This is a genomic window from Parasphingomonas puruogangriensis, assembly GCF_036663635.1.
Taxonomy (GTDB): Bacteria; Pseudomonadota; Alphaproteobacteria; order Sphingomonadales; family Sphingomonadaceae; genus Sphingomonas.
Map to the genome: position 1 here is coordinate 57,672 of NZ_JAXOJI010000005.1, position 112,376 is coordinate 170,047.

Below are 112,376 nucleotides of genomic sequence, written 5' to 3' on the forward strand. Positions count from 1 at the left end.
TGTTGATACCTATTGGGCCTTGGCCAACCGCGATGCTGCGCTCGCGGCGATGCTGCGCGAGCGGCCGTCGATTGATCTCGTGACGCATCGCTGGCGACCTTTAGTGAGGGCATGGCGCGTCGCCGCGCTGGCCGTGGCAGCGGTCGCGGTCGCGACGATCGGCCTGCGCGAGTTTACTGCTAAGCCAGCTGCGGTGGCGTCCGTACTGCAGACGCTACCGGGCAAGGCGCGGACCGTGCGGCTAGCCGATGGCAGCACGATCGCGCTGAACGGTGGCACCCGGCTCGTGCTGGCCTCGGCCGATGGTCGTACCACGCGGCTCGAACACGGCCAGGCCACCTTTACGGTCAGACACGATGCGGCACACCCCTTCACAGTGTCCGTGGGCACGGCGATCGTGCGTGATATCGGCACGGTGTTCGATGTCGTGCGGCGCCCATCCGGCCTCGAAGTCGCGGTCTCCGAGGGCCGGATCGCGTATCGCGGTGCCGGCGGCGCGGTCGAGCTCGGCGCGGGGCAGTCGCTGACCGAGCGGGCTGGGGTGGTGACCGTCGCGCGGCAGCCGGTGGCGCAGATTGGCGGCTGGCGCGCCGGGCGATTGAGCTATCAGCAGGCACCGCTGGTCGAGGTCGCCGATGATCTCGGCCGCGCGCTGGGCATCCCGATGATCCTCGATCCGTCGCTCGGCGCGGTAAGCTTCAGCGGCAGCATCCGGGTGCGCGGCGATGCGGAGACAATGCGGGTGACGCTTGAGTCATTGCTCGGGGTGCAGATCGACCAAGCGGGCCACGGCTGGCGGATACGCGCTGCGACAGCCGCGCCTTGATCTTGGCTGCCGCCGTCGCTGCCCTGGTATCGCCACCGATCAGCGTAAGCCGGCCCGAGACTGTATCGCGCCAGCGGGTAGCCTTTGATATTCCGGCCGGTACCTTGGGTCCGGCGCTGAACCTGCTGGCGATCCAGGCGGATATCGATATCGCGCTGATCTCTCCGGCGCTCGCCCCTCGACCGACTCGGGCGATCCGCGGCATGATGACGATCCGGCAGGCGCTGGCGCAGCTCCTGCGCGACAGCGGAGGGGCAGCCACGGCGGTCGGGCCGTCGGCCTGGCGCGTGGAGCGAAAGCGTGTGCGGCAGGCGCCTCGCCCGACCCCACCGACGAGCCCGGAAGATCGCACCGATATCGTCGTTACCGCCGCCAAGCGATCAACGCGTATGGCAGACTATCCGGGCGTCATTACGGCAATCGACCGGGGGGCGTTGGAGCGCTGGAATGCCACCGCGGACACGCAAGCGATCGTCGATCGGATCGCCACGATCGATTCGACCCAATTGGGCGCGGGCCGCAACAAATTGTTTATCCGGGGCATTTCAGATTCCGCGTTCATCGGTCCGCTACAGGCTTCGGTCGGCCAATATCTGGGCGATATCCGTCTGACCTATGGCGCGCCGGACCCCGACCTCGCGCTGATCGACCTGCAATCGATCGAAGTACTGGAGGGGCCGCAGGCGACGCTGTACGGCTCTGGATCGCTGGGCGGCATCTTCCATGTCGAGCCGCGACCACCCGATCTCGCTCGCGCAGCGGGGAGGGTGACGCTCGGCGCATCGCTCACCGCGCATGGTCAACCGGGCGTGGACGGGGCCACCGTCCTTAACCTGCCGGTCGCCACCGATCGACTCGGGCTTCGTTTGGTCGGCTATGCCAAAAGCGAGGGCGGCTATATCAACGATGCGCTGCGCCAAGTGGACGACGGCAATGATGTCGAAACCATCGGCGGGCGGGTAATGCTCCGGCTGCTGGCCGGCGACTGGACGGCGGATGCCGGCGCGGTGGTGCAGCGCCTGTCTGGTGCCGACAACCAGGCGGCCGACGCCGCGGGCCCGCCGCTCACCCGCACCAGCCAGATCGCGCAACCCTATCGCAGCGATTACACGCTCGGCAGCCTGACGGTCCGGCGCGATTGGGATGACCTGCAACTGGTCTCGGCCACTGGCCTGTCGGCGCAGCGTCTGGAGGAGCGCTACGATGCATCGGAGGCCGCGAACGACGCGTTGTCGGTCGTCGATCAACAGGCGCGGTCCAGCACTTTCTCTAGCGAAACACGCCTGGCCAGCCGCGCTTTGGGGGAGGCTAGCTGGGTGGCGGGAGTGGCGCTCGCTGCCAACCGGTCGACGATCCGGGCCAACCGTCAGCATAGCGACCCGGGGCGCACGGCCGAACGGACGCAGCTGCACAATCGCGTGTTCGAGGCGGCGTTGTTCGGCGAAGCCACGCTGCCGATCGCGCGCAGGCTGACCCTAACGGCTGGCGCGCGGGGCAGCTATACCAGCCTGTCGGGCTATTTCCGCACGACAACCGACATAGCCGACGCCGGGCCCGTAATAAGCCGCAACCCCGCGCAGCATCATGTGCGGCTGCTGCCGAGCTTCGGCGCCACGTGGCAGATGGCGCCCCGGATCGGCTGGTTCGCCCGCGCGCAACAGGGCTTCCGCGCCGGCGGTAGTACCGCATCGGGCAGCAGCATCCGGCACTTCCGCTCGGACACGCTGTCGCTCCTGGAAGTGGGCCTGCGCGTGGGTGCGGCGGATACCGCCTTGCGGCTGGAACTGTCCGTCGCACACGCGCGCTGGCGCGATATCCAGGCCGATTCGGTGACCGAGGGCGGCGCACCGATCACACTCAACATCGGCAATGCAACGATCGAGTCAGTGGCAGCCAAGGCGACCTGGCGGCCGGCGTCGTGGATCACGCTGGATGGCGGCATGTTCGTCAACCGCAATCGGTTGTACAATCCGGACCTCAATGCAATCATCGTGGTCAACTCACAGTTGCCCAATGTCGCACCGCGCGGGTTCAACGCCATTGCCGTGCTGCAGGCGGGATCAGTGATGGGGGGCGACCTTACGCTGACCGGCACTTGGCGGCGGGTCGGAGCATCGCGGCTCGGCACCGGGGTGCAGCTCGATCAGGCACAGGGCGACTATTCTAACATCACTTTGTCCGCCCGGCTCGGGACTGCGGCGCGGGCCGTGTCGGTGCAGCTCAGCAACCCGCTCGACAAGGCCGGCAATCGCTTCGCGTTGGCGACGCCGTACCGGCTCTACGATCCGCAAGTCACACCGCTGCGACCGCTGACGGTTCGCCTAGGGATTGAGGCCCGCTTCTGAGATCGCGTCTCCCGCGAAAAATATCGTCATCAAACCGTAAGGTGTCCGCGCGCCGGCGGCGTCCACAGTTCAATGCCGAAATATCGGCGAACACCAGGACATCATCGGGGGTCAGCTCGTGCCATCAGATCGTTTCACCATCCATTCCGCCCTGCAGGGTAGCCCCGTTCGCGCCGGGCTGCGGCTCAGCACCGCGCTTGCCGGGGTTCTGTTTGCTTGTGGCACCGCCCAGGCCCAGGCCCAAATCGATCCGCGCGAAACGTGCGGCGCCCCGGTCGACGGTGTCGTCAATTGCGCGGCCGATCCGGCCGCCTATCCCGATGGCATCGCCTATATCATCGACCCCGTCGAACCGCTCGACCTGACGATCAATTTCGATCCCGCCGCGGTCGTTATTGCGCAGGGAACTCAGGGGCTTGCCGCAGGCAATCTTAATGGCGGCGTGACGGTCAATGCCGGTGCGAACGATTTCCAGACAATCGGCGATTCGGCGACGGCGATCTTTTCCGCCACACAGTTCGGCAACATCACGATCCATGCCGGCAACGTCACAACCGATGGATACGGATCCGCCGGCATTGTCACCAGCACGAGCCGCGGCACCACCACGATCGATGCGGGCGACATCTCGACAAGCGGCGACCGCGGCGTCGCCGCGTTCGTGCTCAGCACGAGCGGCGACGTCGTCATTGACCTGGCCAACGTGACGACGCGCGGGGCCGAGGCCAACGGCATCGAGGTGCTCGCCTATAACGGCCACGTCTCGGTCACGGCCGATACCGTCGCGACCTACGGCTTCCTATCGGACGGCATCAATACGCTCAATTTCGACGGCGAAAAATCGACCACGATCAATGTTGGCGATGTCCTCACCATCGGTGACGAATCGCGCGGCATCTATGCCGGCGGGGTCGGCGATATCGCGATCACTGCGCACAGCGTGGTCACCTATGGAGCCTACAGCTCGGCGATCGACAGCCTGACAATAACCGGCAACAACAGCGTCAGCGTCGGCGAAGTGTTCACGGCGGGCACAGGCTCGATCGGCGTGCGCGCGGAAAGCTATTACGGCAACGTGCATGTCGATGCCGATACGATCGAGACCCGTGGCACTGGCGCGCTCGGCGTGTTCGCGCATTCGCTGACCGGCGACGTCGATGCTGATATTGGCTTGGTCGTCACATCAGGTGCCAACGCTGCTGGCGTCGTCGCCTATGCCAATTACGGCACGGCCACCGTGTCGGTCGGCGAGGTCCGCACCGGCCGCGATTATGCCGGCGGCGTGTTCGTCGCTGGTGGCGCAGGAGCGACGCTCGACGTCGGCAAGGTCGTCACGTCCGGCTATGGCTCGACCGGCGTGCAGATCATCGCCGGCAGCATCTACAGCGGCCCGCAATCGTACGGCTACCTGTTCGGCGATGCCGCGCTGACGGTCGGATCGGTAGAAACGCGCGGCAATGCAGCAATTGGCATCTCGGCCACGGCGCTCGGCAACGCGTCGATCGACGCGGGCAGTGTCCTGACGGTCGGCGACTATTCCGACGGCATCAATATCTCGTCGGCGCTGGGCAATTCGACGGTCGAGGTGGACCGCGTCAGCACGAGTGGCTTCCATGCCAACGCGATCTACGGCGTGGCGCAGCAGGGCGACCTGAAGATCACCGCCGGTACGCTGACGACCTCGGGCGAGAACGCCCAGGGCATCCGCTCGTTCGTCTCGCAGGGCGGCAACACCGAAATCGTCATCACCGGCGCCATCGAGACCAGCGGCCGCCTATCGCGCGGCATCTTCACCGTCTCGGCGACCGGCAACGTGCTGATCACCAACAAGGGCTCGATCACCACCACCGGTGATGAGGCGCAGGGCATCCGCAGCAACGTCCTCAACGGTATCGCCACGATCAACGGAGGGACGATCAAGACCAGTGGCGCGGCGGCGATCGGCATCGACGTGTTTTCGGTGGGTGACGGCAATACGGGGATCACCGTCAACGCCGACAAGGTCACCACCACCGGCGCGAACGCGCACGGCATCTGGGTGCGCAACCCGATCGATGGCGTGATCGGGACTTCCCTGCCGACCGCAATGTTGGCGGCGCCGGCCGTTGCGGCGGCCAAGGCTGCGGCCGATGGCTACGACCAGGACATCCGGGTCATCAGTCGGACGGTTGCGGTGACCGGCCAAGGCGCGGTCGGCATCTTTGCCGGCGGGCGTGAGAACGTGTTCATCGACTCCACCACCACCAGTTCGGCCACCGCGGCGGCGATCCAAGTCAATGCGCGCGCGCTGGCCGACGTCACCATCCGCGGCGTGACCAGTGGCGCCGGCGGCGGCGCGGTCGACATGACCGGCGGCGACGCGACGCTGCGCGTGCTGGTCGGTGGGAGCATCACCGGCGCGGTCGACGGCGTGCGCATCGCCGCGCTCGGGCCATGCGACTATACTGAGGACGAGTTCGGCAACGTCACGTGCCCGACGCCCGTGCCATCCCCCGGTCTGATCAAGATCGACAATGCCGGCACGATCACCGGCGGCACAGGCTATACTGTCTCCGCCACAGCCGGCACGGTCACCTTCACGAATACCGGACGGATCAACGGCGCGATCAAGTTCGCGGGGGGCAACGACCTGCTGACCAATGCCGGCATCTTCGCCGCCACCAAAGACAGCGATTTCGGACTCGGCAACGACCGCTTCGTCAATACTGGAACCTTGCTGGTCCGGCCCGGCCAATTACAGGCCGGCAGCGTGACCATGCTGGGGCTGGAAAGCTTCGACAATGCCGGTACGATCGACTTGCGCAACGGCGTGGCGGGCAACGTGCTTACCCTGCCGGGCGCCTATATCGGTCGCGCCGGCATGCTCGCGCTCGACGTCACCGCGGCCGGGCTAGCCGACCGCCTGGTGATCGGTGGAGTCGCCAGCGGCACCACCAGCATCGTGATCAACCCGATAGGCGGGAACGCCACGTTATTGGCCAAGCCGATCACCGTGGTATCGGTGGGCGCAGGTTCGGCGGCGAACGCCTTTACGCTGGGCAACGCCGATGCCGGGTTCATCCGCTACGGCCTGACCTACGATGCGGCGACGCGCAATTACGCGCTGACCACGCAGGCCGGTGCATCGGTCTATCGTCTGCTCAAGCTGCAGGAAGCGGCACAGGCATTGTGGCTCAAGTCGGCGGACAGCTGGACCGCGCATATGGCGGATCTGCGCGACGCTCCGGCGCCGGGCCGCAAACTGTGGTTCCAGGCCTCGGGCGGGGTCGAGACGCGCGACGATAGCAATGCCATAGCCGGCTATAATCTTGGCCTGCGCCAAGACTATTACGGCGGCGAGATCGGTTATGACGTGGTGCAGGCCGACGATGCCGGTGGTCTCTCGGCCGGTATCCTAGGTGGCTATGTCAGCTCGAAAGTACGCTTCAAGCAAGCCGCCGAGCGGGCGAGCATCGATGCGGCCAATATCGGCGGCTATGTCGGGCTCCGCTCCGGCGCCGCGTTCGCCAACGTGCTAGCGGAGTATGATCGCTACTGGGTATCGGCTTCGAATTTGGGGCAGGACTGGTCGGATCGCCTCCAGGGGCAGAGCTATGGCGCCCAGGTAGAGGTCGGCGTGCGGCTCGGCACGGGCGTGCTGTTCATCGAGCCGGTCGCCACGCTGGCGTGGCAACGCACCAGCCTGGACGATCTTGCAGCGCTCGGCCAGACGATCGACTTTGATAAAACGTCGGGGCTGCGCGGCAAACTCGGCGGTCGTATCGGCGGCACGAGCGACATCGCCGGTACCCGCGTCGTCTTCTATGGCGGGGGCAGCTATGCGCACGAGCTCAAGGACGGAAGCGGCCTGCGCTTCCTCAGCGGCGGCGTGACCGAGCGCATCGCCGACCGGCGCGGCGGCGATCATGGCGAGGGCGTGCTCGGCCTCAACATCGGCGACCCCGCGCGCGTGTCGGGCTTTCTAGAAGGCAACGCTACCTTCGGCGGGGAATATAGCGGCAGTGGCGGCCGCGTCGGCATCCGGATCGGACTGTAGCACCTTGGGCCGGCTGTGCCGGCCCATACCTCTAACGAGGCCCCGATTATATGACCCATATCCGGCCTTTCGAACAACCTAGCCCGCTCCCAAACCGGCTATCGATTAATCTGAATGTTCTGAAGCTGTGGCCCCACCTGGGGCAACCCGTCCCCGCCTCCGGAGTTACTAAGTGCCAGACAAAGGAGATTCGCGATGGCCTCGCCCCCTACCAAGACTGACGAGAGCAACGCTGCGAAAATTGCGCGCGGTCTTGTGGCCGGCGTGATCGCGGGCGCCGTCGCGTCCTTTGCGATGGACAGGTTTCAGGCGGCGGCATCTCCGCTGCTGCCGTCGGGAGGGGGCGACCTCGAACCGGCAACCGAGAAATCGGCCGACGCCGTCGCGACGGGCATCACAGGCCATGCGATCCCTGACAGGGACAGACCGCTTGCCGGGCAGGCGGTTCATTATGCGGTCGGAATCGCCCTGGGTACCGCTTATGGTATCGCCGTGGAATTCCGCTCCTTGGTCGCCTCCGGCTATGGCACGGCCTTCGGGCTATGCACCGCGACCATATTGGATGAAGCCGCGGTCCCCGTGACGGGGCTTGGCACCGCGCCGTGGGACGCGGGGATCGCAAGCAACCTCTATTCCTATGCCTCTCACCTCGTCTTTGGCGGCGTGATCGAGATCGTTCGCCGGCAGGTCGCGGGCACGCTAACGCCGCACGAAGTCGGCTAAGCCCGTCTACACGAGAGGCATCGACCACCCACCGTCGGCCGCTCAGGACGGCTTTTGGCTCTCTAGAACTGGCCATCCGTACATAATCTACTCGCCCGAAGTAGAAGCCGTTGAACTACGTTGCCATCGCCCGCTGCCAATAGGCGGATCGCATTATAAACGCCAGGACGAGGTTCTAAGAATTGGAGGCGAAGATGCTCTTGCTAATGCTGCTTCTAGCCGCCGCCGTGCAAGCAGACGTGCCCCCGGTCCCTGGCCTGTGCACTGCTCCCGTACCAACTGACCGCGAGATGCCGGGTTGCTACCAAGCCAGCGAACTTGATCTCGCTGCCGCGCCGGTGAAGCTTTACTGGCATATCCGCGAATACCCGACGCTTGCGGACGCTAGCGCGGAGGCTTCCAAGCACCGTTAGGCTACCGTCGCCGCGGCACATGTCCGAAATTGGCTATACGTATTGGGCGACGCCACGGAGCCGACAAGCGGCGCTATCAAAATAGCCGCGTCGGCCCACTGGTATTGCCTGATGGTCCAGCGATTGCCCATTTCTCTGAAGCGATCTTCCCCCCGGAATGAAAACCCGCATACACTCGCATCCGGGACCCGAGGTCTTCTACATCGTGGCGGGCGAGCAGTGCATGGAAACGAACTCCGACAAGCGGATGATCCGGACCGGCGGCACCTACATCGTGCCCAGCGGCATTCATCTGCAGGCTGCTCCCAACGGCCGTAGGAAACTTCGTGCTGATCATCAAAGCGGCGGCTTATTGGCTCAAAGGTTGACGGGGGCACTCCAACCATGGCGTCGCCCCGCCCGGCTTTTCGACAGGAGTTTTCCGCTTTGTCGGTGAGAACAGCGCGTCGGTCCGCCAATGCACTGTGGCGCGTGTGCGGGCTGTTCCGCAGCTAACGACGTATCAGCGGTGAGCGCGGGGACACCACCATGTTCGCATCGAATCTGGCGTCCGCTTCCCACACCACTTTTTTTGCCGGGCACATAAGCACGAGGCAGTGCCCGCCTCGGATGTGAGTAGATTCTCCGCATTCGCCTTCGAGCCGAAGATTTCAATACTCACTCCGTTCGACGTACTTAGGCGTCGATCGTCTACAAGCCGACGGGTATCCCGGAGCCACCTCGCCGACGGCGCCTAAAACCTCGCCTGACGGTGTGTTACTCCAACCGCCGTCTAGGACGACACCCGGCTTTAGTGAGCCGTAATGCCGAGGGACTTGCCCGCTGTTAAAGCCGTTGACTACGCTTTAGCTGTGATGAGCCAAAACTGGCGCAGTCAAGCCGGCGCTGCCAAGCTCGCGTTCCGCTTGCGCGAAACCGTAAGAAGGCACGATGTCACCGTCGCGCTGCGAAATATCTCTCCAATGCTGAATCACCTGGCCGCCGGTATCGACGCAGCCGCCGATATAACGCCCTTGGGACAGGGTCACGCTCGCCGTTGCGAAATGCCCGGCACCGGCACACAGAATGGCGCGCGAGGGGGCGTCGGCATGCACCAATGCCAGCAAGCCGGGGCTCACGAAGGCAGGGTCGAGCAAGGTCAGACTGTCGTCGGACAGCACCCCCTGAGTCATCTGGGTTGCCGCCGTCGGTGCCAGGGCGTTGACGCGAATGTCGTATTTCTCGCCTTCGATCGCCAGCGTCTGCATCAGCCCGACCAGCGCCATCTTGGCCGCGCCATAGTTCGTCTGGCCGAAATTGCCGTACAGGCCGGACGATGACGTCGTCATCACGATGCGGCCATAACGTTGCGCACGCATGATATCCCACACTGCCTTACTGCACACCGCCGCACCGATCAGGTGGACGTCGACGACGACGCGAAAATCGTCCATGCTCATCTCGGTGAAGCTCTTGTCGCGCAGGATGCCGGCATTGTTGATCAGGATATCGATCCGGCCCCAGCGCTCCATCACCGTCGCGACCATCGCCGCGACGCCCGTTTCATCGCTGACCGACGCCGCGATCGGCAGCGCTTCGAACCCGGCGGCGACGATCTCGGCGGCGACGCGCTCCGCCGCTTCCTGCCCGAGGTCGTTAACGACGACGCGTGCACCCTGGCTTGCAAGGTACAGCGCGTGCGCTCGGCCCAATCCCCCACCGGCGCCCGTAACGATGGCAACGCGACCTATCAGCAACATCATTTTTCTCCTTATCAACATATATTTCACTATCCACATAGTGAGTATCTAATTTGGCAACGCGCGGGTTGCTGCGCCGGACGATCAGGCGGGAGCGGCTCTACCTTGACAGATGGCGCGGAACCCGCCGGCCATGAACAGCGCCATATGCTCCTTGGCAGCGAGGAAATCCTCCGAGCGGCACAGGCCACCCGAGAGCTTGTCGATCCGCCCGGTTCGCGCCAGCGTCAGCATCAGCGCGCCGGTGACGAACTGATAGCCCCAGAAGATGCGGTCCTCGGGGCAATCGGGCAGCGCACACTTGAGCAGATCGAGCAACCGCAGGACGACAGGATCGAAATGCTCGTCCATCAGCTCCGCGCCCCATTCGGGCGTGTTGGCGACCTGCGCGCCTAGCGCACCGTAATTCTTCCAGCTCTCCCCGCCCTCGATATACAGATCGAGATCGGTATCAAGGAACGCGTGCAGCGCGCCTTCGACCGTCGGCCGGTCGCCGCACGCCACGGCATAATCGTCGAGCGCCTTCATCCGGCGCTCGCTGGTCACCGCGGCGCGCCGCGCGAACACCGCGTCGAACAGGTTCTTCTTGTCCGAAAAGTAGTAGTTCAACAGCGTGTGATGCACGCCGACGCGCTTGGCCACGTCGGACAGCGCCACGCCGTACAGCCCGTGTTTCGAGAACAGATATTCCGCCGCGTCGAGAATCTGCTCGGTCTTTTCGGCGCGCTGCTCCGCCTTGGTCGAGGGTCGGGACGGTTTCGTCGCTTTTGGCACACGCTGGCTTTCCTGCTCCGGCGCGGTCATGCGCCACCATATTCAGATCGCAGCCGTATCTTGTCGATCTTGCCGGTCGATGCCAGCGGCATATTGTCCAGGCGCACGACCGCATCCGGCACCCACCAACTCGCCACCTGCCCTTTCAGCGGTGCGAGCAGGTCCGCGTCGCTGATCGGCTGGCCGTCGCGAACCTCGACTAAAAGGATCGGCCGCTCGCCCCATTTCTCATCCACGCGGCCGATCACCGCCGCCAGCGACACGTGCGGCAAGGCGCCCAGGATCGCCTCGATCTCGGCCGGGTTGATCCATTCGCCGCCCGATTTGATCAGATCCTTGGCGCGGCCGGTGATCATAAGATTGCCCTGTCCGTCGATCCGCGCGAGATCACCGGTGGCGAACCAGCCGACGCCGTCGGTGGCTGGCTCTTCCTGGCCAAAATAGCGCTCGACCACCGCCGCGCCGCGCACGCGCAAATGGCCCTCCACGTCGCGTTGCTCGGGCAACGGCGCACCCGCGGCATCGGTGAGCAACAGATCGACGCCCACGGCAGGCCGTCCCGCCACTGCAGCGGACCGGGCCGGATCGCTGGCCGGCGAGACCGTCCCCGACGGCGACAGCTCGGTCATCCCCCAGCTGGTCTGCACGGTGACGCCCAGGCGGCGCTCGATCCGCTCCATCAGCGCCGGCGCAAGCGGTGCCCCGCCCATGATGATGCGCTCGAGCGTCGGCAACGCCGCACCGCTCGCCTCGACATGCTCGATCAGGGCGAGCCACACGGTCGGCACGCCGACTGCGATCGTCACGCGTTCCGAGACGATCAGCCGTGCCAGGCTGGCACCATCGGTATGGCGACCGGGCAACACCAGTTTGCCGCCCACCGCGGGCAGCGCGAAGGGCAGGCCCCAGGCATTGGCATGAAACATCGGCACGACGGTAAGCACGCTGTCGCGCCCGGAAATCGCCATCACGTCGGTCTGCAGCAGCCGCAGCGTGTGGAGGAAGCTCGATCGGTGCGTGTAGGTGACACCCTTGGGGGCGCCGGTCGTGCCGGAGGTGAAGCACAGGCCGCACGGCGCGGTCTCGTCGAATTGCCCCCAGGTTACGTCCCCCTCGGCTTCGGCAATCAGCGGATCGAGCGCGGCGACGATCGGGCGGCGCGGCGCCTCCGGATCGTCCGCGACCGGACCGTCGATCACCAGCAGGCGTTCGATCGCCGGCACGCGCTCGGCGATCTGGCGCGCGAGCGGCAGCAGGTCGGCGCTGACCACCAGGAGTCGCACGCCGGACTGGGTCGCCATCGCCGCCAGCTGCACCGCGGTCAGCCGCGGGTTGAGCGTGTGGCACACCGCGCCTACGCCCATCACGGCATACCAGGTCTCGACATGCGCCCGGCTGTTCCACGCCAAGGTCGCCACGCGATCGCCGGTCCCGGCGCCGAGCCCAGTGAGCAGCGCAGAGATGCGCAGGCTGCGCGCCATCAGCGCGGCATAGCCGATCCGATCCACGCCGCCATCCGCGCGAGCGGTGACCACTTCGGCGTCCGGGTGCCATTTGGCGGCGTGGGTGAGAAACTTGTCGAGCGTCAGGGCGAACGGCTGCATGCCGCCGTCGATCATGTGCATCTAGGATCCTTGGGGGGCAGCGGCGGCGCGATCACGCCGACATTCCAGTTCCACGGCACCCTGCCCTTGGCGCGGCGGCGGCAGACCACGGCTTCGTTCAGTTCGTACATGCCGGGCAACAGGTGCTTGCCGGTTTTAGGCGCGTCCGCGAACGTCATATAGCCACGTTTGTCGGCATAAGCCGGCCAGCGCGGCGCACCGGTGGCGGTCGGCACGCCATCGCGCGCAAACGACGCCCAATAGCCCAACATCGCATCAGACAACGCCTGCTCGGTCGGCGTGGCCGGAATCTTGGGCCAGAATTCCGGAGTCTTGTCGGCAGTGCCGAACATGTACGGGATTTCGCTGGCGTGGAACCCGTGCAGGTCGGCGGCATCGGCCGCAGGATAGGAATGATCGAAATAGTACAGGAAGGAGGGCGCGCCGATCGCCGCCTGCTTGGCGACCAAGCGTTCCGACGTCCAGCCATACAGCGCGTCACGGGGTGCCCGTAGCACGCTTCCGGTCAGGTCACTCGCCGGATAGTGATCGAGATAAGCATCGGCGAGATCGCCATAGCGCACGCGGATCTCCGCAGTGTAGATGGCTGCATCGACCGGCACCGGCGGCGCCAGGAAGCGCAGCGAGCGGATCTCGCCGCTATTGAAGCCTGCTAGGATCGGCACCGGCGCCTGCTCGCCAAGATCAAATGTCACCGCCAGTTGCTGGGGCAACACCTTGCCGTCGACCGTGCCGAACGGGATATAGCCGGCCTTGGCAGCGGCGTCGGTGATCGCGACCGCGTCCATCGCCCGCAGCCCGCGCAGGTCGGTAGCGCCGAGCTTGCCGGTCAGATAGGTGCCGATAAGCTCGGCCGGAGTGTCGCCAAACGACGCGCTGCGCAGTTCGGGCGTGGAGATCATATAGGCGCTCTGCGCGATCGCCTTGGCGAACAGGCCACGCGCCGACGGGGCCGCCATCAAGTACATCACGCTGAGCGCACCGGCGGATTCGCCGGCAATCGTTACGTTGGCGGGATCGCCGCCAAAGGCCGCGATATTGGCCTTCACCCAGTGTAGGGCAGCGACTTGATCGAGCAGGCCATAATTGCCTGATACGCCCTGCCCCTCGCGGCTGAGCTCGGGATGCGCGAGATAACCGAGCACGCCGAGCCTGTAGTTGATCGATACCAAAATCACGCCCTGCCGGGCTAGCGCAGCGCCGTCATACATCGTCTCGCTGCTCGCTCCGCCAGTGAGCGATCCGCCGTGGATCCACACCATTACCGGCGCCTTGCCCGCCTTGGCCGGCGCCCAGATGTTGAGCGAAAGGCAGTCCTCGCTCATCGCCGGATAGGTCTCGGCATAGATGCTGCCGGGACGCGACTTGGGCTGGACGCACACCGGGCCGAAGGCGGTGGCGTCGCGCACGCCCTGCCACGGCTTCAGCACGACCGGCGGTTTCCAGCGCCGCCAGCCGATCGGCGCGGCGGCATAGGGCAGGCCCTTGAAGATGCGCAGCCCCGCTTGCTCCAGGCCGCGCACACGGCCGGCGGGCGCGTCCACGATGGGGCCGGTCTGCGCCATCGCTGGCACGGCCAGCAGCAACGTGGCCGCGGCAAACCCCTTTAACTCAGTCATCATGCGGAAACTCCGATGCCGTCTTCCCTCTTCAGCGCCCGCGCCAGCGCCAGGAATAAGGCGATCGCGACGAGGTAGAAGGGGACGAGCGTGTAAAAGGCGAGTTGCAGCGAATTGCCGGGGTGGCGCGCTTTGAACATATCGCTGACCGCGCCGAGGAACGTCGGCCCCAGCCCCAGCCCGATCAGGTTCATCACCAGCAGCAGCAAGGCGCCGGCCAGCACGCGCTGGTTGGGCTGCACTTCCTGCTGCACCAACGTCACCGCCGGCGAGAGATAGAAATAATTAAGCGCCATCGGCACGATCAGGAACAGCAAGGCCAGTTGCCAGCTTGGCGCCCAGATGAAGCCGATGAAGAACGGCACTGCCAGCGCCAGCCCGATCGCCGGGATATAGGCATAAGCGAGCTTGGAACGCGGCACGAGGCGATCGACCAGCCTGCCCGAGACATAGATCCCGCCGCCGATGCCCAGCCCCACAAGCAATGCGTAATAGATCGCCACCTCGCTCAGCGTCATGCCCTTCTCGCGCATCAGGAACAGCGTGGCGAAATTGAGCAGGGCGTAGGTGATGAACTGCGTCGCGCCGCAGGCGAGCGAGACGAGCAGCAATACCGGGCGCGCGAAGAACATGCGGAGCGTCGGCCAGAACGGCGCCGGCGCCGGCTTGGCAAGCGGCGCGGCGGCGCCGGGCAGCACATCCAGCCCACCGCGCTTGGGCTCGCGCACAAATACGAACACGATCATTGCGGTGACGATGCCGACCGCCCCGAGCGCAAGGAAGGCGTCACGCCAGCTATAGGCTGCGGCGATCGACGCGCCGAACGCGACGCCCATCGCCTGCCCGATCGGGGGCCCGAGATTGTACAGCCCGAGCGCGGTGCCGCGCTGGCGCGGCGGAAACAGGTCGGAGATGATCGCATAGGAGGGCGGCACCCCGCCCGCTTCGCCGACCCCGACCGACATGCGCGCCAAAACCAGTTGCGGATAGGTGGTCGAGAAACCGCAGGCCACTGTCGCTGCGCTCCACAGTGCGCAGGCGAACGCTAGCACGCGGACGCGGTTGGTGCGATCGGCCAGCCAGCCGACCGGGATCGACAGCACGCAATAGAAGAGCGCGAAATAGAGCCCCCCGATCATCCCGAGCTGCCCATCGGTAATGCCGAGATCGTCCTGGATCGGCTTGGCCAGGATCGACAGCAACTGCCGATCGAGGAAGTTGAGCACATAGACGAAGCACAGGATCGCGAGTGCGACCCAAGCGCGCCTCCCCGGCCGGGCAGGGTGTGCGACCGAGGACAGGGGGGTGGCCAACGGCGTCACTTAGAAATCATAGCCGACGCGCAGGCCGATCGTGCGCGGCCGGAGCGTGCCAACACGGCTCGCCAGGAACGCCTCGGGATGGCGATAGGTCACCGAATGATCGTCGAAGATATTCTCGACATAGGCGGCCAGCGACAGGCGATCGATCTGCGCGCCGATCGTGGCGTTCACATTCTCGTACGAATCGGTGAACCCATAGGTCGGCTTGGTGACCGTGGGGTTGCCCGGCACGCGCGGGAATTCGCTGGGAAACGAGCCGACATGCTGCGCACTGAGCGCGACGTTGGCGAGCACGCTGGGGGTTAGCGGGAACGCATAGTTGATATAGGTCGAGCCCTGAAAATGCGGCGACGACAACCGCGTGCCGAGCGTCGCGCCCGAAATCGCCGCCTCGCTGGCTGAAAGCTTGGTCACCTTGGCGTCGTTGAGCGAGCCGTTGAGTCCGATGGTCAGCCCTGAGACGGGATAGGCCAGCAATTCGAGTTCGATCCCCTTGCTGCGCGCGCCGCCGATATTGGTAGCGAACTGCACCGCATCCGACGTGCGGTTGGCCTGGACCTGGATGTTCTTCCAATCGATCAGATAGACAGCGAGATTGGCGGTCAGCTTGCCGTCGAGGAACCGCCCCTTCATCCCGACCTCGTAATTCTTTAGATTGTCCGAGGAAGCGCCGTCCGGGATGATGATGTCGGCGGCGTTGATCACGCTCGCCCGGCCCGCCAGCGCGTTGACCACCGGCGTGCGAAAGCCGGTCGACAGCGTGGCGTAGGTGGTCAGCGAGGATGACGGCTTGAACGAAGCGCTGATCTTATAGGTCGCGCGCGACGCGGCGACCTTCAGGCCGGCCGCATAGGGATAGGGATCGACCCGCGGCGCGACCGGTGCGGCGGGATTCTGGAAGGCTACGGCGAAGAAGTTGGCGAGATAACCGCCCGCCTCGGTGAAGGCCTGCGAATCGACCCGGCCATAACGCAGCCCGCCGGTCACCCAGAACTTGTCGTCGAAATGATAGGTCAGCTCGCCGAATCCGGCCAGTTCGTGCGAGATCGTATGGCTGTTCAAACGCTGGTAATATTCGCCAAGCCCGGCATTGGCACCGTAGATCGACGATAACAAGGCGGGCGAGGTGCGATAGTTGAAATCCACGTCGAGCCGGCGCGCGAGATAGAAGCCGCCGACTACCCAGTCGAACTTGCCGCCCGGATCGGAACTCAATCGCGCCTCCTCGACGAACGTCTTCATTCCGCCATCGGCATCGAGGCCGAACGGCAAGGCGCCGCCAAAGGTGTTAGCAAGGTCGACATAGAATTTCTGGTCGAAGCTCGAATAGGTCGTCGAGCTGGTTAGATGCGCGCCGTCGAACTGATAATCGAGCGTCATGTTGCCGGTAGCGAGCTTGCCGGTATAAAGATCGGGGTGATCCGAGATGCGTTTTTCGCGACCTAGGGATGGGCTGGTCAACGACGAATCCTTGGGATCGCTATCCTCGTATGAGCCGAGGAACTTGATCGACAACCGCTCGGTCGGCTTGATCAGCAGAGTCGCGCGACCGCCCCAGTTGATTAGCGTGTTGGAATTGTGCACGCCGGTGCCGACGTTATCGAGATAGCCTTCCTCATCGCGGTAGAAGCCGACCACGCGCAGACCGACCTTGTCGTCGACGATCGGGACATTGATCATGCCGTTATAACGCTGGCGGAACGAATCGCTGCCGGTCAGCCCGAGATCGACCAGCCCGGAGGCGCTAAATTTGGTCAGGTCTGGCGCTTTGGTCAGGATGCGAAGTGCACCCGACAGGGAGCCCGAACCGAACAACGTGCCCTGCGGCCCACGCAGGAATTCGACCCGTTCGACATCGTACAGGTTGGTGTCGAGCACCGTCGTGTTGCCGATCGTCGAGATTGGCAGCTCGTCGATATACACCGCGACCGTGCTCTGCAGCCCGGCGCCATAACCGTTGGTGGCGATGCCGCGCGCTGTAAAATTGTTGAAATTGGCGCTTGGCTTGTTGAGCACGATGCCCGGCGTCTCGCGCGCCAGCCCTTCATAGCCGACAATGCCCTTGGCGGTGAGTTCCTTCTGCGAGAAGGCGGTGACGCTCAGCGGGATATCGCGCAGCCGCTCTGGGCGGCGCGTCGCGGTAACGACGATGTCGTCATGCCGATCATTCTCGCTACGCTGATCAGCAACGCTGGAGTTGAGAGGACCGGTGATCTGCCCGTTTTCTTGCGCGTCGGGCGCGGTTGGGGTTGTTTGGGCATGAGCGGTTGTGGCGGCCAGCGCAGCCACACAGGCCGTCGCAAGGAAATTGGATTTCATGCGTCTCTCTCCCACGAGCGCCGATCGTTGGTGCCGGCCGCTACGCCGACTGAATGCATCCGTAGATACAGGCTGTCAATTCACTATCGTGAGCGTGAGCGTTTAGGAAATGGCGCTTTGCTGAATTTTGATTTGAGCGTTCGATAGCATTGGCCCAGACGGCGACGTTCCAGCCCTCCGCGCGGCGCCCCAAAATCGGCCGCTCGTTCATGTCGCCGGAAACGGGCGACGCCTCCTATGGGACGCGGCCGATGCCGTTGCTCACAAGCTCGCCAATGTAACTGACGAGGGAGCAACGGCGGTTGATCAGGCCGTCGTGGGCACTGAATAATCCATCGCGGCGAGATCGGTAAGCAGATCGGGGCCGGTCGGCTTCCAGCCCAGCCGGTCGCGCGTCCAAGCGTTCGAAGCGATCATGTCGAGCACAGCGAAGGGTGCCATCCAGCCGAAGTAGCGCTCGACCTCGTCCGCCGCAATCGAACGGACGGGCAACCCGGTACCGTCCCCGATCGCCTCGGCGATCGCGCGGGCGGTGACGCCTTCCTCGACCGACGCATGATAACGCGCGCCCGGATCACCCTTCTCCAATGCCAGGACGTAGAGCTTCGCCACGTCGCTGATATGCGCCGCGGACCAGCGCGTCTTTCCCTCACCAATATACGCCATCGCCCCAGCGCGACGTGCCTCGGCGACCAGCGGCGTAATTAGCCCAGCCCTGGTGGTGTCGTGCACTTGCGGTAGCCGGATGGTGCGTACGTCGATGCCTCGCGCGATCAACGCGGCACCGGCAAGCTCGGTCGCGATACGCGGATTGGCGTGGCGCGGGTTGAGCACGTCCTCGGTCGCTGCGCCGCCGCTCAGCGGCGTGCCGATGCCGATGCCCGAGGTGATCAGGATTGGCTTTTGCGTCCCCGCCAACGCGTCGCCCATCGCGGCGATGTTACGCGCGTCCTTCTTCGTGTTTTCGAAGAAGGTCTGGAAATTGTGGTCGAACGCGCAGTGTATCACCGCGTCTGCCGCCGCCGCGCCGCTGGAGAGCGTCTCGGGCCGTTCCAGGTCGCCGCGATAAACTTCGACGCCGGCCGCTTCGAGCTGCCGGGCACCGGCGTCGGTACGGGTGAGGCCAAGCACCCGATGGCCGGACGCGAGTAGTTCGGGAATGATGTGCGAGCCGATAAAGCCGGTCGCTCCTGTTAGAAAAACGCGCATGTTAGATCTCCTGACTGGAGGAGCGGCATATCGCGGGCTGACAAAACCTGTTAAAGTAGTGATGTTATCATGGTATAACGTGCAACAGGACGATTTATGGCCAATGAGGCGCCTAACCCGCTCGGCGCCTATCTGAGGGATCGCCGCACCCGGCTTGATCCAGCAGCGTTTGGTTTTACTGGCGCCCGGCGTCGTACCCCCGGCCTGCGCCGCGAAGAGGTAGCGAGCCGCGCGAACATAAGCCCGACATGGTACACTTGGCTGGAGCAGGGCCGCGGCGGCGCGCCATCGGCTGACGTGCTTGACCGGATCGCCAAGGGTCTGATGCTTACCGAACCGGAGCGCGAACACCTCTATATGCTCGGCCTCGGCCGCCCGCCCGAGGCGCGCTATCAGCCCGTCGAGGGCATCACGCCGCGACTGCAGCGCGTGCTCGACGGAATGGTGCTAAGCCCAGCAATCATCAAGACCGCGATGTGGGACGTGGTCGGCTGGAACCGCGCTGCTGCAGTGCTGTTGACCGACTATGCCAAGCTACCACGCGAGGGGCGCAACATTCTGCGTCTGATGTTCGGCAGTGACCACATCCGCGCCCGGAACGCGGATTTTGACAGCATCGCCCGCTTCGTCGTCGGTGCGTTCCGCGCCGACGTGGCGCGCGCGAACGCCAGCACCAGCGCCGAAGTTACCAAGCTCGTTGCCGAACTGTCCCGCCTCAGCCCCGACTTCGAAGCGCTGTGGCAGGATAACGACGTGGTAGCGCATGGTGAGGGCGTAAAGCGGATCTATCATCCAGACGCCGGGCTGCTCGCGATGGATTATTCGTCATTCTCCGTCGAAGGGCGGCCCGAACTTGGCATGATTATCTATAACCCTGCATCGCAAGAAGATGCTGATAGGCTGTGCCGGCTGCTGGAAATTTAGGACGACCAATAAGTCCGATGGTCTCCGGTGGCTACGGACTCAGAGTAGACATATGGCTGTCGACCTGACTCTCCTAATCTCGGCCGCGCGTTCAGCTCGGCCCATCCACATCCCCCGGATCGCAGGCAATTTATAGGCGTCACTGTTGCCCGCCACCTGGCCAACCGGCTTCCAACTTGCAAGGGATGCATAGGATGCGCAGGCATTCTCGGTGGAAGAACGTCAAGGTTTGCGCCTCCACGCCCAAACCAAAGATGACAGGCTGCTGATCAGGGCGGCGAGAGCGAGCAAGAGCGGGGCATTAAATTCAGGCATAAAAGCCACCTCCTAAAAATCACTGCTAACCTATATGGTTTGTTGTAGGACAGCGGTTTTTTAAGGAGGTCGAAATTTCCGCGCGGCTGCGGCAATGCAGTGATGACGCTGTAGCCGCTGATGGCGTCCCGCGCGCCCTGTCGAGCAAGGCCATCCTCAATAGCGATACCGTTATCATCGAGAATCTGCAGATCGTGAACGGGCTACAGACGTCTTCCCAGATCGCGTCCAATTTCGATGGCGGCGCGCCCGCCGACTCGCGACAGGTGATGATCGAGGTCGTGGCGTTCGGTGACGAGGAGACCCGGGACAAGATCATCAAGGCGACCAACTTCCAAAATCGCGTCGAACCTGCGTCCCTCCGGGCTACCGATAAGGTTCAGCGCGACATCGAGGAGGCGCGTCGTGCTAGTGGTCTATTTTACGATCGCCGCAGAATTTCTACAAGAATCACGATGGGAAGCCCATCACGCCATCCATATTGAAAGCGACGACACAGCCAGCGGCTAACGCTGGCGCAGCAACCTCCGCGCTAAAGGCTTCGTTGAAAGCGACGCCAACCGGAAGTCGAGCGCGAGTTCGACCGCGCGGGCGCAGCCGAACGCTTCGCCATGGTGGCGCGCCTGTTCGCGAACCTTGTGCGCGGTAGCGACCAACGGGGCGATATTGTCCCAATCTCGACCGTTGTAAGAGGGATAAAAGGCGGCAGCTTCCAGAAACAGCAGGCGCGTGTTCGAACGGCCGATATTAGGGCGCATAACTGCCGAAAGACTTTTTTGGCGGCAGTCTACCGGAACGTATCGAAGCGAGCGGTTGGGCTGCGTTGCGGAGCAATCACTGTCGTGGGCGAAAAATGATGTCTGCGGGCGAAGGCGAAGCGCGGTCACATTCTCATCCTGTTGGTGGGCTTCCAGTCTTCGCCGGCAAGCCGAAGTCCTCCAACGGCCTTTCGTAACGCTCTGCTACCAGCGCCAAGAACCGCTTGAGCGCCGGGTTGGGATTGTCAGCCCGCCAATGCAGCACCTGTTCGATCCGCGTCGGCCCGAAGGCGTCATGAACCGCCCTTAGCACTATCGACGGGTCGGCTGCGGTAAGGGCGCCCGTCGTAACGGCAACGCAGTCGCGCACCGCAAAGCTCAGTAGATTTTCGCGGCTTACATTTTGATATGAGATTCTGGGAGACGAGCTCGGCCCGGACATGCGGGCACGAATAATCCTGGCTATCAAAGGACCCGGATCCTCTGTCGTCACAAGGAAGGAGGCGCGTCGCAAATCCGTCCAGTATAACGGTGCGCGATGCTCCATCGGATGACCGTGCGCCATTACCACGGTCAGAGGTTCGCTCCACAAACATAGCGAAGCATGCCCCGGCTCCTCGACATCGCCTGCTAGGATCGCGACGTCGAGCGCGTCTCGGTCTATCTGGGTCAGCAGCGCGCCGCGAGCACCCTCCGCGGGCTCGAGTTCGACGTCGGGACACAGGGCACGGTAGGCCTTGAGGATCGCTTTCAAATCGCCGGCGGCGAGCGAACTCTGGAAGGCGATCCTCAATCTGCCGGCGGTGCCCCGCGCGAGCGCTTGGGTTTCTGCCGAGAGCGCATCAAGATCAGCGAGGACCGAGCGAGCACGAGCCAGAAAGCGTAAACCGACCGCCGTCGGCTCCACGCCTTTGGTCGAGATGTCAAAAAGGGTCAGCCCCAGGCGCAACTCCAAATAGTGGATGCGCTTGCTCAGCGTTGCCTGCTTCACGCGAAACTTGCCGGCGGCGCGGCTGAAACTGCCGGTCCCTCCCGCCGCCAGCGCATAGCGCAGGAGGTGAACATCGATCATGGCGCATCCTTGTCCGCCTTGCCCCGGGTATCGGGAGCGCGCAGTAAGGCAGCTAGTCCGGCAAAAGGCCTTGTGGCAATTACAAGAAATGGTGGCTGCAAGCGAATGCATCACGTCGTCTATCCAGGATGCGGCATTCAATAGAAGAATAGATTTGACCATAGACGCTTGCAAATCGATCGAATCTTGGTTTATTTTGAGATTGTGTTGAGGATGCTCGACACCGAGGCGTGAGAACCTCGTTTTGGAGATCAATTCACTTGGCCCACCTGCCGGGTGGCCAGCGCGTATGTCCAAGCTGCAAGGCTAAAGGCGTCGGCGCATGCTCCCAAACATGTTCTCAACACCCGGCTGAGCCGGCTCTGCCTCGCATCTAGGGGCGGCCGTATGCATAGTGGGTCGGTTTTAAGAGTTGGACGGCGACCATGACCCGTCCGATTACGACGCGGCCAAGCGGGGCGAGTGAAAGCGCGGGGTCGCGCCTCGATCTGCTGTTTCGTGAACATCGCCTCACGCTCATGCGCTACTTCACGCGGAATCGCGCAAGCGTTGCCGAAGCCGAAGACCTTACCCAGGAAGCATTTTTGAGGCTGACCGACGCCGATCAGTCATGCGGCAAGATCGCGAGGCCCGCGGCGTATCTGAAGCAGATCGGCCGCAACCTGATGCGCGACCGTGCCGGTTCGCCAGCGCGTCGAAATGAGGTCGCAGTTCCCGAACTGATCGACAACGCCATGTCGGATGCGAATGAAGTCGGGCGGCTGGAAGCCCGTGATAGGCTCCGCCGGATCGAAGCGGCTCTTCAGAAGCTAAAGCCCAGAACACGAGAGATATTCCTCGCGCACCGACTCGATGGCATGACTTATGGCGAAATTGCTGAATGGACGGGGCTCAGCGTGAAGGGCGTGGAAAAGCAGATGTCAAAAGCGATCGCCGAAATTGGCCGCATAACGGCTCGCCTCGGATGACGTCGCAGTCCAAGCAAGGCTGGGATGACGCGGTTCACGACGCCGCTTCGGACTGGTGGAGCCGGATGCGCGGCCCCGAAGCGGAACAAGGCCGTGCTGAGTTCGAGCGTTGGCTTGCGGCGGATGCCAGCCATCGCGTCGCTTACTCTCAGCTTCAGGACAATTGGATCCTGTCCGAGGGCCTCGACGACACCGCGATGGGACAAAATCGCTCGCTAGAGCGCGCGCGTTCGCCATTTCGGGCAAGCGGACCCAAGGTTGCTGCTGTCGTCGCAGCAGCTGCTGCAGTCGCGTTCGTCATGGATCTGCTGCCTGCCGGACGAGCGCCAGCACCGGCCTCGCAACAGTTCGCAACCCTGCTGCAAACCGCGGTCGGGGAGGTTCGTACGGTTGATCTTCCCGATGGCTCGGAACTCACACTCGACACGGACAGTCGGGTCCATGTCCACTTTGCGGGCGGTGCTCGCCGTGTAGAGCTTGTCCGGGGGCGGGCGCGGTTCGACGTCCGAGCCAATCCAGCGCAAGCCTTCATCGTCGAGGCCGGCGACTCCCAGATTATCGCGCCCGAAGGCTATTTCGACGCCGCGTTGCTTCCGCAAGGCGTCTGCCTCTGGGCCCGGAACGGCACACTCGATGTCCGCGCGGGGGTGCCGCAGATGCGGCCGGCTGTATTGTTCAAATTGAAGCCAGGCCAAACCGCAGTTTTGGCGCCAGGCACGCAAACAGCCCCTGAGCCTTTCATTTCAGACAAAGCGAGCGAGCAATGGATCGCCGGCATGCTCGTATTCAAGAGCGTACCGCTGTCGGACGTTCTCGCCCAGACCAACCGATATTCGCGGCAGCAAATTTTGCTTGCTGACACGTCTCTTGGCAACCGACGTGTCACCGGTACCTTCCGGCCACTGCCGGTGAACGCGCTGGCAGCGAGCCTGGCAGCGGCGTTCGGTCTGCAAGTTCGAGCCGAAACAAACGGAAATCTTGCCCTTCTGCCGAAGTGACGGCCGCCTGAATTTTTTCGGGGGGTATTTTGCCCCTCAGCCGTCTTGCCCGTCCAGCCGCATCAAACGCGGAATGGGGAGGGTAATCATGAAGAACTTTGGACACACAATCCTGTTCGGAACGACATGTCTTGTGGCGCCATATGCCAACGCACAGCAGATCGCAGCCCGCGACTATGACATCGCGTCGCAGGATCTCGGCACCGCCATCAACGTGCTCGCGGCGGCGTCCGGACAACAGATCATCGTTGCCGACAGCCTCGTGGAAGGTCGACGGTCCGGGCCCGTGCGGGGTAAATACACCGCTGAGACGGCGCTGAGGGAAATGCTGCGCGGCTCAGGCCTGCGCGCGTCCCTGGTCGGCACGACGTTCGTTGTTCGACCGGAAGGGGTTACCGAGCCGGGGGAGCTGGCCCCGGACATCGTCGTCACCGGAACCCGCATTCGCGGCAGCGCTCCGGTCGGCTCGGCTGTCATTTCGATCGATCGCAAGGCAATTGATGACAGCGGCTATGCGACGATCGCCCAGGTCCTGCAGTCCATCCCTCAGAACTTTGGCGGAGGGCCGAGCGAAGCAGCCACTGGACCGACCCTCAATGGCACTGCGGGGCTCAACACGGCGTCGGGCTCGAGCATCAATCTTCGGGGCCTCGGAACCGGCTCGACACTCGTTTTACTCAACGGCGACCGGCCTGCGCTAGGTGGGCCCACCGGCGTTTTTGCCGACATATCGATGATCCCGAATGTCGCGATCGAACGCATCGAGGTCGTGCCGGACGGAGCTTCCGCCATTTATGGCTCTGACGCGGTCGCGGGAGTCGTCAACCTGATCCCGCGACTTGCCTTTAACGGCGCCGAAAGCAGTTTCCGTATCGGGACCGCCGATGGGGACTATGAGGAATATGGCTTCAGTCAGTTGCTCGGCACGCGCTGGTCATCGGGCCGCGTCATGCTGGCGTATGAATTCTATCGACGCGATAGATTGCCCGCCACCGACCGCGACTTCGCAACCGACGATCTGACGCGCTTTGGCGGTCCGGACCGTCGCGGCACATTCTCAAACCCTGGCACGATCGTCACGGGCGGTACGACATTCGCCGTCCCGCGCGGGCAGAACGGAACGGAACTGACCGCTGCAATGCTGACTCCGGGCACCGCAAATCGGGGCGATGCTTGGCTCGGGACCGATCTGCTGCCGATGCAGCGGCGTCATTCGGTATTCGCGTCTCTCAGCCAGCATGTCTCGGGCGATCTAAAATTCTACGCTCACGGTCTGGCGACGCTGCGCAACTTCGACCTGCACGTGCGACCCTCCGGCGACGCGACCCGTACGGTGCCCACCACCAACCCATATTATGTGGACCCTCTAGGCACGCATTTGCCAATCGGTGTTCAATACAGTTTCGTCCGTGACCTCGGACCTGAAGGTTCACGCGGCAAAGCGCACGCCTATGGCGCAACCGCCGGCTTCGCGCTTGACCTCGACCGCTGGGCGATCGACGCGCATGGAACTTGGGGCCGTCAATACGAACGCAGCACCAGCTACAACCGAGTGAACACGATACGGCTCGCCGCAGCGCTTGCGGATACAAATCCGGCGACCGCCTATAATCTGCTCGGGGACGGGGTGTTCACCAATCTGGCGACGATCGACCGGGTGCGAGGCTCGCTCACCACCGGGAATACCGGCATCGTGTGGTCGGCAACTTTGCGCGCCAACGGGCCGTTATTCTCGTTGCCCGCAGGGACTGTACAGTTGGCGGTCGGTAGCGAATATCGAAAAGAGTATTACCGCATCACGCCGACGATCAACGACGTTACCAGGGCAACGCCAACGGAGTTAGCCGGCATCGCGCTTCCGGCGCCCCGCACGGTCCGCGCGGCTTATGTCGAACTGCTTGTTCCAGTGTTCGGAGTTAGCAACGGCCTCCCCGTCTTTCGTCGCCTGGACGTGTCAGCTGCGGTGCGGACCGAGCGCTACAGTGACTTTGGCACAACAACTAATCCGAAGCTCGGACTGAACTGGACCGCGGTTAAAGGCCTCACCTTTCGCGGTAGCTACGGCAAATCCTTCCGTGCACCGGGCTTTAATGATCTGCGCCAGGACCCCGGCGCACAGCTGGTATTCGCCTATCCCTTGCCCGATCCGGCCTCACCCACCGGGACCACGAATGTCATTGTCATCCGCGGCAATGATCCGGCGCTTCGCCCTGAGCGAGCGAAGACGATCACCTTCGGTGCCGACATCACGCCAAGCGGGATATCGGGGTTCCGCGCCAGCGCAACCTGGTTCGACATCGACTATCGCGACCGGATATCGAGCCCCGCAAATCAGCTCCTCAGTTTCCTGACGGACCGGGCGACCTACGCCCCGGTCATCGCAGACAAACCCACAGCGGCCCGCATCGCTGAACTTTATGCCGATCCCTTTTTCATCAACCCGTTCGGGATCGCCCCATCGACGATCAGAGCAGTTGCCGATGCTCGGCTTCAGAACTTGGCCGTCGTTCGTCAGTCGGGGGCCGATCTGGATCTGGCATATGCATTCGACCTCGGAAAAGGACGAGCCGATGTCGGGGCGTCGGGAACATATTTGTTCCATATCAGGCAAGCGCTCAGCGCCACCGCCGAGCCTGTCGATGTCGTCGATACGCTTGGCAGCCCAGCCGATCTTCGCATGCGCGGCCATGTCGGGTGGACATCAGGTCGCTTCCGCGGGGTTCTCACCGCAAATTATGTCGACAGCTATACCAACCGCACCACGGCCACGCCAGAGAAGGTCACGTCGTGGACGACCCTCGACCTTCAACTGAACTATGCGGTCCCCGCCGATGCCGGCGCGCTTGGTGGGCTACGTATCGCTCTCAGCGCGACCAACCTGTTCGACCGGGATCCACCCTATGCGGCCTATCTCGTCGGGCCCTACACCTATGGCTACGACCCTGAAAATGCGAATCCGGCAGGACGTGTCTTCTCTCTTCAGGTCTCGCGCAAATGGTGAGATGGGGGCCCTTAAGTTCGGCATTGCTCGTAACCGCGATGGCCGGGGCGGCACCCGCATGGGCGGATTGTCGGTCGCAACTCCACCCGGGAAAGCTGTCACCGAGAGAAGCGTCGCTCAGCGCGCGCTCGCTCATGGAAACGCGCGATTTTGGCGATCTCAGTGTCTCACCCGACGGAAAATGGGCGGCGCTGATGCTGAGACGCGCAAATCCAGACAAGAACGACTATTGTTTTGGCGTCGTCCTCGTGCCGCTGGCTGGCGATGCAGAGCCAAGGCTCGCCGATGTTGGCGGCGATCCTATTCTCGCAAAAGGTGATCTTCGGGGAATCCCGGATATCGTCAACGGGCCGATCGACGACACGGCACCTCTTTGGTCGCCGGATAGTCGATCGGTCGCCTATCTGCGGCGTGACCGCGGGATCGTCCAGGCGTGGGTGGCCTCCATCACCGGTCGTGCGCGGCCGGTGACCGTATTTCACGATGACGTCCGCAAAGTGGAATGGGCGTCATCGTCCGCGTTGCGCGTCACAACCCGACCTGGGGCGAACGCGGATGCCGGCCTGGCCCAGGAGGGGCGCTCGGGCTATCTGTACGATCGCAGGTTCTGGGCGATTTCCGAAGCGCGGCCAAGCCCGCTGCCGCAACCGTTCGAAACCACCGCGATCGACGCCGCAGATGGGCATGTGGTCGCTAACCCACCGCTGGTGACAGATGCTGATCGCCCCGCCGACGCGGCGCTCTTTGTCCGCCTCAAGGGCGGCGGAAGGGCTTGGCTCGCTCCCCGCACGCCCGCCCAGTACATTCCGGCGCTTCAGCTCAATGTCGAGTTTGCCAATCGCGCGCTGATCTGTGGTAGCCCCTGCAGTTCGCGCGTGGCCGGCCTGTGGGTCAGGGACGCACACGAACTAGTGTTCCTGCGCACCGGAAACGCCGAGAATGGCGGACGTTCCGAACTGTATCGCTGGCGTCTCGATCGGGATCGAGCGCCCCAACGCATTCTTGACACCGACGAGCTTCTGGAAAGTTGCGACCTTGCTGGCCAGAGCCTAATCTGTGCCCACGAAACGGCATCGCACCCGCGTACCATCCTCGCCATCGATCTTGATAGCGGTACGAGGACCACGCTGTACGATCCTAACCCCGAAATTGCCGCTATGCCCCTAGGCGCAGTCGAACGGCTTCGCTGGATCGCTTCAGATGGGATTGCCAGTTACGGTGATCTGGTTCTGCCCCCGGATCATGCGCCAGGGCAGCGCCATCCGCTGGTCATCGTTCAGTACACCAGCCGGGGCTTCCTGCGCGGCGGCGTGGGCGACGAATATCCGATCCACGTGTTCGCGGCGCGCGGCTATGCGGTGCTCAGCGTTCAAAGACCAGTGCCGCCGGCCCGAACGAGCGGAGCGGCGGATAGCAACAGCTATCAGCGGATCAACACGACTGGATGGGCCGATCGTCGGCGTGTTCTTGCAAGTCTTGAGGCAGGCATCGATGCGGTTCTAGAACGTGGCGTTGCAGACCCAGACCGAATTGGCCTTACGGGCCTCAGCGATGGCGGCCTTACCGTCCAGTTCGCGCTCATCAACTCGAATAGATTTCGCGCTGCGATCACCAGCAGTTGCTGCGATTCAGCGGATGTACCGCCAGCCGTCGGCCTCGCCTATTCCGATACCACCAAGAAATGGGGATATCCTCCACCGGGCGTTGACGACCCCCAATTCTGGAAGCCAATCTCGCTTGCCGCCAATGCCGGGCGAATCCATACGCCGTTGCTGATGCAACTCGCTGACCGCGAGTATCGGCTGGCGCTGGAAACATATGCCGCTCTCGACCACGCGAAGGCACCCGTCGAGATGTACGTCTTCCCCGACGAATATCACATCAAATATCAGCCGGCCCATCGTCTCGCGGTCTATGAGCGCAACCTCGCCTGGTTCGATTTCTGGCTCAAGGATGAGCCAAGCAGCGCTGCCCGCGATGCGGCGGCAATGACCAGATGGCGGGCGCTCAAAGCCCGTATTGCGAACTAGAGCGAGATGCCCAGGCTCCGACCCAGGCCTCCGCATCAACGAGATCCAGCAGGCGAACCATGTCGCTCCGGTCGGCGACGTCGTTCGCCAGCTTCATTTCGATTGCGGACAAATCAAGCAGTCCTTGCCCGGCAAGCGCACCGCCCAGCAGCATGTCGCGGACCGTCCCGCGGTTCGCGACGAAGACCTTCGCGCAATAGGAGTCGAACGCACCCTTCGTTCGCCGCTCAATGACCGCGGATGGTAGACGTTCCGCGAACGCCTTCCTGGCAATCGCCCGGTTCATCCCGCCTTCGCACCACACCCATGTCGGTATTGCCATGCAGGTCTCGACAATCGGTTGCGACATCAGGGGCGAAATGATCGGAGCATCCTGGAGCCGGTCAAAACCTTCGAGATGATTTTGGATCACGATCATCGAATGCCCGTGAACCCGCTTGCCGGGTAACACGTGCGCTGGTGCGTCGATCCACGGATGATCTTGCGGAAATGGCAGGTCATGCAGGGCACGGCTGTCCAGGAACCGTTCGTCGCCGGCCCATTTCCGCACCGCGCGCAGGCGGATGAGCCGTTTGATCGATTGGGCAACGACTTCCCACAGGCTTACCTCCGCGAGCGCGGCCATGTCGGTCATCGTGGCAAGCACACCGCCACCACCTCGCTTCCAGCGGTCGATGACCGGAAGCACCGACTTCAGATAAGCAAAGACATTGTCCCCACCGCCGCCGCTGAAAAACGCATCGGCGCCAATCTTCGCTCCCACCGATCGCAACTGCACATCATGAGCCTGCGTAAAGCACCGCGCGGCCGGCCGGGGCAGATCGCGCGCTTGCGTTCGCCTCAGGTCGACATCGGCAACGTTTGCTCGGAGCACCTCCAGTCGTAGGCCGAGATATTCGGTCGCCGCTCTCGCGTAGGGCGTCTCGTCCGGGTCGCCTTCGGAGGGAGCAAACGTCACGCACTCGGAGCCGACATCGGCTTGAGCGAGAACCGCAGCGATGATGGAGGAGTCCAGGCCACCGGAAATCTCGATCAGCGGGCGATTAAAGCAGCGCCCCCAAGCGCCAACACAGTTGGTTACCGCTCGCTGGACACGCTCGATTGCCTTGTCAGCGGCCTCCGCCCCCATTTCTGACCCTGTGAAGCGCCAAGGCGACCAGACCGTTTCGACACGCAACAGCCCGTCGTCGAATCTGACGGCCGTTCCCGGCTGGACTTCACTGACCCCACGTAGCGGCGTACGCGCCGGTCGGAGGTCACGGTACACAAGGGCTTGCGTCAGGAGCGTCCATTCGATCTCGGCGCGGAGCAATCCGGCATCGACGAACATGGCGGGACGGGTCGTGAACACTTCGGCGCCATCGACTTGAAAATGATAACAGGGAATGGACCCCGATGGGTCGCGATACACTTCCACCAGTCGGCCGGATTGTCGGATCGAAAGGAACCCTCCCCACTGGCGCTCTGCGAGGTTTGCGATCGAGCCGTTGGTCGATTCGATCTGCTCGGGGTCAGTAACCCGCAGATCAGTCGTGCGGTCGAAAAGAACGCCCCAGATCAATCCGGCACTGTTGCGAAGCTGAAGATGGGGCGCTGCTGGGTCGCCAAACGCCACGACTCCGTTGCCCTCATACAACCGGCCGAGGCCCGAAGCGTGCGCGCGCGCCTTGAGAAACTGGTCGATGCGCGGCGGCAAGGTGGCAGCAGGGTCATGCACGACCACGAAAAGAGGCGCAATATTCATACGCTCAGAATCGGTTCGAACCGCGAGACGCGATCGTAGCTGTCGTTGAGGATATGGACGTCAGACTGTACCCAGCAATGGGCCTCGAACGGCTGGCCCAACACCCCGAACACGAGCCGGACATCGCTTGGACTGCCCAACCAACGATCAAACGCCAGCGAGTCGAGTAGGCAGTTGGATTTGATCGGACACCATCGGCGCGCATCCAAAAACGTTTGGGCTTGATCGCGAAGAACGGCGTCCTCGACCCTCGGTCCCACGGTTCTAGCCTTTCCGCGCCGCTGCAGAATCCCGCCAAGTCTCGTAATGCGCAACGCAAGCCAGGTCGCGGCGACCGCCACAAAGACGGACAGGATTGACCACGGCGATGCGTGCCTACGAGACGATTGCGGCGTCGCCACGCTCGGTGCAGTGAGCTGATGTGGCTGCTCGTTTCGAAACGCGGAGCTCCCATCGTGCATCCCGAGAAGCGCGGCAAAAGCGTCGGGCGCGCAGCTCCCGTCGCGCGCGCGCAACCACGCGATGGCCGGACCGGCAACTTCTCGTGGCACGGCAGAATAGCGGTCGCGCTCAATGTCCAGAAGGATGAGCCTGTCCGAAGCGACGCACGCGTAGAGGGTGGGGTGAAGGCGCCAGTACATGGCTTGTGCAGCTGGGCGCCGGCGCGATTTCGCGCCGGCGCCCGCCGATCAATCCTCGTCCGAAAGGCCGGCCGCCTTCTGCGTGCCGATCAGCTCATAGTCGAGCCCGTTGTTGCCCTGCGTCTCGACGCTCGCTGCGCCGAGGTCGATCAGGTCGATCGCGTCTTCGTTGATGCGTTCCATGTCGCGCACTCCGTAATGTGTCGCGCTGATTCGCGACCTTCGAAGCGTCCGCCCATCGCGGGGCTATAAGAACATTATAATCGGTTTATTTTCGTGCCCCCAAATGGCGCCGGCACGCAGCCCGCGCCGACGCCAAAGTGGTCAGTCTTCGTCGGAAAGGCCGGTCACCCTCTGCATGCCGACCAGCTCGAAATCGAGGCCGGCAACACCCTGCGTCTCGACGCTCGCGGCGCCAAGGTCGATGAGGGCAACTGCGGTTTCGGTGCGCTCCATTCTATTCACTCCGTATATCGTCGCGCTGATTCGCGACCGTCGAAGCGTCCGCCCGGCGCGGCGGAATAAAAACCTTATAATCCGATTATATTCGTGCAGAGCGGGCTCGCACCAGCTCGGGCACGGCGCGCATTCGGATCGCGTGGTATCGCCGGATCGCAGGGCGCTGTCCCGGCGCTTGCGTTAGAATTTCCTTGAGCTCGCCGCGCACGGGCTCGATCGCCTTACTCTCGATACGTCGATAGGGGTGCAATCTGTCCGCAGCACTCTCGATCGCGAGGCGAAGTTCGGGACTTGGAGCGGCCTCAGCCAAAAGCGCGAAACAGGCCGATGTTCTGTCAACGAGCGGCTTTTCAGCCAGCACGTCTCGTATCTGCTCGCTCTCCGGAAGTATCCGACAAATCCTAACAGCCATGATGATCAACGCGGAATGCCATTCGTACAGGTCGCGAAGGTCGCCCTCGCTCAGCCTCGGCACGTGAAATCCTTCGCCGCTACTTGCTTCTACCAGACGCTCGCCCACCAGCCGATTGAGCGCGTCGCGCACCGGCGTCATGCTGACCCCGACGTCATCCGCAATCCGGTTGGCTTCGAGGCGATGCCCTGGCGGATAGACGCCCTCCCGCAGTTCTGCCTTGAGCACCCCATAGCTTCGCTCCATTGCCTGAAACGGGCTCATCTCAGACCTCCTGTGCGCAACGATGCTGTGCGACCGCATCGCGTTGCTCCGGACGCAATGCGTCAATCGCGCCGATATGCTCGGGCACGCGGTCCTGAAGCAGAACCGATGGACACACGCCTTCATAATTGCCGAGATTGGGCCGGTGCTGACGATAGCCTACCAGACCCGCGAGATCCGACGAAAAGGTGCGGGCAATTGCCGGCGGATAGGCCAGCCACTGGTTTTCATATGGCTTGAGCCATCCCAGGCAATAGCTCACCAACATCGCGTCGCGAACGACGGCGCTGCGATTGGTGCCAGCGCCGTGCAATGTCGAGCCGAGGAAGATGATCGCGTCGCCAGGATCGCAGATCCCGGTGACCGGCTGGCCCGGCACCTCGTCTCTGAGCGCCTCGGCGCCGTGACTACCGGGATACATCAGGGTCGCGCCATTTTCCTCGGTGAACGGGGTTAGCGGCCACATCACATTGACCAGATACTCAACTTCGCCTTTTGCGCCCTGCCACATGTCCTGGTCCCGGTGGGGGAACTGGGCCGGCGCGCCGGGATGGATCGCGATTGCCTGGGCGAGGTTGAGCTGGATCGTGTCACACCACGGCCTCAGGACCGTCTCGACCATCGCCATGATCTCCGGCGACTGGATCAATGTTGCAGCATGTGGCGATCGTTTGAGCAGGCTGCCGAAGCGCTTGGTATGCGCGCCGTAAAAATCGCCGGTGCAGAACGGTGTCACATCGAACCCGCGGCGCAGATCGGCGGCCAGTCCTTCCATCGTTGCGATCGGTACGAGCTGGCGCTTGATGCACCAGCCCTGCTCGATCAGCCGATCATACGCCTCATTACGAGGAGCGCTCGACACCTGTGCTGTCCGTATGCTCATTACAACCTCCTATGCGAACGCGGCATCAACGGACGCAGCGCGGGTCGGCGACCAGATGCCTGTCTGCTCCAGCAGGGTCGGCGTGGCCGCCGTGATGTTGATGGAAAGCGCGGCCAGTCGCTTGCCCCCCTCGGACTCGAACTGGCCAAGCGGCGCCGCGTCCCAGCCGAATCGCAGGATCTGGGCGAGCCAGCACGATTCGGCGACGCCGGTATAGGCGTGGATACCGTTGAAAAGCGCATGGTCTACCAGAGCCGTCACCAGTCGGTTGCGGGCGTCGCGCCGGCGCGGCGCCGAAATTGTCGGGTCCAGGCAAAAGCGGGTGATTTCGAAGACCCCCGGCCCGCGGGGGACCAGGCCAGCGCACAAGGCCGGGAATAGGGAGTCGAGGATGTGGGGCCGGACCGTCGGCAACAGCCGGGCCGAGGCCAAGTGGCCGCATTCCTCGTCCGTCACGATCAGATACCGAGCGTGCTGGTCGTCGAATTGGTCGACCTCGTACCGACCGGCGAGGACCGGAACCTGCCATCCGAGCAGATCCACGAACACGGCTTTACGCGCCGCGAACATGCCGCGCATGACCTTATCACAGCCAGCTTCGGTCGTGTCGACGAGTGAGATCAAGGGTGCCTCCTGCCATTGGGAGGCTCGAGCATCGCCAGTCCGGGGCGCGCGCGATATTACAAGAAATGGGGGTGCCTGACCTTCGCCACGAGGCCTAGGTCAGGCCTGATTTCAGTTGCTCGGGAGGGGCTTGAGACGAGCTTGAAAGAAAAGGCGCTTTTCGATGCCAGCCACCAAGATCGATCCCCGACTGCGGGTAAAGTTCAAGGAAGTCGCGCGAGAGATTATGTCGCGAGATCGGATGGCCAGGAGGCTCGGACGCTCTCAAAATACTATTGGCGAGATCGAGCGGGCGTTGGTGCAAGCATTTGCCGAAGGACAGGATGTCGGGAAATCTTCGGCCCCGAGGCCGGATCACCTCGGGATGGATTGGGAAGAAGTGCCGCCGCGCGGCCGTGCGGTACTGAGCCGGCTGACCGATCGCCACGACCAGTTTGAGGTGACGAACCCGATCGGCCTGCGGCGCGTGGCGAGTGGTCAGCAGGAGCGGTGGCGGGCGGAATGTGAAGGTGAGCGGCCCGTCGCTCACACGGTTGCGGCCGACAGCGTCCAATCCGCTCATTTTGCTGGGACTGCTCGCCGTTTCAAAAACCAATGAAGACACACTCGTACTGACCGCGAATGGCCGGGCGACGTGCGAAGCCTATTGGCGCCGCCGGGCCGACGACGACGCCTCTTTGCCGAAGGAGAGCATTCGCGTTTGAGGTAGCCGGGCAAACACCATCGCCGATGGTCAGTGGATGAAGATGTCCGAAAAGCAGATGCTCCCGTCGTACAGCGCCATGACCGCGAGATGCGCTCGCTTCTGGACACCGTAACGTTCCCGCGCATGCTTGAGATGCTGGATCACGGTGTCATGGCTGACCCCCAGGATTCGCGATATCTCCCAATCCGTTTTCCCCCGGGCCGCCCACAGCACGCAGTCGCGCTGGCGATCGGTCATCAGGGGCGTGTGGTCAGGCACGATGCGAGGCTCTGAAATCCGGCGGGCGCTCTCAAATGCAAGGTCACCGATCAGGCGCGCGACGAGAATTTGCTGGCCCGGGAACTCGTCTCCTGAGCCGACCGCGAACGAGCACGAGCCGCTATACTCCCCTGGCACATGGGCGGGGACCGTGAAGCCGTCGCCAATGCCGACTTTCCTGGCTTGCTCGAGAACATAGTGATCGCCGGGGGTGAGCCGGATGAGGTCCGGGACCTGCGCCCAGGCGAACCCGAAGCTGGTGACGTGGCTCGCACGATGAATGGGATCAAGCCGTCCAAGCGCGTGCTCGTCAAACCATTCCTCCCATTCGTCAGGATAGTTGTGGATGCGGAGGGCCGAGGCGGGCGCTGAAGCAAAGTCGATATGGTGGGTCAGCGCAAAATATCGGAAGCCCATCGCTCGCCCGCATTCAGCCAAAAGATCGGATAATGCTGGGAGCTCCTTGGTTTGACGGACCATCACGTCGAAGTTGGTTGCAATTGAGAATTTAGCCATGACCAATAACGCCAAAGGCCATGGCGTCCCAAATCACCAGGCACCGCTAATTATTAGGTCCGGCCCGCTTCTCACGGCTGTGACCGCCATCTTATTGTACATTTAGAAAAACTAATCTTGCGTCAATGGTCGGCACTTCGGGCGATTTTGCCATCACCGACATGGGCGCACAGATGAAGCGGCAGACGGCACAAACGCTTTGATCTCATTCCAAGCGCCAGACGCGGCTCATGCCCCGAATCGGCCGTCAGCCTCGGCCGGCGCTGCTTTTCATCGCGAAGCCTGAGTTTGAAGGTGCCAATCACGCGCAACGGCACGCCAACGTTCTCTGCCCGCTGTGTCCTAGTCGTGTCCGATTGTGCCTGAGTGGCGAGCGCCGCCCGAAGGCGGCGCTCTAAGCCATTGTTTCTTCATAGAAACTGGTGCTGCCGGTGAGGATTGAACTCACGACCTCAGCCTTACCAAGGATGCGCTCTACCACTGAGCTACGGCAGCATTCCGCCAAAGCCTTACGGCGCCAGCGGAAGCGGCCTAAGAGCCGAGGGGGACGACATTGTCAAGGCAAAGCGAGATATGAACGACACCACCAAGGCAGCGGACGAGAAGGCAGCGCGGCTGGCGGCGGCGCTGCGCGAGAATCTGAAACGGCGCAAGGCGCAGAGCCGCGCCGCGGTGGACGCGCCGCCCAAGGACGCCGCTAGCGAATAGGCGCGCACTTGGCCGTGAGCCAGGCATGGTCCTCCGCGTCCAGCTGTGGTCCCAGGATCTCGACGACCTTGGCGTGATAGGCGTCGAGCCAGGCGCGTTCCGATTCGGTCAGCATGTCGCCCGCGATCAGCGTGCGCTCGATCGGCGCGAAGGTCAGCGTCTCGAAGCCGAGCATGTCGGCATCGGCGCCTGGGAAAATGCGGGGCTCGACCAATACGAGGTTCTCGATGCGGATGCCGTATTCGCCGGCCTTGTAATAACCAGGCTCGTTGGAGATGATCATGCCGGGGCGCAGCGGCTCGGACGGGCCGCCGCCGGGATAATTGGGCTGGGCGATGCGCTGCGGGCCTTCATGCACCGAGAGATAGGCGCCGACGCCGTGCCCCGTGCCGTGCGCGTAATCGAGCCCCGCCTCCCATAGCGGGCGCCTGGCAAAGGCATCGATCTGCCCGCCGGTGGTGCCGGGCGGGAAGACCGCGCGGGCGATGGCGATATGGCCCTGGAGCACGCGGGTGAAGCGGTCGCGCATTTCCGGCGTGGGGGGGCCGACAGGCACGACGCGGGTCACATCGGTGGTGCCGTCGGCATATTGGCCGCCCGAATCAACCAGATAGAGCTGGCCTGGCTCGATCGGCGCGTTCGATTCCTCGGTGACGTGATAGTGCGGGCTGGCGCCATTGGCGCCGGTGGCGGAGATCGTGTCGAACGAGGTGTCGAGCAGCACGCCCGTCGCCTCGCGCAACTCTTGCAGCTTGGCGGCGGCGGAAAGCTCGGTTTGGCCGCCCTTAGGCAGTTCCGCCTCGCACCAACGCAGGAAGCGCGCTAGCGCCGCGCCGTCGCGCGCCGCGGCGGCGCGGTGGCCGGCGATCTCGGCGGGGTTCTTGAGCGCCTTGGCCAGCACCACCGGATCGCGCGCGGTCATGATCGTCGCGCCGCCAGCCGACAGGCGATCGAAGATCGCCGCGACGGCGCGTTCGGGATCGGCGGCGATGAGCTTGCCGGCATAACCGCCCAGCGCGTCGGCAAACTCGGCGCGGTCACGCACGCGCACGGCGTTGCCAAGATGCTGGCGCACCGCATCGGTGACCTTGTCGGGCGCGACGAACAGGCTGGCGGTGCCATCGGCATCGACAATGGCATAAGCCAGCGCCACCGGCGTGTGCGCGACATCGGCCCCGCGGATGTTAAGCGTCCAGGCGATGGAATCGAGCGCGGTGAGCACGACGGCGTCCGCCTTATGCTCGGTCAGCCAGTCGGCGATTGCGCCACGCTTTTCAGCGGAGGATGCGCCGGCCACGGCGTCATCCTGCACGGTGAGCTTGGCGTCGGACGGTCGTGGGCGATCGGCCCAGATCGCGTCGATCGGGTTGTGCGCCACCGCCACCAACGTCGCGTCCTTGCCGGCCAGCGCCCTGCCCGCCTCACGCACCCAGGCGCTGGTGTGCAGCCACGGATCATAGCCGATCCGCCCGCCCTGCGGCGCATGCTCGGCCAGCCAGCCGGTGATGCTGACCTGGGGAACGGGCTGATACGACCAATCGGCACCGTCGACCTGCTGGCGCACCTGCAGCGTGTAGCGCCCGTCGGTAAACACCGCCGCCTCCTCGGCCAGCACCGCCGCGGCGCCGGCCGAGCCCTGGAAGCCGGTGAGCCAGGCGAGCCGCTGGGCATAGCCGCCGACATATTCGGACATGTGCTCGTCGGTCAGGGGTACGACGAAGCCGTCGAGGCCGTCCCGCTGAAGCTGGGCGCGGAGGGCGTGGAGGCGATTGGTATAGGGGGGCATGGGATCTCTGGTTTGGAAGGTTAGGCTAAGGTTAGGCCAAACGATGGTTTTGGCACGCGGCGAAAGTCACGACAGTCGCCCGCTCTACGCGCGCGGGCGCGGGCGCACGAATGTTGACAATGTCGAGGCGATCGCGCGCTTCGATCGATGGCGTGGCGAGGCATGGACTCGGCATGCCGGCACGGTGGCATAAAAGGCGGCTTGTAGGACAGCGCTTCTTGCATCCCTCTCCCGTCGGGAGAGGGAGGGGCCCGCTTGGCGTAGCCAAGTGGGAGGGTGAGGGCGACTGTTGCGCCGCTGGTCGCCCTCACCCTTCCGCCGCTTCGCGGCTCCTTCCCTCTCCTAGAAGGAGAGGGATTGAAGATTGCAGGGCTTCGACAAGCCCGCTGGCCACGCTAAGAGACGGCATGACCGATCTTACCCCGCCCGTCGCCGAGACCCGCTCGCACAACTTCACCGCGCATGGGCATACGATCGAAGATCCCTATGCCTGGCTGAAGGACCCCAATTATCCGGAGATCGATGACGCGGACGTGCTGGCCTATCTCGAAGCAGAGAACGCCTATTTCGAGGGCGTGATGGCGCCGCACAAGCCGCTGACCGAGCGGCTCTACGAAGAGATGAAGGCGCGCATCAAAGAAGACGATTCCTCCGTGCCGCAAAAGGATGGCGACTGGCTGTACTGGACCGCATTCGAGACGGGCGGCCAGTATCGCAAATGGTGGCGCAAGCCGGTCGCCGGCGGGCCGGACGAATTGATCCTCGACGAGCCGGCGCTGGCCGAGGGCAAGGAATATTTCCGGCTGGGCGCGATCGTGTTCAGCGAGGACGGCACGCTGATGGCTTATTCGACCGATGCGGATGGTTCGGAGCGCTACACGATCCGCTTCAAGTCGCTGGCGGACGGCGCGCCGCTGCCCGAGGAGATTGACGGCGTCTCGGGCAAATGGGGTTCGGACTCGATCGAGGGGGCGATCGGCAATATCGTCTTTACGAGCGATGGCAGCGGCGTGCTGTACGGCCTGACCGACGAACATTGGCGCACGCGGACGATCAAGTTCCACCGGCTCGGCACGCCGGTCGCCGACGATGTCGTGATCTATTACGAGGAGGATGCGAGCTTCTCGGTCGGCGTCGACATGACCAGCAACCGCAACTGGATCGTGCTGGCGACCGGCGGGCACGACACGAGCGAAATCTATCTGCTTCCGGCGAACGATCCGCTGGCGACGCCGCTGCTGGTGTCGGCGCGCAAGACGGGCCGCGAATATGACGTAGATGAGCATGACGGGACATTGTTCATCCACACCAACGATGTGGATCCGAACTTCCGGCTGTGCACAGCGCCGATCACCGCGCCCGGCGCGTGGAGCGAATTGATCGCCCCGTCGGCGCACTTCTACATGACCGGAATCGAATGTTTCAAAGACTTCTTCATCGTTGATGGGCGCGAGGATGGGTTGGATCAGATCGAGATCCGGCGGTACGAAAGCCCCCAAGAAGCGCGGCGCATCGCGTTCCCGGAGGCGAGCTATGATGCGGGGCTGGGCAACAATCCGGAATATGACATGGCTGTCCTGCGCATCGGCTATGAATCGATGGTCACGCCGGGGACCGAATACGATTACGACGTTGCCACGGGCACGCTGACCACGCTCAAGGTGCAGGAAATTCCGTCCGGCTACGACGCGGACAAGTACCGCACCGAGCGGCTGAAGATTGTCGCGCGCGACGGCACCGAAGTGCCGGTGTCGATCGTCTATCCCACAGACTTTCCGCGCGACGGCTCTGCGCCGTTGTTCCTCTACGCGTACGGCGCCTACGGCTATGCCATTCCGCCGGGCTTCTCGACCGGGCGGCTGTCGCTGCTCGATCGCGGCTTCGCCTATGCCATCGCGCATATCCGCGGCGGCGACGATCTCGGGCAGCAATGGTATCTCGACGGCAAATTAGAAAAGCGCGCCAACACGTTCAACGATTTCGTCGATGTGGCCAAGGGCCTGATCGCGGACCAATGGACCAGCGCGGGCAAGATCGCCATTGCCGGGCGCTCGGCCGGCGGCGAATTGATGGGCGCGGTGGTCAATTCCGATCCGGACCTGTGGGGCGCGGTGATCGCCGACGTGCCGTTCGTCGACGTTCTGAACACCATGCTGGATGCGGACCTGCCGCTGACGCCGGGCGAATGGCCTGAATGGGGCAATCCAATCGAAGATGCGAAAGCGTTCGAGCTGATCCGGAGCTATTCGCCGTACGACCAGGTGAAGGCGCAGGACTATCCGCCGATGTTCATCTCGGGCGGGCTCAACGATCCGCGCGTGACCTATTGGGAGCCGGCGAAATGGGCGGCCAAGCTGCGCGCGACCAAGACCGACGATAACGTGCTGCTGCTCAAGACCAATATGGGCGCGGGGCATGGCGGGAAATCGGGGCGCTTCGAGAGTTTGCGCGAGGCGGCGGAGGAGCATGCCTTCGTGCTGTGGCAGCTGGGGGTGGAGAAATAACGTCATGCTGAACTCGTTTCAGCATCCAGGCGCGGTCACCCGCCTTACGGATACCGTCATTATGGCGACCGACCGCGCCTGGATCCTGAAACGAGTTCAGGACGACGGTTTGCGGTGGGACCGATGACCCGCTTTACGCTCTCGATCACCGCGCAGCCCGACGACATTGACGAGCTTGGTCATGTCAACAATGCGGTGTGGGTGCAGTGGGTGCAGCGCATCGCGCTGGCGCATTGGTATGCAGTGGCGTCGCCCGCGGATCAGGCGGCGTATTTCTGGGTCATCACCCGGCACGAAATCGATTATCGCGGCAATGTGAGCGCCGGCGAGACGGTGGTGGGCGAGACCTGGGTGCCCGCACCGCCCAAGGGGGCGCGGTTCGATCGGCATGTGCGGTTCATGGGAGCGGACGGCAAGGTCAAGGTGCAGGCGGTGACGACCTGGGCGCTGATCGACAAGGCGACCGGGCGCTTGTTGCGCGTGCGGCCGGAAATGGCGGCGGCGTTTCTCAACCCTTGAATTAGTCGATCACCGACCACCGGCGCTGCGCGCGATCAAAGACCGCGCTGCTGCCGACTTGCACGCGCTCCTTGCCCCAGATCACGAGACGTTCGCCGGTCAGTTCGAACGCATCGGAGGTGGCCAAAGTCGTATCGTCGGACAGACGACGCAGGCCGACGAAACCGATCAAATCGGCGTTGGGATGCTGCCAGCGCTGCAACCGCGTGGCGGCATAGAAATCGATCGCTTCCGTACCGTCGGGCGAACGCGCGCTGTCGACGCGCGTTGCGCCACCCGACCCGTAAACGTACAGCCCGATCGCCGCCGCGAGCACGATCGACCCTGCGGCGAGCATGCGTCTCATAGCACCAACTCCATCGTCACCGGATGCGCCAGCCGGGTGCGGACGATATCGCTGAAGATCGCGAAGTCGCCGCCACGGCCATAATGATTGCGATACTTGTCGAACGACTCGTTCGATACCGAGAAATAGCGGCCGCGCCCGTCGCTATGCGGTTGTTCGGCGATGATCGGTACTTCCGACGCGAGCAGGGCGATCCGCGAAAAGCCGTCCGGGCCCCAAGCGCCGAGCCGTTGCGATCCGAGGAAATCGTAGCTGTCGCGGATATAGGTACCTACGTCGTCGATCGTCACGCGCCAGCGACCGCCGGCAAGCGGCGTTGCTTCGCCGGCCACCGCCAGCATCAGCAGGGCATTGCCCATCGCGCAGTAGAAATCGTCGACCGTGCCGAACAGGGTCGACTCGAGCACCTCCCGATTGACCTGCCAGTGCGCGTCGACCGCGGGCGAGGCGAGCCCGAGATTGCCGAAGCGGAACGGCTTGCCGCGCGCCAGGCCGGAGGCCCGCAGCCGCTCCTGGGTCACGGCCGCGCTGGGCGCGCGGCGCGGCGGTTGATGCCAAGTGGTGAGCAGCCGCTGCTGCGCCTCAGCGACGCGCGCAAAGCCCAATGCCCAGCGCATCGTTACGGCACGGCGCTCGATATCCGGCCAGGTGCCGAGATTGACCTTGTCGCGAGCACGCATCGCGCGCGTCGTGCCGGCGAACCAGCGGTCCATCAGCCGCGCCCCGACGGCCCAGCCGTTCTTGCGCATCGCCGCCGGTATGTCGCGAATCGTGAACGGCACGCGCGGTCTCCGCCAGCGCCGGACGCGCGCCCTTAGCGCGGTACCGGCAGCGCGCTGATCCTAACCGCAGCGGTGGCGCGCCGCAACGGGCTAGCCCGAGTTCCGCAGCGCGGTGGCGATGGCGTTGATTGATAGCAGGATGCCTTCGCCGATCCGGGCGTCCTCTTCGCCGGCGCGGCGGCGTTTGATCAGTTCGATCTGCAGCAGGTTGAGCGGTTCGATATAGGGCAGGCGGAGGCGGATCGAGGCGTCGAGCGCGGGATGCTTCTCCAGCAGGCGGGATTGGCCGGTGGCGGCGAGCAGGCCGTCATGCGCCTGGTGCCAGCCCGATTTGATCTGCTCGAAGACCAGATCGCGCAAGGCCGGATCCTCGACCAGGGCGGCATAATGGCCGGCCAGCCCCATGTCGGATTTGGCGATCACCTGTTCCATATTGGCCAGGCTGGCGGCGAAGAACGGCCAGCCTTCGGCCATTTCCTCGAGCAACGCCTTGTCGGGAAAGGCCGCGAGCGCCTGGCCGACGCCATACCAGCCGGGCAGCATGACGCGCGCCTGCGCCCAGCTGAACACCCAGGGAATGGCGCGCAAATCCTCGATCCGGTCGCTCTTGGTGCGGCTGGCCGGGCGGCTGCCGATATTGAGCCCGGCAATCTCGGTCAGCGGCGTCATCTGGCGGAAGAAGGTGCGGAAGCCTTGCGCGTTGTCGCCGTAGACGAGGTCGCGATACGCGTGGAAGGCGCTGTCGGAGAGCGTGGTCATCGCCGCGCCGAAGCGCTTGGTGTCGGCGGCCGAGAGCTGGTCGGGCTCGAGGCTGGCGAGCAGGGTGGCGGAGGCCATCGCCTCGAGATTGGTCATCGCCGCATCGCGCGTGCCATATTTGCCGGCGATCACTTCGCCCTGTTCGGTGATGCGGATGCGGCCCTGGACCGTGCCCGGCGGCTGCGCGCGGATCGCGGCGAAGCTGGAGCCGCCGCCGCGCCCGACCGCGCCGCCGCGGCCGTGGAACAATTGCATGCCGATACCGGCCTGCTCGAACACAGGTTTGAGCGCGGTCGAGGCGACGCTCAGGCTCCAGGTCGAGGTGAGATAGCCGCCGTCCTTGTTGCTGTCGGAATAGCCGATCATCACTTCCTGATAGCCGCGCGCGGTGGCGATGGCGGCGATTTCGGGAAGCGCGAACCAATCGGCCATGATGGCGGGCGCGGCTTGGAGATCGCCGATCGTCTCGAACAATGGCACGGCCATGATCGCGGCACTTGGGACGTCGCCCCCCTCTGAAGAATTGGGGCGGTAGAGGCCGAACTCTTTCAACAGCAGGTTGATCTCGAGCAGATCGGAGACCGATTGCGCCATCGAGACGATGTAATTGACGATGCTGCCCACGCCATATTTGGCATGCGCCTCGGCCGCGGCGCGGACGATGGCGAGTTCGCCGGCAGTTTCGTCCGAATAGGTTGCGTAGCTGCTGGTCAGCGGGCGGGCATTGGACAGTTCGGCGCGCAGCAGGCGCACGCGTGCCGGTTCGTCGAGCGCGAGATAATCGTCCTCTACCCCGGCCACCTTGAACAGTTCGGCGACGACGCGTTCGTGCACCGCGCTGTTCTGGCGCAGATCGAGCGTGGCGAGATGGAAGCCGAACGTCTCGACCGCCCTGATCAGCCGGCCGAGCGCGCCGCTCGAGGCCAGCGCGCCACCGTCATGGCGCAGCGCACGGGCGATGATCACGAGATCGGCGCGGAACGCCTGCGGATCGGGATAGGCCTCGCCCTTGAGCGTCGCCGGGCGCGGCGCGGGCTTGCCGGTCAGCGCGAGGTGGGCTGCGGCAAGGCGGGCGTAGATGCCGCTTAGCGCACGGCGATAGGGTTCGTCGCTGCGGCTGGCGGCGGCGTCGCCGCTGGCGTCGGCCAGCGCGCGGACCTCGGCATCGGCTTCGGCGATATCGGTCGAGATCGACAGTTCGGCGCCCAAGGCGTTCACGGCGTCGAGATAATGGACCAGCACCGCCTCGCTCGCCTTGCCGAGCGCGGCCCGCAAGGAATCGGCGGTGACGAAGGGATTGCCGTCGCGGTCGCCGCCGATCCAGCTGCCGGGCTTGAGGAAGCTTGGGCTTCGCTGCCCGAGCGCGCGATCCCAGCGCTGGTACAGCGCGGGCAAGGCGGGGAGGAACACGTCGCGCAGATAGCTGAGCGCGGTCTCCACCTCGTCGGTGACGTACAGCCGCTCGCGGCGCAGCACGCGCGTTTGCCACAAGAGCGCGATCTGGCGCAGGATCGCCTCGTCGATCTTGTCGCCGTCGGGGGTTTCCTCCAGCCCCTTGTCGCGCAACGCCATCAACGCCGCGATATGGTTGCGATGATCGATCATCGACTTGCGCCGCACTTCCGTGGGGTGCGCGGTCAGCACCGGCGCGATCAGCGCATGCTCCAGCAGTTTCATCACCGCCGCCTGGTCGATGCCCTCCGCCGCCAGCCGCTCCAGCGCCGCCTCCAGCGTCGCGCCCTGCTCGGCCGTCACGCCCTGGCGATCCTCGGCCAGATTGGCGAGCATCGAGAACAGCATGAAGCCGCGCACGAAATCGAGCGTCTCGTCGATATCGAGCCGATCGAGCCCGAGATCGATTCCGTTGGCGCCACGATGCCGCTCGACCGAGGCGGCGCGGATATATTCGGTGCGCTCGAACAGCTTGGCGCCGCCATAATCGCGGATCACATCGCCGAGCAATTTGCCCAGAAAGCGGATGTCGGGATTGTTTGCGATCGTCGGAAGGTCGGCCATGGCATCATGCTGCGCTGCGGCATGTGCCGGGTCAACCACCGACCCGCTCACTCGACCGGTTTTCCTGATGGCGTCGGCGTCGGCGCAGGCGCCGCGGTTGGCGATCGCCCCCAGCCAGCCGCGCTGCGCTCGGCGGTGGTCAGGATCTGGTCCTTATCGCGATCGGCGGCGGCGAAGCGGGCAAGCTCGGCCGCCTCATATTCCTCGCGCGTGACGCGACCGTCCTTGTTGCTGTCCCACCGCGCCAGGCGCTCGGGGTGGCGCGGAAAGTCGGTCACGTCGAGCGCGCCGTCATGATCGCGATCGACGCGGTTGAAGCGGCGGCCGAGCGACGAGGTATAATCCTTCAGCGCCTGCGCGGTCGGCGGGCGGAAGTCGAACGGGCTGCTATCGCCATCGAGATCGTCGCCCGATCCCGAACAGGCCGCCAATGGCAAAGCAAGAGCGGTCAGCAACAGGCGCATGGTGGTTCCTTGGGGTTACGCATAACGATACGGCCCGTAGTCGCCCGCCGGGCGTTGCCATGCAAGCCGCTTACGCCTCCAGCTCGACATCCCAATACAGCCAATCGTGCCACGTATCGTGCAGATAATTGGGCGGGAAGCGCCGGCCATGTTCCTGCATCTGCCAGCTGGTCGGGCGGATCGCGGCGATATGCAGCGGCATCTGCGCCTGTTTCGGCGTGCGCCCGCCCTTGCGCAAATTGCACGGCGCGCAGGCGGTGGCGACATTCTCCCACGTGGTGCGCCCGCCCTGTGCGCGCGGGATGATGTGATCGAACGTCAGATCATGCCCGCTGCCGCAATATTGGCAGCTGAATTTGTCGCGCAGGAACACGTTGAAGCGGGTGAAGGCGGGAAAGGCGCTCGGCCGGACATAGGATTTGAGCGCGATGACCGAGGGCAAGCGGATCTTCTGCGTCGGGCTGCGCACCTCGCGCTGATATTCCGCGACGATATCGACGCGATCGAGGAACACCGCCTTGATCGCGGTCTGCCACGGCCACACCGACAGGGGATAATAGCTCAAGGGTGTGTAATCGGCGTTCAGCACCAGCGCCGGGCAACCGTCCGGGTGCCTGATGAGATCGGGATGGTACATAACCCCCTTTCACGCTGCTGCTTCCTTGACGGCGCTGTTGCCGATCGGGATGACGCTGTCATGACAGCACGGCACGTGACTCACGGTCAAGGGAAACAGGTCGTGACGCGCTTCGCGCCGAGCCCGACCGGGCGGCTGCATCTGGGCCATGCTTTTTCCGCAGTGCAATCGCACGATCGGGCGCGGGCCGCGGGCGGGCGCTTCCTGCTGCGCATCGAGGATATCGACGGCATGCGCTCGCGCCCCGAGCATGTCGCGGGGATCGTCGAGGATCTGCGCTGGCTCGGGCTCGACTGGGATGGCGACATGCTGTTCCAATCGACCCGGCTCGACGCCTATCAGGCGGCGCTCGACACGCTGAAGGCGCAAGGGCTACTCTACCGCTGCTATTGTACGCGCGCGGAGATCGCCCAGAGCTTGTCGGCGCCGCATGGGCCTGGGGCGGTCTATCCGGGAACATGCCGCCACGCCGCGCCACGCGACGATACGCAGCATGCCTGGCGGATCGACATGGCCAAGGCGGTGGCGCTGGCAGTGGCGGTGGCCGGGCCGCTCGACTGGCACGACGAACTTGCCGGTGTGCACCGCGCCGATCCGCTGGCGCAGGGCGATGTCGTGCTGGCGCGCAAGGATGCGCCGGCCTATCATCTCGCGGTGGTGGTGGACGATGCGTTTCAGGGCGTGACGCATATCGTTCGCGGGGAAGACTTGCGCGCGGCGACCGACATCCATCGCCTGTTGCAGCATTTGCTCGGCCTGCCGACGCCGATCTACCGCCATCACCCGCTGCTGCTCGGCACCGACGGCGACCGTCTGGCCAAGCGCAACGGCGCGCCGGGCCTGGCGGCGCTGCGCGCGCAGGGCGTGGACGGCAGGGCCTTGGCCGACGACCTGCGCGCCGGCCGGCACCCCATTGGCTTTAGCCTGTCGAATGCCTAGATTGTCCAGATGACAACGTTTCTAGCCATTTTGCTCGTCGCCGCGATGATCGCGGTGGTCGTCGTGTTCGTGCGCGGCCTGGTCCTGTTCCTCGCCAATGCCACCGAGGAAGCCAAAAACGGCAACAACCTCAGCGGGCCGAGCGCCTCGGCGCTGAAATCGAACAAGATGATGCAATATCGCATCTTCTTCCAGGCGATCGCGATCCTGATCGTGGTGCTGATCCTGTTCCTGGCTAGCGGCAAATAGGCCGTCGGGCGTGGTCAAGCTCACCAAGATCTACACGCGCACCGGCGATGACGGCACGACCGGGCTGGTCGATGGCTCGCGCGTCGCCAAGACAGAGCCGCGGATGGCGGCGATCGGCGATGTCGACGAAGCGAACAGCGCGATCGGCGTGGCCATCGTCGCGCTGGGCGCGAGTGAGCTTGCCGCGGCGCTGACGCGGATCCAGAACGATTTGTTCGATCTCGGCGCGGATCTCGCCACACCCGGGACGGATTTCGCGCCGTCCGACATGACGCTGCGCATCGTGCCGGCGCAGGTCGCGCGGTTGGAAACGGAGATCGACGCGATGAACGCGCAGATGCCGTCGCTGACCAGCTTCATCTTGCCAGGCGGCACGCCGGGGGCGGCCTCGGTCCATCTGGCGCGCGCGATCGTACGACGGGCCGAGCGCGCCGCGGTTGCGGCATCGGGCACGGTGGCGATCAACCCCCAGGCCCTGGCCTATCTCAACCGATTGTCCGATTATCTGTTCGTCGCCGCGCGCCATGTGAACCAAAAGGCGGGTGGCGACGTTCTGTGGGTGCCTGGCGCGTCGCGCTGAGCGGCGTGCTCCAGACTGATTGATACCGCCGACGTTCTGGATTATGGAGAACATAATGCGAACGATACCGCGCCCTGCCCAGCCCAGATCGCTGCTTGCCGAGCGCTTCGCGCGCGTGCGCGGGCTGAGCGTGGCGTTGGTCGCGCCGCTGTCGGATGCCGACGCCACGGTCCAGTCGATGGACGATGCTTCGCCGGCCAAATGGCATTTGGCGCACACGACGTGGTTTTTGGAGACCTTCATCCTGCGCGATTTCGTCGCCGGCTATCGGCTGCACGACGAGCGCTTCCCGTTCCTGTTCAACAGTTATTACGAAGCCGAAGGCCGCCGCCATGCGCGCGGCCGGCGCGGCATGGTGACGCGGCCGACGCTGGACGAGGTGCTGGCCTATCGCCGTCATGTCGATGCCGCCGTTGCCGCAGCCTTGCCCGGTCTGCCGGCGGCGGCGCTGGAACTGGTGACGCTCGGCTGTCATCACGAGGAGCAGCATCAGGAATTGCTCGTCACCGATATCCTGCACCTGATGGCGGAGAATCCGCTCGAGCCGGCGATCTGGCCGGCGCGGCGCAAGGTGCCGGTCGAGATGCCTGGGCCGATCGGCTGGATCGAGCGCCCGGCGGGGATCGTCGAGATCGGCTTTGCGGGCGAAGGCTTCTCGTTCGATTGTGAGGGGCCACGGCACCAGACGTTGCTGGGCGCGCACGCCATTGCCGATCGCACCGTAACCAATGACGAATGGGCCGCGTTCATCGCCGATGGCGGCTATGGCGAGCCGCGCCATTGGCTGTCGGATGGCTGGGCCTGGGTGCAGGCGCAGGGCATCGTCGCGCCGCTCTATTGGGAGCAGCAGGACGGGAGCTGGACGCGCTTCGGGCTTGACGGGCGCCGCGCGCTCGATCCGGCCGCGCCGGTCACCCATGTAAGCTTTTACGAGGCGGACGCCTATGCAGCCTGGGCCGGCGCGCGGCTGCCGACCGAGATGGAATGGGAGGCCGCCGCCGCGCCGTACGATGCCGCCGGTGGCAACCAGCTCGATGCCGCCGGCCCGGTGGAACCACGCCCCTCGACCAGCGGCCCGGCCTTCTTCGGCGACGTGTGGGAATGGACCGGCAGCGCCTATCGTCCCTATCCCGGCTTCAAGGCGGTCGAGGGCGCGGTCGGCGAATATAACGGCAAGTTCATGTCCGGGCAGTGCGTGCTGCGTGGCGGCTCCTGCGCCACGCCGCGTGGTCACGCCCGGGCGAGCTACCGCAACTTCTTTTATCCGCACCAACGCTGGCAATTCACCGGTGTGCGCCTGGCGAAAGATCTGTAATGCTCAAACAGGAAATCGAGGACGGCGAAGCGTCGCTGGCCGATCCGGCGTTTCGCGCCGATGTGCTGCGCGGCTTCGGCTTGCGCCCGCGCGCGATCCCGGCGCGCTGGTTCTACGATCGCCGCGGCTCGGAACTGTTCGAGGCGATCACCGACCTGCCGGAATATTATCCCACGCGCACCGAGACGGCGATCCTGCGCGCCGCCTGCCCGGAGGTGGCGACGCTCGCCGGCGAGGGCCGCGCGGTGATCGAATTCGGTTCGGGCTCGTCGACCAAGACGCCGATCCTGCTGAGTTCGGTGGCGCCGGCGGCCTATGTGCCGATCGATATCTCCGGCGATTTTCTGCGCGAGTCCTCCGCGCAACTGTCCTCCGCCTTTCCCGGCCTGCCGGTGCTGCCGGTCGAGGCTGATTTCCTGCGCCCGATTCCGCTGCCCACGCAGGTCGCCGACCTGCCCAAGCTCGGCTTCTTCCCGGGATCGACCATCGGCAACATGATCCCGCACGCCGCCACCGACCTGCTCCGCACGATGAAGCAATCGCTCGGCGACGGCGCGATGCTGCTGATCGGCATGGACCGGATCAAGGACGAGCAACTGCTTACCGCCGCCTATGACGATGCGCAGGGCGTTACCGCGGCATTCAACCTCAATCTGCTGAAGCGCATCAACCGCGAACTGGGCGGCACGATCCCGATCGACAAATTCCGCCACCGCGCCGTGTGGAACGACGATCGCGCGCGGATCGAAATGCACCTCGAGGCACTGGAGGACGTGGCGTTCACGATCGAAAGCCGTGATTTCAACATGGCGGCAGGCGAGACGCTGCACACCGAAAACAGCCACAAATTCGGGCCGCGCGACGCGCGCATCCTGCTGCGCGCCGGTGGCTGGACGCCGATCGCCGAATGGACCGATCCGCAAGGTTTGTTCGCGGTGATCCTGGCCGAAGCGCAGCCAGCGCGGCTGGCGCCGTAGCCCTTCCCCCGTCATCCCTCAGCAGGCAGGGGCCCATCGCTCTTTCCTCCCGAACTCGGCACTTGCGGCGACGGCGATAGTCCCTGCCGGCGCAAGGGTGACGGGCGTTGGTTGCGAATGGCAAGCGCCGCTAAACGCGCTAAGGGCAGGCGCAAATAATCCAAAAAGGGACGAGACGATGCAGATGATCGGTGTAATCGGCGCAGGCCAGATGGGCGCGGGAATCGCGCAGGTTTCCGCACAGGCCGGCTATCACGTGCTGCTCAGCGACGTTTCGAAGGAGCGCGCCGAGGCCGGCAAGGCGGGCATCGCCAAGCAACTCGACCGGCTGGTGACCAAGGAAAAGATCGACGCCGCGGCGCGCGATGCCGCGCTGGCATTGATCGAGCCGGTCGACAGCGTCGCGGCGATGGCACCGTGCGGGCTGGTGATCGAGGCGGCAACCGAGCGCGAGGAGATCAAGCGCAAGATCTTCGCCGATATCGGGCAGGTGTTGGGTGCCGACGCGGTGCTCGCGTCGAACACCTCGTCGATCCCGATCACGCGGCTGGCCCAGGCGTCACCCGATGCGGCGCGCTTCGTGGGGGTCCATTTCTTCAATCCGGTGCCGGTGATGGGGCTGATCGAGCTGATCCGCGGCCTCGCCACGTCGGATGCGACGGTGGCGTTGGTCGAGGCCTATGCGCAGAAGCTGGGCAAAAAGGTGGTCAAGGCCAACGACGCGCCGGGCTTCATCGTCAATCGCGTGCTGATGCCGATGCTCAACGAAGCGTGCTTTGCGCTGGGTGAAGGCGTGGCGACGATCGCCGATATCGACACCGCCTGCCAGCTGGGGCTGAATCATCCGATGGGGCCGCTGACCTTGGCCGATTTCATTGGGCTGGACACATGCCTGGAGATCACCCGCGTGCTGTTCGAAGGGACCGGCGATCCCAAGTTCCGGCCGGCGCCGGTGCTGGTGAAATATGTCGAGGCGGGCTGGTTCGGGCGCAAGACCGGGCGCGGCTTCTACGATTATTCCGGCGCGGAGCCCGTGCCGACGCGGTGACGCTCAGAAGGGCGGCGGCGGGGCGCTGTCATTGGTATAGATCCCGCCGACCGGACCCATCACGAACTTGACCCGATCGACGCAGCCGACCGCACCTTGTCCGGCTGGGGCGACCTTGGCGGCGCGCATCACCTGGATCGCCTGCTTGCCGAAATCGTCGCTGGGTTGGCTGGCGAGCACCCGAATGTTGCCGATCTCGCCCCAAGGGGCGATGTCATATGCAACCACCGCCCAGCCCTCGATCGCGCGACGGCGATAGGGTTCGGGGAAGCGCAAGACGGGCTCGGTAAGCCAGTCGCGCCGCGCCGGGCATGTGGCGTCGGCCGGGCGGAACGTCGCCTCCTCCGGGATCGGTGGCGCGACCAGCTTGGCGGGCGCGTGCCAATAGGGAAACTGGCACCCGGTGCGGGGCCCGCCCGCATAGCGCGAGGCGCGGATCGCGTCGAGCGACGCGGCATCCAAAGCGGTATTGCCCGTGCCGTACAGGATGCGCACGCCCGTCGGGCGACCATTCGCATCGATATCATAGCCGACCATCGACCAGTCGCGCACACCGGGAGAGCCGTCGACCTTGGCGAAATCAGGGAAGGCCTGGAGCAGCGGCTGCGGACGCTGCTCCCTGAAACAGCTGCCGGCGCCATGGATGACGTCCTGCGCTTCACGCGGCAGCGCGCCCATCGTTGGCGCAAGCGAATAAGCGATGAGATCGGCGCGTGCTGCGGTCAGCAGCGGTGTCTGCTCGGGCACGAAGCGCACACGGCAGGCGCGCGCCGCGCCCGCGGCGAACTGCGTGGCGGCGAGCGCCGGGGCGACATCGTCGGCGAACGGCACATAGTCGCTGCTCTCGCGCCGGATGTCGGTCGTACGGCCGCTGGCAGCGATGGTGAAAAGATAGTCGATCGGCTTGAGCGTGGTCGTGGCGCCCCACGCCATGGCGACCGCCGGTTGGCGAAATTGCGCGGCGTCCAAGGGCACGCCGCCGCATTGGCCCTCGGGGCGCCAGGTGAGCAATGTGCGCTGTGCCGTCGGCAGTGTCACCGCGTGCGGCGCGGGCGGCGCGACGCTGACGATCGGCGGGGGGAGTTGCGCTGCCGTGGCAAACGGCAGGCACAGGCTGAGGAGGGCGCGTTTCATGATCGACAAGCTGCCGTACGATCATGACGCGCGCAAGACGTTCGGCTTATTTCTCCGGCAGTTGCGGGCGCTGCGCCGGGAGCGCGAGCAGTTCGGCGATCAGCGCCTTGTCGTCGGCCGGCGCGATCGGCGCCTTGTACACGCCGCGCATCTTGTCGATCGTCGCCTGCCACTTCTCGGCGTTCAGCGCCGGCTGGGTGGTGAGCATCTCGGCCGAATGGCAGGCGGTGCAATTGGCGGTAATCAGGTCGCTGCCAGCGGGCAGTGCGGCAGTCTCCTCGGGCAGCGTGATCGCATCCGAAGTCAGCGTGACGCCACCGCTCGACACTGACGGCTCGGCCGCCGCCACGCTCGGCAGTGCAGCCGAATTCAGCCGATGCGTCAGCGCCGTCCAGCCGATCGCCAGCAACGTGAACAGCGCCAGCGCGACAGCGGTGATCGCGCGCCCGCTCATGCCGCGGTCACTGCGATGCTCTCGATCGCGTTGCGCATAAAGCCGGCCGGGTTCCAGATCGGCTGCCGCCCCTGCGTCTGCCCGGCGCTGTTGGTGCAGCGCACCAGCAGGCGATAGTCGCCCGCCGGCTGGCCCGGCACGGTCGCTTCCCACAGCCGGAAGCCATAGCGGCCTTCATCGCGCCCGAGCGGCGCGGCATGCCAGCTGCGGCCGTCATCCATCGACAGATCGACTCGCGTCACGCCGTGCGCCCCGCCCATCGCCAGCCCGCGGACATAGAAAGGCGAGCGCGCCATCACCTTGGCGCCGTCGGCCAGATTGGTGAAGAAGGCGCGCGGCAGCATCTTGTTGATCGGCACGGTGGGGAAATCCTTCGCGCCGGGCATCACGTTGGCGCCCGGCGTATCGGGAATCCGGTAGGCTTTTTCCATCCAATACCCCGTATCGGGCGTGGACAGTATTTCGATCCGGTCGAGCGCCTTGATCCAATAGGTCGAATACCAGCCCGGCACGATCAGCCTGAGCGGAAAGCCGTTGAGCATGGGCAATTGCGCGCCGTTCATCTGGAACGCGATCATCACCTCGCCGTCGCGGGCATGATCGAGCGCCAGCGATTTCTCGAACGCCGGCGCGCCCGGCGGCGGCTTGTCGAGCCCGCCCAGCCGCACCGCCACCGCACCGGGCGCCACGCCGGCGCGGTCGAGCACGTCGCGCAAGGTTACCCCCACCCATTTGGCATTGCCGATCGCGCCATTGCCCCATTGCGCGCCCGGTACGCGCGGGGAGAATAGCCCGCGCGAATTGCCCGAACATTGGTTGACCGCGGCCAGCTCGACCCGCGGCATCGCCAGCAGATCGGCCAGCGATAGGCTGAGCCGCTGCCGCACCGCGCCACCAATCTTCAGTCGGAACGTGCGCACGTCCACCGACGTCGGGATATCGCTATAATGCCAGCGCACGAAGAAGCGGTCGTTGGGCGTGAAGACCTGCCCGTCCAGCGCCGTGATCGGCGTCTCGAGCAGCGGCGCGCGGCCGCGCTGCAGGATCATCTCGCCCTTGCCCGGAAAATCCCCGGTCGTCGGCCGCGCGCCATTGCCGCCCGGCAAGCGCAGATCGACCAACGCTTGCGCCAACAGCGGTGCGCTCGCCGCCCCGGCGCCGACCCCGATCAGGCCGAGCGCGTGGCGGCGACTGAACTCAGCCATTGGTGTGGATCGCCAGCGGGGCGAAGCGCGCGACCTGCGTGCCGACCATGTACAATTGATCGAGCACCCCCTGGTCGTTGGCGCCGCCTTCATCGTCGAACTTGGTGAGTTGCGTGTTGATCGCAGCGGCGAACGGCGTCGGCCAGCCGCGCAGCGCGTGGACGATCGAGCGCAATGCCGCGATCGTGCTGCCGGTCGCCTGCCAGCCATAAGCGGTGGCGATCAACCCCACCGGCATGTCGGCGAGATACGGCCGCTTGGCATCGCGCGCGGTTTCCTCGAGCAGGTCGAGCGCGTTCTTGACCACGCCGGAAATGCTGCCGTGATAGCCGGGCGAGGCGATGATCAGGGCGGACGCACCGCGGATCGTCTCGACGAAATCCTGCTCCTCAGGCGTGCGCTTGGTCGCCTTGGGATCGTATAGCGGCAGCCGCCCCATCTCCGCCCCGCCGAACATACGCGTGCGAAACCCCTGGCGGCCGGCCGCATCAAGCGCGATCTTCAGCGCCCGCTCGGTCGAGGACATGCCGCCCATCGTGCCGCCGATGCCGACGACAAGAGGCTGTTCAGAAGAGGCGTTCGCGTCTGTCACTATGTCTTTCCGTTCGTCCTGGGCGTGTCGGACGGTAGTTCTAGTGGCGGCCACGGGGAAGAACAGCGTGTTTGGCGTGCCGCCCGAACCACGGACGGATCAGCGCGCCAACGGCGCGTGATCGATCTGCGGCAGCACGTGGCGGGCGAACAGATCGGCCTCGGCGGCGTGCGGATAGCCCGACAGGATGAACGCCTCGATGCCCATGTCGCGATACGCGTTGATCTTAGCCAATACCTGATCGGGATCGCCGACGATCGCTGCGCCACAGCCGGAGCGCGCGCGGCCAACACCGGTCCACAGATGGTCCTCGGCATAACCGTCGTCCGAGGCATTTTCGCGCAGCGCCGCCTGTGCCGCCACACCGACCGAGGTCGAATCGAGCGACTTGGCGCGGATTGCCGCGCCTTGCGCCTCGTCGAGCTTGGAGATCAGCCGATCGGCCGCGGTGCGCGCTTCCGCCTCGCTATCGCGGACGATGACATGCGCGCGGTAGCCATAGCGCAGTTTGCGGCCGTGTGCGGCGGCGCGCGCGTCCATGTCCTGCATGATCGCGGCGATCACTTCCTGCTTGTCGGGCCACATCAGGAACACGTCGCAGCCCTTGGCCGCCGCTTCGCGCGCATCGGGGGAAAGCCCGCCGAAATACAGCAACGGCGCCTTGCCCGAGACGGTGCGCACGCCGGACGGCGCGACCTTGAGCTTCCAGAAGTCGCCGTCATGATCGAGCGCGTCGCCGCTCAGCAACGTCTTCAGGATATGCATCGCCTCGACCGTGCGCGCGTAGCGCGGCGCCGAGGCCAGCGTCTCGCCGGGCAGATCAGAGGAGATGATGTTGACCGTCAAGCGACCGCCCAGCAAGTGATCGATCGTCGCGATCTGCCGCGCCAGCTGCGGCGGCCAGCTCTCGCCGACGCGCACCGCCATCAGCAGCGCCATGCGCCTGAGCATCGGCGCGATCGCCGCGGCGAACGCGGTGGTGTCGATGCCCAGGGCATAGCCCGAGGGCAGCAGGATATTGTCGAACCCGCCGGATTCGGCCTGCAGCACGATGTCGCGGCAATGCGCCCAGCTCGATTTGAGCTTGGCATCGGGCATACCGAGAAATTCGTAATCGTCGTCGCACAAGGCCGAGAACCAGCTGATTTCACAAGGCGGCCGATCGCTCACGGCAGTTTCTCCCCGCGCGCGGCGACCAGCACGTCATACCATTCGGTGCGCGACCAGGTCAGCTTGTGCACATCGGCGAGCTCGGCGATGCGCGCGGCGTTCTGCGTGCCGACGATCGGGATGACGCGCGCCGGGTGCGCCATGATCCAGCTATAGGCGGCGGTGGTGCGGCTGACGCCGGCGGCCTCGGCCTTGACGTCCAGCGCCTGTGCGACGGCGCGTTCCTGCGCCGTGCCCGGCTGGGCGATGCGCCCGCCGCCCAGTGGCGACCAGGCAAGCACCGCGATATCGCGCTCCATCGCCAGATCGAGCAAGCCGGAGGTGATCGGCTCCAGCTCCAGCGGGGAGAATTCGGGCTGCACGGTGGCCAGCGGGATGGTGAGGAAGCTGGCCAGCGCGGTGGTCTGCGCCAGCGTATAGTTCGACACGCCGACCGCGCCGACCTTGCCGCTGGCGACCATCTTCTCAAGCGTGGCGGCGACTTCCTGCGGGTGTGCCAAAATGTCGGGCCGGTGGATCTGGTAGAGCTCGACGCGGTCGGTGCGCATGCGCTTGAGCGACGCATCAAGCGCGTCTTCGAGATAGCGCGCGCTCGAATCGTACGGCACCGGCGGGGTGATCCCGCCCTTGGTCGCCAACACCATGCGCTCGCGCAGGCCGGGCGCTGCCGCGAATACCTCGCCGAGCAGCGACTCGGCGTCGCCGAATCCGCCCTCGCCGTTAAAGCCGTAGATGTCAGCGGTATCGAACAGGGTGATCCCGGCGTCGAACGCCGCCTCGATCAGCGTTTGCCCTTCTGCCGGCGAGACGCCGGCGAAACGCCACATCCCCCAGGCTAGCGGTGAGACGAGCAATCCGCTCTTGCCGAGCGGCCGCATTTCGGGCTTATGATTGGTTTCAGACATCGCTGTCATACATAGGGGCGGGACGCGTGGTAGAGCAAGTACGTTATGGTCTGGTCGGCGCCGGCATGATGGGCATCGAGCATATCACCAACCTGGCGGTCACGCCGGGCGCGGTGGTGACCGCACTGGCCGATCCGACGCAACAGTCGCTCGACCACAGCCAGGCCGCGCTCGGCCGCCCGGTACCGACCTTCGACAGCGCCGCCGCGCTTGCCGCCAGCGGCCTGTGCGATGCGGTGATCGTTGCCAGCCCCAATTATACGCACCGCCTGGTGCTCGAGCCATTGTTCGACGCGGGGCTGCATATCCTGTGCGAAAAGCCGCTGGCCACGACGCTGGACGATGCGCGCTGGGTGGTCGAGCGCGCCGCGCAGACGGACAAGGTATTCTGGACGGCGATGGAATATCGCTACATGCCGCCCGCCGTCGAGTTTATCCGCGAGATCCGCGAAGGCCGGATCGGGCGGCTGCAGATGCTGTCGATCCGCGAGCATCGCTTCCCGTTCCTCGAAAAGGTCGCCGACTGGAACCGCTTCAGCCGCAATACCGGCGGCACGATGGTCGAGAAATGCTGCCATTTCTTCGATCTGATGCGGCTCATCACCGGCGCCGAAGCGGTGCGCGTTTATTGCTCCGGCGCGATGGACGTGAACCATCTCGACGAGCGCTATGATGGCGAGACGCCGGACATCATCGACAACAGCTACACCACGGTCGATTTCGACAATGGTGTGCGCGCCATGCTCGATCTGTCGATGTTCGCCGATGGTGCGGAGAATCAGGAAGAGATTGCCGCGGTCGGCGACAAGGCGCGGCTCGAAGTGCTGATTCCGGAAGGCGCCTTGGTTTATTCGCCGCGCGTCGGCTTCCGCAACGACAAGCAGGTCGAGCGCCGCGTCGTCCATACCGACGAGACCGCGCTCAATGCCGGCAGCCATCACGGCTCGACCTTCTACGAGCATCAGAAGTTCAACGCGGCAGTGCGCGGCGCAGGCCCGGTCGAGGTCACCGCGCAGGACGGCCTGATGGCGGTGGCGATCGGCACGGCGGCGGAGATCAGCGCGCGCGAGCACCGCGTGGTGGAGATGCACGAACTGGGACTGTGAAACGGCGAAGCCCCGCTTTGCCACGATAAAGCCTGATTACGCTGTCAGAATAGCAACAACAATCATATCCCATCGAACGAATGGGAATTAGGGGAGACGATGATGACCAAGGCACTCTATCTATCCGGCGCGGCATTGCTGGCGCTGATCGCGGCACCGGCATTCGCACAGGATGCCGGCACTGCCGGCGTATCCGCTGCAACGACCGGCGCGGACGCGCAAAGCGCCGAACCGACCGACACGGACGAGGCGACGCCCGGCGAGATCGTGGTCACCGCGCAGAAGCGTAGCGAGCGCTTGCAGGACGTGCCGGTGGCGATCTCGGTCATTTCGGGCGACCAGCTCGCCGCCAAGGGCGCGGTCAATCTTGAAGGCGCGCAATATCTCGTCCCCACGCTCAACTTCCGCAAATCGGGCACGACGATCAACCAGTCGCTGTTCCTGCGCGGCGTGGGCACTTCGACCTTTTCGATCGCCGGCGAGCCCAGCATCTCCACCGTCGTCGACGGCGTCGTCTATAGTCGCGCCGGCGAAGCGTTTAGCGACCTGATCGATATCGACCGGATCGAAGTGCTGCGCGGGCCGCAGGGCACGCTGTTCGGCAAGAACACATCGGCTGGCGTGATCAACATCGTCACCAAGCGCCCGGGCAATGATTTCGGCGGCTTCCTGGAGGGCGGCTATTATACCAACGGCAATGAGTATCGCGTGCGCGGCGCGGTCGACGTGCCGCTGGGCGAGAATGTGAAGAGCCGCGTCACCGGCTTTTATGGCACGTATGACGGCAATATCCGCAACATCGCGCACGATAACGAGCGCGTGAACGGCTATAAGCATTATGGCGTGCGTGGCATGATCGTCGCCGATCCGACGCCCGATCTGACCTTCACGCTGATCGCCGATTACCGCAAATCGAAGGACGATTGCTGCGCCGAGGTGATCGGCACCACGCCCGTCAACGCCACTACCGGCGTACCCTTGCCCGTCGCTGCCGTATTGCCGGATATCAACCGCGACAAATCGCGCACGGTGAATCAGGATCTCGTTACCTCGACCAACGAGACCAGTTGGGGCGTGTCGCTGCAAGCCGATGCGCAGCTCGGCACGCAGACCGTGACCTATATCGGCTCGTACCGCGAATATGATAACGAGGAGATCCGCGACGGCGATTGGCTGCCCCAGGCCTATGTCGGCTTCAACCAGCTGCATGATGTCGGGCCGCAGACGTCGAACACCTTCACGCAGGAACTGCGCCTGACCTCGCCGTCGAACCAGTTCTTCAGCTATGTCGTCGGCGCCTTCTATTCGCGTGCCGAAACCAACCGCACGTTCCGCCGCGACGATCTCGTCTGTTCGGTAACGCCTGCAGTAGCGGCGCTGACGCCCTGCACCACCACGGGCGCGGTCGTCACCCGGCCGACCGGCACGGCAGAGTTCGGCTCGGTGTTCAAGAACCTGGCGTTCTTCGGCCAGGGCACTTTCAACATCACCGACAGCTTCCGCGTGATCGGCGGCTTCCGCTACACCAGCGATCAGCTCGATGTGTCGCATATCCGACGCACCACGCTGGCCGGGCCGGGCATCAACGGCAATTTCGATCGCGGCGTGAACAACGAATATATTCGTCTCGTTGCAGCCGGCATATTGCCAAACGTCGCCGCGGCCCAAGCAGTGGCGTCGTCGGATGGTGTGCCCTTCACGGCCAAGACGACCAATGACAATTGGTCGGGCAAGGCCGGCGTGCAATATGACATCGCGCGCCAATCGACTGCCTATGCGACCTATTCGCGCGGCTATAAGGGCCCGGCGTTCAACGTGTTCTATAATCTCACGGGAACCGGCACCAACGCGATCGAGCCGGAAACCGCCGACGCCTATGAGATCGGCCTGAAGAACACTTTCTTCGACGGCAAGCTGGTGCTCAACCTCGCTGCTTATTACGCCAAATACCATAATTTCCAGGCCAACAATCCGGACTTCGTCGCCGGCGTCCTGGTCACGCGGTTCACCAATGCCGGCGAAATTTCGACCCGTGGCGGCGAGCTCGATCTGGTGTTCCAGCCGGTGCGCGATCTCTCGTTCAGCGGCGGCTTGGCCTATACCGATGCGCATATCGACCAGTTCAAGGTGCCCGCCAACGGCAACGCCACCGGCGTGATCCCCAACGGTACGACGCTTGGCTATGCCCCAAAATGGAAGGGTTCGCTCGGCGCCGACTATCGTATCCGCACCGGCGGCGTGGTCGATTTCACCTTGGGCGCACAGGGCTCCTACCAGTCGAAGCAGATCTCGCAGCTCGACGCTTCGGAGATCGTTCGCGTTGCGACGACGATCAAGGGCTATGGCCTGGTCGATCTGGCCGTCGGCGTGGTCGATAACGACGATCGCTTCCGCATCGGCTTCCAGGTCAAGAACCTGTTCGACCAGAGCTTCGCCAGCGCGATCACCAGCGGTGGCCCCGGTGGCGCGTACCGCTATCTCATCCCGCGCGAAGCCGATCGCTATTACGGCATCACCGGGCGGGTGAACTTCTGATCCCTAAATCCTCCTCGAGCTTCGCTCGGGGAGGGGGACCACCCGGCCACTTCAGCCGGGTGGTGGAGGGGTACTGGCCGCGAGCGCGACGTTTTTGGCGTACCCTTCCGTCTCGCTGCGCGAGCCACCTCCCCGAGCAAAGCTCGGGAAGGAATTAGTGCCCCATCACCACCACGTCCCCGCCATCGTCCGCCACCGGCACGATCACCGGGATCAGCAGCTGCACGCAGCCGAGCGCCAGCAGATACGAACACGAACAGATCGCCAGCAGCGGGCCGTAACCATAGCCATGCGCCAGCGACACCGCGGCGAGCTGGATCAGCACGATCGACCACATATTGCCGCAGAAGGCGGCAATGCCGATGGTCGAGCCGACCGCGCGCGCCGGGAACACGTCGGTGGTCAGCCCGAACACGTTGGTCGAGAAGCCCTGGTGCGCAAACAGCCCCAGCCCCAGCAGCCCGGCCGCGGCCCAGGCGCTGTCGACGAACAGCACGCCGGTGACCGGTAGGATCAGCAGCGCATAGATCAGCATCGTCGTCTTGCGCGCGCGATTGACGCTCCAGCCGCTCGCCATCATCTTGGTCGGCAGCCAGCCGCCGGTCAGCGCGCCGCACGCCGCCATCACATAGACCAGCGCGACGGGTAGCCCGACCGTGCCTTGCGGCAGCCCGAACATGCGGTGGAACAGATCGGGCAGCCAGGCGAGCATGAAGAACCACACCTGATCGGACAGCACCTTGGCGATGGCGATGGCCAACGTCTTGCGATCGCGCACCAGGCTGAGCCATTTGATCGGCGCTGGTTTGACCGCGTCTGCCGCGACCGGCTCGACCCGCACCATCAGCCACACCACGACCCAGACCAGCCCGAGCCCGCCGGCGACGAGAAACGCCGCCTTCCAGCCGAACGCCACGGCCAGCGCGGGGATCACCAGCGGCGTGACGATCGCGCCGATATTGGGCGCGGTATTGCCGATGCCGAGCGCCATCGAGCGCTCCTTCTGGGTGAAATAGGTCGCCGCGGTCTTCACCGCCGCCGGCGTGCCGATCGATTCGGCCGCGCCCAGCACGACGCGCGAGGCGACGAACCCGCCGACCGTGCTGACCAAGGCATGCGCCATCCCGGCCAGGCTCCAAATGCCGACGCCGAGCGCGAAACCAAGCCTGAGCCCGACGCGATCGATGAACCAGCCGGTGCCGAGGAACGCCACCGCGGCGGCGAACTGGAAGGCCGAGATCATGTTGGCGTAATCGCCATCGCTCCAGCGGAATTCCGCCTCCAGCGTGGGCTTCAGCAAGGCCAGGATCTGGCGATCGACATAATTGAGCATGATCGCGAAAAAGACCAATGCGACGATGATCCACCGTCTGCGCTCCTGCGCCGTACCCGTCATCATTCCGCTCCCATTCCGCTTTTCCGATAACGTTGTCATACCAAGCGGGACTCCGCTAGAGGCTAATCTCTAGCCGTCACCCCGGACTTGTTCCGAGGTCCACCGTCCCGCATCGTCGGCACGGCATGGTGTGCGGCACGGTGGACCCCGGAACAAGTCCGGGGTGACGACAGGGGGGTAGAATTGGCCATAGCGAAACGCCCGCTGCCGATGGCAGCCGACCTGTACGGCGATATCGAGCCCTCCCCGCAAGGCACGTGGCAGACCTATTTCCCCGGGCTGGCCATCGTCGCCGCCGGCACGCTGGCCGCCGCCTTCATCTCCGATCATTATGGCGCGCCGCTGACCTTGATGGCGCTGCTCATCGGCCTGGCGCTCAATTTCCTCAGCGCCGATACGCGCCTGACGCCTGGTCTTGCCTTCGCCTCCCGCTCGCTATTGCGCTGGGGCATCGTCCTGGTCGGCGTGCGCATCACCTTCGGGCAGATCGTCGATCTCGGCCCCGTCGCTTTGCTCTGCGTGCTCGTCATCGTCGCGCTGACGATCGGCGCGGGCATCCTGGCGGCCCGGCGCTTCGGTTTCGATACCGCGTTCGGCACGCTGGCCGGCGGCGCGGTGGCGATCTGCGGCGCCTCCGCCGCGATGGCGCTGGCCACCACGCTGGGCGAGCGCCGCGCCAGCCAGGCGCAACTGACCATGGTGCTGGTCGGCATCTCCGCGCTCAGCGCCTTGGCCATGGTGCTGTACCCGATCGCCGCGCACGCGCTGCAGCTCAGCGACCTCAAGGCCGGTTTTCTGTTGGGCGCGGCGATCCATGACGTCGCGCAGGCGCTGGGCGCCGGCTATTCCTATTCCGACGCCGCCGGCGGGATTGCCGCGATCGTCAAGCTGACTCGCGTCGCCCTGCTCGCGCCGGTGCTGGCGATCGTCGCCTTGTTCCTGCGTGGCGACGAGAGCCGTGCCAAGGGCCCCGGTATCCCGTGGTTCGTGGTCGGTTTCTTCGTGCTGGCGGGGATCAATTCGTTCGGTATCATCCCGCCGGTGGTGGCCAAGGGAGCGGAGCAGATCGCCGCCGGTCTGCTCGCCGCCGCGGTGACGGCGACCGCGATCCGCTCGCCACTGTCGCAATTGTTGGAGGCGGGGCCGAAACCGCTGTTCGTAATCCTGGTCGCGACGGTGGTGGCGTTCCTGCTGGCGCTGGGGGCGGCATTGCTGCTGATCGGGTGAGCTTACTTAAGACGCCGCCGGCCCCGTCGATCCCCGCGTGACCAGCTCATAGCCCACTTCGCGCCGCTCGACCGGCGCGTCCGCCCCCGCCAGCAGCAGATCCGCCGCCGCATAGCCCATCGCCCGGGTCGGCTGGCAGATGGTGGTCAGCGGCGGCCACACCACGCTGGCCAAGGCGGTATCGTCGAACCCGGCGACCGAAAGCTGCTCGGGCACCCGCACCCCGCGGCGATGCGCCGCCGCCAGCACGCCTGCCGCCATGTCGTCGCTCGAGGCGAAGATCGCGCTTGGCGGCGCGTCCAGATCGAGCAACGCCGCCGCTGCCGCCGATCCGGAGGCGAAATCGTACCGTCCCTGACGCACCAGCGTTTCGTCGAGCGTGATCCCTGCCGCGGCCAGCGCCGTGGCATATCCGTCGAAGCGCTGCGCGCTCGTGACATAATCCGGATGCCCGCGCACGAACCCGATGCGCCGATGCCCAAGCCCGATCAGATGCTCGGTCATCATCCGCGCCGCGCCCTCATTGTCGATGAAGCTCGACGAGGTCAGCCCGACATCGCCGCCCGGCGAGACGCGCACGAAGCGCACCCCGCGCCGCTCGAGCAGTTCGAGCACCGCGGCATAATCGGTTACCGGCGGAGTCAGGATCAGCCCATCGACGCTGGTCGCATCGACAAGATTTTCGATATCCTCGATCAGCGTCGCCGAATCGCGGTCATAAGGCTGGGCGATCATCCGCACGCCTTCCTCGACACAGCGGTCGCGGATCCCCGACTGCATCTCATAGACATAATAGGGGCTGGGATTGTCGCAGATCAGCGCGATCTGGAAGCTGCGTTTCCCCGCCAGCGCGCGCGCCGCCATGCTCGGGCGGAACTTGAGCAGCGCCACCGCCGCCTCCACGCGCTGCCGCGTTTCCACACCGACATAGCGCTCATTGTTGAGCACACGCGATACCGTCTTGATCGACACCCCCGCTTCGCGGGATACGTCCTTGATGGTCACGCGCAAAACTTCACTCCGGTCGCTCGGTTCGTCGCCGGATGTGCCTCACCCCGGCCTACCCGTCCAGTCGCTTGCCGCCACTGTCCTATTCAGCTAATACAGTCTTTCGCTGCCGTTCACCAAGCGGCGGCGGATTGATCCGGAACCCAGCATGCGTCCTTACCCGTTCACCCCGGCCACCGCGCCCTCGAGCCAGCCCGATCGCGGCGCCGAACCCCCGGCCCAGCCCGGGCCCGCTCCGGCGGGCTACGATCCCTATCGCCCGGAGCCGGAGGACGATCGCAATTATAGCAGCAACCTGCCGGTGCCCTATCGCCGCTCGCGCTGGCGCTGGTTGCCGCGCATTGCCGGGGTCGGCGTCATCCTGTTCGTGCTGGCGGTGATCTGGCTGGCCTTTACCGCGCCTTTGTCCAAATCGCTCGAGCCGCTCACCCCGCCGAGCATCACCTTGCTTGCCTCGGACGGGACGCCGATCGCCCGGCGCGGGTCGATCATCGGCAAGCCGGTCGATGCCGCCAAACTGCCCGCCAACGTCACCAACGCGTTCCTGGCGATCGAGGACCGGCGCTTCAAATCGCATTGGGGCGTGGACCCGCGCGGCATCGCCCGCGCCTTCTGGCACAATATCACCAGCGACGGCCGCAACCAGGGCGGCAGCACGATCACGCAGCAGCTGGCCAAAAACGCCTTTCTCGATTCCGACCAGACGGCGGCGCGCAAAATCCGCGAAGTGATGATCGCCTTCTGGCTCGAGGCGTGGCTGTCGAAGGACGAGATCCTGTCGCGCTATCTGTCGAACGTCTATTTCGGCGATAACGTCTACGGCCTCACCGCGGCCGCCAAACACTATTTCAATCGCACGCCCGACGATCTGTTGATCGGCCAGGCGGCGATGCTCGCCGGGCTGGTCAAGGCACCGTCCCGGCTCGCCCCCACGATCAATCTCGACGGCGCGCGTGCTCGGCAGAAACTGGTCGTCGGGGCGATGGCCGATGGCGGCTTCATTACCAAGGCCGAAGCGGCCGATGTGCGCCCGGCGCGGCTCGCCACCAACCGCATCAAGCCGCTGCCCGACGGCACCTATTTCGCCGATTGGGTGCTGCCCGAAGCGCGCGACCGTGCCGGTGAGATCGCGCAGGAGACCACGGTCAAGACCACGCTCGATCGCCGCTTGCAAACCGCCGCCGAACGCGTCGTGCGCGGCGCCGGCCTGCGCGATGCGCAGGTCGCCTTGGTGGCGATGCGCCCGGACGGCCGCGTCGTGGCGATGGTCGGCGGCAAGGACTACAAGACCAGCGGGTTCAACCGCGCGGTGCAGGCGCGCCGCCAATCGGGTTCGACGTTCAAATTGTTCGTCTATCTCGCCGCACTGCGCAGCGGTCTTACGCCCGACTCGATGGTCGAAGACGAACCGGTGACGATCGCCGACTGGAGCCCCAAGAATAGCGACGGCCGCTATGCCGGCAATATCACATTGCGCCGCGCCTTCGCCAAATCGAGCAACGTCGCCGCCGCGCGCCTGACGCAGCAGGTCGGCGTCAAGAACGTGATCCGCGCCGCGCGCGATCTCGGCATCACCACGCCGATCCCCAATGAAGCGACGATCGCCTTGGGCAGCGCGACCGGCTCGTTGCTCGAGCTGACCTCGGCTTATGCCGCGATCGGGGCGCAGGGCTATCCGGTGCGCGCGCGCGGCGTCGAGCAACAGGGCGATCGCAGTTGGTATCAGAGCTTTACCGAGCGCTCGCACCCGCTGACCGGCAGCTTGCGCGACAATATGCTCGATCTGCTCTCCGCCTCGGCCGAAACCGGCACCGGGCGGCAGGCGGCGCTGTCGATCAAGACCTATGGCAAGACCGGCACGACCTCGGACAATCGCGATGCCTTGTTTGTTGGCTTTGCCGGCGATCTGGTGGTCGGCGTGTGGGTCGGCAATGACGACAATACCAGCAATGCCGGCCTCTCCGGCGGCGGCCTGCCGGCGAGGATCTGGCGCGACTTCATGATGCGCGCGCTGAACGTCGGCCCGGCCGTGGCGCCAGAACCCGAGCCGGCCGCCATCGAGGAGGAGGAGGGCAATGGCCTCGGCCTCGACGATCTCGGGATCGATGGCGTGCGCTTGCCCGAAGGCGAGATCGAAGGCTTGGGGCTCAACCTGCGCGTCGGCCCGGATGGCATCGAGATCAACCGCAGCCGCGGTCGCGACCGCGATCGCGAAGAGGGCCGTGACGACCGGCGGCGCGAGGAGCGCGCGCCGCGGGATGACGAGCCGGAGGAAGACGAGTTTTAACGGGTAGCGAGCCGGAGCCTCCGTGGCGTGGTACCTGCCCGGCAGGACGATCCGTCACCCCAGCGCAAGCTGGGGTCTCGTGCGGCTCTTGTCCGACCTTGGCCGCTTGAGATCCCAGCTTTCGCTGGGATGACGGAACGATGCGGGCGCGCGATCGCCGTCACATTCGCGCACTATATGCCCGGTTGACGCCACCCCCACCGCACCGCAATGCCCACCCCATGCGCTTCTTCTCAGACAATGCCGCCCCCGTGCACCCCGCCGTCCTGGCCGCGCTCGGCCAAGCCAATACGCTCGACACCGCCTATGATGGGGACGCGCTGAGCAAATCGCTCGACGCGCGCTTCTCGGCGCTGTTCGAAACCGAAGTGACGGCCTTGTGGGTGCCGTCCGGCACGGCGGCCAATTGCCTTGCGCTGGCGGCGCTCTGCCCACCCTATGGCGGCGTGGTGTGCCACCGCGATGCGCATATCCAGAATGACGAATGCGGCGCGCCCGAATTCTACACGCACGGCGCCAAATTGATGCTCGGCGACGGCGACGGCGCCAAGCTGACCCCGGCGACGATCACCACCCTGCTCGACAGCATCGCCAACGACGTCCACCGCGTCCAGCCGCACGCGCTGTCGATCACCAACGCTACCGAATATGGCCGCGTCTACACGCCTGGCGAGGTCGCCGCGATCGGTGCGCTAGCCAAGGCGCGCGGTCTGGGCTTCCATATGGATGGCGCGCGTTTCGCCAATGCCGTCGCGCATCTGGGCTGCAGCCCGGCCGACGTCACCTGGCGCGCGGGTATCGATATCCTCAGCTTCGGCTTCATCAAGAATGGCGGGATGAGCGCCGAGGCGCTGATCTTCTTCAAGCGCGATCTTGCCGCCGCGACGCTGATGCGCCGCAAGCGCGCCGGCCTGTTGCTGTCCAAGGGCCGCTATCTCGCCGCGCAATTGCTGGCCATGCTCGACGATGACCTGTGGCTGGAAACGGCGCGCGCGGCCAATGCCGGCGCGGCCTTGCTGGCCGGGGCCGCCGGCGACCGCCTGCTCCACCCGGTCGAGGCCAACGAGCTGTTCCTGCGCGCCACCGCGGACGAAGCGGCGCGCTTGCGCGCCAAGGGTTTCGATTTCTACGATTGGGCCGACGGCGAAATCCGCCTGGTCACCTCGTGGGACCAGCAGCCTGAGCAGATCCGCCCACTCGCCGAAGCGATCGCGGCGCTTTAATCCTCCCCGGAACGGGGAGGGGGGCCGCTCGGCTCCTTCAGCGGAGTGGTGGAGGGGGCGGGCCGGTACCGCGACGCGTTGGAACAGCGCGCTCACGCAACCGTCCCGTGGCCGGCCCGCCCCCTCCACCATTTGCGTGAAGGACGCAAATGGTCCCCCTCCCCGTCCCGGGGAGGAGTACGTTACAGCCCGAAGCGCAGCGTCGCGCGGATGTCGCGGCCCGCCAATGGCGCGAAATCCTTCAGGAAGCTTGCGCTGCGCCGCGCTTCGACATCGAAGATATTGTTCGCGCTGATCAGGAAGCTGGTCTTGCTATGCTTGCCGAAGGGCGAGAAGCCGATCGAGGCATTGACCATCGTATAATCGTCGGTCGGGGTTTCGAACGTAGCGATGCGGTTCTGCTCGAACACATGTTCCACTTCCACGCGGCCCTGCAGCCGATCGCCCTGCGCCTCGATTCCCCCCAGCACGCGCGCCGGCGGAATGCGCGGCACATCGCCCTGATCGATGATGTTGGCGCGGACATAATCGCCGAGCAGATCGGCATTGACCGTATATTGACCCAAAGTCGCGACGCGCAGCGAGGCATCCGCCTCGAACCCGTAATAACGCGCATCCTGCTGCTGATACTGGAAGCAGGGCAGATCCACGTCGCGGCCGGACGGCGCTGCGGCCGCTTCGCATACCGCCTGACCGACCTGGTTCTCCGAAATATAGTTGGAGAACTTCGTATAATAGGCCGACGCATCGAGGCTGAAGCCATCGCCATGCACGTGCATCGTCGCTTCCGCGCCATTCGACTTTTCCAGCCGGAAATCGGCATTGCCCAGCTCATAGGCTTGCGTGCCGGCATGCCCGCCATTGGCGAACAATTCCTCCGCCGACGGCGCGCGCTCGGTGTGCGACAGGTTGAGCCCGAAGCGCACCGCATCGGTCACGCCGTAGGACGCGCCGATCGACCCCGACACGGCCTGGAAGGTGCGCTCGCCATTGAAGAAGCGTTCGTCCCCCGCAATCGTCCGCGCCGCAGCGGAGGTCGCTTCGTAACGCAGCCCGCCTTCGGCCTTGAACTTGCCCGAACTATATTGTTGCAGCGTGAACAATCCGGTCTGGTTGGTCTCGTTCCTGGGCAGAAACGCCTCATCGCCCTTCACATCGAAGATCCGGTTGAAGAACTGCACGCCGCTCGCCCCCTGCCAGCCGCCGCGATTGGCCTGGACCAGCTCGAGCCGCCCCTCGAGCCCCTTGTTGAAGAAGGCGGTGCCGACCGAATTGTCCGGCTCCAGCTCGAAATGGCGATAGGTCGCCTGGCCGGCACGCAGCCGGATCTTGTCGAGGAAGCCGCCGCCGGTATTGACCTCGGCGCGCAGATCGACGCGGTTCTGCACCACGTCGAGCCGCGGCGCTTCCTGCTCCTGGCCCACCTCCGTCGCGTAGCGGATCGGGACGCCGTACAGGCTGTCATAATGGCTGTAGGACACGCCCAGCGTGCCGGTATCGGTGATGATCGCCGCGCCGACGCCCGCGGTCCAGGTTTCCGCCGCCGAATTGGGCAATCTGCCTTTCAGATTGGCGGACGCAGCGAAGTCGATCGGCTCATCGCTATCCTGCGGCAGCCCGACCTGCGACAGCGCCGCGGCGCGCGCGGTCTTGGACAGCAGATAGCCCTTGCCGGTGCGCAGATCGCCGGTCTTCAAATATGATCCATCGGCATGCAGCACGAGATGCTCGCCCACCGCCACGTCGCCGGCCATGCCGCCCGAGCGCTCGTCCGATGCCGAGCCGTAATTGGCGATGCCGTTCAGCCGGTAACCGTTGGCCGGCACGGTGCGCGGAATACGCGTATCGACGACATTGACCACGCCGCCCACGGCCGACGAGCCGAACAACAAGGCCGACGGCCCGCGCAGCACTTCGATACGCTCGGCGAGCAACGGATCGATGATCACGGCATGATCGGCCGAGGTGTTCGACACGTCGATCGAGCCGATCCCGTCGGTCAGCACGCGAATACGCTCGCCCTGGAAGCCGCGCAGGATCGGGCGCGACGCGTTAGGGCCAAACGACGATGCCGACACGCCCGGCTGGCGCGCCAGCGTCTCGCCGATGGTCGGCCGGAGTTCGCGGGTCAATTCCTCGCCGGTGAGGATCGAGGTGCCCTGCAACACATCGGTTTCGCTGCGCGAGACCGGCGCGGTGACGATGATCTCCTGCCCTTCCTTGCCCGCGTCGGTCGAGGTCTGCGCCATGGCAGGTAGGGAAACGGTCAGCGCGGTACCGGCAAGCAAAAGCGAACGAATCATGGTGGGCCCTTTATCGTGATCTTGTGCGGCGCAATAAATGATATGATACAAAGTCTCAAGCCGCTTCACCGCGCTTCCCGAACGCTTCGCCCGCCGCTAGGATTGTGGCGCCCTGCAATGAACGGACCCGAAATGCCCCGCCTGCGCTCGCTCTTGTTCGTCCCCGGCGACCGCCCCGAGCGGATGGAAAAGGCGCTCGGGCTTGGCGCCGACGCGCTGATCCTCGATCTCGAGGACGCGGTGGCGCTGCCCAACAAGCCCGCCGCTCGCACCGCCGTTGCCGCCTTGCTTGCCAAGCGGCCGCCGATGACGATTTTCGTGCGCATCAACCCGCTCGACAGTGGCCTGGCGGAAGCCGATCTGGCCGCCATCCTGCCCGCCCGGCCCGACGGCATCGTGTTGCCCAAGGCCGAGGGCGCGGCCTCGCTCCGCATGCTCGATGCGCAGCTGACTGGCGACACGCTGATCCTGCCGATCGCCACCGAAACGCCGGCGGCGATCTTCGCGCTCGGCACTTATGGTGGCGTGACCGCGCGGCTCGCCGGGCTCACCTGGGGCGCCGAGGACCTCCCCGCTGCGATCGGCGCGGCGACCTCGCGCGAGCCCGACGGCAGCTACACGGCGCCCTATCAGCTCGCCCGATCGCTGACCCTGTTCGGCGCGCATGCCGCCGGCGTGCCGGCGATCGAAACCGTCTATCCCGATTTCCGCGATCTCGACGGCCTCGCCGCTTATGCCGCGCGCGGCCGGCGCGACGGCTTTACCGGCATGATGGCGATTCATCCGGCGCAGGTCGCGGTGATCAATGCCGCTTTCTCGCCGTCCGAGGCGGAAATCGCCCATGCCCGCGCCGTCGTCGCCTTGTTCGCCGCCAATCCCGATGCCGGTGCGCTCGCACTGGACGGCCGGATGGTCGACGCCCCCCACCTGAAGGCGGCCCGCGCGTTACTCGCCGGGATGGAGCAATGACCGCCCCGCGCGCCTGAGCCGGGCCCAGGCGCCGATCCCCCACCACATCAGCGCCCATAATGCGCCGAACCCCCAGCCGGTGAGCACGTCGCTCGGCCAATGCACGCCAAGATAGACGCGGCTGCAGCCGATCGCGCCGACCAGCAATGCCGCAGCGCAGATGATATAGCCGCGCACCAAGCGCCCGGGGACGATCTGCATGATCAATGCCGCCAGCGTGAGATAGACGATCGCGCTGCTCGTGGCATGGCCGCTGGGAAAGCTGGCGGAGGATACGGTGACGAGATGGTCGATGATCTCGGGGCGCGGCCGTGCGACGATCGACTTGGCGACGGCGACGGCGATGGCCCCGCTGATCGTGCCGCCCAGCACCAGCCACATCGTCAACCATAGGCGCTTGAGCGCCAGGAAGCCGATGACGATGACGGTGATGACGGTCAGCACGGTCACGCCGCCGAGCGCGGTGATATCGACCATGGCCGAGCGCACCCAGGGCGGGCCGATCGGTATGCCGTGCGCGCTGCCATGCCGCGTCCACAGCATGATCGCGCGATCGACGCTCAATTCCCAGCCGCGATCGATCAACGCGCCGACCGCGCCAACGATCAGGATCGCCAGGCCCAAGGCCGCGCCGGAGATCAGCAGCCACGGCAGATGGCGGACATTGCCCGGCACGACGCCGCGCGCATCGGCACCCTCGGCATGGATCGCATGATGCGGCGGGAGGGAGGTGGCGGTCATCGCATACGCCTGACTTGGTGGGCCCGTCGGGATTCGAACCCGAGACCTACAGATTAAAAGTCCGTTGCTCTACCAACTGAGCTACGGGCCCGACCAAGGGATGCGCGTTACGGACGCGCGCGCCTGCGGTCAACCGCCTGCGCCCGGTAAGTCAGTTGGCGGATGCTAAAGCCCGTCACCGGATCGCGCCAATCGGGGACGATCCACAGCAGACAATCCAGCACGAAGCGCCGCTCGCGGAACGCACGATGTGGCACGGCCAGGGCCGGCGCGCGCCACACCCCGCCCGACCACAGAACGATATCGAGATCGATCACCCGCGCACCCCAGCGCCGCCCGCGGCGCCGGCCGAAATCGCGCTCGAGTCGCTTGAGCCGGGCGAGCAAGGCGGGCGGCGTCTCCATCGTTTCGATCAACGCTACGGCGTTGGCGAAGCGCCGGATCGACGGCCCGAGCGGTGCGGTGGCGAGGATCGGCGACGCCGCGCGCACATCGCCCAGCGCGCGAATCGCCGCCGCCACTTCGCGCGTCGGCGCCCCATGACGGCCGCGACGATTGGATCCGATGGCAATGACATAGCGGTAGGTCACCCAGCCGCCCTACCGTATCCGGCCCGGCTGTACACCGGGCGGTTGATCGACCGTCCCGCTCGCCTGCGCCTCGGGGACGTATTCCGACGCGACTATGCCTCGATCAGCCCGCGCACCACGCCGTCCGCCGCCGGCGTCAGCCGGACCTGCGCGGCCATCCCTTCCTGATCATTATAGCGCAGCAACCCGCTGGTACGCAGCGCAAGTACCCAGCGGAGCGTCACCGCACCCGGCAAGGGCACCGCGTCGCACAATTTCTGCACCGTCACGCGCCGCCCGCGTTCGTGCGCGATGAACAGGCTGAGCAGCAGATCCCACGCCACATCGTTGACCACCATGTCATAGGCGGCAAACGCCGCCAGCCGCGTCTGGCTGAAGGCCAGCATGCGCGTGGCGATGTCATGCGCCGTGGGCCGCCCGCTGCCCGCCGCGCCGATAAATCTCTCTGGCATTGCCTGCGGTTCCCGACCCTGTTCAGATGTTCTGGCGGATCCAGTCGGGATCCGCGCCGTGCCGCTTCAGTCGCTGGAAGTGCAGCGTCGTCCCCACCATTAACATCAGCAGCATCGGATAGGCGATGCGCGAGATGACCACGAAATAGACGATCGGCAGCACGTCCTGCTGGTACAGCATGGCGATATGGACCAGCAGCGCGAACAGCTGGAACGCGGCGATCCAGATCGGCCAGAAGCGGTTCGCCCATAAGGCCACCGCGACCAGCACGGCCAGCAAGGCGACATCGATCAGCAACAGCCCGAATTCGGTATCCTGATAACGCGCATCGGCCAGCGGCCGGGCCGCGAAGCTGGCAGTGGCGGCAGCGATGAACGCCACCGCCACCACGCGTTCCGGTGCGCCCCCCCGAACGAATGCGTACAACGCCGTGGCGCCGAGCAGCACGTTGAACAGGATTACGAGCACCGGACGGTTTCCGGCGCGGTTGGGGTCGAGGCAACCGCGCCGAAAGTCATGCTGCGACCCGCAGGTGATCCGGGCGCAGGTGATCGGGACGCGCCACGCCGGTGAGCAGCTTGGAGGGCGGCTTGGGGCCTTCCTCGCCAAAGCTGATCACCGGCAGGCCCATCAATTCGCGAACCTTGTCGAGATGCTTGTGCGTGGCGATGGTCTGGCGCCGCGCGGCGACCAACGATTGCACCGCCTCGGTCAGCGTATCGAGCGAATGCTGGCCCACCAAAGCCGGCAGCTTCGCCTCGACCCGTGCGCGCGGCAATGCGGCGGTCAGTTCCGCGCCGCAACTGACCGCTTCGTCGATCAGCATTTCGAGCTTGTAGAGCAACGTCCCGACCTGGCCGGCAATCGCTTGGGTATCGGTCATCACGATCATCCTCCGTGCTCGGCTCGCCGCGAGCCGGGTTGCGCCCGTCGTCAGGACACCACGACGCCGACGAACTGGAGGATCTTCCCCACCACGCTGAGCCCGAAGCCCAGCATGCCCACCGCCACCGCGAGTGCCGCCGGGATCGTGAAGATCCACAGCAGCCGCTGCCACACGGTCAGGGTGTTATACCTGCCCCCCCGGGGTCGGAGCGGCAGCCACCCGGCCCCCGCCGCATCGCTGTCGCCCGTCGGTGCCAGCGCCTCGGACGCCCCGGTGATGGCCGAATCCACCGGCAGAACAATGTCCGGTGGTTGGTATACCAATGGCTGGTATGTCCCGCCCTCGTGCAGCGCGAGCAACCGCGCCGCTTCGAAGCGCGTCGCCACCCCCAACGTACCGACGGCGCGGCCGATGCGTTTGTCGACCGTCACTGGGGACACGCCGAGCGTCTGCGCGATTTCCTTGGAATTGTGCCGCGTCAGCACGAGCCGCAGGCATTCGCGCTGCGGCTCGGTCACGCGGTCGAAGCGCGCCGTCGTCATGACTGGGATACCGCGTCACACATCCTGGACGAGGCGGCCGTACAGATCGGGCCGTCGATCGCGGAAGAAGCCGAACGCCGCGCGGTGGCGCTTGATACGGTCAAGGTCGAGCGTGGCGACGATCACGCCTTCTTCCTCGCGGCCGAGCTCGGCCAGGATGTCACCGCGCTCGTCGGTGATGAAGCTAGTGCCGTAGAAGGTCTGGCCATGTTCGGTGCCGATGCGATTGGCGGCGACGATCGGCACGACGTTCGACACGGCATGGCCGACCATCGCGCGCCGCCACAGCCGGGCGGTATCCAGCGAGGTATCGTGCGGCTCGCTGCCGATCGCGGTCGGGTAGAACAGGATCTCGGCGCCCATCAGCATCATCGCGCGCGCCGTCTCCGGATACCATTGGTCCCAGCACACGCCCACGCCCAAGGTCGCGTTCGGGCCAGGCCAGACCTTGAACCCGGTATTGCCGGGGCGGAAATAGAATTTCTCTTCATAACCCGGGCCATCGGGAATGTGGCTCTTGCGGTACACGCCCATCACCGCGCCATCCGGCCCGATCATCGCCAGCGAATTGTAGTGATGCGGCCCGTCCGCCTCGAAGAAGCTGGTCGGGATGGTCACAGCCAATTCCTTGGCCAGCGCCTGCATCGCCAGCACCGCCTGGTGCTGGCCGACCGGCTTCGCCTGCGCGAACAGCCCCTCATCTTCGACGCGGCAGAAATACTCGCCTTCGAACAGTTCGGGCGGCAGAATCACTTGCGCGCCCTGCCCGGCCGCCTCGCGCACGAGCGTCGAGACGCGGGCGATATTGGCGTCCATATGCGGGGTGAAGGCAAGTTGCAGTGCGGCGACGGTGATTTCGGTCATGACGGCGTCTTAGCCGTTCGCCCGAGGCGTATCAAATCAAGGAGATGGCGATGGATCGACTTTTCGAACGGAGCGCACAGGCCGTGGCGAGCTGGGCCGGGCGGCCGCCGGCGTTCGTGCTGGCCTTCACCATCGTGCTGATCTGGGCCATCACCGGGCCGCTATTCGACTATTCGAACACCTGGCAGCTGGTGATCAACACCGGCACGACGATCGTCACCTTCCTGATGGTGTTCCTGATCCAGAATGCGCAGAATCGCGACGCCAGCGCGATCCAGGCCAAGCTCGACGAGATCATCCGCGCGACCAAAGATGCGCGCAACGAATTCATCGGCATCGAGCACCTGACCGAAAAGGAACTCGAGCGCATCCGGGCGATGCTGGAGCGCGCCGGCGGCGACGACGCCATGCATCACGAATCGATCGAACGGATGCTGGATCGGCTGTAGCTTGTTCGTCTGCCCCTACGTCTGTCCGGCGCTGCCACTTGAGATCCCAGCCTGCGCTGGGATGACGATATTCGGCTGCAGCGTCGAAGCTGCAAAGGGTCAAGCCGGAATCTGCTGGCTGATACAGTGGAACGAGCCGCCGCCGGTCAGGATATGATCCGCCCGCAAGCCGACCGTCTCGCGCCCCGGGAACAACGCGGCGATGGCCGCCACCGCCGCCGCGTCGTTGGGCGCGCCGTACAGCGGTACGACCACCGTGGCATTGCCGATATAGAAGTTCATATAGCTCGCCGGCACGATCTCCTCATCGCGCAGGATGCGCCCCGGCGACGGGATCGTCACGATCTCCACGCCCGCTTCCTCGGCACGGCGCTTGGCGTGCTGGAAAACCTGCCAATTGGGATCGTTGTCCGCGCCTTCAGGCAAGGCCAGCCGGTGCGCGCCGACGAAGCGCGCGAGATTATCGACATGACCGTCGGTGTGATCGTTGACCAGTCCGTCGCCGAGCCACAGCACGCGAGTGAAACCGAGATCGTCGCGCAGCCGCGCCTCGATCTCGTCCTTCGACAGGCCCGGATTGCGATTGGGATTGAGCAGGCATTGCTCGGTGGTCACCACCAGCCCGGTGCCGTCGCCATCGATCGCGCCGCCTTCCAGCACCCAATCGCGGCCTTCCGTGACGATACCGCGCCGTGCCGCCAGCCGCAGCCCGACATCGTCGTCCCCCGGCAAGTCATATTTCCCGCCCCAGCCATTGAAGCCGAAATCGCGCGCGCTGCCGTCGCTCAGCACGATCGCCGCGGTATCGCGCAGCCAGATATCGCCGAACGGCTCGACTACCACGTCGGCGAAATCGCCCGCCACCGCCGTGGCGGCGGCGCCCGCCGCGTCATTGGCAGCGACCAGGATCACGCGCTCGCCGCGGCCCTCGGCATGCACCGCGCGGGCGAAGGCGACGACCTCCGCACGCGCCGGTTCGAGATCCTCGAGCCACAATTCGGCATGGCTGGGAAAGCCGATCCACACCGCCTCATGCGGCGCCCATTCCGCCGGCTGCACTATCATCGTCATGTCACTTCGCTCCAGCGCGGCTCTTGTCGCGGGTGTCGCGGAATTCGGCCGTGGGGTACCAGTTCGGCCAGGCAGTGCCGGCCGCCAGGCTATGGCCGAGGCCATAATAGATCGTCAGATCGGAAACCGCGCCGTCCCACTGCCACCTGGCGTCATATTCGTCCTGCGGCTTGTGATAGCGATTGACGGTATAATCTTCCGCCGCCGCGCGTCCCGCGGCAGTGCCGCCAACGACCAGATCCTCGCCGCTCTCGCCATACAGCATCGGCACGCCCAATTTGGCCATGCTGAAATGGTCGGAGCGATAATAATAGCCCTTTTCCGGCGTCGGCTCGAGCCCGATCACGCGGCCCTCAGCAGCGACCAATGACTTGACAAGATCTTCGAGCTCGGACTTGCCCGCGCCGACCAGCACGAAATCCTTCGCCTTGCCGACCACGTTGAGCCCATCCATGTTGACCCCGCCGACCGTCTGGGCGAGCGGGAAGACCGGGTTTTCGGCATAGAATTTAGACCCCAGCAGCCCCGATTCCTCGCCCGTCACGGCCAGAAACACCTGGCTACGCCTGGTCGGCCCGGCTTTCACCGACGCCTCGGCGATCGCCACCAACCCGGCGATACCGGACGCGTTATCGACTGCGCCGTTGCAGATGTCGTCGCCCTTCACCGCGTCGCAGCGGCCGAGATGATCCCAATGCGCGGAATAGAGCACGACCTCGTCCGGCGCGCTCGTGCCGGGCAGCATGCCGACCACGTTCTTCGAGGCCTGGCGCCGGATCGTGTTGGTAAAGCCGACGCTGGCCTTCACGCCCAATGGCACCGCCTTGAATCCCTTGGTCGCGGCGGCCTTGGCCAGCGCGGCGAAATCCTTGCCCGCGCTGGCGAACAGTGCCTGGGCCACCGGCTTCTGGATCCAGCCCACCGCCTGCGATTGATCCATATGATCGCCCGGCGTATCCTGTTCAAGCTGCGGCCCGGTCCAGGACGATTGCACCACGCCCCAGCCGTAGGCGGCCGGCTCGGTATCGTGCACGATGATCGCCGCGGCGGCGCCCTGGCGTGCGGCTTCCTCGAACTTGTAGGTCCAGCGCCCGTAATAGGTCATCGCGCGGCCGCCGAACTCGCCCTGCAGCCCTTGCGTCTGCCAATCGGGATCGTTGATCAGGATGACCACCGTCTTGCCCTTCACATCGACCCCGGCATAATCGTTCCAGCCGCGCTCGGGCGCGTTGACGCCGTAGCCGACGAACACCACGTCGCTATCCTTGATCGCGATCCTGGGCGTCACGCGGTACGTCGCGATCACCAGATCGGAGCGATAGGCGGCGGAGACCGGGGTCTTGCCCCCGGTAAAGGTCAGCGGCGTCACGTCGTTCGCACTGATCTCGACCAGCGGCACGTCCTGATACCAGCTGCCCTTATTGCCGGGCTTGAGCCCCGCCTGCTTGAATCGTTCGACGATATAGCCCGTCGTCTTGTCCTCCGCCGGCGTGGTCGGCGCCCGGCCTTCATAGGCATCGGACGACAAGGTCTGCGTGACGGTCTTCAGCGTCTCGACCGAGATGGCGGGTGTCGCCTGCTGCGCGGCCGCCGGGCCGGTCATGAGCAGGACGGCGATAAAGACTGGACGCATCGGCGGCGGACTCCATTGGCTAAGGTAATACGGCGTGTGGCAGCGCGAGCACATTGGCGCAAGACGAGACGCCCGACGCTGGACCGATCAAAAAAGCCGGATATACCCTTGTCAACTAACGGTGGAATAAGTCGTGGAATCATTGGTATTAGTGACCGTTGCGGTCGGCGCCACGGCAGCAAGCTGGGCGGGCGCGCAAACCGCCGCCAAGTCGCCGGCCGACATCGCAAAGGCGTTCGGCGCGCGCGAGGGGATCCAGGATATCAGCCTGTCGCCCGACGGCCGGAAAGTAGCGATCATCAAGCCGGACGGACCCCGCGCATCGGTCCTGACGATCGGCGATCTCACCACCGGCGCATCGGCCGGGATCATGCGATCTTCCGGCGATCCGGAAAAGTTCAGATATTGCCGTTGGACCACGAACACGCGGATCGTCTGCCGCATTTCGTTGATCAGCGATGCGACTGGCCAATTGGCCGGCTTCACGCGGCTGATCGCGATCGATGCCGACGGCAAGAATTTCAAAATGCTCACGCAGACGCCGTCATCGCGCGCGACCAACATCATGCAGTATGGCGGCGACATCATCGATTGGACCGGGAACGGGCAAGAGGGCTCGGTGCTGATGCTGCGCAGCTTCATCGCCGACAACACTATCGGCACGCGGCTCGCCAACAGCAAGGAAGGTGGCGGTGTCGATCGTGTCGATACCATTTCGCTCCAGCGGCAGACGATCGAACAGCCGCGCGTCAACGCTACCGATTATATCAGCGACGGCCTGGGTGCCGTCCGAGTGATGGGCATTCTCTCTAATAATGTCGGCGGCTATATGGGCGACAAGATCAATTATAGTTATCGCAAGGCGGGCGAGCGCGCCTGGCAACCGCTCGGCAACTATGCGTTCGGTCTTACCGGCGGCACGGGGTTCAACCCGCAGGCGGTCGATCCGAAACTCAACGCCGTCTATGCGTTCGACGATGCCGAAGGGCGCCGCGTGTTGACGCGGGTCGCGCTCGACGGATCGTTGAAGCGAGATATCGTGGTTGCGCGTCCCGATGTCGATGTCGACGACGTCATCCGCATCGGCCGCCAACAGCGCGTGGTCGGCGCCAGCTATGCCAATGAAAGCCGTTCGTTCGTCTTCTTCGATCCCGAACTGGATCGGTTGAGCCGATCGCTTGGCAAGGCGCTGCCCCAACAGCCGCTGGTGCGCTTCACCGACGCGACCACGGACGAACGGCAATTGCTGCTCCAGGCCGGCAGCGACGATAATCCAGGCACCTATTACCTGTTCGACAAGGCCAGCAAGAAGCTTGAGGAAGTGCTGCCGGCACGCCCCGAACTGGCCGGGATCGCGCTCGGCAAGATGACAGCGATCACCTACAAGGCGGCTGACGGTACGGTCATCCCCGGCTACCTGACCTTGCCCGCCGGAAGCAACGGTAAGGGCCTACCCGCGATCGTCATGCCACACGGCGGCCCAGGATCGCGCGACGAATGGGGCTTCGACTGGCTGGCGCAATTCTTCGCGGCGCGTGGCTTCGCCGTACTGCAACCGAACTTCCGCGGCTCGGCGGGCTATGGCGAGGCTTGGTTTAAAAATAACGGCTTCCAATCGTGGCGCACCGCGGTCGGCGATGTGAACGATGGCGGCCGGTGGCTACAATCGCAGGGCATCGCCGCCCCGGGCAAGCTGGCGGCGGTCGGTTGGTCCTATGGCGGCTATGCGGCGCTGCAGTCCGCGGCGCTCGACGCCGATCTGTTCAAGGCGATCGTCGCGATCGCGCCGGTTACCGATCTCGATACGTTGCGCAACGAGTCGCGCCTCTACGCCAATTTCCCGATCGTCGACCGTTTTATCGGGTCGGGAACGCACGTGGTGCAGGGATCCCCCGCGCGCCATGCCGCGGCGATCAAGGCGCCGGTGCTGCTGTTCCACGGCAATCGCGACATGAATGTTGGCGTTGGCCAATCACGGCTGATGGCAGACCGGCTGCGCGACGCCGGCAAGACGGTGGAATATGTCGAATTCAAAGGTCTTGATCACCAATTGGATGATTCTGCGGCCCGCGCGCAGATGCTCGAGAAGTCAGACGCCTTCCTGCGCAAGGCGCTGGGGATGTAACGCAAAAAGGGCGGCCCTTGCGGGGCCGCCCTTTCCGTATACGATCGTCGTCGCCAACCTTAGCGCGAGTAGAACTCGACCACCAGGTTTGGCTCCATCTTCACCGGATAGGGCACTTCGTCGAGCGTCGGGACGCGCGTGAAGGTTACCTTGGCGGGGCCGTCCGGCGCGACGTAATCGGGAATTTCGCGCTCGGCCAGGCTCTGCGCTTCCATCACCAGGGCCATTTCCTTGGCCTTGTTGCCGAGCGTGATCTCCATGCCCGGGAAGCAGCGACGCGAGGCGATGTTGCACTTCACGCCGTCGACGCGGATGTGGCCATGCGACACCAGCTGGCGGGCAGCGAACACGGTCGGCGCGAACTTGGCGCGGTAAACCAGCATGTCGAGACGCTGCTCGAGCAGGCCGATCAGGTTCTGGCCGGTATCGCCCTTCATGCGTGCGGCTTCGGTGTAGCAAGCGCGGAACTGCTTCTCGGTCACGTCGCCATAATAGCCCTTGAGCTTCTGCTTGGCGCGCAGCTGGATGCCGAAATCGCTGACCTTACCCTTGCGGCGCTGGCCGTGCTGGCCGGGGCCATATTCACGCTTGTTGACCGGCGACTTGGGCCGGCCCCAGATGTTCTCGCCCATACGGCGATCGAGCTTGTACTTTGCGGATGAACGCTTCGACATGATAGTTCCTAGACCAAATGCTTCTGACAAGACCGCACGCTAGGCGTGCGATCGATACCCGGTATCGCTCTATCCAAATCTCGGGAGATTGGGGCAGGGCCACCACTTCACCGGGGTGTGGGGCCATTTGCGAAGGCGGGCGGGTAGCCGCGCGGGCCGCCAGAGTCAAGCAACCGCGTGTCAAGCTGGACACGCCGCGCCCGCCCCGGCAAGAGCATCGGCCATGACCGATCCCATCCTTGCCGGCCCCGATTGCACCACCATGATCGAGGTCCGCGCCGGCGTCGATCAGGTCGATCGCGAGTTGATCGCTTTGCTCGCCCGCCGCTTCGCCTATATGGACGCTGCCGCACGCATCAAACCGGAACGGAGCGCCGTGCGCGACGAGGGCCGCAAGGCGCAGGTGGTGTCGAACGCGATCGCCGCCGCGGAAGGCGCTGGCCTGCCGGCGGATGCGATCGCCGATCTGTGGGACGCGTTGGTCGAGGCGTCGATCGCCTACGAAATGGCTGCGTTCGACCGGCGTTGAGGTGTCGCTATAAATAAGTGCTTCCCCGGCGAAGGCCGGGGCCCAGTCGCGTAGGGCGAAGTAACAGCGCGCAACCCTCACCACAGCTGTTCCGCGACTGGGCCCCGGCCTTCGCCGGGGAAGCGCTTGTTATGCGGCGAATAGCTTACCCGCGCGGCCCCTTCTTGCCCGACAGCGCGCTCAGCACGCCGCGCATCGTGCGCACCTCCTGGCTCGACCAGCCGGGCTTGGTGAGCAAGGTGCGCAGCGTCCGCTTGGTCACCGGCGTGCGCGCCGGTGGATAGAAGAAGTTGGCCGCCTCCAGCATCGCATCGAGTTGCCCGATCATGCCGTCGAGCTCCTCCTGCGGCGCCGGCTCGGGCAGGTCGGTCTCCGGCGGCGAGGCCAGAGTGATCCCCTTCGACCATTCATACGCCACCAGGATCACCGCCTGGGCGAGATTGAGCGACCCGAATTCGGCATTGATCGGCACGGTGATGATCTCGCGCGCTAGCGCGACATCGTCGGTTTCCAGCCCGGAACGCTCCGGCCCGAACAGGATCGCCGAACGCCCCGGCGCAGCGTGGATCGCCACCGCCGCCTGTTCCGGCGTCACCACCGGCTTGGTCACGCCGCGCTTGCGCACCGTCGTCGCATAGACATGCGGGCAATCGGCCACCGCCGCCGCCACGCTGTCGAACACCTGCGCCTGCTCGAGCACGATATCCGCGCCGCTCGCCGCCGGCCCGGCCGAGGGGTTGGGCCAGCCGTCGCGCGGCGTCACCAGCCGCATCTCGACCAGCCCGAAATTGAGCATCGCGCGCGCCGCCTTACCGATATTCTCGCCCAATTGTGGGCGGACCAGGACGATGACTGGGGGAAGGCGCTCGCTCACCCCTTGCCCGCTTCGGTCACGTTGCCGGCAAATTCCTCGAAATCGCGCGCCTCGCGGAAATCCTTATAGACGCTGGCGAAGCGGATATAGGCGACCGAATCCATCTCCTTCAGCCCCTCCATGACCAGTTCGCCGATGCGCTTGGAGGGGATGTCATTCTCGCCCTGCGTCTCCAATTGCCGCTGGATGCTGGAGACGAGCTTCTCCAGCCGCACCGCCTCGATCGGGCGCTTGCGCGCCGCGATCGAGACCGAGCGGAGCAATTTCTCGCGGTCGAACGGTTCTTTTTTATTCTCGCTTTTGACCACGAACAGTTCGCGCAATTGAATGCGCTCGAACGTGGTGAAGCGCGCGGCGCAGCCCTCGCATTGCCGCCGGCGCCGGATCGCGGCGCTATCCTCGGTCGGCCGCGAATCCTTTACCTGGCTGTCTTCATGGCCGCAGAAGGGGCAGCGCATTCAGTCCTGCTTCTTGCGCTTGAAATAGGCGTAACCAGCGCCCGCCGCCGCGCCGATGATCGGGCCGACGAACGGCACGGGGATCGCCACCACGGCACCCAGGGCGGCCCATTTGGCCATGCTCTTGCCCAGTTTGGGATCGGACTGCAGTTCGGTTTTCAGATCGGCCATGTCAGTTACCTTCAGGGTAGATCGGGAATCGATCGCACAATGCCTTAACGCGTGTTCGCACTGCGGTTTCCACCTCGGCATCGCCCTGTTCGCCCTTCTGGCGCAGCCCCTCAAGCACGTCGGCGACCATATGGCCGATCTCGCGGAACTCCGCCGGGCCGAAGCCTCGCGTCGTGCCGGCGGGCGATCCGACACGGATGCCGCTGGTCTTGGTCGGCGGCAGCGGATCGTTGGGGATGCCGTTCTTGTTGCAGGTGATGCCGGCACGCTCCAGCGCCTCGTCGGCATCCTTGCCGGTCACGCCAAGCGGCGTCAGATCGATCAGCGCGAGATGCGTGTCGGTGCCGCCCGAGACCACTTCCGCGCCGCGCTCCTTGAGCGTCGCCGCCAGGATCTTGGCATTCTCCACCACGGCGGCGATGTAGCTCTTATAATCCGGTTGCAGCGCTTCGCCGAAGGCCACTGCCTTGGCGGCGATGACGTGCATCAGCGGGCCGCCCTGCAACCCTGGGAATACGGCGCTGTTGATCTTCTTGGCGATGGCCTCGTCATTGGTCAGCACCATGCCGCCCCGGGGCCCGCGCAGCGTCTTGTGGGTGGTGGTGGTCACGACATGGGCATGCGGCAGCGGCGACGGATGCAGGCCAGCGGCGACGATCCCGGCGAAATGCGCCATGTCGACCATGAAGTACGCCCCGACCTCGTCGGCAATCGCGCGGAAGCGGGCGAAATCGATCTGCCGCGGATAGGCCGAGCCGCCGGCGATGATCAGCTTCGGCTGATGCTCGCGCGCAAGCGCCTCGACTTGGTCGAAGTCGATCAGATGCGTCACCGGATCGACGCCGTACTGCACCGCATTGAACCATTTGCCGCTCATCGCCGCACGCGCACCGTGCGTCAGGTGACCGCCGGCATCCAGGCTCATACCCAGGATCGTCTCGCCCGGCTTGACCAGGGCCAGCATCACCGCGCCATTGGCCTGCGCACCGGAATGCGGCTGCACGTTGGCGAAACCGCATTCGAACAATTGCTTGGCGCGCTCGATCGCCAGCGTCTCGACCTCGTCGGACGGCGCGCAGCCTTGGTAATAACGCTTGCCCGGATAGCCTTCGGCATATTTGTTGGTGAACACGCTGCCTTGCGCCTGCAGCACTGCCTTGGAGACGATATTCTCGCTGGCGATCAGCTCGATCTGCGTCTGTTCGCGCTTCAATTCGTGCGCCACGCCGGCGAACACGGCGGGATCGGCATCGGCCAAAGTGCGCGTGAAGAAGCCGTCCGGCTGCACGTCGCTCAGGGACGATGCAGAGGCTTGCGGGTTGGTGCTCATGCGGATGGCTCCTCGAAGGTCGGATGGCTGAGTTTGTCGATGCGGCCGGCATGGCGCCCGCCGGCGAAATCGGCGGCAAGGAAGGCGGCGATGCATGCCTTGGCCATGTCCTCGCCGGTAAGCCGCGCGCCGAGTGCGATCACATTGGCGTCGTTATGCTCGCGCGCCAGCATCGCCGAATAGGGTTCGCCGACCAGCGCGCAGCGCACTGCCGGGTTGCGGTTGACGGCGATCGAGATGCCGATGCCCGAGCCACACAGAGCGATCCCGCGCTCGGCATTACCGGCAGCGATCGCACTGGCCAGCTTGTAGCCGAAATCGGGATAATCGACCCGCGCGTCACTGTCCGGGCCAAGATCGAGCACATCATGCCCGGTCTCGACAAGCCATGCGGCGAGCACGGATTTCAGCGCATAGGCGGCATGATCGGAAGCGATAGCGATTCGAAGGGGGGCGATGCGGATGACCGGGTTCCTCGGGGCAGCGGTATCGGATGCGCGCGCTCTTACGCAAAGCCGCCGTAAAACGCCACCGCCGATATGCCATAACGGTGTAACACACGGCGCGACGCAGGCAATTGCCGCGGCCCGACATCCCCGCTAGCGTCGCACGGTGACGGATTCGCGCCCCGATATGTCGGCTGAAACGACAACCAAATCCGCCGCGCGGGCGCGTCTGATCGAGACGTTGGTCAAGACCGGCGACGAGGACCGCGCCGCCTTTCGCGAGCTGTACCAGCTGACCTCGGCGAAGCTATTCGGCATTACCTTGCGTATCTGCGGCGAAAGGCAGGCTGCGGAAGACGTGTTGCACGACGTATATCTGACGATCTGGAAGCGCGCCGGCGCCTATGAACCGTCGCGCGCCAGCCCGATCACCTGGCTCGCCACGATCGCGCGCAACCGCGCGATCGACTGGCGGCGCGCGCAGACCACGCGCCGCGCCACGCCGATCGAGGAGGCGCCACCAATCCCCGACGCTGCACCGCTGGCCAGCGAGACGATCGTCGCCGATCAGGATGCGCGGCAGCTGCATTCCTGCCTCGATGCGCTGGAACAGCGTCAGCGCGAGGCGATCCGCACCGCCTTTTTCGATGGCGTGACCTATGCCGAGCTCGCCGAACGGCAAAGGGTCCCGCTCGGCACGCTGAAGAGCTGGGTGCGGCGTGGGCTGCAAAAGCTGAAGGAGTGTCTCGAGCCATGAGCGAGGACACCATCCTGACGCACGATGACGGTCCGGACCCCGATATGATGGCGGCCGAGCTCGCGCTGGGCCTGTTGGACGGCGACGAGCGCGGCACCGCGCTGCGCCGTGTGCTGGCCGAGCCCGGCTTTGCGCAGGCGGTCGAGGCGTGGCGCATGCGGTTCGGGCATCTGTTCGACATCTGGCCCGAAGTGTCGCCGTCGAGCGCGGTGTTCGCCCGCGTCGAACGCACGATCGACGCCCCGCTCGCGGCGCCCGTGTCGCTCGATCGCCCCAACCGCCTGTGGCCCGCGGCAACCGCGGTGGCGACCGCCGCGGCGGCAGCCTTGCTCGCCATCCTGGTGTCGCGGCCGGAGGCGCCGGTACCCGCGCCGGTTACCGTGCCGGCGGCCAGCGCGCCGCGCACCATGCTGGTCGCCGCGATCGATCCCGGCGCACAGGGCGCGCCGCTCAGCGCGGTCTATGATCCGGCGACCGGCGGGCTGCGGATCAGCGCCGGCGCGCTGGCCAATGCCAATCAAAGCGCGGAATTGTGGATTATCGGCGCCGATGCCACGCCGCACTCGCTCGGGCTGCTGCGCCCGCACGGCGCCTCGACGCTCACCATCGCCGCCACCAACCGCGCCCGCATCGCCGCCGGCGCGACACTGGCCGTCTCGCTTGAAACGATCGGCGGGTCGCCCACCGGCAAGCCCCAGGGCCCGGTCGTCGCCACGGGCAAGCTATCGCAGGTTTGATGAGGGCAAGTGGCGTGCGCCGTAGGAAATTTTCTCACCACCGCATCCATCGCCTACCGGTAACCGTATCTACCGCGTCTTTCCCCCGCGAGAGACCTGTACCGGGCATTCCCCCCAGAGTGGCCGTGGCGTAACCGGACCTGTCGGCGCCCCAATGCCGGCAGGTCCGACCCACTTGGCGACCGCTAGAGCCGCCGATCGACGATATGGTTTTCCAGCTCGCCGGCATCGACCTCCGACACCGTCCACCCGCGCACCGATTCGCCTGCGCGGTGCACCGCGTCCCGGTCCCCGCACACCAGATAATGCCAGCGTGGCAGCGGCTCGTCCTCACGGCGCAGCCGATAGGCGCAGGTGGCGGGCAGCCAATCGATCTCGTGCACATTGTCGCGGCTCAGCCGCACGCATTCCGACACGAAGGCGTGGCGATGCTTATAGTTCGAACATTGCGCGGTGCGCCGATCGAGCAGCCGGCACGACACGTTGGTCGCCAGCAATTCGCCGGTCTCCTCATCCTCGAGCTTGTGCAGGCAGCATTTGCCGCACCCGTCGCACAGCGCCTCCCACTGGCCGCGATCGAGCTGTTCGAGCGGCGTATCTTCCCAGAAGGCGATGCTCAACGGACCCAGCGCTTCAGTTCGGCGGCGATCGCCTGCGGCGTGCCGTCATGCGGCAGCAACGCGATCGGCTTGCCCTGGGGATCCATCAGATACGCGACGCGGCTGTGATCCATCATGTAACCGCCGCCCGGCTGGCTTGCGCCCTTCTTGTAATAGATCGCATATGCCTTGGCGACCGCGGCGATGGCGTCCGGACTACCGGTCAGCCCGATCATGCGCGGGTGGAAATTGCCGACGAACTGCTTGAGCACGGGGGGCGTATCGCGCGCCGGATCGATCGACACGAATACCGGCACCACCTTGGCCGCCAGCGCCGCATCCTGGCTTTCCAGCACGTGCAGCCCGGCCGCGAGATTCTGCACGTCGACCGGGCAGACATCGGGGCAGAAGGTATAGCCGAAATACATGATGCGATATTTACCGGCGAGTTGTTGCTCGCCGAACGGCGCGCCGTTCTGGTCGGTGAGGCTGAACGGCCCACCGATCCGCGCGCCTTCCAGCGGCGCCGGCGCCGGCGGGGCGGCGGGTTCGGAACAGGCGATCGGCAACGCCGCGATCAGCAACGCGGCGGCAAGACGGGCAATCTGGTTCATGGTGTCGCCAGCCATGATCTGTTAAGCGCCGACGCGCAAGTTTAGCCCGAAATGTCCAAGAGGGTCTCCGCTCGATGTCTTCACGTCTCTCCCGTCTCGCGCTCGCCACCGTCCTGCTGTCGCTCGCGCCGTGCACGCAGGCGCAAAATCAGTCCGAGGGCTATAAATTCCTCGAAGCGGTGCGCGGCGAGAAAGGCAATGAGATCGAGGAGATGCTCAACAAGCCCGGCTCGGTGGTGATCAACACGCGCTCGGTAACCGATGGCGAAACGCCGCTGCACGTCGTCACCAAGGCGGGCAATATCGACTATCTCAATTATCTGCTGAGCCGCGGCGCCAACCCCAATGTGCGCGACAATGCCGGCACCGCGCCGTTGGTGCTTGCCGCCGACCGCGGCCGCGAGGATCTGGTCAAGGCGTTCCTGAAATATAAGGCGAACGTCAATTACGGCAATTCCAACGGCGAAACGGCGTTGATCAAGGCGGTGCGCCGCCGCGACTTGCCGCTGATCCGCACCCTGCTCGAAGCCGGCGCCAATCCCGACCAGGCCGATCTGCTCGCCGGCATGTCGGCGCGCGATTATGCCGCCCAGGATACCCGCGCCCCCGCCGTCGCCAAGGAACTTGCAGCGACTCCGGTCAAGCCCAAGGCGGCGGTCTCGGGCCCCAAATTCTAACCTAAGCTCAGGGCCAGGCGAGACCATCGGCGTCGGGATCGAGCGTCCCGATCAGCCGCCGCCCGGCGCGCCGCGCAAAGGCCAAAGTGCAACGCTTGCGCGTCGCTGCCGATAACGGTTCGCTATGCGCCTCGCGCACGATCGCCGCGTCGTAGCGATCGGCGATGATGATCCCGGTGCGCGCCGGCAGGAATGCCGCGCCGTCGAGCGGCGAGGCATCGAACCCTGCCGGCACCGCCCAATAATAGCGATCGCAACAGCCGAGATAGTCGGTCCACTTGCCGTCCCCAAGCAGGTCGGCCCGCGACACCTTGATCTCGACGATGATGATGCTGCCGCGCGCGTCGATCGCCATCAGATCGGCGCGGCGCCCGCCATCCAGCGGCACTTCGCCCATCGCGATCAGATCGTGGCGCAACAACATGCGCGTCGTGCCGCGCACGACATCCGCCGCACACAGCGGCGAACCAGGAGCATCGACACAGGAATCGGGCGGATTCAACATCCACCCGATCTAGAACATTACACGAACAGGTAAAGCCCTCTACCGCTATCAGCGGTAGAAAAGGCGCCCTACCGCGTTAGCGGTAAAACACATGGTTCCCGATCGACGCGACCTTGGTCATGCGCCAGCCCGGCGAGACGCGGCGGGCGTGGAAATACAGCGCCTTAGGCGCCGGGCTATCCCACTGATCGCGCAGCGCAACCTGCGCCACGGCAATGGCGGTACGATAATTGGCGTTGTTGGCGATCGCCGGGATGCGGCCGCCACGGACGAACGAGAACTGCCCCGCCTGCTTCACCACGGCGCATACCGATTTGGCGAAGCGACCGGATGCGGCGCGGTTGATGATCACTTCGGCAACGGCGAGCTGGCCCGGAAGCGGCTCGCCCTTGGCTTCGAAATAGATCGCACCGGCCAGGCAGGTGAGATCGTCGTTCAGCGCGTCCGGCGCATTTTGCGCGGCCACCGCCTGCGACAGGCTGGCAAAGTCGGGCGTATCGTCGATTTGCGCCACGGCCGGCATAGCGGCGGGGGCTGCCACCGTCTCGGCCGGTGCGGCAGCGAGATCGGGAATTACTGGAACCGGAACGCTGGGTGATACGTTGAGGCTTTGATCCAGTTGAGAAGCGAAGCCTGGGGTGCTGGCGCCGACCAAAGCGGCAATCCCTAGCGTCATCGTCGCAAACGTAGCGACGCGGTCAAAAAACGACATTCGATCTTCGTATTATGCGGTTGGTGCGCGGAAGCGAGCGTTACTGGCCAAAGCCAAACGATCGTCCGGGCGTGCCCCCCGACTGCGTAATCGATTCGGATCGCACCCGCCTCGACACAACGCCATGAACAATATCCGGCCCTGTGCGTCGCGCGCCCTGTCAGGTCAACCGTCGCAAATCGTTTCAGCGGCGAACCGTTCGGCAAACGGGGTGTCCAGTTCGATCACCCACAGATCGGGATCATTGCGGCGGCGACGCTGCCAATAGTGGGTTACCGCGGCAGGATCATCAACCGGTTGCGGTGAAACGATCAAGCCCAGCGTACCGTCCGGCCCGATGCCGCGTTCCAACGTACGCGGGTTGCCGCCCTGTTCGAGCGCGACGATCAGGATCGCCCCGCCGCTCGGCTCGCCCCGCGCCAGCACCATGCCCATGCCGCCGGAATCGTTGGCCCGCCGTAGCAGCGCCGTCACCAGGACATGGCTTGGCAGCCGCTCGCTTACCACTGCCCGTCATCCCCGCGCAGGAGGGGATCCATAATCTTGTCTGCCGAATGTGGATCGGAAACCGCACGCACTATGAATACCCGCCTGCGCGGGAAGGACAGATAGGCATGCAACCACCTCATGGCGCCGCGCGATACCCCGGCAATGTCGCGAGCGGAATGCGGGATTTCATGAACGTGCCGGTGCCGCGCGCCGCTTCCTCGCCCTCGGCATCGATCAGCCGCGCTTCGGCGACGAACACGCGGCGATGGCCGCTTACCCAGCGTCCCTCGGCGATCACCGGCCCGGCCTTTAACGGCTTGGTCAGCAACAGGTTGAACGCGGTGGTGAGCAGGAAGCGATCGGTGACCAGGCTGTTGGCGGCATAAAAAGCAGCGTCGTCGAGCATCTTGAAATAGCTCGTGCCATGCGCTGCGCCGCCGGCATGGAAATAGCGCTCGTCGATGCCGAAATGGATCCGCGCGACGCCGCTTTCGGGAATTTCCAGACGCGATTCGAACAATTGGTTGATCGGTGCTGCCGCATACAAGGCTTCCAGCGCACGGAAATGCGCTGCGGCGCCCTCGACCGCCCCCGCCTCACCATCAGCCTCAGGCGGCATCGCGCGCTTCATCCGCGGTGAGCAATGCGTACAGCGCGTCGGGTGAGGCCGCGCCGCGCAATTTGTCGATGAAGGATCGATCGCGCAGCCGGCGCGACACCCGCGCGAGCGCCTTCAGATGCTCCGCCCCGGCGTCGGCCGGCGACAGCATGACGAACACCAGATCGACCGGCAAATCGTCGATCGCGACGAAATCGACCGGCTGGCTGAGCCGGGCGAACAGCCCGATCACGCGCGGCAGCTCGGCGATCTTGCCGTGCGGGATCGCCACGCCACCGCCGAACCCGGTCGAGCCGAGCTTTTCGCGCGCCAGCAGCACGTCTGCGACGGTCTTGGTATCGAGCCCGTGCGCCGCCGCCAATGTCGCCGCCAATTGCTGCAGCAACGCCTTCTTGCTCACTGCCGCGACACCCTGGATTACGGTGCCGGGCAACAGCAGATCGCTGAAATCGGTCATCATGCTGGTCAAGCCCCTCGCTCGCCGCGCCCTTAGCGCCGAACGCGCGCGAGCGAAAGGCCGCGCGGCGGTTCAGCCGCCGCGTTGCGGCTCGACCCAGCCGATCGTTCCATCGCCTCGGCGATAGACCATGTTGTACGCGCCCGATCCGCTGTTCTTGAACAGCAAGGCCGTGGTGTTGCGCAGATCGAGCATCATCACCGCATCCGACACGCTCGATTCGGGCACATCGACCCGCGTTTCGGCAATGATCAGCGGATGATCCTCCGGCTCGACATCGGGCGCGGCTTCCTGGAACAAGGTATAGCCGGCATTGTCGTAGGCGCCGGCCTCCTGCACCGCCTGGGTCGTCCCGCCGTTGCGGTCCTTCAACCGCCGCATGTAGCGCCGCAGCTGTTTCTCGATCTTATCCGCCGTGCCGTCGAACGCGACATGCGCGTCGCGCCCCTCGTTGCTGCCCTTGAGCACCAGCCCCTGCATCACATGCGCGACGATATCGCAGGTGATGGCGTCGTGCGGCCCCTTGCCGAACGTCACATGCGCGGAAATCGCCCGCGCAAAATATTTGGTGGCGATGCCCTGAAGCCGATCCTCGACATGGGTTTTCAACGCGTCGCCGGTGGCGATCTGATGACCCGAGACCCGGATTTCCATGAGCATTCTCCTTGATGGGGCACGCAACGTGCGCGTCCCCGGTAGCGGCGTCAACCGGACGCCCCGACCCCCCTCTTCTCCCTACACTTGCTCCCAGATTGGCTTGGTGAGCTTTGCGATAAACGCTGCATGACGGGCAAGTTCCGCATCGGACGCCGCGAACGTGCGCATCGGTCGCGGGATGGCCGGCGCCGCATCGGGCTGGAAACTGGTCTGCACCTGGGTGATCTCGCTGACCAGCCCGAGCCCGATCTGCCGCCCGCCGGTCAGCTCGACATAGACCTGCGCCAGCAATTGCGCGTCGAGCAAGGCGCCGTGCACCACGCGGTGGCTACGATCGATGCCGTAGCGATTGCACAACGCGTCCAGGCTATGCTTGGCGCCGGGATGCCGCGTGCGCGCCAGCACGATCGTGTCGACCATGCGGTGCATGCCGACATGCGGATGGCCGCATTTGCCGAACTCGCCGTTGAGAAAGCCGAAATCGAACCCGGCATTGTGCGCCACCAGCGGACAATCGCCGATGAACTCGATCAGCTCGAGCGCATGTTCGCGAAACAGCTTCTTGTCGGACAGGAAGGCGTCGGACAGGCCATGCACGCGCTGCGCCTCGGCCGGCATGGTCCGTTCGGGATGGAAATAAGCGTGGAAGGTGCGCCCGGTCTCGACTCGGTTGACCAGTTCGACACACCCGATCTCGACCATGCGATCGCCATCGGCAAAGCTGAACCCGGTAGTCTCGGTGTCGAAAACGATCTCGCGCATTGCCGAACTTATCGGCCGTTGCCGCCGATCACGCAAGCGATCACCGCATCGACCGCGGCCTGGGTCTCGGCCAGCGAACAATCCGTCGCAATCACGAAGTCCGCGCGGGCGCGTTTCGCGGCATCGGGCATCTGCCGCGCGAGAATCGCCTCGAACCGCGCCGCCGTCATGCCGGGCCGCGCCAGCACGCGCGCACGCTGCGTTGCCGGTGGCGCGCTGACCACGACGATCTTGTCGACACGCGATTCGCCGCCCGTCTCGAACAGCAAGGGCACGTCGAACAGCACGATCGGCACGTCCTGATGCGCGGCCAGGAATGCCGCGCGCTCCTCGGCGACGGCGGGATGCACCAGCGCCTCGAGCCGCTTCAGCTTGGCGGTATCGCCGAGCACCGCTTCGCCGAGCGCCGTGCGGTTGACCCCTTGCGGCCCGGTCGTATCGGGAAACAGCGCCTCGATCTCGGCCACCAGCCTGCCACCCTCGCCCTGCAAGCGGTGCACGGCGGCATCGGCATCGAACACCGGCACGCCCCGCGCGGCAAACATCGCCGCCACGGTCGACTTGCCCATGCCGATCGATCCGGTGAGGCTAAGGACGATCATGCCGTCAGCAATTCCCTGAGTTCCTCGTCCCTATCGCGCGGTGGTTCCGCGCCGAACAGCAGTTCGAACGCGAGCGCCGCCTGCCCAATCAACATCTCCAGCCCATCCACCGTCTCTAGCCCGCGTGCCGACGCTGCCTGCAGCAGCGGCGTGTCGAGCGGCGCATAGACCACGTCATACACCACGGCATCCTCCGGCAAGGACGTCAGATCCAGGTCCAGCGCCGGTTGCCCGATCATGCCGAGCGCACTGGCATTGACCAGCAACGCCGCCGCCGGCAGCGGCGCGCCGAGCGGCAGCGCCTTACCCTTTAACCCAAACGACGACAGCAAGGCCGCGCCCTTCAGCACATTGCGGTTGAGCACCGTCACCGGACCGACGCCCAAACGCGACAGCGCGAACAGCACTGCGCGCGCCGCGCCGCCCGCGCCGATCACCACCACCGGTTTGCCGGTCAGATCGAGATCGGCGATCGGGCTGTAAAAGCCGCCGGCATCGGTATTGGTGCCGATGAACGCGCCGTCCTCGCCGCGAAACACCGTGTTGATCGCGCCGATCGAGGCGCGCACCCCGCCGGGATCGGCGACATGCTCCAACGCTGCCTGTTTGTGCGGAATGGTGATGTTGCACCCGCGCCACGCCGTATCGGCCTGCCGCTCAGCCAGAAAGGCGCCGAGTTCGTCCGCTACGACCTGCGTTGCACGATAGTCGGCATCGATGCCCAGCGCCGCCAGCCAGAAGCCATGGATCAGGGGCGACTGCGAATGCGCGATGGGATCGCCGATGACCTCGGCAAAGGCACGCGTCATGACGGCATCATCCCTCTAACCCGCAGATAATCGAGCACCGGCAGCAAGGGCAGCCCCAGCACGGTGAACTGGCTGCCCTCGATCCGGCCGAACAATTGCGCCCCCGGCCCCTCGATCCGGTAACAACCGACACAGCCCGAAATCGCCGGCCATTCCGCATCCAGATAGGTTTCGATGAACGCGTCGGACAATGGCCGCACATACATTTTGGCGCGATCGACCACGCGCCACACCGGCTTGCACTGTTCGGCAATCACCGCCGCGCTGACCAGTTCGTGGCGTTTGCCCGACATCAGCCGCAGATGCGCCGCGGCCTGGTCGCGCGTCTCTGGCTTGTCGAGCAACGTGCCGTCTTCCAGGGCGACGACGGAATCGCTGCCCAGCACCAATGCCTCGGGATCGCGCCCCGATACTCGCAACGCCTTCAGCTCGGCCAGTGCATCGGCCAAATCGCGGGCGTTGAGATCGCGCAACCCCGCCTTGGCCGCTTCCTCGTCGACCCCGGCCGACACCGCTTCGAACGGCACGCCGGCGGCCGCCAGCATCGCCCGTCGCGACGCGCTTTGCGACGCCAATACGATCCTCATTCCGGTCCCTTTTCGCCGCGCCGTTCCTGTACCAGGGCGATGATCGCCGCCGCGGTTTCCTCGATCGAGCGCCGAGTAACGTCGATCACCGGCCAGCCATTGTCGGCAAACATGCGCCGCGCATAGGCCACTTCGCGCGTCACGGCTTCCTGATCGACATAAGCGGTCGGCGCCTGGCCCAATGTCAGCAGGCGATTACGCCGCACCTGAATCAACCGGTCAGCACTGGTCGTCAGCCCGACGACCAAGGGGTTCTTCAACGAATACAAGGAAACCGGCGGCGGGGATTCCACGACGATCGGGATGTTGGCGGTGCGATAACCGCGATTGGCGAGATAGATCGAGGTCGGCGTCTTGGACGAGCGCGACACGCCGGCCAGCACGATATCCGCCTCCTCCCAATTCTCCCAATTGATTCCGTCGTCATGCGCCATGCTGAACTGGATCGCCTCGACCCGGTCGAAATAGGCGTCGTCCAACACGTGTTGCCGCCCCGGCCGCGCCTTGGCCTGCTGCCCGAGCAATCCGGACAAGGCGTCATTGACCGCATCGAGCGGCGCCACCGCCGGCAGGCCGAGCGCGCGGCAGCGCGCCTCCAGCGTCCGCCGCGTCCCGCTGTTGACGAGCGTAAAGATCACCAGCCCGGGATTTTGCGCGATTTCCTGCAGGATGCGTTCGAGATGCGCTTCGGTGCGCACCATCGGCCAGAAGTGCCGGATCGTCTCGACATCGTCATATTGCGCCAGCGCCGCCTTGGCGATGTTTTCGAGCGTCTCGCCGGTCGAATCCGACAGCAGATGGAGGTGCAACCGCATGGTCAGGATGGATCTGTGGACAACATCGGCAAAATCGCTAGCGCAACCCGCGCGCCTCGCCAAGCGGGGGATAAGCCCCAACTTGTCCACAATTCCCTGCCCAGCCGTGATATCCGTCCACAGCCTGTGGAAAACGTGGAGCGATTCGCTGAATCGCCGGCGCTTGGCGGGCGCGTCGCCGTCAAGCTGTTGGCATTTTGGGCATGACCGCATAAGCCCCAGCTTCAACGCGCCAACAACCGCTACATCCTTTTTAAGAATCTAATTCTTAGTAGAAGTAAGGATCGACCAGCTTGTCGATAACGACCCAAACCAAACCGTTGCTCGACGTGCTCAAGGGCAATCGGGCCGACAGCCCGCCGATCTGGCTGATGCGCCAGGCCGGGCGCTATCTTCCCGAATATCGCGCGCTGCGGGCGGAAAAAGGCGGCTTTCTTGCGCTCGCTACCGATCCGGAAAGTGCCGCCGAGGTCACGCTCCAGCCGATCCGCCGCTTCGGCTTCGATGGCGCGATCCTCTTTTCCGATATCCTGATGGTGCCATGGGCGCTCGGGCAGGATCTGAGCTTCGGTGTGGGCGAGGGTCCGCGTCTGGCACCCGCGTTGGTAGATACGGCATTGGAGCGCCTGCAGGCCGTGCCAGAGCGTCTCGATCCCGTTTATGCCACCGTCGCCAGGGTCGCGGCCGCTTTGCCCCCTGCAACCACCTTCCTGGGCTTTGCCGGCAGTCCCTGGACCGTCGCGACCTATATGGTCGCCGGGCAAGGCTCGAAGGACCAGGGCGAAACCCGCCGCGCGGCTTACCGCGACCCGCAGGCGTTCGCTGAGATAATCGATGCGATCGCCGCGATGACGGTGGATTATCTCTCCGCGCAGATCGATAACGGCGTGGAAGCGGTGCAATTGTTCGACAGTTGGGCCGGCTCGCTCAGCCCGGCGCAATTCGAACGCTGGGTCATCGCGCCCAATGCGGCGATCGTCGCCGGCCTGAAAGCACGGCATCCGGATACCCCGATCATCGGCTTTCCCAAGGGCGCCGGCGGCAAGCTGCCGGCTTATGCGCGCGAAACCGGCGTCGATGCGCTCGGGCTCGACGAGACGGTCGACCCGGTCTGGGCCGACGCCAACCTTCCCAAGCATATGCCGGTGCAGGGCAATCTCGATCCGCTCGCGCTGATCGCCGGCGGCGCGGCGCTCGACGACGCGATCGATCGCGTGCTTGCGGCCTTCGCCGATCGCCCGCATATCTTCAATCTCGGCCACGGCATCCTGCCGGACACGCCGATCGAGCATGTCGAGGCGCTGCTGGCGCGGGTGCGACAATGATGGAGCGACTGATCGTGGCGTATAACTGGTATCTCGCCGCGCATGTGATCTTCGTGATCTTCTGGATGGCCGGCCTGTTCATGTTGCCGCGCTATCTCGTTTATCATCAGGAAGCGCTCGCTGCCGGTCGGGCCGACGAGGCCGCTTTGTGGGTCGAGCGCGAAGGCAAGATCCGCAGCATCATCCTCACGCCGGCAATGGTCATCGTCTGGCTGCTCGGCCTCACGCTGGCGACGATCGGCCAGCATTGGTCCGAGCCATGGCTGCACGCCAAATTGCTCTTCGTGCTGGGCCTCAGCGGCTATCACGGCTGGGCGGTCGGCTATGCCAAGAAGCTGGCGGCGGGAAAACCGACGCTGAGCGGCAAGACGCTGCGCATGTTGAACGAGATCCCGGCGCTCACTGCTGCCGTGATCGTGATCCTGGTGATCGTGAAGCCGTTCTAACCCAACCTGCAGCATCACCTGCGAGTACCACTCCGGCGGACGCCGGGGCCCAGTCGCGATGGCAGCTGTAACTGAGCGCAGCAGAAGTTACCCCTGTTTACCGACTGGGCCCCAGCGTGCGCCGGGGTGGTGCCAAGAGGAGACACGCGGCAAACGGTACAACCCCGTTGACTTGCCCCCCACCGCCTCCTAACTCTCCTCCCGTCGGCGCCGCTTCTCCGTAGGCCGGCATCCTCCTCCCGCATCGCTTGCCCGAGTCCTTCGCGCACCTCACCGATGCCCATCTCCCAGACTAGCCGGACGCTGATCCCATGCATCTTAAAGACCTCAAGAACAAAAAGCCGGCCGAATTGGTCAGCATGGCGGAGGAGCTCGGCGTCGAGGGCGCTTCTACGCTGCGCAAGCAGGATCTGATGTTCGCCATCCTCAAGGTCCAGGCCGAAGAGGGCGAGATGATCATGGGCGAAGGCACGATTGAAGTGCTGCCCGATGGCTTCGGCTTCCTGCGCAGCCCGCAGTCGAATTACCTCGCCGGTCCCGACGACATCTATGTCTCGCCCAACCAGGTGCGCAAATTCGGTCTGCGCACCGGCGATACGGTCGAAGGCGAAATCCGCGGGCCCAAGGACGGCGAACGCTATTTCGCGCTGGTGAAGCCATCCAAGGTCAATTTCGACGATCCCGAAGCGGTGCGTCACCGCGTCAATTTCGACAATCTGACGCCGCTCTATCCGGAATCGAAGCTCACGCTCGACACGCTCGATCCGACGCAGAAGGACAAGTCCGCGCGCGTCATCGACATCGTCTCGCCGCAGGGCAAGGGTCAGCGCACGCTGATCGTCGCGCCGCCGCGCGTCGGCAAGACGGTGATGTTGCAGAACATCGCCCGCGCCATTTCCGAGAACCACCCGGAAGTGTTCCTGATCGTCCTGCTGATCGACGAACGCCCCGAGGAAGTCACCGACATGCAGCGTAGCGTGAAGGGCGAGGTCGTCTCCTCCACCTTCGACGAACCCGCGCAGCGCCACGTGCAAGTCGCCGAAATGGTCATCGAAAAGGCCAAGCGTCTGGTCGAGCACAAGAAAGACGTGGTGATCCTGCTCGACTCCATCACTCGCTTGGGTCGCGCGTACAACACGGTCGTGCCGAGCTCGGGCAAGGTGCTGACCGGCGGCGTCGACGCCAACGCGTTGCAGCGCCCCAAGCGCTTCTTCGGCGCGGCGCGCAACATCGAGGAAGGCGGCAGCCTTTCGATCATCGCCACTGCGCTGATCGATACCGGCAGCCGCATGGACGAAGTGATCTTCGAGGAATTCAAGGGCACGGGTAACTCCGAAATCGTGCTCGACCGAAAGGTCGCCGACAAGCGCGTTTTCCCCGCGCTCGACGTCGGCAAATCCGGCACGCGCAAGGACGAATTGCTCGTCGACAAGGTCAAGCTGTCGAAGATGTGGGTGCTGCGCCGCATCCTCATGCAGATGGGCACGATCGACGCGATGGAATTCCTGCTCGACAAGATGAAGGATTCCAAGACCAACGAAGACTTCTTCGACAGCATGAATCAATAACCGAGTGAGGCCAGGATTAGCGAACGCTGATCCTGGACTCGCACCGGTCCGGCCGCCGGGGTAAAATCCCGGCCGACGGCGTGGGCTTTGCCCACGCCTTTTTTGTGGCAACCACGGCCCATCTCGCTACGTTAATCTCGATCATCCTATCCGCGGAGACCACTTTGTGACCCTTATGGCCCTGCTGGCTGCCGCCCTTCCCGCGGTCGAGCCCATGTCGCTCGCTTGGCTGTGGAGCCATATCGTCAGCGATTTCGCCAATATCGGCACCGCCTCGGCTATGACCGCCTTCGCCACGGTCGTCCTGCTCGATGTGGCGCTGGCTGGTGACAACGCTATCATCGTCGGCGCGCTGGCCGCCGGATTGCCGACCGACCAGCGCAAGAAGGTCATCCTGATCGGCATTCTTGCCGCCTTGGTGCTGCGCATCATCTTCGCCGTCGCGGTGCTCTACGGTCTGGAGAGCTTCAAAAGCTATGGCCTGGTGCTCGGCGGCGGTCTGCTGCTGCTATGGGTGGCGTGGAAAATGTACCGCGAACTGCGCCCCAAGGTCGCGCCTGGCGGATCGCCCGAGATCGAGGGCGACGAGAATAGCGGCATCCGCCCCGCCAAGAGCTTCCTCGCGGCGGCCTGGGCCGTCGCCGTCGCCGACGTGTCGATGAGCCTCGACAACGTCCTGGCGGTGGCTGGTGCGGCGCGCGAGCATCCCGGCATCATGGTTATCGGCCTGATCCTGTCGGTCGCGCTGATGGGCCTCGCCGCCAACGTCATCGCCAAATATATCGAGCGTTACCGTTGGATCGCCTGGGTCGGGCTGGTCATCATCGTCTATGTCGCGGGCAAGATGATCTTCGAGGGCTTCCACGACGTGCAGCCGCTGATCGGGGCGATCGCGTAACGTATTACGTCATCCCAGCGTCGGCTGGGATCTCAAGCGGCCGACACCGGACAGGAGCCGCATGAGACCCCAGCTTGCGCTGGGGTGACGTTACTGAAGATGCTCGGCGAAGAACGCCGCCGTCCTTTCATCCGCCAGTTCCGCCGCTTCAGGTGACCGCCGCGCGCCAAACTGCGTGGCGAAGCCGTGATCCTCGCCGGGATAATCGTACAGCGTCACCTTGGGGTGATCGTCCAGCCCGGCATGCATCCGGCCCTGCGCAGCCTTGTCGACGAAATGATCCTCGACCGGCACGTGCAGCAGCACCGGGCGGGCAATGGCGTGTTTCTCGCCGAGCAGTCCATCGATGCCGACGCCGTAATAGCCCACGCTGGCATCCACGTCGGTGCGCGTCGCGGTCATGAACGCCAGTCGTCCACCGAGGCAATAGCCGACCGCACCAACCTTGCCGCCATCGACCTTCGCCCGCGCCACGCGGATGGTCGCCTCGATATCGGCAATGCCGAGGTCCTGATCGAACTGGCCGAACAGATCGAGCCCGCGCTGCATCTCCTCCGCCACGTCCGGGTCGAGCTCGATGCCCGGCTTGATCCGCCAGAACAGATCCGGCGCGATGGCGAGATAGCCCGCCGCCGCCAGCGCATCGCATTTGCTGCGGATGCCGGCATTCACGCCGAATATCTCCTGGATCACGACGATCGCCGCCGTCGGCGTCCCGGCCGGCGCCGCGATATAGGCGTCGAAGCTGCCGTCATGGTCGAGCGTTCCGATGGTGATCGTGGTCAAGGGCCAGGTCCTTTTCGGTTGGGCGTTGCGATACGGGCCGTGTCGCGCGCATAGATGGGCTCGAGACTATGCCGCGCGCTACGCCGGCTCAAGCGGAGATGCGTGCCATGAAATTCAATGTCGAGCTCGATTGCACGCCCGAGGAAGCACGCCGCATGATGGGCCTCCCCGATCTGACCCCGGTGCACGACAAATATATCGCCACGCTGACCGATGCGATGGACGGCGTGGTCGCGCCCGATCTGCTCGAGGGCATGATGCGCAGCTGGGCGCCGATGAACGATGCCGGCATGGGCTTCTGGCGCAAGATGTTCGACACCGCAGGCACCATGGCCAAGACGCCGGACTGACGCGGTGAGCACGATCTACGCCGTCTCCAGCGGCGCGCCGCCGGCGGCAATCGCCGTGTTGCGCATCAGTGGCCCCGAGGCGCTGGCGGCGGCGACATTGTTGGTTGGCATGCTGCCCGAAGACCGTCGCGCCACATTGCGCGCGGTGCGCGATCCCGCCGATGGCGCCGTGCTCGATCGTGCGCTGGTCCTGGTGTTTCGCGCGCCGCGCACCGCGACCGGCGAGGATCTGGTCGAACTGCACCTGCATGGCGGCCGCGCCGTGGTGGCGGCGGTGGAGCGGGCGCTGTCTTCCTTGCCCGGCCTTGCCCCCGCCCAGCCCGGCGAGTTCACCCGCCGCGCACTCGCCAATGGCCGGATCGATCTGACCGAAGCCGAAGGCCTGGGCGACCTGCTCGCTGCCGAAACCGAGAGCCAGCGCCGCGCCGCGATCCTCGCGGCGGAAGGCGGAATCCGCCGCCGCGTCGAGCAATGGTCGACGCGCATCCTGGAACTCGCCGCCCGGATCGAAGCGGAACTCGATTTCGCCGACGAGGATGATGTCGCCGCCGCCGACCTCACCGCGCTGACCGTGGCGGCATCGGCGCTCGCCAGCGAAATCGACGTTCTGATCGGCCAACCCCCGGTCGAGCGGCTGCGCGATGGCATTCGCGTGGTGCTCGCCGGCCCGCCCAATAGTGGCAAGTCGACCCTGCTCAACGCGTTGGTCGATCGCGACGCGGCGATCGTTTCGCCGATCGCCGGGACGACGCGCGACCGCATCGACGCGCCGGTCAGCCGCGATGGCATCGCCTATGTGCTGACCGACACGGCCGGCCTCGCGCCGACCACGCAGGATCCGATCGAGCGTCTGGGCATCGAGCGTACGCGCTCGGCCATGCAGGTCGCCGACATCCTGTTGTGGCTGGGCGATACCGATGCCCCGAGCGGCGCCTTATGGGTTCACGCCCGTGCCGACGCGCCAGGCCGGACAGCCCTCCCCGCTGGACGCGATATCGCCGTGTCCGCGGCTACTGGAGACGGGTTGGCGGCGCTATGGACGCTGATCGGCGGAAGGGCGCATGCGCTGCTGCCGCGGCTCGACGACATCGCCCTTAATCAGCGCCAGCGCGCTTTGGCGACGGAAACCGTGACCGCGTTGCGCGCCGCCGCAACGCAACACGACCCACTGCTCATCGCCGAGCATCTTCGCCAGGCACTCGCCGTGCTCGATGGCATTACCGGGCATAGCGATACGGAGGCGATGCTGGACGCGTTGTTCGGGAAGTTCTGCATCGGCAAGTGATGTTCCACGTGGAACGCTTTGACTTGCCGCCCGGCAATGCCTAGCGCACCACCATGTCAACATTCGATGTCATCGTCGTCGGTGGCGGCCATGCCGGCGTCGAAGCCGCCGCTGCCGCCGCACGACGCGGCGCACGCACCGCCCTAGTCAGCTTTGACGCCGCCAAGATCGGCGCGATGTCGTGCAACCCGGCGATCGGCGGGCTCGGCAAAGGACATCTCGTGCGCGAGGTCGATGCCTTTGACGGGCTGATGGCGCGCGCCACCGACGCCGCCGGTATCCATTATCGCATGCTCAACCGCAGCAAGGGCAGCGCTGTGCAGGGCCCACGCGTCCAAGCCGACCGCCGGCGTTATGCCGCAGCCATCCAGCACGCCGTGGCCGCCCAGGCCAATCTAGTGGTCGTCCAAGGCGAAGCGGCGGCGCTGTCGTTCGATCAGCATGGCGCGGTCGCCGGGCTGGATTTGGCCGAAGGGCAGCAGTTGCGCGCGCGGGCGATCGTCCTGGCCACCGGCACCTTTTTGGGCGGACGTATGTTCCGCGGTGAGGAACGGCTCGCGGGCGGCCGCATCGGTGAGGCCGCGTCGACCCTACTCGCGGTGCAACTCCGCGTCGCTAATCTGCCGATGACCCGGCTCAAGACCGGCACCCCGCCCCGCTTGGATGGCCGCACGATCGACTGGGCCATGCTCGCCGAACAGCCGAGCGATAGCGATCCGTGGACGATGTCGCCACTGTCCCGCGGCCGGCCACTGCCGCAAACCTTCTGCGCAATCACCCGCACGACCCCAGAGACGCACGACATCATCCGCGCCTCGCTCGATCGCTCGCCGCTGTTCGGCGGTGCAATCGGCGGCGTCGGCCCGCGCTATTGCCCGTCGATCGAGGACAAGATCCATCGCTTCGCCGATCGCGATGGCCATCAGATATTCCTCGAGCCCGAGGGGCTGGACGATTCTGTCATCTATCCCAACGGCATCTCCACCTCGTTGCCGACCGACGTGCAGGAAGCCATGATCCGATCGATTCCCGGTCTGGAAGGTACGCGGATCGTGATGCCCGGTTATGCCGTGGAATATGACCATATCGACCCACGCGCCCTCGCGCCGACGCTAGAGGTGCGCGCCCTGCCCGGCCTGTTCTGCGCCGGACAGATCAACGGCACGACCGGCTATGAGGAAGCCGCCGGTCAGGGCCTGATCGCCGGGCTCAATGCCGCCGCTTACGCCTTGGGCATCGCGCCGGTAATCCTCGATCGCGCCAGCGGCTATCTTGGGGTGATGATCGACGATCTCGTGCTGCAGGGCGTGACCGAGCCATATCGCATGCTTACCGCCCGGGCCGAATATCGCCTGCGCTTGCGCGCCGATAATGCCGAAACTCGCTTGGGCCATATCGCCCTGCACGCCGGCTGTCTCGGCCCCGAGCGTCGCGCCCATCTTGCCGCCCGCGATACCGAACTTGCCGAGATCGCCGGAAAATTGGCACGCATCATTCCTGCCAATACCCTTCCCGCGAACGTCGTCGGCGCGGAAACGCCACGTACCGGTGCCGAGTGGCTGCGGATCGCCGGCGTTGATCTCGCCCAGATCGCCCCCGACCTTATCGACCGGCATGATCCGGCGTTGCTCGCCGAATCGGTAGAGGATGCGCGCTATGCCCCCTATATCGCGCGCCAGGATAGTGAGGTCGCGCGGCTGCGTGGCAATGATGCGATCGTCCTCCCACCCCAACTCGACTTCGCCGCTATCCCCGGCCTATCCAACGAAATGATCGAACGCCTCACGGCCGCCTGCCCCACCACGCTCGGCGCTGCCAGCCGTATCCGCGGTATCACCCCGGCAGCGCTCACCGCGATCATGCTCCATGCCAGGAAACGCGCCGCATGACCGAAGATGAGGCAAAAGCCTGGATCGCCGAGCGGTTCGGAGCGCTCGCTGTCGAGCGCTTGGCCCTGCTCGACACGCTGCTGCGTGACGAAGCCGCGCATCAGAACCTCGTTTCCGCTGCCACGCTGGAGATGATGTGGGCCCGCCATATCGTCGATTCCGCGCAACTCATCCCGCTAGCCGAAGGGACGCCGGGCGTCTGGACGGACATCGGCAGCGGCGCGGGCTTTCCCGGTTTGGTCGTTGCCATTCTCCGCGACGATCCGATGATCCTGATCGAGCCGCGCAAGCGCCGCGTCGATTTCCTGCGGTCCGCCGCTGAAGCGTTGGGTCTGGACAACGTCACGGTCGAAGCGGCCAAGTCGCAAAACGTCGACGCCAAGGCGACGATCATTTCCGCGCGTGCAGTGGCGTCTATCTCCGCTTTGCTCGAAGCGGCGCGCCATATCGGCACGCCGGCGACAAAATGGCTCCTGCCCAAAGGGCTCAGCGCGCGCGAAGAGGTGGCGCAGGCGCAGCGATCATGGCATGGTACGTTTCACGTGGAACACAGCATCACCGATCCGAAGTCGTTGATCGTGATCGCGCAGGGGGTCTCTCGTCGATGAATGTCATTGCGGTTGCGAACCAGAAAGGCGGCGTCGGCAAGACGACCACCGCGATCAATGTCGGCACTGCACTCGCAGCTACCGGCCAGCGTGTCCTCATCATTGATCTTGATCCGCAAGGCAATGCCTCCACCGGGCTCGGCATCAACCGCGCCGATCGCGAGAAATCCACCTACGATATCCTGCTTGGCGAAATGCCAATTACCGACGCGGCCATTCCGACCTGCGTGCCGAAGCTTGATATTGTCCCTGCCACCTCGGATCTGTCCGGTGCCGAGATCGAGCTGGTCGAATATGACGAGCGCACGCATCGCCTGAGCCGCGCACTGGGTCGGTGCGAAGAGCGCTGGGATGTCGTGCTGATCGATTGCCCGCCATCGCTGGGCCTGCTGACGCTCAACGCGATGGTCGCAGCGAACTCCCTGCTCGTGCCGCTGCAATGCGAATTCTTTGCGCTCGAAGGGCTCAGCCAGTTGCTCGGCACGGTCGAGCGGATCCGTGAGCGCTTCAATCCCGGCCTGACCATCCTTGGCGTCGCGCTGACGATGTACGATCGCCGCAACCGCCTCACCGACCAGGTGTCGAACGATGTCCGCGCCGTGCTCGGTCGCGTCGTGTTCGACACCGTCATTCCGCGCAACGTCCGCCTGTCGGAGGCGCCGAGCCACGGCCTGCCGGCGCTGATCTACGATTATCGCTGCTCCGGTTCGGAAGCCTATATCGCGCTGGCGCGCGAGCTGATCGGCCGCCTGCCCAAATCCGCCACGCCGTACACGAAGGCCGCATGACCGATACCACGCCAGACGCGTCGGGCGCCGCCGCCCGCCCCAAACCCCGTTCCGGCCTCGGCCGCGGATTGAACGCCCTGCTGGGTGACATGGCGCGCGAAGAGCCGGTCGGTGGCAATGAGAAGGTCTCGCCCGGTCTGCGCACGCTGCCGGTTGGCTCGCTCACCCCCCATCCCGGCCAGCCGCGTCGCCATTTCGACGAAGCCGCGCTCGACGAACTGGCCACGTCGATCGCCGCGCGCGGGCTGATCCAGCCGATCGTCGTGCGCCCGCATGGCAAGGGCTATCAGATCGTCGCCGGCGAGCGCCGCTGGCGCGCCGCACAGCGCGCACGGCTGCACGAAGTTCCGGTGATCATTCGCGAGTTTGACGATGCCGAGACGCTCGAAGTCGCCTTGGTCGAGAATATCCAGCGCCAGGATCTCAACGCGATCGAAGAGGCCGAGGCCTATCATCGCTTGATCGGCGATTTCGGCCATACGCAGGAAGCGTTGGGCAAATTGGTCCACAAATCGCGCAGCCATATCGCCAATCTGCTGCGCCTGCTCGATTTGCCACAAGCGGTGCAGGAACGCGTCGTCACCGGCGAACTAACCATGGGCCATGCCCGCGCGCTGATCGGCGCGCCGGATATCGAGAGCCTGTCCGACCAGGTCGTTGCGCGCGGCCTGTCGGTGCGCGAAACAGAGCGGCTCGCGCGGGCCGCCAAGCCCGAGCAGCGCGCGCGATCGGGTGGCGATGGCGGGCGCGATGCCGATTTGGCCGCGCTCGAGCATCAGCTGGGCGATCTGCTCGGTCTGTCGGTGCGCGTGGCGCACAGTGCCAAGGGCGGCACGATGACGCTGAGCTATGCCACGCTCGATCAATTAGACATGATTTGTCAGAGGCTTACGGGAGAGCGGATCTGATACGCGTCATCCTGAACTTGTTTCAGGATCCATGCGCGTACAATTGCCAAACGCGTGACGTCACTGGGGCGGATGACCGCTCATGGATCCTGAAATAAGTTCAGCATGACCGAGTGGGTCGAGCAAGCCCCTCACCGCTGCCGCGCCGCAATCCGCGCCACCGCCACGATCGCCTGCTCCGCCAGCACCGTCCCCGCGCTGGCCGACCCCATCATGCCGCGCTCCGCCTGTCGCACGCGGTCAATTGCGCCGGCCAGCCGGTCACTCGGCCAATGCCGGAGCGCCCGCGCGGTAATCGCTTTCTCGCGAAAGAACACATGCTCGGTTACCTGCGCCACCCCGGCCCCGGCATCGACCTGCGCGCGCAGCTCGGCCAGCGTCATCAGCCGCCGCGCCAGCTGCCGCAGGACTGGGATCGGCGATACGCCAGCCTCGCTCAGCCGCGCCAATTCCATGCCCAGCGTATCGGCGCGTCCATCGATCGCCGCATCGATCGCGCGGCTCATCTCGGCATCGCCGACATCCGCGCCGATCGCATCCAGCGCGGCATCGTCGATCTCGCGTGGCCGGTCCGGTCCGGCATCGAGATATAGCGCGAGCTTTTCCAGTTCGCGCGTCATCACGGCACGATCGCCGCCGGTCGCGGCAGCAATGCGTGTCGCCGTGTCGCCGGTGGTACGCATGTCGTGCTCGCGCGCGATCGTCGAGACCAGTTTGTCGGCCTCTGCGCCCTCGGGCATGTAGCAGGCAAAAGCCATCGCCCGCGGCGACATCTGCGCCAGCTTGACCACCTTGGCGGTGCCCTTGAGCGACGGTGCGATCGCCACCACCGGGTTGCCGACGCGCTCCATGCTGAGCAGCAAGGTCAACGCCTCCAGGCTCTCCTCCCCTGCCCCGCTGATGCGGATATGGCGCGCACCGCCGAACAAAGATAGCGACGCCGCCTCGTCGGTCAGCCGGCCGGGATTGGATTTCAGCGTGGACGGTTCGAGATCGACCCGCTCCGCGTCCGGCCCCATGCGGCGCGCGAGGCGTAGCGCCAGATCCAGCGCACCGGCCTCGTCGGGCCCGTGCAGCAGGAACAGGCGGATATCGGAGCCCGGTGCGTCGATCGCGGCGCGGATCTGGTTGACGTTAGCTTTCATGGGGCCTTCACGGCGCCTTCGGCGTGGTCCGTCGCACGTACAGCGCCACGCGCGAGACGATCTGGTCGGCGACGATGCCCGATAGCCGCTCCAGCGCGGTATTTTCCGCGGTGATCGTGGCATATTCCGAACCGACCGAATCGATCCCCGCGTCGGACCCCGCAGTGGCATCGAGCAGCACCGCGCCATTGGCCAGGTTGATCAGCTGGTAGCGCGCCCGCAGCGTGCGCCGCTCGCGCGCGACGCTGTTGTCGCTGCGCACGCCAAGGCCGGTGATCCTGTCATCGAGCCGCACTTCGAGCCGGTACAAGGGTGGCGCCTTGCCGGCCTGCAGCCGATCGCTCAGCGCGGTCGACATCAGCCAACCGGACTTGCCCTGGATCGGCGCCACCTCGATCTGGGTCAGCGTCGTCGCCACGACGCCCGCCCCACCCCCGCTATACAGGGGCTGCAAGCCGCAGCCGGAAAGCGTGAGGGCAAGGCTGGCGAGGATCAGGATCGGCTTCATGCGACGACGTTTACCAGACGATCGGGCACGACGATGATCTTTTTCGGCGTGGCGTCGCCGATACTGCGCAGCACGTTGGCATTGGCCAGTGCCAACGCCTCGATCACGTCCTTGGGCGTGCCCTTGGCCACCGTTACCGTGTCGCGCAATTTTCCGTTGACCTGCAGCGCGATGGTCACTTCATCCTCGACGAGCATGGCCGGATCGACCTCGGGCCACGGCGCATCGGCGATCAGCCCGTCATGGCCCGCGGCAGCCCAGGCCTCCTCGGCGATATGGGGCGCCATGGGGGCCACCAGCCGCATCAGCGTGGCGATCGCCGTGCGGCGCGAGCCGGACGGTGCGGCGCGTTCGATATCGTTGACCAGAGCGTACAGTTTGGCGACCGCCTTGTTGAAGCTAAGTGCCTCGATATCAACGGCAATTCCCGCGATCGTCTGGTGCACCTTGCGCTCCAGCGCGGCGTCCGTTGCGGCACCTTCGTCACCTTCCGCCGCCCCATCGAACAACCGCCACAGCCGCTGGATAAAGCGCCACGATCCCTCGATCCCGCTTTCGCTCCAGGGCAGGTCGCGCTCCGGCGGGCTGTCCGACAGCATGAACCAGCGCACCGCATCCGCGCCATACTGATCGACGATCGGCTCGGGATCGACCGTGTTCTTCTTCGACTTGGACATTTTCTCGACGCGGCCGATCGTGACCGCTTCACCCGTCGCGATCTCGAACACGCCGCCATCACGCCGCTCGATATCGTCCGGGCCCAGCCACAGCGGCTTATGGAGCATATCGACGCCATCGGTGCCGATCGTCTCGATCGTCCGGCTATACGTTTCGTGCGTCACCATGCCCTGCGTGAATAGGCCGGCGAATGGTTCCGCCACATCGAGCTGGCCGATATGCTTGAGCGCGCGGGTCCAGAAGCGGGCGTAGAGCAGGTGCAGGATCGCGTGCTCGACGCCGCCGATATATTGGCCGACCGGGAGCCATTGCTCGGCCACGGCACGGTCGAACGGCTTGTCGTCGGGTTGGCTGGCGAAGCGGATGAAATACCAGGACGAGTTGACGAACGTATCCAGCGTATCCGTCTCGCGCCGCGCCTTGCCGCCACAGGAGGGGCAATCGACCTGGTTCCACTCGGTGTGGCGATCGAGCGGATTGCCCGGCACGTCGAAGCTGACATCCTCGGGCAGCACCACCGGCAATTGCGCGCGTGGCACCGGCACGACGCCGCAGGCATCGCAATGGATGATCGGGATCGGCGTGCCCCAGTAACGCTGGCGGCTGACGCCCCAGTCGCGCAGCCGGAACACGGTCGAGCCGGTGCCCCAGCCCTCGCCCTCGGCGCGTTCGATCACCACGCGCTTGGCGTCCTCGATATCCATGCCGTCGAGGAAGTGCGAATTCACCAGCACGCCAGGACCGCTATACGCCTCGTTGCCGACGAACACCGGATCCTCGATCGCGCCCTCCGAGACGACGCGCTTGACCGGCAGGCCGTATTTGCGCGCGAAATCGAGATCGCGCTGGTCGTGCGCCGGCACGCCGAACACCGCGCCGGTGCCGTATTCCATCAACACGAAATTGGCGATGTAGACCGGCAGCTGCCACGCCGGATCGAGCGGATGGGTGGCGGTGATGCCGGTAGCGAAGCCGAGCTTCTCCTGCGTGTCCATTTCCGCTGCGGTGGTGCCGCCGCGCTTGCACAGATCGATAAAGGCAGCCGCTTCTGGGTCACGCTCGGCCAGTGCACGCGCGATCGGGTGATCCGCTGCGACCGCGACGAAGGCCGAGCCGAACATCGTGTCCGGCCGCGTGGTGAACACGTCGACCTTATCCCCGTCCGAAAGCTTAAACGAAAAGGTCAGCCCCTGGCTGCGGCCGATCCAGTTTTCCTGCATCAGCTTGACCTTGTCCGGCCAATGTTCGAGCGCGCCCAGACCGTCGAGCAGTTCGTCGGCAAAATCGGTGATCTTGAGGAACCACTGGCTGAGCTTGCGCCGCTCGACCAATGCGCCCGAGCGCCAGCCGCGGCCGTCGATAACCTGTTCGTTGGCCAGCACGGTCATGTCGACCGGATCCCAATTGACCGCCGATTCCTTGCGGTAGACCAACCCGGCCTTGAACAGATCGAGGAACAGCGCCTGTTCATGGCCGTAATAGTCCGGCTCGCACGTCGCTAGTTCGCGCGTCCAATCGAGCGCAAAGCCCAACCGCTTCAGCTGCGCCTTCATCGTCGCGATATTGGCGCGGGTCCAGGCGCCGGGATGCACGCCCTTTTCCATCGCGGCATTCTCGGCCGGCATGCCGAATGCGTCCCACCCCATCGGATGGAGCACTTCATGCCCGATCATGCGGCGATAGCGCGCCAGCACGTCGCCCATCGTGTAATTGCGCACGTGGCCCATATGAATCCGCCCCGACGGGTAGGGAAACATCTCGAGCACATAGGAACGCGGCTTGGGGCTATCGTCACGCGCGGCAAAGGTGCGGGATTCGTCCCACACCTTCTGCCAGCTTGCGTCCGCCTTCAGCGCATTGAAGCGCGACGCCATAATTTGATCTTTCTGTTATCCGGCGATCGAGCCGCGGCGCAGATCGCGCGCGCGGGTCAGGATCGCATCTTCGAGTTTCTGGACGGTGGCGGCCTTGACCGGTGCGGCGACCCACTGGCCACCCTGGTTCACTTCGCGCAATGCCGCGACGCGCAGGCCATCGGCGCGCAGATCCTGGTCGAGGATCGTCACCGTCACCTTAACCCGCTCGGTCGGTGCCGCCGGGTTGATATACCAGTCGGTGACGATCACGCCGCCGTTCGAATCGGTCTGCACCAGCGGCATGAAGCTGAGCGTATCGAGCGACGCGCGCCACAGATAGGAATTCACCCCGATGGTCGTGATGCGCGAGGCCGCGAGATCGGCCTGGGGGCGATCCTTGCCACCGCCACAGGCGGCAAGCGCCAGCGGCGCGGCAAGCGTCAGGGCGAACATCACCAGTTTGGGGGCCGGGAGGCGGATCATCGGCGATTTCCTGGGCGTAAAAGGATACATGAGGGCGCATCTATAGATGGTCTCGCGCCTGCCGCAAGGCTGGCCCGCTGTGGGTATGATGCAACACTCGTCTATAAAGTGACTCTGGCCGGTAGTGGCGCAGGAGATATTCGGTATAGGCGCGTTATGTAGCGTCGGTACGGTAGTGCCGGCAAAGGGGTATGACGTGATCGTAGGTCGCTTGATGGCAGGATTGGGATTGGGGGGGCTGCTGGCCGCCGCAATCTTCGTCGCGCCCGCGATCGGCGCACCGGATGCCGCGAATCGCCCGGAAAAGCGCAGTTTTTCTGGCCGTGGCATCGGGTCGTTCACGCCCGCCTCGGCCGACCCGCGCCTCGCCGCTTTGTTCTCGCGCGGTGGTCTCGAGACCGGCGCGTTCCGCTTCACCCCGTCCGAATCGCGCCGCAATGGCGGGCGCGCGGTGACCGTGGCGATTCGCGCACGCTCGACACGCAGCGCGCTCAATGCCGAAAGTGGTGCCGCCCCGTCGGTCAGCCTCGCGCCGATCGCCTATAACCTCGGTGTTGCCGTCGGCTGGAAGCGCTTTGCCGTTTCCGGCGACGTGGCGCGCGTCGATCTTTCCGGCCTGCCGGGCAGCCGCGAGACGATGGATCTCGGCGTCAGTTATACCGGCCAGAAATTCAGCACGCGGGTCAAGGCGATCGCCGATCGTCCGCTGGCCGGCGCGCCCAGGCTGGTCGAGGATGCGCCGAGCTATGCGCTGGATGTCGGTGGTTCCTACTCGCTGACGCGCAACCTGGCCGTGACGGCGGGCGTGCGGTACAAGTCCGAGCGTGATCGGCTTGAGCGGATGAAGGACGATCGTCTCGACAGCCAGGCCGTTTACGTCGGTACCGCCTTCCGCTTCTAAACGTCGGGCGTGATCCACGCGTCGATCGCCGCCCAGCCGTAAAATCCGCATAATGTCCTGAAGCGCCGCGCGGTCATGCCGCCGAGCGCGATCGCCGGGATATCCAGTCCCCGGATCATCGCCCGGGCCGCACGGCGACCCAAGGCCTTGGCGCCAGGATGCGAGCGCGTCGCGAAGATCGGCGATACCAACAGCAGATCGGCCCCTGCCCTAACGCCTGCCAGCGCCTCGCGCCGCGAATGCGCGGGCCAGGTACGGATATCGCCGTGATGGCACCACGCCGCGCCATGAACCCCGTCTGCTTTACCCAGCCGCTGCGCGCCGGCGCGGATCAGCACCAGCCGGTTGCGCCGCGCAACTTGCGCCACGCGCGCGAACAAAGCGCGCCGTTCCGCCAGCGGGGTGGCATAATGGCGGAAGATCACCCCGCCGCCGCGCGGCAGTGCGTCGAGCGCACGCCACAGATCGTCGCCGAGCCGTTCGTCGGTCATCAGCCACTGCTTGGGCAAGTTGCGGTGGCGAGGCGGCACGACCGTGCCTATAGCAGCGCCGATGCCCGCACACGATCCCGCAACCACTCCTGCAACCGCTCTGGCCACCGTTCAGCAATCGATCGCCCATGCTGCCGCTCTGGCACAGCGTCAGGCCGACGCTATTACGCTGATCGCTGTCTCCAAGACGCAGAGTCCGGAAACAATCCTCCCCCTGCTGGAAGCGGGGCAGCGCCACTTTGGCGAGAATCGCGTGCAGGAAGCGCAGGATAAATGGCCCGATCTGCGCGCGCGCTATCCCGATGCCGTGCTGCACCTGATCGGCCAGCTGCAATCGAACAAGGCTGAGGATGCGGTCGCGCTGTTCGATACGATCCATGCGGTCGATCGCGCCTCGCTGGTCACCGCGCTCGGCCGGGCGATGGACAAGCTCGGCAAGCGACCGCCGTGCTTTCTGCAGGTCAATATCGGCGACGAGCCGCAAAAGGGCGGCTGTTCGATCGGCGATCTGCCCGCATTGCTTGCCGCAGCGCGCGCGGCGGGGCTGCCGATCGTCGGCCTGA

Annotated in this window: 111 protein-coding genes, 2 tRNA genes and 1 pseudogene (2 of these 114 cut by a window edge); 46 read left to right on the forward strand and 68 right to left on the reverse strand. The window is 65.1% G+C overall.

Annotation, left to right across the window (positions count from 1 at the left end; genetic code table 11):
- From U1739_RS13250 to U1739_RS21215, 5 genes and pseudogenes are all read left to right on the forward strand, one after another.
- A protein-coding gene (locus U1739_RS13250; RefSeq protein ID WP_332708826.1) for a FecR family protein crosses the window boundary here: on the forward strand, positions 1-826 show its 3' portion. The gene continues 116 nt to the left of window position 1, outside the view; 826 of the gene's 942 nt are visible here — the last part of the coding sequence; the start codon falls outside the window, past its left edge; it ends in the stop codon at positions 824-826.
- Positions 823-3,171 (forward strand): TonB-dependent receptor, encoded by a 2,349-nt coding sequence (locus U1739_RS13255; protein WP_332708828.1) that lies wholly within the window; start codon positions 823-825, stop codon positions 3,169-3,171. Before U1739_RS13250 ends, U1739_RS13255 begins: the two co-directional genes overlap by 4 nt.
- A 118-nt stretch (positions 3,172-3,289) precedes the next feature.
- Positions 3,290-7,207 carry an autotransporter outer membrane beta-barrel domain-containing protein gene (locus U1739_RS13260; RefSeq protein WP_332708830.1) on the forward strand — a complete coding sequence of 1,306 codons (3,918 nt, stop codon included), beginning with the start codon at positions 3,290-3,292 and terminating at the stop codon, positions 7,205-7,207.
- 195 nt (positions 7,208-7,402) lie between these two features.
- Complete coding sequence (locus U1739_RS13265; RefSeq protein WP_332708832.1) at positions 7,403-7,930, forward strand: DUF1440 domain-containing protein; 528 nt, start codon at positions 7,403-7,405, stop codon at positions 7,928-7,930.
- Positions 7,931-8,497: 567 nt separating this feature from the next.
- Positions 8,498-8,779 (forward strand): annotated as a pseudogene (locus U1739_RS21215) (hypothetical protein); the annotation flags it as partial.
- A 409-nt stretch (positions 8,780-9,188) separates the two neighbouring features.
- On the opposite strand, the gene U1739_RS13270 reads toward U1739_RS21215, so the two are convergent.
- The 7 genes from U1739_RS13270 to U1739_RS13300 form a co-directional block, all read right to left on the reverse strand.
- On the reverse strand, positions 9,189-10,082 hold the full coding sequence (locus tag U1739_RS13270) for an SDR family NAD(P)-dependent oxidoreductase (protein ID WP_332708834.1): 894 nt from the start codon (positions 10,080-10,082) through the stop codon (positions 9,189-9,191).
- Between the two features lie 84 nt (positions 10,083-10,166).
- The gene (locus tag U1739_RS13275; RefSeq protein WP_332708836.1) at positions 10,167-10,856 is read right to left on the reverse strand and encodes a TetR/AcrR family transcriptional regulator; all 690 of its coding nucleotides are present in this window, start codon (positions 10,854-10,856) and stop codon (positions 10,167-10,169) included.
- Positions 10,857-10,882: 26 nt separating this feature from the next.
- Positions 10,883-12,481: an AMP-binding protein gene (locus U1739_RS13280; RefSeq protein ID WP_332708838.1), complete on the reverse strand. Its 1,599-nt coding sequence runs from the start codon at positions 12,479-12,481 to the stop codon at positions 10,883-10,885.
- Positions 12,472-14,103 carry a carboxylesterase/lipase family protein gene (locus U1739_RS13285; RefSeq protein ID WP_332708840.1) on the reverse strand — a complete coding sequence of 544 codons (1,632 nt, stop codon included), beginning with the start codon at positions 14,101-14,103 and terminating at the stop codon, positions 12,472-12,474. The genes U1739_RS13280 and U1739_RS13285 overlap by 10 nt, the downstream gene beginning before the upstream one ends.
- Positions 14,100-15,422 (reverse strand): spinster family MFS transporter, encoded by a 1,323-nt coding sequence (locus U1739_RS13290; RefSeq protein ID WP_332708842.1) that lies wholly within the window; start codon positions 15,420-15,422, stop codon positions 14,100-14,102. The genes U1739_RS13285 and U1739_RS13290 overlap by 4 nt, the downstream gene beginning before the upstream one ends.
- Complete coding sequence (locus tag U1739_RS13295) at positions 15,423-17,741, reverse strand: TonB-dependent receptor (RefSeq protein WP_332708844.1); 2,319 nt, start codon at positions 17,739-17,741, stop codon at positions 15,423-15,425. It abuts the gene before it with no gap.
- 306 nt (positions 17,742-18,047) lie between these two features.
- Positions 18,048-18,950 carry an SDR family oxidoreductase gene (locus U1739_RS13300; RefSeq protein WP_332708846.1) on the reverse strand — a complete coding sequence of 301 codons (903 nt, stop codon included), beginning with the start codon at positions 18,948-18,950 and terminating at the stop codon, positions 18,048-18,050.
- 96 nt (positions 18,951-19,046) lie between these two features.
- Between U1739_RS13300 and U1739_RS13305 the strand changes: the two genes are divergently transcribed.
- Together U1739_RS13305 and U1739_RS13310 are read left to right on the forward strand one after the other, a co-directional pair.
- Positions 19,047-19,874 carry a helix-turn-helix transcriptional regulator gene (locus U1739_RS13305; protein WP_332708848.1) on the forward strand — a complete coding sequence of 276 codons (828 nt, stop codon included), beginning with the start codon at positions 19,047-19,049 and terminating at the stop codon, positions 19,872-19,874.
- Between the two features lie 491 nt (positions 19,875-20,365).
- Positions 20,366-20,674 (forward strand): AIPR family protein, encoded by a 309-nt coding sequence (locus U1739_RS13310; protein ID WP_332709235.1) that lies wholly within the window; start codon positions 20,366-20,368, stop codon positions 20,672-20,674.
- 21 nt (positions 20,675-20,695) lie between these two features.
- Here the strand turns inward: U1739_RS13310 and U1739_RS13315 are convergent, their stop codons facing one another.
- Entirely contained in the window at positions 20,696-21,076 is a 381-nt protein-coding gene (locus U1739_RS13315; protein WP_332708850.1) for a hypothetical protein, read from the reverse strand.
- Positions 21,077-21,080: 4 nt separating this feature from the next.
- Positions 21,081-22,019 (reverse strand): LysR family transcriptional regulator, encoded by a 939-nt coding sequence (locus U1739_RS13320; RefSeq protein WP_332708852.1) that lies wholly within the window; start codon positions 22,017-22,019, stop codon positions 21,081-21,083.
- 425 nt (positions 22,020-22,444) lie between these two features.
- Here U1739_RS13320 and U1739_RS13325 point away from each other — a divergent pair, with 425 nt between their 5' ends.
- The 4 genes from U1739_RS13325 to U1739_RS13340 all read left to right on the forward strand — a co-directional run bounded on the left by U1739_RS13325 (position 22,445) and on the right by U1739_RS13340 (position 29,016).
- Entirely contained in the window at positions 22,445-22,987 is a 543-nt protein-coding gene (locus tag U1739_RS13325) for an RNA polymerase sigma factor (RefSeq protein ID WP_332708854.1), read from the forward strand.
- Positions 22,984-23,985: a FecR family protein gene (locus U1739_RS13330; RefSeq protein WP_332708856.1), complete on the forward strand. Its 1,002-nt coding sequence runs from the start codon at positions 22,984-22,986 to the stop codon at positions 23,983-23,985. Before U1739_RS13325 ends, U1739_RS13330 begins: the two co-directional genes overlap by 4 nt.
- An 88-nt stretch (positions 23,986-24,073) precedes the next feature.
- Complete coding sequence (locus U1739_RS13335; protein ID WP_332708858.1) at positions 24,074-26,986, forward strand: TonB-dependent receptor; 2,913 nt, start codon at positions 24,074-24,076, stop codon at positions 26,984-26,986.
- Between the two features lie 38 nt (positions 26,987-27,024).
- Entirely contained in the window at positions 27,025-29,016 is a 1,992-nt protein-coding gene (locus U1739_RS13340) for an Atxe2 family lasso peptide isopeptidase (RefSeq protein ID WP_332708860.1), read from the forward strand.
- On the opposite strand, the gene U1739_RS13345 is transcribed toward U1739_RS13340, so the two are convergent.
- The 7 genes from U1739_RS13345 to U1739_RS13370 all read right to left on the reverse strand — a co-directional run bounded on the left by U1739_RS13345 (position 28,994) and on the right by U1739_RS13370 (position 34,043).
- Positions 28,994-30,760, reverse strand: coding sequence for an asparagine synthase-related protein (locus U1739_RS13345; protein WP_332708862.1), 1,767 nt, complete (start codon positions 30,758-30,760; stop codon positions 28,994-28,996). The two genes, U1739_RS13340 and U1739_RS13345, sit on opposite strands and share 23 nt — an antisense overlap.
- Positions 30,757-31,401 (reverse strand): lasso peptide biosynthesis B2 protein, encoded by a 645-nt coding sequence (locus U1739_RS21220; protein WP_443025559.1) that lies wholly within the window; start codon positions 31,399-31,401, stop codon positions 30,757-30,759. The genes U1739_RS13345 and U1739_RS21220 overlap by 4 nt, the downstream gene beginning before the upstream one ends.
- 48 nt (positions 31,402-31,449) lie before the next feature.
- A complete protein-coding gene (locus U1739_RS13350; protein ID WP_332708864.1) occupies positions 31,450-31,584 on the reverse strand; it encodes a benenodin family lasso peptide in 135 nt (44 codons plus the stop codon).
- Positions 31,585-31,725: 141 nt separating this feature from the next.
- On the reverse strand, positions 31,726-31,857 hold the full coding sequence (locus U1739_RS13355) for a benenodin family lasso peptide (RefSeq protein WP_332708866.1): 132 nt from the start codon (positions 31,855-31,857) through the stop codon (positions 31,726-31,728).
- An 85-nt stretch (positions 31,858-31,942) separates the two neighbouring features.
- A complete protein-coding gene (locus tag U1739_RS13360; RefSeq protein ID WP_332708868.1) occupies positions 31,943-32,536 on the reverse strand; it encodes a GntR family transcriptional regulator in 594 nt (197 codons plus the stop codon).
- A gap of 1 nt (position 32,537) precedes the next feature.
- Complete coding sequence (locus U1739_RS13365; protein ID WP_332708870.1) at positions 32,538-33,419, reverse strand: phytanoyl-CoA dioxygenase family protein; 882 nt, start codon at positions 33,417-33,419, stop codon at positions 32,538-32,540.
- A gap of 9 nt (positions 33,420-33,428) precedes the next feature.
- Positions 33,429-34,043 (reverse strand): acyl-homoserine-lactone synthase, encoded by a 615-nt coding sequence (locus tag U1739_RS13370; RefSeq protein ID WP_332708872.1) that lies wholly within the window; start codon positions 34,041-34,043, stop codon positions 33,429-33,431.
- A gap of 163 nt (positions 34,044-34,206) precedes the next feature.
- On the opposite strand from U1739_RS13370, the gene U1739_RS13375 reads away from it, so the two are divergent.
- The gene (locus tag U1739_RS13375) at positions 34,207-34,641 is read left to right on the forward strand and encodes a hypothetical protein (protein WP_332708874.1); all 435 of its coding nucleotides are present in this window, start codon (positions 34,207-34,209) and stop codon (positions 34,639-34,641) included.
- Positions 34,642-34,776: 135 nt separating this feature from the next.
- Here U1739_RS13375 and U1739_RS13380 read toward each other — a convergent pair whose 3' ends face one another.
- Positions 34,777-35,523: a LuxR family transcriptional regulator gene (locus U1739_RS13380; protein WP_332708876.1), complete on the reverse strand. Its 747-nt coding sequence runs from the start codon at positions 35,521-35,523 to the stop codon at positions 34,777-34,779.
- Positions 35,524-35,943: 420 nt separating this feature from the next.
- Positions 35,944-36,018, reverse strand: a tRNA-Thr gene (locus U1739_RS13385).
- Positions 36,019-36,096: 78 nt separating this feature from the next.
- Between U1739_RS13385 and U1739_RS13390 the strand changes: the two genes are divergently transcribed.
- On the forward strand, positions 36,097-36,231 hold the full coding sequence (locus U1739_RS13390; protein ID WP_332708878.1) for a hypothetical protein: 135 nt from the start codon (positions 36,097-36,099) through the stop codon (positions 36,229-36,231).
- Here the strand turns inward: U1739_RS13390 and U1739_RS13395 are convergent.
- Positions 36,221-38,017 carry a M24 family metallopeptidase gene (locus U1739_RS13395; RefSeq protein WP_332708880.1) on the reverse strand — a complete coding sequence of 599 codons (1,797 nt, stop codon included), beginning with the start codon at positions 38,015-38,017 and terminating at the stop codon, positions 36,221-36,223. The genes U1739_RS13390 and U1739_RS13395 overlap by 11 nt on opposite strands.
- 43 nt (positions 38,018-38,060) lie before the next feature.
- Between U1739_RS13395 and U1739_RS13400 the strand changes: the two genes are divergently transcribed.
- From U1739_RS13400 to U1739_RS13410, 3 genes are all read left to right on the forward strand, one after another.
- Entirely contained in the window at positions 38,061-38,210 is a 150-nt protein-coding gene (locus U1739_RS13400) for a hypothetical protein (protein WP_332708882.1), read from the forward strand.
- A gap of 214 nt (positions 38,211-38,424) precedes the next feature.
- Positions 38,425-40,521, forward strand: coding sequence for a S9 family peptidase (locus tag U1739_RS13405; protein ID WP_332708884.1), 2,097 nt, complete (start codon positions 38,425-38,427; stop codon positions 40,519-40,521).
- A gap of 123 nt (positions 40,522-40,644) precedes the next feature.
- Entirely contained in the window at positions 40,645-41,040 is a 396-nt protein-coding gene (locus U1739_RS13410) for an acyl-CoA thioesterase (protein WP_332708886.1), read from the forward strand.
- A 1-nt stretch (position 41,041) separates the two neighbouring features.
- Here U1739_RS13410 and U1739_RS13415 read toward each other — a convergent pair whose 3' ends face one another.
- The 5 genes from U1739_RS13415 to U1739_RS13435 form a co-directional block, all read right to left on the reverse strand.
- Positions 41,042-41,386, reverse strand: coding sequence for a hypothetical protein (locus tag U1739_RS13415; RefSeq protein ID WP_332708888.1), 345 nt, complete (start codon positions 41,384-41,386; stop codon positions 41,042-41,044).
- Positions 41,383-42,168 carry a DUF6402 family protein gene (locus U1739_RS13420; protein WP_332708890.1) on the reverse strand — a complete coding sequence of 262 codons (786 nt, stop codon included), beginning with the start codon at positions 42,166-42,168 and terminating at the stop codon, positions 41,383-41,385. Before U1739_RS13420 ends, U1739_RS13415 begins: the two co-directional genes overlap by 4 nt.
- Before the next feature lie 90 nt (positions 42,169-42,258).
- On the reverse strand, positions 42,259-44,943 hold the full coding sequence (gene ppc / locus U1739_RS13425; RefSeq protein ID WP_332708892.1) for a phosphoenolpyruvate carboxylase: 2,685 nt from the start codon (positions 44,941-44,943) through the stop codon (positions 42,259-42,261).
- A gap of 47 nt (positions 44,944-44,990) precedes the next feature.
- Positions 44,991-45,407, reverse strand: coding sequence for an EF-hand domain-containing protein (locus tag U1739_RS13430; RefSeq protein ID WP_332708894.1), 417 nt, complete (start codon positions 45,405-45,407; stop codon positions 44,991-44,993).
- A gap of 70 nt (positions 45,408-45,477) precedes the next feature.
- Positions 45,478-46,044, reverse strand: coding sequence for an HNH endonuclease (locus U1739_RS13435; protein WP_332708896.1), 567 nt, complete (start codon positions 46,042-46,044; stop codon positions 45,478-45,480).
- Positions 46,045-46,104: 60 nt separating this feature from the next.
- On the opposite strand from U1739_RS13435, the gene gluQRS reads away from it, so the two are divergent.
- From gluQRS to U1739_RS13465, 6 genes are all read left to right on the forward strand, one after another.
- Entirely contained in the window at positions 46,105-46,983 is an 879-nt protein-coding gene (gluQRS, locus tag U1739_RS13440; RefSeq protein ID WP_332708898.1) for a tRNA glutamyl-Q(34) synthetase GluQRS, read from the forward strand.
- A gap of 9 nt (positions 46,984-46,992) precedes the next feature.
- Positions 46,993-47,232 carry a twin transmembrane helix small protein gene (locus U1739_RS13445; RefSeq protein ID WP_332708900.1) on the forward strand — a complete coding sequence of 80 codons (240 nt, stop codon included), beginning with the start codon at positions 46,993-46,995 and terminating at the stop codon, positions 47,230-47,232.
- Positions 47,233-47,242: 10 nt separating this feature from the next.
- Positions 47,243-47,812, forward strand: coding sequence for a cob(I)yrinic acid a,c-diamide adenosyltransferase (locus U1739_RS13450; RefSeq protein WP_332708902.1), 570 nt, complete (start codon positions 47,243-47,245; stop codon positions 47,810-47,812).
- A gap of 55 nt (positions 47,813-47,867) precedes the next feature.
- The gene (egtB, locus tag U1739_RS13455) at positions 47,868-49,127 is read left to right on the forward strand and encodes an ergothioneine biosynthesis protein EgtB (RefSeq protein ID WP_332708904.1); all 1,260 of its coding nucleotides are present in this window, start codon (positions 47,868-47,870) and stop codon (positions 49,125-49,127) included.
- Entirely contained in the window at positions 49,127-50,104 is a 978-nt protein-coding gene (gene egtD / locus U1739_RS13460) for an L-histidine N(alpha)-methyltransferase (protein ID WP_332708906.1), read from the forward strand. The genes egtB and egtD overlap by 1 nt, the downstream gene beginning before the upstream one ends.
- Positions 50,105-50,282: 178 nt before the next feature.
- The gene (locus U1739_RS13465; RefSeq protein ID WP_332708908.1) at positions 50,283-51,152 is read left to right on the forward strand and encodes a 3-hydroxybutyryl-CoA dehydrogenase; all 870 of its coding nucleotides are present in this window, start codon (positions 50,283-50,285) and stop codon (positions 51,150-51,152) included.
- Positions 51,153-51,155: 3 nt separating this feature from the next.
- On the opposite strand, the gene U1739_RS13470 is transcribed toward U1739_RS13465, so the two are convergent.
- From U1739_RS13470 to U1739_RS13495, 6 genes are all read right to left on the reverse strand, one after another.
- Positions 51,156-52,286: an energy transducer TonB gene (locus tag U1739_RS13470; RefSeq protein ID WP_332708910.1), complete on the reverse strand. Its 1,131-nt coding sequence runs from the start codon at positions 52,284-52,286 to the stop codon at positions 51,156-51,158.
- 46 nt (positions 52,287-52,332) lie between these two features.
- Positions 52,333-52,740, reverse strand: coding sequence for a cytochrome C nitrite reductase (locus U1739_RS13475; RefSeq protein ID WP_332708912.1), 408 nt, complete (start codon positions 52,738-52,740; stop codon positions 52,333-52,335).
- On the reverse strand, positions 52,737-53,945 hold the full coding sequence (locus U1739_RS13480; RefSeq protein ID WP_332708914.1) for a molybdopterin-dependent oxidoreductase: 1,209 nt from the start codon (positions 53,943-53,945) through the stop codon (positions 52,737-52,739). The genes U1739_RS13475 and U1739_RS13480 overlap by 4 nt, the downstream gene beginning before the upstream one ends.
- On the reverse strand, positions 53,938-54,537 hold the full coding sequence (locus U1739_RS13485; protein ID WP_332708916.1) for an NADPH-dependent FMN reductase: 600 nt from the start codon (positions 54,535-54,537) through the stop codon (positions 53,938-53,940). Before U1739_RS13485 ends, U1739_RS13480 begins: the two co-directional genes overlap by 8 nt.
- A 99-nt stretch (positions 54,538-54,636) precedes the next feature.
- Positions 54,637-55,707 (reverse strand): LLM class flavin-dependent oxidoreductase, encoded by a 1,071-nt coding sequence (locus U1739_RS13490; RefSeq protein WP_332708918.1) that lies wholly within the window; start codon positions 55,705-55,707, stop codon positions 54,637-54,639.
- Positions 55,704-56,612, reverse strand: coding sequence for an aldo/keto reductase (locus U1739_RS13495; protein ID WP_332708920.1), 909 nt, complete (start codon positions 56,610-56,612; stop codon positions 55,704-55,706). The genes U1739_RS13490 and U1739_RS13495 overlap by 4 nt, the downstream gene beginning before the upstream one ends.
- A gap of 26 nt (positions 56,613-56,638) precedes the next feature.
- On the opposite strand from U1739_RS13495, the gene U1739_RS13500 reads away from it, so the two are divergent.
- Positions 56,639-57,718, forward strand: coding sequence for a Gfo/Idh/MocA family protein (locus U1739_RS13500; protein ID WP_332708922.1), 1,080 nt, complete (start codon positions 56,639-56,641; stop codon positions 57,716-57,718).
- Positions 57,719-57,820: 102 nt separating this feature from the next.
- Positions 57,821-60,253, forward strand: coding sequence for a TonB-dependent receptor (locus U1739_RS13505; protein WP_332708924.1), 2,433 nt, complete (start codon positions 57,821-57,823; stop codon positions 60,251-60,253).
- A gap of 154 nt (positions 60,254-60,407) precedes the next feature.
- Here U1739_RS13505 and U1739_RS13510 read toward each other — a convergent pair whose 3' ends face one another.
- Positions 60,408-61,652, reverse strand: a complete 1,245-nt coding sequence (locus tag U1739_RS13510) for an MFS transporter (RefSeq protein WP_443025560.1) — start codon at positions 61,650-61,652, stop codon at positions 60,408-60,410.
- A 207-nt stretch (positions 61,653-61,859) separates the two neighbouring features.
- On the opposite strand from U1739_RS13510, the gene U1739_RS13515 reads away from it, so the two are divergent.
- Positions 61,860-62,876, forward strand: coding sequence for a YeiH family protein (locus tag U1739_RS13515; RefSeq protein ID WP_332709239.1), 1,017 nt, complete (start codon positions 61,860-61,862; stop codon positions 62,874-62,876).
- A 6-nt stretch (positions 62,877-62,882) separates the two neighbouring features.
- Here the strand turns inward: U1739_RS13515 and U1739_RS13520 are convergent, their stop codons facing one another.
- Positions 62,883-63,887, reverse strand: coding sequence for a LacI family DNA-binding transcriptional regulator (locus tag U1739_RS13520; RefSeq protein WP_443025561.1), 1,005 nt, complete (start codon positions 63,885-63,887; stop codon positions 62,883-62,885).
- 145 nt (positions 63,888-64,032) lie between these two features.
- Here U1739_RS13520 and U1739_RS13525 point away from each other — a divergent pair, with 145 nt between their 5' ends.
- Positions 64,033-66,171, forward strand: coding sequence for a transglycosylase domain-containing protein (locus U1739_RS13525; protein ID WP_332708928.1), 2,139 nt, complete (start codon positions 64,033-64,035; stop codon positions 66,169-66,171).
- A 221-nt stretch (positions 66,172-66,392) separates the two neighbouring features.
- Positions 66,393-67,394, forward strand: coding sequence for a threonine aldolase family protein (locus U1739_RS13530; RefSeq protein ID WP_332708929.1), 1,002 nt, complete (start codon positions 66,393-66,395; stop codon positions 67,392-67,394).
- Positions 67,395-67,576: 182 nt separating this feature from the next.
- Here U1739_RS13530 and U1739_RS13535 read toward each other — a convergent pair whose 3' ends face one another.
- Positions 67,577-69,697: a TonB-dependent receptor gene (locus tag U1739_RS13535; RefSeq protein ID WP_332708931.1), complete on the reverse strand. Its 2,121-nt coding sequence runs from the start codon at positions 69,695-69,697 to the stop codon at positions 67,577-67,579.
- A gap of 117 nt (positions 69,698-69,814) precedes the next feature.
- Between U1739_RS13535 and U1739_RS13540 the strand changes: the two genes are divergently transcribed.
- Entirely contained in the window at positions 69,815-70,666 is an 852-nt protein-coding gene (locus tag U1739_RS13540; RefSeq protein WP_332708933.1) for an HpcH/HpaI aldolase/citrate lyase family protein, read from the forward strand.
- On the opposite strand, the gene U1739_RS13545 is transcribed toward U1739_RS13540, so the two are convergent.
- The 8 genes from U1739_RS13545 to aguB form a co-directional block, all read right to left on the reverse strand.
- A complete protein-coding gene (locus U1739_RS13545) occupies positions 70,643-71,407 on the reverse strand; it encodes a phosphatase PAP2 family protein (protein WP_332708935.1) in 765 nt (254 codons plus the stop codon). The two genes, U1739_RS13540 and U1739_RS13545, sit on opposite strands and share 24 nt — an antisense overlap.
- 15 nt (positions 71,408-71,422) lie before the next feature.
- Positions 71,423-71,498: transfer RNA gene (locus tag U1739_RS13550), tRNA-Lys, on the reverse strand.
- A gap of 16 nt (positions 71,499-71,514) precedes the next feature.
- Complete coding sequence (gene folK / locus U1739_RS13555) at positions 71,515-71,997, reverse strand: 2-amino-4-hydroxy-6-hydroxymethyldihydropteridine diphosphokinase (RefSeq protein WP_332708937.1); 483 nt, start codon at positions 71,995-71,997, stop codon at positions 71,515-71,517.
- 92 nt (positions 71,998-72,089) lie between these two features.
- Positions 72,090-72,449 (reverse strand): hypothetical protein, encoded by a 360-nt coding sequence (locus tag U1739_RS13560; protein WP_332708939.1) that lies wholly within the window; start codon positions 72,447-72,449, stop codon positions 72,090-72,092.
- A 22-nt stretch (positions 72,450-72,471) separates the two neighbouring features.
- Positions 72,472-72,918 (reverse strand): hypothetical protein, encoded by a 447-nt coding sequence (locus U1739_RS13565; RefSeq protein ID WP_332708941.1) that lies wholly within the window; start codon positions 72,916-72,918, stop codon positions 72,472-72,474.
- A 46-nt stretch (positions 72,919-72,964) separates the two neighbouring features.
- Positions 72,965-73,333, reverse strand: coding sequence for a hypothetical protein (locus U1739_RS13570; protein WP_332708943.1), 369 nt, complete (start codon positions 73,331-73,333; stop codon positions 72,965-72,967).
- Positions 73,334-73,383: 50 nt separating this feature from the next.
- Positions 73,384-73,878: a sigma factor-like helix-turn-helix DNA-binding protein gene (locus tag U1739_RS13575; protein ID WP_332708944.1), complete on the reverse strand. Its 495-nt coding sequence runs from the start codon at positions 73,876-73,878 to the stop codon at positions 73,384-73,386.
- A 15-nt stretch (positions 73,879-73,893) separates the two neighbouring features.
- The gene (aguB, locus tag U1739_RS13580; RefSeq protein ID WP_332708946.1) at positions 73,894-74,742 is read right to left on the reverse strand and encodes an N-carbamoylputrescine amidase; all 849 of its coding nucleotides are present in this window, start codon (positions 74,740-74,742) and stop codon (positions 73,894-73,896) included.
- Between the two features lie 50 nt (positions 74,743-74,792).
- On the opposite strand from aguB, the gene U1739_RS13585 reads away from it, so the two are divergent.
- Positions 74,793-75,191: a low affinity iron permease family protein gene (locus U1739_RS13585; protein ID WP_332708948.1), complete on the forward strand. Its 399-nt coding sequence runs from the start codon at positions 74,793-74,795 to the stop codon at positions 75,189-75,191.
- 99 nt (positions 75,192-75,290) lie between these two features.
- On the opposite strand, the gene U1739_RS13590 is transcribed toward U1739_RS13585, so the two are convergent.
- Together U1739_RS13590 and U1739_RS13595 are read right to left on the reverse strand one after the other, a co-directional pair.
- Positions 75,291-76,262 carry an agmatine deiminase family protein gene (locus U1739_RS13590; protein ID WP_332708950.1) on the reverse strand — a complete coding sequence of 324 codons (972 nt, stop codon included), beginning with the start codon at positions 76,260-76,262 and terminating at the stop codon, positions 75,291-75,293.
- A 1-nt stretch (position 76,263) separates the two neighbouring features.
- Complete coding sequence (locus tag U1739_RS13595) at positions 76,264-77,895, reverse strand: M28 family peptidase (protein ID WP_332708952.1); 1,632 nt, start codon at positions 77,893-77,895, stop codon at positions 76,264-76,266.
- Between the two features lie 133 nt (positions 77,896-78,028).
- On the opposite strand from U1739_RS13595, the gene U1739_RS13600 reads away from it, so the two are divergent.
- Positions 78,029-80,020, forward strand: a complete 1,992-nt coding sequence (locus U1739_RS13600; RefSeq protein WP_332708954.1) for an alpha/beta hydrolase family protein — start codon at positions 78,029-78,031, stop codon at positions 80,018-80,020.
- 59 nt (positions 80,021-80,079) lie between these two features.
- Here U1739_RS13600 and rpsD read toward each other — a convergent pair whose 3' ends face one another.
- Entirely contained in the window at positions 80,080-80,694 is a 615-nt protein-coding gene (gene rpsD, locus U1739_RS13605) for a 30S ribosomal protein S4 (RefSeq protein ID WP_332708956.1), read from the reverse strand.
- 223 nt (positions 80,695-80,917) lie between these two features.
- On the opposite strand from rpsD, the gene U1739_RS13610 reads away from it, so the two are divergent.
- Positions 80,918-81,223, forward strand: coding sequence for a chorismate mutase (locus U1739_RS13610; protein WP_332708958.1), 306 nt, complete (start codon positions 80,918-80,920; stop codon positions 81,221-81,223).
- Positions 81,224-81,368: 145 nt separating this feature from the next.
- Here the strand turns inward: U1739_RS13610 and U1739_RS13615 are convergent, their stop codons facing one another.
- Genes U1739_RS13615 through rpiB form a run of 5 tightly spaced genes read right to left on the reverse strand, consistent with a single transcriptional unit; the run spans position 81,369 to position 84,514 of the window.
- Positions 81,369-82,097 carry an RNA methyltransferase gene (locus tag U1739_RS13615; protein ID WP_332708960.1) on the reverse strand — a complete coding sequence of 243 codons (729 nt, stop codon included), beginning with the start codon at positions 82,095-82,097 and terminating at the stop codon, positions 81,369-81,371.
- A complete protein-coding gene (nrdR, locus tag U1739_RS13620) occupies positions 82,094-82,555 on the reverse strand; it encodes a transcriptional regulator NrdR (protein ID WP_332708962.1) in 462 nt (153 codons plus the stop codon). Before nrdR ends, U1739_RS13615 begins: the two co-directional genes overlap by 4 nt.
- Positions 82,556-82,726 carry a hypothetical protein gene (locus U1739_RS13625; protein ID WP_261293775.1) on the reverse strand — a complete coding sequence of 57 codons (171 nt, stop codon included), beginning with the start codon at positions 82,724-82,726 and terminating at the stop codon, positions 82,556-82,558.
- 1 nt (position 82,727) lies between these two features.
- Positions 82,728-84,056 (reverse strand): serine hydroxymethyltransferase, encoded by a 1,329-nt coding sequence (gene glyA / locus U1739_RS13630; RefSeq protein ID WP_332708964.1) that lies wholly within the window; start codon positions 84,054-84,056, stop codon positions 82,728-82,730.
- Positions 84,053-84,514, reverse strand: coding sequence for a ribose 5-phosphate isomerase B (gene rpiB / locus U1739_RS13635; RefSeq protein ID WP_332709241.1), 462 nt, complete (start codon positions 84,512-84,514; stop codon positions 84,053-84,055). Before rpiB ends, glyA begins: the two co-directional genes overlap by 4 nt.
- 175 nt (positions 84,515-84,689) lie before the next feature.
- Here rpiB and U1739_RS13640 point away from each other — a divergent pair, with 175 nt between their 5' ends.
- Positions 84,690-85,259 (forward strand): sigma-70 family RNA polymerase sigma factor, encoded by a 570-nt coding sequence (locus U1739_RS13640; RefSeq protein WP_332708966.1) that lies wholly within the window; start codon positions 84,690-84,692, stop codon positions 85,257-85,259.
- Positions 85,256-85,996: an anti-sigma factor gene (locus tag U1739_RS13645; RefSeq protein WP_332708968.1), complete on the forward strand. Its 741-nt coding sequence runs from the start codon at positions 85,256-85,258 to the stop codon at positions 85,994-85,996. The genes U1739_RS13640 and U1739_RS13645 overlap by 4 nt, the downstream gene beginning before the upstream one ends.
- A gap of 185 nt (positions 85,997-86,181) precedes the next feature.
- Here the strand turns inward: U1739_RS13645 and U1739_RS13650 are convergent, their stop codons facing one another.
- Positions 86,182-86,616, reverse strand: coding sequence for a YcgN family cysteine cluster protein (locus tag U1739_RS13650; RefSeq protein ID WP_443025562.1), 435 nt, complete (start codon positions 86,614-86,616; stop codon positions 86,182-86,184).
- Entirely contained in the window at positions 86,613-87,209 is a 597-nt protein-coding gene (locus U1739_RS13655) for an SCO family protein (protein WP_332708970.1), read from the reverse strand. Before U1739_RS13655 ends, U1739_RS13650 begins: the two co-directional genes overlap by 4 nt.
- Before the next feature lie 74 nt (positions 87,210-87,283).
- On the opposite strand from U1739_RS13655, the gene U1739_RS13660 reads away from it, so the two are divergent.
- The gene (locus U1739_RS13660) at positions 87,284-87,886 is read left to right on the forward strand and encodes an ankyrin repeat domain-containing protein (protein WP_332708972.1); all 603 of its coding nucleotides are present in this window, start codon (positions 87,284-87,286) and stop codon (positions 87,884-87,886) included.
- A gap of 7 nt (positions 87,887-87,893) precedes the next feature.
- Here U1739_RS13660 and U1739_RS13665 read toward each other — a convergent pair whose 3' ends face one another.
- The 11 genes from U1739_RS13665 to U1739_RS13715 form a co-directional block, all read right to left on the reverse strand.
- On the reverse strand, positions 87,894-88,391 hold the full coding sequence (locus U1739_RS13665; RefSeq protein WP_332708974.1) for an MmcB family DNA repair protein: 498 nt from the start codon (positions 88,389-88,391) through the stop codon (positions 87,894-87,896).
- Between the two features lie 76 nt (positions 88,392-88,467).
- Complete coding sequence (locus U1739_RS13670) at positions 88,468-89,103, reverse strand: cell wall hydrolase (RefSeq protein WP_332708976.1); 636 nt, start codon at positions 89,101-89,103, stop codon at positions 88,468-88,470.
- A gap of 165 nt (positions 89,104-89,268) precedes the next feature.
- Entirely contained in the window at positions 89,269-89,577 is a 309-nt protein-coding gene (locus tag U1739_RS13675) for a DUF1491 family protein (protein WP_443025563.1), read from the reverse strand.
- A 151-nt stretch (positions 89,578-89,728) separates the two neighbouring features.
- Entirely contained in the window at positions 89,729-90,211 is a 483-nt protein-coding gene (locus U1739_RS13680) for a PaaI family thioesterase (protein ID WP_332708980.1), read from the reverse strand.
- Entirely contained in the window at positions 90,201-90,668 is a 468-nt protein-coding gene (gene ptsN, locus U1739_RS13685) for a PTS IIA-like nitrogen regulatory protein PtsN (protein ID WP_332709245.1), read from the reverse strand. The genes U1739_RS13680 and ptsN overlap by 11 nt, the downstream gene beginning before the upstream one ends.
- 72 nt (positions 90,669-90,740) lie before the next feature.
- Positions 90,741-91,322 carry a ribosome hibernation-promoting factor, HPF/YfiA family gene (hpf, locus tag U1739_RS13690; RefSeq protein ID WP_332708982.1) on the reverse strand — a complete coding sequence of 194 codons (582 nt, stop codon included), beginning with the start codon at positions 91,320-91,322 and terminating at the stop codon, positions 90,741-90,743.
- 81 nt (positions 91,323-91,403) lie between these two features.
- Entirely contained in the window at positions 91,404-92,087 is a 684-nt protein-coding gene (gene dnaQ / locus U1739_RS13695; protein WP_332708984.1) for a DNA polymerase III subunit epsilon, read from the reverse strand.
- A gap of 8 nt (positions 92,088-92,095) precedes the next feature.
- A complete protein-coding gene (gene coaE / locus U1739_RS13700) occupies positions 92,096-92,689 on the reverse strand; it encodes a dephospho-CoA kinase (RefSeq protein WP_332708986.1) in 594 nt (197 codons plus the stop codon).
- Complete coding sequence (locus U1739_RS13705; protein ID WP_332708988.1) at positions 92,686-93,498, reverse strand: shikimate dehydrogenase family protein; 813 nt, start codon at positions 93,496-93,498, stop codon at positions 92,686-92,688. Before U1739_RS13705 ends, coaE begins: the two co-directional genes overlap by 4 nt.
- Entirely contained in the window at positions 93,495-94,085 is a 591-nt protein-coding gene (locus U1739_RS13710) for a Maf family protein (RefSeq protein WP_332708990.1), read from the reverse strand. Before U1739_RS13710 ends, U1739_RS13705 begins: the two co-directional genes overlap by 4 nt.
- Positions 94,082-94,900 (reverse strand): pyruvate, water dikinase regulatory protein, encoded by an 819-nt coding sequence (locus U1739_RS13715; protein WP_332708992.1) that lies wholly within the window; start codon positions 94,898-94,900, stop codon positions 94,082-94,084. The genes U1739_RS13710 and U1739_RS13715 overlap by 4 nt, the downstream gene beginning before the upstream one ends.
- Before the next feature lie 299 nt (positions 94,901-95,199).
- Here U1739_RS13715 and hemE point away from each other — a divergent pair, with 299 nt between their 5' ends.
- From hemE to U1739_RS13735, 4 genes are all read left to right on the forward strand, one after another.
- Complete coding sequence (hemE, locus tag U1739_RS13720; protein WP_443025571.1) at positions 95,200-96,225, forward strand: uroporphyrinogen decarboxylase; 1,026 nt, start codon at positions 95,200-95,202, stop codon at positions 96,223-96,225.
- Complete coding sequence (locus tag U1739_RS13725; RefSeq protein ID WP_332709247.1) at positions 96,225-96,671, forward strand: CopD family protein; 447 nt, start codon at positions 96,225-96,227, stop codon at positions 96,669-96,671. The genes hemE and U1739_RS13725 overlap by 1 nt, the downstream gene beginning before the upstream one ends.
- A 311-nt stretch (positions 96,672-96,982) precedes the next feature.
- Positions 96,983-98,239, forward strand: coding sequence for a transcription termination factor Rho (rho, locus tag U1739_RS13730; RefSeq protein WP_261293924.1), 1,257 nt, complete (start codon positions 96,983-96,985; stop codon positions 98,237-98,239).
- A 175-nt stretch (positions 98,240-98,414) separates the two neighbouring features.
- On the forward strand, positions 98,415-99,137 hold the full coding sequence (locus U1739_RS13735; RefSeq protein WP_332709249.1) for a YjbE family putative metal transport protein: 723 nt from the start codon (positions 98,415-98,417) through the stop codon (positions 99,135-99,137).
- Between the two features lie 90 nt (positions 99,138-99,227).
- On the opposite strand, the gene U1739_RS13740 is transcribed toward U1739_RS13735, so the two are convergent.
- The gene (locus tag U1739_RS13740) at positions 99,228-99,923 is read right to left on the reverse strand and encodes a dienelactone hydrolase family protein (protein WP_332708996.1); all 696 of its coding nucleotides are present in this window, start codon (positions 99,921-99,923) and stop codon (positions 99,228-99,230) included.
- A gap of 107 nt (positions 99,924-100,030) precedes the next feature.
- Between U1739_RS13740 and U1739_RS13745 the strand changes: the two genes are divergently transcribed.
- Genes U1739_RS13745 through U1739_RS13770 form a run of 6 tightly spaced genes read left to right on the forward strand, consistent with a single transcriptional unit; the run spans position 100,031 to position 105,751 of the window.
- Complete coding sequence (locus tag U1739_RS13745; RefSeq protein ID WP_332708998.1) at positions 100,031-100,273, forward strand: DUF6489 family protein; 243 nt, start codon at positions 100,031-100,033, stop codon at positions 100,271-100,273.
- A gap of 4 nt (positions 100,274-100,277) precedes the next feature.
- Positions 100,278-101,558: a tRNA uridine-5-carboxymethylaminomethyl(34) synthesis GTPase MnmE gene (gene mnmE / locus U1739_RS13750; RefSeq protein WP_332708999.1), complete on the forward strand. Its 1,281-nt coding sequence runs from the start codon at positions 100,278-100,280 to the stop codon at positions 101,556-101,558.
- A gap of 53 nt (positions 101,559-101,611) precedes the next feature.
- Positions 101,612-103,447, forward strand: a complete 1,836-nt coding sequence (gene mnmG, locus U1739_RS13755) for a tRNA uridine-5-carboxymethylaminomethyl(34) synthesis enzyme MnmG (RefSeq protein WP_332709001.1) — start codon at positions 101,612-101,614, stop codon at positions 103,445-103,447.
- Positions 103,448-103,506: 59 nt separating this feature from the next.
- The gene (rsmG, locus tag U1739_RS13760) at positions 103,507-104,055 is read left to right on the forward strand and encodes a 16S rRNA (guanine(527)-N(7))-methyltransferase RsmG (RefSeq protein WP_332709003.1); all 549 of its coding nucleotides are present in this window, start codon (positions 103,507-103,509) and stop codon (positions 104,053-104,055) included.
- The gene (locus tag U1739_RS13765) at positions 104,052-104,843 is read left to right on the forward strand and encodes a ParA family protein (protein ID WP_332709005.1); all 792 of its coding nucleotides are present in this window, start codon (positions 104,052-104,054) and stop codon (positions 104,841-104,843) included. Before rsmG ends, U1739_RS13765 begins: the two co-directional genes overlap by 4 nt.
- A complete protein-coding gene (locus U1739_RS13770; protein WP_332709007.1) occupies positions 104,840-105,751 on the forward strand; it encodes a ParB/RepB/Spo0J family partition protein in 912 nt (303 codons plus the stop codon). The genes U1739_RS13765 and U1739_RS13770 overlap by 4 nt, the downstream gene beginning before the upstream one ends.
- Before the next feature lie 131 nt (positions 105,752-105,882).
- Here U1739_RS13770 and holA read toward each other — a convergent pair whose 3' ends face one another.
- From holA to U1739_RS13790, 4 genes are read right to left on the reverse strand one after another with little or no spacing between them, the layout of a single operon-like run.
- A complete protein-coding gene (gene holA / locus U1739_RS13775) occupies positions 105,883-106,896 on the reverse strand; it encodes a DNA polymerase III subunit delta (protein ID WP_332709009.1) in 1,014 nt (337 codons plus the stop codon).
- Between the two features lie 7 nt (positions 106,897-106,903).
- A complete protein-coding gene (gene lptE / locus U1739_RS13780) occupies positions 106,904-107,404 on the reverse strand; it encodes an LPS assembly lipoprotein LptE (protein WP_332709011.1) in 501 nt (166 codons plus the stop codon).
- The gene (gene leuS / locus U1739_RS13785; protein WP_332709013.1) at positions 107,401-109,956 is read right to left on the reverse strand and encodes a leucine--tRNA ligase; all 2,556 of its coding nucleotides are present in this window, start codon (positions 109,954-109,956) and stop codon (positions 107,401-107,403) included. The genes lptE and leuS overlap by 4 nt, the downstream gene beginning before the upstream one ends.
- Before the next feature lie 15 nt (positions 109,957-109,971).
- Entirely contained in the window at positions 109,972-110,421 is a 450-nt protein-coding gene (locus tag U1739_RS13790; RefSeq protein ID WP_332709015.1) for a DUF3576 domain-containing protein, read from the reverse strand.
- Positions 110,422-110,617: 196 nt separating this feature from the next.
- On the opposite strand from U1739_RS13790, the gene U1739_RS13795 reads away from it, so the two are divergent.
- Entirely contained in the window at positions 110,618-111,322 is a 705-nt protein-coding gene (locus U1739_RS13795) for a hypothetical protein (RefSeq protein WP_332709017.1), read from the forward strand.
- On the opposite strand, the gene U1739_RS13800 is transcribed toward U1739_RS13795, so the two are convergent.
- Positions 111,319-111,813: a thiamine phosphate synthase gene (locus tag U1739_RS13800; protein WP_332709019.1), complete on the reverse strand. Its 495-nt coding sequence runs from the start codon at positions 111,811-111,813 to the stop codon at positions 111,319-111,321. The two genes, U1739_RS13795 and U1739_RS13800, sit on opposite strands and share 4 nt — an antisense overlap.
- Before the next feature lie 61 nt (positions 111,814-111,874).
- Here U1739_RS13800 and U1739_RS13805 point away from each other — a divergent pair, with 61 nt between their 5' ends.
- Positions 111,875-112,376, forward strand: partial view of a YggS family pyridoxal phosphate-dependent enzyme gene (locus tag U1739_RS13805; protein ID WP_332709021.1) — the 5' portion only. Its footprint extends 179 nt past the window's final position; only the first 502 of its 681 coding nucleotides appear in the window; its start codon is at positions 111,875-111,877; the stop codon falls past the right edge of the window.

What these genes read in the sequence shown, in the direction of transcription:
- U1739_RS13265 (WP_332708832.1), top strand. Translation starts at nt 7,403, where the DNA reads ATGGCCTCGCCCCCTACCAAGACTGACGAGAGCAACGCTGCGAAAATT.
- U1739_RS13270 (WP_332708834.1), bottom strand. Translation starts at nt 10,082, where the DNA reads ATGTTGCTGATAGGTCGCGTTGCCATCGTTACGGGCGCCGGTGGGGGA.
- U1739_RS13280 (WP_332708838.1), bottom strand. Translation starts at nt 12,481, where the DNA reads ATGCACATGATCGACGGCGGCATGCAGCCGTTCGCCCTGACGCTCGAC.
- U1739_RS13285 (WP_332708840.1), bottom strand. Translation starts at nt 14,103, where the DNA reads ATGATGACTGAGTTAAAGGGGTTTGCCGCGGCCACGTTGCTGCTGGCC.
- U1739_RS13295 (WP_332708844.1), bottom strand. Translation starts at nt 17,741, where the DNA reads ATGAAATCCAATTTCCTTGCGACGGCCTGTGTGGCTGCGCTGGCCGCC.
- U1739_RS13300 (WP_332708846.1), bottom strand. Translation starts at nt 18,950, where the DNA reads ATGCGCGTTTTTCTAACAGGAGCGACCGGCTTTATCGGCTCGCACATC.
- U1739_RS13305 (WP_332708848.1), top strand. Translation starts at nt 19,047, where the DNA reads ATGGCCAATGAGGCGCCTAACCCGCTCGGCGCCTATCTGAGGGATCGC.
- U1739_RS13320 (WP_332708852.1), bottom strand. Translation starts at nt 22,019, where the DNA reads ATGATCGATGTTCACCTCCTGCGCTATGCGCTGGCGGCGGGAGGGACC.
- U1739_RS13325 (WP_332708854.1), top strand. Translation starts at nt 22,445, where the DNA reads ATGACCCGTCCGATTACGACGCGGCCAAGCGGGGCGAGTGAAAGCGCG.
- U1739_RS13330 (WP_332708856.1), top strand. Translation starts at nt 22,984, where the DNA reads ATGACGTCGCAGTCCAAGCAAGGCTGGGATGACGCGGTTCACGACGCC.
- U1739_RS13335 (WP_332708858.1), top strand. Translation starts at nt 24,074, where the DNA reads ATGAAGAACTTTGGACACACAATCCTGTTCGGAACGACATGTCTTGTG.
- U1739_RS13340 (WP_332708860.1), top strand. Translation starts at nt 27,025, where the DNA reads ATGGCCGGGGCGGCACCCGCATGGGCGGATTGTCGGTCGCAACTCCAC.
- U1739_RS13345 (WP_332708862.1), bottom strand. Translation starts at nt 30,760, where the DNA reads ATGAATATTGCGCCTCTTTTCGTGGTCGTGCATGACCCTGCTGCCACC.
- U1739_RS21220 (WP_443025559.1), bottom strand. Translation starts at nt 31,401, where the DNA reads ATGTACTGGCGCCTTCACCCCACCCTCTACGCGTGCGTCGCTTCGGAC.
- U1739_RS13350 (WP_332708864.1), bottom strand. Translation starts at nt 31,584, where the DNA reads ATGGAACGCATCAACGAAGACGCGATCGACCTGATCGACCTCGGCGCA.
- U1739_RS13355 (WP_332708866.1), bottom strand. Translation starts at nt 31,857, where the DNA reads ATGGAGCGCACCGAAACCGCAGTTGCCCTCATCGACCTTGGCGCCGCG.
- U1739_RS13360 (WP_332708868.1), bottom strand. Translation starts at nt 32,536, where the DNA reads ATGAGCCCGTTTCAGGCAATGGAGCGAAGCTATGGGGTGCTCAAGGCA.
- U1739_RS13365 (WP_332708870.1), bottom strand. Translation starts at nt 33,419, where the DNA reads ATGAGCATACGGACAGCACAGGTGTCGAGCGCTCCTCGTAATGAGGCG.
- U1739_RS13375 (WP_332708874.1), top strand. Translation starts at nt 34,207, where the DNA reads ATGCCAGCCACCAAGATCGATCCCCGACTGCGGGTAAAGTTCAAGGAA.
- U1739_RS13380 (WP_332708876.1), bottom strand. Translation starts at nt 35,523, where the DNA reads ATGGCTAAATTCTCAATTGCAACCAACTTCGACGTGATGGTCCGTCAA.
- U1739_RS13390 (WP_332708878.1), top strand. Translation starts at nt 36,097, where the DNA reads ATGAACGACACCACCAAGGCAGCGGACGAGAAGGCAGCGCGGCTGGCG.
- U1739_RS13395 (WP_332708880.1), bottom strand. Translation starts at nt 38,017, where the DNA reads ATGCCCCCCTATACCAATCGCCTCCACGCCCTCCGCGCCCAGCTTCAG.
- U1739_RS13400 (WP_332708882.1), top strand. Translation starts at nt 38,061, where the DNA reads ATGGTTTTGGCACGCGGCGAAAGTCACGACAGTCGCCCGCTCTACGCG.
- U1739_RS13405 (WP_332708884.1), top strand. Translation starts at nt 38,425, where the DNA reads ATGACCGATCTTACCCCGCCCGTCGCCGAGACCCGCTCGCACAACTTC.
- U1739_RS13410 (WP_332708886.1), top strand. Translation starts at nt 40,645, where the DNA reads ATGACCCGCTTTACGCTCTCGATCACCGCGCAGCCCGACGACATTGAC.
- U1739_RS13415 (WP_332708888.1), bottom strand. Translation starts at nt 41,386, where the DNA reads ATGAGACGCATGCTCGCCGCAGGGTCGATCGTGCTCGCGGCGGCGATC.
- ppc (WP_332708892.1), bottom strand. Translation starts at nt 44,943, where the DNA reads ATGGCCGACCTTCCGACGATCGCAAACAATCCCGACATCCGCTTTCTG.
- U1739_RS13430 (WP_332708894.1), bottom strand. Translation starts at nt 45,407, where the DNA reads ATGCGCCTGTTGCTGACCGCTCTTGCTTTGCCATTGGCGGCCTGTTCG.
- U1739_RS13435 (WP_332708896.1), bottom strand. Translation starts at nt 46,044, where the DNA reads ATGTACCATCCCGATCTCATCAGGCACCCGGACGGTTGCCCGGCGCTG.
- gluQRS (WP_332708898.1), top strand. Translation starts at nt 46,105, where the DNA reads ATGACAGCACGGCACGTGACTCACGGTCAAGGGAAACAGGTCGTGACG.
- U1739_RS13445 (WP_332708900.1), top strand. Translation starts at nt 46,993, where the DNA reads ATGACAACGTTTCTAGCCATTTTGCTCGTCGCCGCGATGATCGCGGTG.
- egtB (WP_332708904.1), top strand. Translation starts at nt 47,868, where the DNA reads ATGCGAACGATACCGCGCCCTGCCCAGCCCAGATCGCTGCTTGCCGAG.
- egtD (WP_332708906.1), top strand. Translation starts at nt 49,127, where the DNA reads ATGCTCAAACAGGAAATCGAGGACGGCGAAGCGTCGCTGGCCGATCCG.
- U1739_RS13465 (WP_332708908.1), top strand. Translation starts at nt 50,283, where the DNA reads ATGCAGATGATCGGTGTAATCGGCGCAGGCCAGATGGGCGCGGGAATC.
- U1739_RS13470 (WP_332708910.1), bottom strand. Translation starts at nt 52,286, where the DNA reads ATGAAACGCGCCCTCCTCAGCCTGTGCCTGCCGTTTGCCACGGCAGCG.
- U1739_RS13475 (WP_332708912.1), bottom strand. Translation starts at nt 52,740, where the DNA reads ATGAGCGGGCGCGCGATCACCGCTGTCGCGCTGGCGCTGTTCACGTTG.
- U1739_RS13480 (WP_332708914.1), bottom strand. Translation starts at nt 53,945, where the DNA reads ATGGCTGAGTTCAGTCGCCGCCACGCGCTCGGCCTGATCGGGGTCGGC.
- U1739_RS13495 (WP_332708920.1), bottom strand. Translation starts at nt 56,612, where the DNA reads ATGTCTGAAACCAATCATAAGCCCGAAATGCGGCCGCTCGGCAAGAGC.
- U1739_RS13505 (WP_332708924.1), top strand. Translation starts at nt 57,821, where the DNA reads ATGACCAAGGCACTCTATCTATCCGGCGCGGCATTGCTGGCGCTGATC.
- U1739_RS13510 (WP_443025560.1), bottom strand. Translation starts at nt 61,652, where the DNA reads ATGATGACGGGTACGGCGCAGGAGCGCAGACGGTGGATCATCGTCGCA.
- U1739_RS13515 (WP_332709239.1), top strand. Translation starts at nt 61,860, where the DNA reads ATGGCAGCCGACCTGTACGGCGATATCGAGCCCTCCCCGCAAGGCACG.
- U1739_RS13525 (WP_332708928.1), top strand. Translation starts at nt 64,033, where the DNA reads ATGCGTCCTTACCCGTTCACCCCGGCCACCGCGCCCTCGAGCCAGCCC.
- U1739_RS13530 (WP_332708929.1), top strand. Translation starts at nt 66,393, where the DNA reads ATGCGCTTCTTCTCAGACAATGCCGCCCCCGTGCACCCCGCCGTCCTG.
- U1739_RS13535 (WP_332708931.1), bottom strand. Translation starts at nt 69,697, where the DNA reads ATGATTCGTTCGCTTTTGCTTGCCGGTACCGCGCTGACCGTTTCCCTA.
- U1739_RS13540 (WP_332708933.1), top strand. Translation starts at nt 69,815, where the DNA reads ATGAACGGACCCGAAATGCCCCGCCTGCGCTCGCTCTTGTTCGTCCCC.
- U1739_RS13545 (WP_332708935.1), bottom strand. Translation starts at nt 71,407, where the DNA reads ATGACCGCCACCTCCCTCCCGCCGCATCATGCGATCCATGCCGAGGGT.
- U1739_RS13560 (WP_332708939.1), bottom strand. Translation starts at nt 72,449, where the DNA reads ATGCCAGAGAGATTTATCGGCGCGGCGGGCAGCGGGCGGCCCACGGCG.
- U1739_RS13570 (WP_332708943.1), bottom strand. Translation starts at nt 73,333, where the DNA reads ATGACCGATACCCAAGCGATTGCCGGCCAGGTCGGGACGTTGCTCTAC.
- U1739_RS13575 (WP_332708944.1), bottom strand. Translation starts at nt 73,878, where the DNA reads ATGACGACGGCGCGCTTCGACCGCGTGACCGAGCCGCAGCGCGAATGC.
- aguB (WP_332708946.1), bottom strand. Translation starts at nt 74,742, where the DNA reads ATGACCGAAATCACCGTCGCCGCACTGCAACTTGCCTTCACCCCGCAT.
- U1739_RS13585 (WP_332708948.1), top strand. Translation starts at nt 74,793, where the DNA reads ATGGATCGACTTTTCGAACGGAGCGCACAGGCCGTGGCGAGCTGGGCC.
- U1739_RS13590 (WP_332708950.1), bottom strand. Translation starts at nt 76,262, where the DNA reads ATGACGATGATAGTGCAGCCGGCGGAATGGGCGCCGCATGAGGCGGTG.
- U1739_RS13595 (WP_332708952.1), bottom strand. Translation starts at nt 77,895, where the DNA reads ATGCGTCCAGTCTTTATCGCCGTCCTGCTCATGACCGGCCCGGCGGCC.
- rpsD (WP_332708956.1), bottom strand. Translation starts at nt 80,694, where the DNA reads ATGTCGAAGCGTTCATCCGCAAAGTACAAGCTCGATCGCCGTATGGGC.
- U1739_RS13610 (WP_332708958.1), top strand. Translation starts at nt 80,918, where the DNA reads ATGACCGATCCCATCCTTGCCGGCCCCGATTGCACCACCATGATCGAG.
- nrdR (WP_332708962.1), bottom strand. Translation starts at nt 82,555, where the DNA reads ATGCGCTGCCCCTTCTGCGGCCATGAAGACAGCCAGGTAAAGGATTCG.
- U1739_RS13625 (WP_261293775.1), bottom strand. Translation starts at nt 82,726, where the DNA reads ATGGCCGATCTGAAAACCGAACTGCAGTCCGATCCCAAACTGGGCAAG.
- glyA (WP_332708964.1), bottom strand. Translation starts at nt 84,056, where the DNA reads ATGAGCACCAACCCGCAAGCCTCTGCATCGTCCCTGAGCGACGTGCAG.
- U1739_RS13640 (WP_332708966.1), top strand. Translation starts at nt 84,690, where the DNA reads ATGTCGGCTGAAACGACAACCAAATCCGCCGCGCGGGCGCGTCTGATC.
- U1739_RS13645 (WP_332708968.1), top strand. Translation starts at nt 85,256, where the DNA reads ATGAGCGAGGACACCATCCTGACGCACGATGACGGTCCGGACCCCGAT.
- U1739_RS13655 (WP_332708970.1), bottom strand. Translation starts at nt 87,209, where the DNA reads ATGAACCAGATTGCCCGTCTTGCCGCCGCGTTGCTGATCGCGGCGTTG.
- U1739_RS13660 (WP_332708972.1), top strand. Translation starts at nt 87,284, where the DNA reads ATGTCTTCACGTCTCTCCCGTCTCGCGCTCGCCACCGTCCTGCTGTCG.
- U1739_RS13665 (WP_332708974.1), bottom strand. Translation starts at nt 88,391, where the DNA reads ATGTTGAATCCGCCCGATTCCTGTGTCGATGCTCCTGGTTCGCCGCTG.
- U1739_RS13670 (WP_332708976.1), bottom strand. Translation starts at nt 89,103, where the DNA reads ATGTCGTTTTTTGACCGCGTCGCTACGTTTGCGACGATGACGCTAGGG.
- U1739_RS13680 (WP_332708980.1), bottom strand. Translation starts at nt 90,211, where the DNA reads ATGCCGCCTGAGGCTGATGGTGAGGCGGGGGCGGTCGAGGGCGCCGCA.
- ptsN (WP_332709245.1), bottom strand. Translation starts at nt 90,668, where the DNA reads ATGACCGATTTCAGCGATCTGCTGTTGCCCGGCACCGTAATCCAGGGT.
- hpf (WP_332708982.1), bottom strand. Translation starts at nt 91,322, where the DNA reads ATGGAAATCCGGGTCTCGGGTCATCAGATCGCCACCGGCGACGCGTTG.
- dnaQ (WP_332708984.1), bottom strand. Translation starts at nt 92,087, where the DNA reads ATGCGCGAGATCGTTTTCGACACCGAGACTACCGGGTTCAGCTTTGCC.
- coaE (WP_332708986.1), bottom strand. Translation starts at nt 92,689, where the DNA reads ATGATCGTCCTTAGCCTCACCGGATCGATCGGCATGGGCAAGTCGACC.
- U1739_RS13705 (WP_332708988.1), bottom strand. Translation starts at nt 93,498, where the DNA reads ATGACGCGTGCCTTTGCCGAGGTCATCGGCGATCCCATCGCGCATTCG.
- U1739_RS13710 (WP_332708990.1), bottom strand. Translation starts at nt 94,085, where the DNA reads ATGAGGATCGTATTGGCGTCGCAAAGCGCGTCGCGACGGGCGATGCTG.
- U1739_RS13715 (WP_332708992.1), bottom strand. Translation starts at nt 94,900, where the DNA reads ATGCGGTTGCACCTCCATCTGCTGTCGGATTCGACCGGCGAGACGCTC.
- U1739_RS13725 (WP_332709247.1), top strand. Translation starts at nt 96,225, where the DNA reads ATGGAGCGACTGATCGTGGCGTATAACTGGTATCTCGCCGCGCATGTG.
- rho (WP_261293924.1), top strand. Translation starts at nt 96,983, where the DNA reads ATGCATCTTAAAGACCTCAAGAACAAAAAGCCGGCCGAATTGGTCAGC.
- U1739_RS13735 (WP_332709249.1), top strand. Translation starts at nt 98,415, where the DNA reads ATGGCCCTGCTGGCTGCCGCCCTTCCCGCGGTCGAGCCCATGTCGCTC.
- U1739_RS13745 (WP_332708998.1), top strand. Translation starts at nt 100,031, where the DNA reads ATGAAATTCAATGTCGAGCTCGATTGCACGCCCGAGGAAGCACGCCGC.
- mnmG (WP_332709001.1), top strand. Translation starts at nt 101,612, where the DNA reads ATGTCAACATTCGATGTCATCGTCGTCGGTGGCGGCCATGCCGGCGTC.
- U1739_RS13765 (WP_332709005.1), top strand. Translation starts at nt 104,052, where the DNA reads ATGAATGTCATTGCGGTTGCGAACCAGAAAGGCGGCGTCGGCAAGACG.
- U1739_RS13770 (WP_332709007.1), top strand. Translation starts at nt 104,840, where the DNA reads ATGACCGATACCACGCCAGACGCGTCGGGCGCCGCCGCCCGCCCCAAA.
- holA (WP_332709009.1), bottom strand. Translation starts at nt 106,896, where the DNA reads ATGAAAGCTAACGTCAACCAGATCCGCGCCGCGATCGACGCACCGGGC.
- lptE (WP_332709011.1), bottom strand. Translation starts at nt 107,404, where the DNA reads ATGAAGCCGATCCTGATCCTCGCCAGCCTTGCCCTCACGCTTTCCGGC.
- leuS (WP_332709013.1), bottom strand. Translation starts at nt 109,956, where the DNA reads ATGGCGTCGCGCTTCAATGCGCTGAAGGCGGACGCAAGCTGGCAGAAG.
- U1739_RS13790 (WP_332709015.1), bottom strand. Translation starts at nt 110,421, where the DNA reads ATGATCCGCCTCCCGGCCCCCAAACTGGTGATGTTCGCCCTGACGCTT.
- U1739_RS13800 (WP_332709019.1), bottom strand. Translation starts at nt 111,813, where the DNA reads ATGACCGACGAACGGCTCGGCGACGATCTGTGGCGTGCGCTCGACGCA.